We start from the raw sequence: 106475 nt of genomic DNA on the forward strand, positions 1-106475 counted from the left end.
TACATTAAAAACGCAATAGCCTTAGCTTCTCCAGAATTAGTAAGCGAATTAGAGAAATATAAAAAGAATCCTTCTCAATATCCCGCTGATAAAGTTAAATCTTTAGAAATTGCTTTATTAAAATACCTTGCACGTATTTCTTCTCGAGCGACACCTTTTGGCTTATTTGCAGGTTGTACCACAGGTCGTTTTGATAGCAAAACCACTATTCAATTGCAATCGCAAAAAAACTACACCACGCATACGCAGTTTGACATGCTTTTTTGGACGCATTTGCTACAAGAACTGGGTAAAAAAGAAAGTGTAAGAGATGGCCTTTTGTATTTTCCTAATACGTCGCTTTACCAAGTGGGTAATTTTTATCGTTATGTGGAATACCAATTTGTAAAAAAAAGAAGAGAACACATCTTATCGGCTATTCGTAAGAATGAATTTTTAGCTATTCTTTACCGTCATGCTGTTGAAGGAAAAAGTAGAAAAGCACTAGTAGATGTCCTTATTTCTGATGAATCGGAAAGAGAAGAAGCTTTTAGTTTTATTAATGACCTCATCGATAATCAATTTTTAATTAGTAATCTAGAAGCAACCGTTACAGGTGACAAAGAGATTGAAAGGGTACTTGCTATTTTAGCAAATGTAAATGATATTGCATCAGTAACACAAAACATTACAGAAATCAATTTGTTATTACAACAAATGACTATTGAAAATCATTTTGAGCTGAGTAAACAAATTACTGAAAAAGTAAAAACGCTAGAAATTGATTTTGACGAAAAATATCTTTTACAAACCGATTTGTATCTTACAACCCATGAGTGTACACTTAACTATAAAGTTAAAAAACAACTCCAACAAGCCATTGCTTTCTTAGAACGAACGCAAACAAGTTCGGTCAATCAAAATTTAGAAGCTTTTAAAAAAGCCTTTCTACACCGTTATGAAACTAAAGAAATGCCTCTTACGGTAGTTTTGGATACAGAAACAGGTATCGGCTATCTTCAACAGGTAAAAATGAATGATTCTCATGCTCTTTTGGATCAGTTTTCTATACATAAAAAAAATTCTTCAACTGCTACAGAAGAAAAATGGAGTGCATTTGATTATACTTTGGAAAACCAATTAAAAAATGCATTGGTCAACAAAGATTCCATTTTGGAATTACATGATACCGATTTTAAATCTTTTGTTTCTAAAAACGAACCATTACCTCCTACTTTTTCTGCTATGCTTGAAATGGTAAAAATCGATGATGAGGAAACCGTAGTTATAGAATCGTTAGGCAATTTTAGTGCAGCTAAGTTAATAGGTCGCTTTAGTAATGGACAAGCAACTATTGGCAAATTAGCGCAAGAAATTACCGATAAGGAAGCAACATTCTCTAAAGATGTAATTTTGGCTGAAATTGCTCATATACCCGAATCGAGAACGGGTAATATTTTAAGAAGACCTGTGTTGAGAGTTTACGAAATTCCGTATTTATCAAATAGTACCCTTCCAAAAGAAAAGCAAATTGAAATTAGTGATTTGTATATTCGCATTGAAAATAATGCTGTTATTTTACGATCAAAAAAACACAATAAACAAGTAATTCCTTGTTTGTCTAATGCACATAATTATAGTAGTAATTCATTGCCTATTTATCATTTTTTATGTGATTTACAAGGTCAACATACTCATCCTGTTTATAAATTCGATTGGGGACATCTACCCTATCATTACAATACTTTTCCGAGAGTCGTCTATAAAGGAGTTATTTTAGCGAAAGCCAAATGGTACATTTATAAAAAGGACATGGAAGGTATTTATTTTGGAACTGTTTTCACAAATTGGAAAAACCAAAACCAAATTCCAAAATATGTTACTATCGTTAGTGGTGATAATACTTTATTATTAGATCTTGAACAAGAAATTTGCTTTGAAATCATGCAAAAGACAGTAAATACAAACGGTAAAGTTATACTTGAAGAGTTTTTATTTACCAATGATAGTGTGGTAACAGACAAAGAGAATGCTAATTATGCCAATCAATTTATTGTGTCTTTTTATAAGGAGTTAAAATAAGAGCATTGAATTTGATTATTGACATTGACATTGAAAATAAAATTAATATATGAATAGAGAATTTAGTTTAGGTAGTGAATGGTTGTATTACAAAATTTATTGTGGAGTAAAAACAGCCGATTTTATTTTACATGATTATTTAAAAGAAACCATCCAACAATTACTTGATGACAACTCTATTTCTAAATGGTTTTTTATTCGTTATAACGATCCAGATGCTCATCTAAGATTACGTTTTAAAGTAGATCAAGCAGAAAAATTAGGCTCAGTCATTAGTAAATTATATGCTGTTTTTACAGTGCTACAAAAGGAAAACCTCATCTGGAAAATTCAAACGGATACTTATTCTCGCGAATGGGAACGCTATGGCATACACTCTTATGAATTGTCGGAAAGTCTTTTTCAAGCGGATAGCGAATTAATACAAGATTATATAGGGTTAAAACCTTATTTTGAAAAAGAAAGTACTTCTCTTTTATTTAGTTTTTTGTCTATCGATCAATTTCTAACGCTTTTTGGTTTAGACCAAAAAGAAAAATTAAAACTTTTGGATCGAATGCAACTCGCTTTTAAAAAGGAATTTCAAGCAGATAAAACCCTAAAAAAAGAATTGGACAAACATTATCGAGAGTTAGAAAGCTTCATTATTTCCATTTTAACAGAAAATAAAAAAGAACATTTTAATCCTATTTATGAAAGTGTTTATTTAAAAAATGAAAAAATAAAAAACACGATTGTTTCTCTTAAAAAAGAGCTTGAAATTGAATTATTTTCTTTTTTAAGCAGTCACATTCACATGATGCTCAACCGACAATTTACCTCTCGACAACGCGAATATGAATTGCTGGTCTATGATCATTTGTATCGTTATTACAAAATGTGCTGTTTTAAAAAGGAATAAAATGTTCTAAAAAAACAACTAAAATTTACCCATAGGGTGTACTTATTAAAAATGTTGCTTTGCCTGTTTTGAATGGTAGGAAACAAGCGCATCCAAACTTTACACTCAAAGCAACGTATTGAAAATCGGCTATACTTTTACTCTTTTAATCAATTTTTCTTTTTCTAAACCAATTATCAGCAAAGCTTAAATTAACAGTTAAAGAGTGAAATTGTTCTTGTACTAAAATATTAGAAACGATACCTTTTATACCATAAGAATAAGCAAAGTTGAGTACATTTTTTGAACTTCCTAATGGCAACCCTAAACCAAGTGTGAGTCCAGTTGTAGCAATTTTGTTATTATTTATTTTTATACTTCCATCATCATAGTAATAACCTATTCTATATCGCTTACTATTCCTAGTTATAAGACTTTCTTTTCCTGTATATTCTAATCCCAAACTAAATAGATTAGCATCTGTATAAGAACCCGTATTGTCTTTTAGATTAGTAGCATTCCAAAAACTTCTTTTATAATCTGCAATAAAACTATAATTCTTAAAAGTATATTGTAAGCCTAAGGTTAAATCGGTAGGAAGTGTGTAGTTATCTATTCTTACATCTTCTGTGCTTTCAATATTATAATACGCTTCGCCTACAATGCGATTCACTTCTCTATCTCGGGTAGCTTTTAAATTATTGGAGATATTTACAACCGATGCCAAACGTAAACTAGGCGTAACCTGATATTGTAGTCCTGCTCCTAGCTGTGCTCCTTTGTAAAAATTAGTATCTTCAAAAAGAAGATAATCACCATCTAAAAAAACTGTTTCCGATTGTTTAATGGTTCCAAATAGGTATTTAAAAGTGAGTCCCATATTTAATTTTGAAGTTATTTTTCTTCCATAATTTATGGTAAACTTGTTTAAACCACCACTACCTGTTATTAAACTATAATATTGTTCTTGTGTTCCATTTATATTTTCTACTAAACCATTAAAGGTATAACCCACTTCTGTAAAAGGTTGTAAAGACACACTTAGTCCTGATTTTGAATTGAGAGGAAAAGCCATACTTAAATTGGAAAAAACCAAAGAGTAAGCTTTTCCTTGATTGGTTTTATCGCCATAATTGTTCCATTCTCCTTTTCCTCCTACATCTAAAAAAAAGGTATTTAAATGGATACTAGCTAATGAAGCTGGATTCAAGTTATTTATTTCTTTATCACTAGACAATGCAATTCCAGCTCTACCTAATGAATTGGTAACACCTGTATTGGCATCGTTGTTATTTCCTAATCCAAAAAGCGAATATGGAGAAGAAGTAAGATTATTACTTTGGGCATATCCTTTGGTAAATAATACGAAAAAAAACAAAAGGGGTAGGATTAACTTATTCGTTATCATAGTAGAGCAGTGTCAGTTTTACTTGGGCTTTATTTCTAGAGTGATGGTTACTATTTAACAGCAATCTATTAGTGGTAATACCGTGGTTAAAGGGCATGAATATGAGTCCGTAGTTTCTATAATAATTATTAGAAAGAATATTTTGTAAAAAGGGCGCAATTGCAACTGTTAGGTAGGCTTCATTAAATTCCGGATTTTCATTTTTAATATAAGCATTTACTTGTGCTCCATTACTATCAATTAAGCTACTAACTACTTCATTGTTTATATCTACTACAAAAACCCGAAGCGAATCTCCTACATAGAGATTTTTATTATACAGATTTTTATCTAAAGGAATTTTTAAATCGGCTTTGTAAATATTGCCTCCTAAATTGTTCATGCTTTCTTTAAAACTAGGGAAAGTCACTTTAGTTGTAATTCCTACTCCGGCTTGAATGTAAGTAAGATGATTTAAACTGGCTTCATCTATCTCGTTTTCTTGATTTAAAAAATCAACCGGTAAATTTGTTCCTGTTCTATCGCTCTGAATATTTGAAAAATGATTTCTGTAAGTAGAAAAATCAGAATATTCAAAATCATAACTTAGTGCATTTCCTGGATCGGAAGGATCAGAATGATAAAAACGAAGATAGGAATTTGATATATCAAAAGATATCATAGAGGCATTTTCATCTGAAGAGGGAGTTATTTTTAGTCCTTTAAACACTTCATTTAATTCATCTTGGTTACTAATTGCCCCTGTTTTAATCTTATTAAAAATTAAAGCCCCAAAAGCAGCGTCTAAGGTTATTTTTACACTATCTTTTGCTATTCTAGGATAAAAAGTGCGTTCTCCTAATAAATTTATAGTCGGAATTTCTTGCGCATTGTAATAATTGGTTTGACCATTTCTATATTTAATTCTCTTACTAATATCATAAACTTGGATCTTTTTTTGTAAAAGCGTATCATTATAATAATATCCTGAGTATTTTAAATTCAGTACGATACTATCAAACACATAAGTATTATCTATATAATAACTAGAGGGTACAAAATAAGCATAACCACTTGCAGTTGTTTTTCCAAAATAGGGATCTTGATATTGACCTACTAAAATTTTACTATACAAATCGGTTGCTAAACTGTCTATTTTAAGTGTAGACATGGTAAAGGAGATAGAGTCTATTACTGTAAAATCTACTTTGCTATCGATTAATGCATTAGATGGCGTAAAATAATCAATTTCTTCGTCTGAGCAGGAGATTAAAAAGAAGCTTACAATAAATAAGTAAAAAATGTTTTTCATCTTTTTTTTGCCCAAATGTAATTTTGTAAGTCGTATAATTAAATTGTTTTATACCAATCCGTTAAAATGACCTACACCTTATTTTTTTTTATCGATATGTCCAATGGAAATCTCTTTTTGTAGGGAATCGAAAAAAAAAACTGATTTATAGATAAAAAAGACGCACGAGTATATCTTTTTTTTAGTGTCCTTCTTAATAAAATACTTTTGGCTCACAATCCCATCTACTATGAATAAATGGCAATTTTTTATTATTCTATTGAGTGTTAGCAAAGGACTTTCACAAAATAAAAATAGCTTACAATATACTCGTTCTTATGACACGAATAAAGAGGTGATCTCTACAATTTCAGATGATTTTCAATATGAATTGCATTTTAAAAAAGGATACCGTTTTTTTTCAAATTTTAGCACTACTTCACTTCATTTTTTAACTGAACTAACAGAATATAATTCGTATAACATAGAAAACTTATACTCTTTTGATATAGGATTAGAAAAAAGCATCCCTTTAAATGCCACAACTAATCTAGTATTCATGGTTAATCCTCAAATAAGGACAAACGATTTTGAATCTGAAATTAGTAATTCTTTATTATTCAATTCGTCTGCACTTTTTGAAAAAAAATTTAATTCAAAATCGCAATTAAACATTGGTATAAGTTATGGGACATTGTTTGGATATTCTCGTTTTTATCCTGTATTTGATTTCAATTACCGTTTTAATGAAAAACTAAAAGTGGTAATTGGTTTTCCAAAATCGGGTCTTTTTTTCAACTGGTCCCAAAAGAACGAATTGGCACTAGAAACAGCATACCGCTCTTATTTTTCTCACATTACTAATACTGTTTCACGAGCAAATGCTACATCTGTTTTAGAATACCAATCGCTTTTTTTTAACAAAACAACGACGTCTTTATCCTACAATTATAATTTTTCAAACACAAGTAAGATAACATTATCTATAGGAAAAAGCTTTAATAACAAATTAGAAATCAACGAATACGATATAGAAACAACAAATTACAGTTTTAAAAATGATTTTATTATTTCAATGGGAATTAAGTTTAATTTAAATAAATAGAAAAAATGGTAAAAAAAGAAAAATGGTTAGAAAAGAAATTGATACCCATACTATTAGGAATTATAGTTACTAGCTTAGTCAGTTGCAACAAAGACGATGAAGATGATGAAGACGATATAGGCAACTGGGTAACAGCGGCTACTTTTGATGGGATTGCTAGAAGTAATGCCTCTAGTTTTGTAATAGGTGAAAAAGGATATGTAGGAGTAGGTTATGATGGAGACAATTATCTAAACGATTTTTGGGAATACAATTTAGAAGGGGGTTATTGGATACAAAGAGCTAATTTTCCAGGAGAAAAAAGAAGTGCTGCCTCTAGTTTTTCTATAGGAAATTATGGTTATATAGGTGCAGGATATAATGGCTCTACTGAAAAAAAAGATTTTTACAAATATGACCCTACATCTAATTCTTGGTCGCAAATTGCAGATTTTGGTGGAGATGTAAGACGAAATGCTGTTTCATTTAATTCAGACACAAACGGCTATGTGGGGTGCGGCTATGATGGTGTAAACGACAGAAAAGATTTCCATAAATATGATCCTAATACAGATACTTGGACCGAACTTTTTGGCTTTGGAGGTAATAAAAGAAGAGATGGAATTACCTTTAGAATTCAAAACAAAGTTTATATGGGAACAGGAAAATCTAATGGTGTTAATTTGAGGGATTTTTGGAGTTTTGATTTGGATACTGAAGTATGGACAAAACTGAGAGACATTGCTGTTAATAGTGATGATGATGACACTTCTGAATATACTATTTTGAGAAGTAATGCTGTAGGTTTTGCTTTAAATAATTATGGCTATGTGTGTTTAGGTACTCCAAACACTACCACTTGGGAATACAATCCTAATACCGACTATTGGAATAAGAAAACTACTTTTGAGGCAGTGTCTAGACAAGATGCAGTAGCTTTAAATTTTAGTAATCGTGCTTTTGTTTTATTAGGAAGGTCTAGTAATTTATATTTAGATGATATGTATGAATTTAAACCTTTTAATGAACAAGTTGACAATGATTAAGAATCTATTAATTTACGTTATATTTGTGTTAGTATTTCAATTATTTTCAGCTTGTAAAGAAAAAGCAATTGCTTTTGATGGAATCGTTTATCAAATAGAAGAAAATAAATTTGGATACGAAATTTACCTGCAAGGAAAACCATTCATTAAACAAGAAAATATACCTGCTATTGAAGGAAATCACTCTTTTAAAGACAGCTTAGATGCTCTAAAAACCTTAGACAAGGTTCTAGAACGTCTAAACAAAGGAGAAAAACCTTCCTTAACAGAAAGCGATATTCAACAATTAAAAATTAAAATTTGATTTCTAATTTTAATAAAAGGGTGTTTTTAAAAAAGAATTACCAAACTAAATATGTCATACATTTTTTAGTTTGGTTCATCTTTTTTGTTATTCTCATGTATGATTACTTTTTTAATAAAGGAGTGTTCAATTATTTTCTTCTAACTCTTTTTCTCGTTTGCGTTTGTATCTTTTACATTAATTTTAATTTTTTAGTAGAACAACTCATTGTCAAAAAAAAGGGGTTATTGTATATTGTTTCCTTATTACTTTTATTTGGCTTTACGTATACAGTCATTAGTATTGCATCTGTAAAATTTGATTATTTACGAACAAATTTTAGACCTCCTGCAATGCCTGCTTATGAAATTAGACCTGCTCTTCCTGCTAATGAAATTAGATTAATCAAACCAACCCCACCAAGGCACGTTTTACCTAATGTTGTTATTTTTTTACTGGTTATTTCAGTTAGTTCTTTTTTAAAATTATATGAATTTTTAAATGAAAATTTTAAACGTCAAAAAGAAATAGAAAACGAAAATCGAATTACCGAATTGAATTTTTTAAAAGCACAATTAAATCCACATTTCTTTTTTAATTCTTTAAATACAATTTATTTTTTGTCGATTGTTCAATCTCCAAAAACACCACAAGCCATTCTAAATCTATCTGATTTAATGCGCTACATGCTTTCTGATAAAAACAACACGCCTATAGATAAAAAAGTAAGTTTAGAAGAAGAAATTGAATACATTAATAACTATATAGAACTACAAAAACTTAGAATTACCACAAACAATATTATTATTTTTAAAGTAGAAGGAGATATCAAATCGGTTACTATCTATCCCCTTTTGTTTATTTCTTTTATTGAAAACGCTTTCAAATATGGAGTACATCCTGTTTATGAAGAAGTTATATTAATAGAATTTAAAATTATTGATGGCATTTTAGATTTTAATGTGGAAAACCAAATTCATTTCCAAAAAAAGGCAACTGATTCTTTCAGTCTAGGAAATGAGAATTCTATAAAAAGATTAAATTTATATTACCCAAACAATACATTAATTATAAACAACAATAACAATAAATATCAGCTATCCATTAAAATAGATTTAAATGAATATTAAGGCAATTATTATTGATGATGAACCTTTGGCAATAGAAATTTTAAAGAAATATTCTGATACCATAGACAATTTAGATATCATTCAAACTTTTACAAATCCTATTGAAGCGATTCGCTTTATAGCTGAAAACCCTATTGACTTAGTTTTTTTAGACATTGAAATGCCTATGATTAATGGTGTTGATTTAGTCGAATCGTTGAGTGTAAAACCAAATATTATTTTTACCACTGCTTTTCCTCAATATGCTGTGGAAGGATTTAATTTAGATGCTGTGGATTATCTATTAAAACCTATTTCTTATAAGCGTTTTTTAAAAGCCATCAATAAAATTTATAACGGCTCCTTTCAGCATGTAGAAGAAATTTCCGACAATCAACCTATTTTTATAAATAATCCAGAAAACAAGTATATTTTTATAAAATCGGATTACGAAAACATTAAAATTACTATCCAAGATATCAAATATATTGAAGGTTTAAAAGACTATTTAAAAATCAATTTAGCTGATGGTAAGTCTGTTCTTACTTTATCAAATTTTAATAATCTTTTAGAAAAAATAAACAATAAAGATTTTATTAGGGTTCATAATTCCTATGTGGTTAATTTACAACATATTAAATCAATTCAAAAAAATAGGATTATTATAGACAACCTAAGAATTCCAATTAGTGAAACCTACAAAAAGGATTTCTTTGAAAAAATTAAATTGCAGTAAAGTAATCTTACTTATTGTTTATCTTGTTTTTAATTTGATTAAGTAAAAAAACATAATCTTCTTGTCTTTTCACAAAATCTAGATCTGATACATCAATGATTAATACATTCAAATGTGTTTGCGACTTGATATAGTCTAGATAACCTCTATTAATTTTTTCTAGATATTGAGCCGGTATCTCTTGTTCATAGTTACGCCCTCTTTTTTTAATATTCGATAAAAGTCGTTCGGTGTTTTGGTACAAATAAATGTACAAATCTGGTTTAGCCGTTTCACGATGAATAATATCAAACATAGTTTTATACAATCGAAACTCATCTTCATTGAGTGTAACCTTGGCAAAAATTAAAGATTTAAATATATGATAATCCGCAACAATAAAATCTTTAAATAAATCAAATTGTGCTAAATCATCATGCAATTGCTGATACCTATCTGCTAAAAAAGACATTTCTAAAGGAAAAGCATAACGATTTTGGTCTTTATAAAACTTGGGTAAAAAAGGATTATCTGCAAAACGTTCAAGTACTAACTTTGCATTACAATCTTCCGCTATTTTAGTAGCCAAAGTCGTTTTTCCAGCACCTATATTGCCTTCAATAGCAATGTAATTATACTGTTGCAATCCTAAATTCTCAATGGGTGAAGCTAGAACATGCACCACTTTACACACACTAGAATCTTTAGTAACTTCTAGTAATTCGGCTACCGTTTTCTTTAATATTGGATGTTCCCAATAAGGTTGTATTTCTTTTAAGGGCAACAAAACAAAGTTTCTGTCTTGCATTCTTGGATGTGGAATTTGCAAGTTTTCGGTTGTTATGATATCATTTTCATAACTAATAATGTCCAAATCAATTATTCTAGCCTCATACCCTTTTTCTTGGGTGCGCACACGTCCCATTTGTTTTTCAATTTTTAACAATTGAGAAAGAATCTTCTGTGGACTTTTATTTGAATGAATCAGTAAAACGGCATTATAAAAGGCTGCACTTTCAAAACCCCAAGAAGGTGTTTCATATATTTTGGAAATTTTAACAACACTGGCTATTTGTTCATGTATAATAACGGTGGCTCGAGAAAGATTTTCTAATCGATTTCCTAAATTACTTCCTATAGAAACTAGTATTTGATGTTGTTTTTTCATCTGTGGCAAAATAACAAACATTTTTAGACTTATAATTTCTATTTTCTATTTTTTTATGAACATGTAACTTTTTATTCATTTAGCATACATATATCTCATATAAATTAAATGGATATAAAATGAAATTTTTAGGAAATGTGTTAGCCACTGTAATAGGAATCTTTGTTTTCTGTATGGTGTTCTTCTTTGGATTTATCTTACTTGGTGCTATATTTGGTGGAGATAATGATACGGTTAAAGTGAAAGAAAACTCTGTTTTAGAACTCGATCTATCTAAAGTAACTCTTGATTATGGCGGAAAAATAAACTTTAAAGAATTCAATTATTTTGAAACAAAACATGATGGTTTGATTGACATTCTTAATGCTATAGAAGCGGCAAAAACAGATAATAAAATTAAAGGAATCTCTATTTTAAACAATGAGTTACAATTAGGGATGGCTCAAAGCAAAGCATTGAGAGATCAATTAGAAAACTTTAAAAAATCGGGCAAATTTGTGGTCGCCTACTCTAATTTTATTTCGCAACGTGATTATTATTTAAATTCGGTTGCCGATACCTTATACTTGAATCCAATAGGTGAATTAGACTTTAAAGGCTTGTCTTCTGAAATAATTTACATGAAAGAATTACAAGAGAAAACGGGTATTAAAATGGAGGTAATTCGTCATGGAAAATACAAAAGTGCCGTTGAGCCTTTCTTAGCTCAAGAAATGAGTCCGGAGAATAGAGAACAAATTACTGTTTTATTAAATTCGGTATGGAATACGATTGTGAGTGACATTTCGAAAAGTAGAAAAATTTCGGTTGATAGTTTAAATAGCATTGCCAATTCATTAGGTGCACGTACTCCAGAATTAGCTTTAGCAAAACACATGATTGATAAAATAGCATATGAAGATGAATATCACGAAGCTATTAAAAAACAATTAAAAGTAAAAGAGGATAAAGATTATGACACGGTTGATATTTTAAAATATGCTAAGAAAGTGGCCACTTCTTCTACTGATTTCTCGGTAAAAGATATTGTTGCTGTTGTATATGCTCAAGGAGAGATACAAGGTGGTGAAGGAGACGTAAACATTATTGGTGAAGGAGCAGTAAAAAGAGCACTTAAAGAAGCAAGGGAGGACGAAGACGTAAAAGCCATTGTATTACGAGTGGATAGTCCTGGTGGAAGTGCACTAACCTCTGAATTAATCTGGAGAGAAATTGAAATTACAAAGAAAGTTAAGCCCGTTGTGGTATCTATGGGAAATGTAGCGGCTTCTGGTGGTTATTATATTTCATGTAATGCGAATAGAATTTTCGCTGAACCTAATACAATCACAGGATCTATAGGTGTTTTTGGGATGCTTCCAAACATGAACGAATTAGGAAAAAATATTGGTATTAATGCAGAACAAGTAAAAACACATCAAAATGCTTCTGGGTATAGTGTTTTTGAACCCGTAGATGAAAATTTTAAAGCTTTCACATTAGAAAGCATTGAAAATATCTACAGTACTTTCTTAACTAGAGTAGCAACAGGAAGAAAAATGACACGCGAACAAGTAGATGCTATTGCTCAAGGACGTGTATGGACAGGAGCTGATGCGTTAAAAAATGGATTAGTTGATGAACTTGGTGGCTTAGAAGAAGCCTTAAAATATGCTGCTAAAATAGCAAAGATTAAAGAATACAGAATTGAAAATTATCCAGAATATGATAAATCCTTTGAAGATTTAATTGGTAATTTTACAGGAATTTCAATGTTTCAATCGAGAGAAACTTTATTAAAAGAACAAATTGGTGAAGAAAATTTCCGTTTGCTAGAACAAATTAAAAGAGCCAATCAATTAAAAGGAGTGCAAGCCATTATGCCTTTTGAACTTCAAATAAAATAGTTTTTTCTTATATCATAAATTACAAAAGCTATTTCTTTCTTAAAGATTGAAATAGCTTTTTTTGTAACATTGTAGTTAAATTTAAACCAATGACTACAGAAAATAAATTTTTAGCACAACGCATCTATTTAATCCTTACTAGTTTATTTATTTGCTCTTTAGTAGTTTCTAATTTAATTTTTCAGAAATTCTTTTATTGGTATCCTTTTGGAAACGTTGAATTTTTTGGAGCAAAACTATTTCAAATCTCTGTAGGCATTATTCCATACCCTATTACTTTTTTAATTACCGATATTATTTCTGAAATTTATGGCAAGAAAAAAGCCAATCAAGTGGTTACCACAGGTATTTTTGCTTCAATATTTTCTTTAGGAATTATTTATATTGCTAATTTGGCTCCGGCTTTGGAAAATTCTCCAGTAAGTGACGCATTATTTTCAAAAGTTTTTGGTCAAACTGCTTTAGCGGTCATTGCTTCTATGCTAGCCTATTTATTTGCTCAGTATATCGATATTCAAGTATATCATTTTTGGAAAAAAATAACCAAAGGAAAAATGCTATGGGTTAGAAACAATTTTTCCACAATGACTTCTCAAGCTGTAGATACCCTTTGTGTACTTTTATTATTATGCAGTTTTAACATCTTAGCATGGAATTTATTTCTTCCTTTGTTCATTAGTGGCTTTCTTTTCAAAGTCATTATTGCACTCTTAGATACGCCATTTATGTATTTAGCAGTCTACTATTTTAGAAAAAAATTTCATTTAAAAACGAATGAAGAGTTAAATATTGATTAATGAAAATTATATAAAAATTTATCCTTTTCTTAGTATGATTTTTTTGATTTTGGTATTACATTTGTAATACAAACCTTAAAATCTTCAAAATCCTATTACTATGGCTAAAAAATTCACATTCAAGAAAATACTCAAAATTGTTGGTATATTTCTTCTCGTAGTTGTAATTGCATTAGCAGCAGCTCCATTTTTATTTAAAGATAAGATTAAAGCATTGGTTTTAAAATCAATCAATGAAAATGTAGACGCTACTGTTGCCTTTGAAGATGTAGATTTAAGTTTGTTTAGAAACTTTCCTAATGCTAATGTATCTATAGACAAACTTAGCATTATAAACAAAGCCCCTTTTGAAGGAGATACTCTCTTTTATGCTGGTGAATTGAACCTAAAAATGAGCATTAAAGAATTGTTCAAAGGTGATAACGAACCCATGAATTTACAAGGTTTTAGTAGCAACAATGCGATTGTAAATGTTATATTTAACAAAGATGGTTTAGGTAATTTTGATATTGCATTAAAAAATCAAGAAGAAGATACAAGCACTACAGAAAGCAAACCTTTTGCGCTTAATATTCAAGAATATGCCATTAATAATTTGCGCTTTACCTTCTTAGACGAAGGTGCCAAAATGAAAATGGTTTTAGATAGCCTTAATCATACTGGTAAAGGAAATTTTGCACAGCAAAAATTAGATTTAGACACTAAAACAACTACTAAGGTTTCTTTTGAAATGGATAGTACTAATTTTATGAAAAATGTAACTCTATCTTTAGACGCTGTTTTAGGTATCGATTTAGACAAAAGCAAATATGAATTTAAAGACAATAAAGCTTTAATTAATCAATTGCCATTAGAATTTAATGGTTTTATTCAAATGCTAGAAGAGGGTCAATTATACAATTTAACATTTAAAACACCTACTTCAGATTTTAAGAATTTCCTAGGATTGATTCCTGAAGCCTATTCTGGAAATATTAATCAAGTTAAAACTACGGGTGAATTTAGAGTAAATGGAAAAGTTGATGGAAAACTTACAGAAACTACTATTCCAAAATTTAATATTGAATTAGCATCTGATAATGCTTCTTTTCAATATCCAGATTTACCGAAATCGGTTAAAAATATAGTAATTGACACACACATTGTAAATGAAACTGGAATAACTAACGATACTTACGTTAATTTAGACAAATTATCTTTTTCTATAGACCAAGATGTTTTTAACGCAAAAGCTACGGTTAAAAATCTAACTGAAAACCCATTAGTAGATGCAGCCCTAAAAGGAACAATTAATTTAGCGAATGTAACCAAAGCATACCCTGTTCAATTAGACAAACCTTTAACAGGTATTTTAAAAGCTGATGTTACTACTAAATTTGATATGAAATCAGTAGAAACGAGTCAGTACCAAAACATTCAAAACGCAGGAACAATTTCGCTAAGTGGCTTTAAGTATGAAGGTCCAGAAATGGCTAAACCATTTGAAATTATTAACACTTCTCTTGCTTTTAATCCTAACCAAATTCGATTGAATGAATTTGATGCTAAAACAGGTTCTTCTGATCTTAAAGTAACTGGAGGATTAGACAACTTATACGGTTTCTTATTTAAAAAACAAGTTTTAAAAGGAAGTTTTGACATGAATTCTTCTCGATTAGTCGTTTCCGATTTTATGTCTCCTACAACTACTACTTCAGACGATGGAAAAAAAACTACTACTGAAGCTGTAAAAATACCTTCATTTTTAGATTGTAGTATTTCTGCTAAAGCTGGAACAGTAGTATATGACAATTTAGATTTAAAAAATGTAAGTGGTAACTTAGCCATAAAAGATGAAGCTATTTCATTAAGCAATCTTAAAATGGACGTTTTTGGCGGAAGCATTGGTTTAACAGGTACAGTTTCAACAAAAGGTACCAAGCCTACTTTCAATATGGATTTAGGATTAAATGCAGTAAACATTGCAGAATCTTTTACCCAACTAGAAATGCTTAAAAGTATTGCACCTATTGCTAATGTAATTAATGGAAAATTAAATTCTACCATAAAATTATCTGGTGATTTAACAGACGATATGACACCTAATTTAAAGACACTTTCTGGAGATTTAGCAGGGCAACTATTATCTACAACCGTTAATGAGAAAAACTCAACTTTATTAACTGCTTTGAGTTCCAATGTGAAATTTTTAGATGTAACCAAATTAAATTTGAATGACATTAAAGCATCTCTATCTTTTAAAGATGGAAAAGTAGCTTTAAAACCAATGAATTTAAAGTATGAAGATATTAATATGACAATTGGTGGAACACATGGATTTGACCAAACAATGAATTATGATGTAAAATTTGACGTTCCAGCAAAATATTTAGGCACAGAAGTTACTAGTTTATTAAACAAACTTACACCTGCTGACCAACAAAAAATAGAAAGCGTTCCAGTAACTGCGAATCTAACAGGTAATTTCACAAATCCAAATATAAAAACCGATTTGAAGCAAGCCTCTACTAACTTAGCATCGCAAATTGTAAAAATGCAAAAAGAGAAACTAGTTAATCAAGGCACTAGCGCATTAACCAATTTATTTAATGGAACAAAAGACAATACTAATAGCACCACAAATGCTACCGATACAACTAAAACCACAACGACTCCAAAAGAAAATATTAAAAATGAAGTAAAGAATGTCTTAGGTGGACTTTTAGGAGGAAAGAAAAAGAAAGAATAAGGCAAAACATATAAAAGAAATGGCTCAAAAATCAAAAATGGTTATTCTAAATATATTTAGATCTATACCAATTGATTTTTGAGCCATCTCTTAATTTTAATTAGATACTCATTTTAACAACATAACCTTCATAAGTTCTAATATTAAAAACGGTACCGTCTTCAAACAATAAGTATTGCCCTTTAATCCCTATTACTTTACCTGTATAATTAGGTGTTTTATCTAGATTCAAACTACTTACCTTCTTAGGATAATACAAAACAGGAAATTCTAAATGATATAACGGAGCCTCAGTTGTAAAATAATTTTTTACTTCACTGGGTAACCATTCAAAAGTCTTTTTTCTTTCTGCCTGTAAATCTGCTGTAAGAATTTCATTCTTTAGCATCTTTTGCCAACTGGTTTTATCAACAAAATGATTTTTTAATGCAATTTCCGTTATCCCAGCTAAATATCGATTAGGCACCTCAACAATAGGAACCGCTTCCACAGCACCTTGATCTATCCATCTTGTAGGCACTTGTGTTTTTCTAGTAACTCCTACTTTCACTTCACTAGACAATGCTAAATACACTATATGTGGTTGTAACTGCACCCTTTTTTCATATTCTAAATCTCTATCTTCTATATCTAAATGCGCTGTACTTAACTCAGGTTTCATAATCCAATCACCTACTGCCGGACTACTCATAAAACAATCATAACAAAATCCTTGTCTAAAAATCTTTTTCGGTTGACCGCAATTTAAACATTGGTAACCTTGAAAAACAATTTCTAATTCTTTGTTTAGCAGTTGGTTTACATTTAAAAAACTATCTTCAAAGACTAAATAATATTGAATAGGTTGCGCTAATTCAGTTTGCATTTTTTGAAGCACTCCTTGATATGTCATGGGAATTTTACTTTTAATGAGTTTAGATTTAAAAAAAATGTTATTTTTGGTAAAGTTATCATTCGTATTTTATAATTCATAATTTGTAATTCTAAAAATGGCGTTTCCAATTATTAATTCTATTGCTTCGTGGATTTTAAAAAAACGAATTCATCAAATGGAGTTGTTTTTAAAATACCCTGATGAAGTACAAGAAGAACTGTTAATCAATTTGATTAGAACAGCTGAAAATACTTTTTTAGGCAAACAATACGACTTTTCAAGCATTAAAAACTATCAAACTTTTACGGAACGTGTTCCTATATCAACTTATGAAGATTTAGAACCCTTAATTGAACAGACTCGAAAAGGACAACAAAATGTATTTTGGCCTTCGCCAATAAAATGGTTTGCAAAATCAAGCGGTACAACTAATGCAAAAAGTAAATTTATTCCGGTAAGTAACGAAACCTTAGATTTGTGCCATTACAAAGCAAGTAAAGATTTATTATGCCTTTATTTGAATAATAATGAAAACTCTCAATTATTCACTGGTAAGAGTTTGCGTTTAGGAGGAAGTAAACAATTATATGAAGATAATAATACTTTTTTTGGAGACTTATCAGCTATTCTAATTGATAATATGCCTATTTGGGCCGAATTTAGTTCTACTCCAAGCAATAAAGTATCACTTATGGGAGATTGGGAAACTAAATTACCGGCTATAATTAATGAAACTATCCAAGAGAATGTAACCAGTTTAGCAGGTGTACCTAGTTGGATGATGGTCTTACTCAACAAAACATTAGAAACCACTGGTAAAGAAAATTTAATAGACATTTGGCCCAATGCAGAAGTTTATTTTCATGGTGGTGTAAATTTTGAACCTTATAGAGAACCCTATAAAAAATTATTCCCTAAAGATAATTTTAGATATTATGAGATTTACAATGCTTCAGAAGGCTTTTTTGCCATTCAGGATCGAAATAATTCTAATGAATTATTATTAATGCTAGACTACGGTATCTTTTATGAATTTATACCTATGGATACATTTGGCACATCAAATCAAAGAGCTATTCCTTTAAATCAGGTAGAAATTAATAAAAATTATGCCATTGTTATTTCTACCAATTCTGGGCTTTGGAGGTACCTAATAGGAGATACTATTCGATTTACTTCTACTAATCCTTATCGCATAGTAGTTACAGGAAGGACCAAACATCATATTAATGTTTTTGGTGAAGAATTGATGGTAGAGAATACAGATAAAGCCATTGCAAAAACATGCCAAGAATTGAACTGCGAGGTAGTAGATTATACCGTAGCACCCATTTTTATGCATGAAAAAACCAAAGGTGCCCACGAATGGATCATTGAATTTAAAATTAAACCACAAAACATTGACACCTTTTCAACATTATTAGATAAAAACATACAATTATTAAACTCTGACTACGAAGCCAAAAGACACAATAACATGACTTTAAATCCGTTAGTCATTAATATTGCTAGACCTAATTTATTCTATGATTGGTTAAAGGAAAAAGATAAATTGGGAGGGCAACATAAAATTCCTAGATTATCAAATGAAAGGATTTATTTAGAAGAACTGTTACAACATCAAGTATATCAAATTTAAACTAAAGCAATATTTTATGAAATACTTTTGCCTTATCATTATCTGTTGTCTATTTTTTTCTTCATGTGGTCCTAGAAGATATAAATGTGGTCCATACAGAAAATGCAATATCGAATTCAAAGCATTAGATAAAAATAGTCCTCGCAATATCATTTGTTAATTTTATCATAATAAATTGATTTATAAATTATTAACAATTTTTTTCGTTTTTTTTCTATCTATCTTTCCGAGTCATGCCTTTATAACGAGTTTTTTTAACAATTAACCGATTATTCTTTTTTTATGCGTTAATTCGACTTAATATTTGCAACTGCAAAGTCAAATTAACCTATCACTATGAAAAAATTATTTTTTTGTGTTTTTTGTATTCCCTTGTTAGGAATGAGTCAGGACAGTTTTATTGATGATTCAACAACAGGAAACCTTCTTACACTAAATAATGATTCATTACTAAAATTTATTCTTACAGACACAGGTGTAAATACCGAACTATCAGAAATTGGTGCTACATTTTTTAGAGATAAATTCTTAATAATTTCAAATAAAAAAAGAAGGCATACAAAAACAACTTTTAATGAAACTTTAAATAAATTTAATAATAATATTTATTGTACAAATGTAGATAAGAATGGAAATCTTTCTTTTCCATTGCAATTTTCAACTGTTTTAGATTCGGACTTTAATGAAGGCTCAATGACTTTTTCTAATGAAGATAAAACTATTTATTTTACTCATTCTACTGCAACTTCAGATAATCATAAATTATACAAAGCCGATTTAGATACTGAAATTCAAGGGTATTGGAAAGACATTATTGAAATACCAGTAACCAACGAGAGCTATAGTGTCGAAAATCCTTTTTATAATAAAACGGATAGCACCCTTTACTTCTCTTCTAATATGCCTGGCGGTTTTGGAGGATATGACTTATATGTAGGTGAAATAAAACCGGATGGAACTTTAAAAAATATTAAAAATCTTGGAAAAGAAATAAATTCTTCAAATGATGAAAAATACCCATTTGTAACACCCGAAAATAAATACATTTATTTTTCCTCAAATGGTGGAGATACTTATGGCGGTTATGATGTTTTTAGAGGTTCAATAGTTGAAAATAATTATGTAAATAGAAAAAACCTTGGATCTGGATTAAACTCTAAAAAAGATGAAGTAGGTTATATTTTAGTAAATAAAAATCAAGGATATATTTCTATTAACAAAGAAGAGGACAAAGAAAATTTCGACATTTATCGCTTTGAAATTCAAAAACAAGAACAGCAATTGAATCTTCTAGTTGTTGAAAGCAACTCAAAAATTAAGCTTCCAAATGCAAATGTAATTATTACCGATGAATTCGGTACAAAAGTAAAAGAAACAAAAACCAACGACAAGGGTGAAATCAAATTAATAATCGAGCCTTTGAGTTCCTATACCATTGCAACAGAAAAAGACGGATACGAACCTAGTTCGGAGTCTATCAATGCTTCTACAGAAAATGGGTATGTTTCTGAAGTAATAAAAATGAACCAGAAAAAACCAGAGATTATTAATGATGCTATTGTAATGGAAAATATCTTTTTTGATTTTAACAAAGCTAGTTTAAAAGAAGAATCTCAATTATCTTTAGACAAAGTGGTAGCTGTTATGAATGAAATACCCGATATGACTTTAACAATAAACGCACATACAGACACCAAAGGATCAGAAAAATACAACTTAGCCTTATCTCAAAAAAGAGCCAAATCAACTTATGATTATCTTATTTCAAAAGGAATTAACAAATCAAGATTGGACCACAAAGGATATGGAGAATCTAAACCAATTCATGTTTGTGAAGTTTGTACTGAAATCCAAGATTCAGAAAATAGACGTGTTGAATTTATTATCAATAAAAATTTAGAGGTTAGTGATACTACCTTAACAAACAACTAAAAAACGTTTCATCTCTTTTAATTTAAAAAAAATCCCGATAAAATATAATTATCGGGATTTTTTACTTTTATGAAGCTGTTTTTAAACGTTGTAATAAATTTTTATTTAAACTATGCTCGGCAAAATCTTTTGTAACATGTAAGACTTTTTCAGAGGAACTAGGCAAATCAAACATTACATCCGTTAGAATTGCTTCACATAGTGAACGCAGTCCTCTTGCTCCTAATTTATATTCCAATGCTTTTTCAACAATAAATTGTAATGCCTCTTCTTCAATTGAAAATTCTACATCATCCATTTCAAACAATTTCTTATATTGTTTTACTAATGCATTTTTGGGCTCAGTTAGAATCGCTCTAAGTGTTTCAGCATCTAATGGATTCATATATGACAATACAGGTAATCTTCCAATAATTTCAGGAATTAACCCAAAGTCCTTCAAATCTTTAGGAATTACATATTGTAATAAATTATCCTTATCAATTTCATTAGCTTCTTTAGAAGTACTATACCCTACAGCTTGTCTATTCAATCTTTTAGAAATAATTTTTTCAATCCCATCGAAAGCACCTCCAGCAATAAAAAGGATATTTTGTGTATTTACCTCAACAAATTTTTGATCTGGATGTTTTCTTCCTCCTTTAGGTGGTACATTTACAATTGTTCCTTCTAGCAATTTTAATAATGCTTGTTGCACACCTTCTCCAGACACATCTCTTGTTATGGAAGGATTATCACTTTTACGAGCAATTTTATCAATTTCATCAATAAAAACGATACCTCTTTGTGCTCTTTCTACATCATAATCTGCAGCTTGAAGTAAACGTGTTAAGATACTTTCCACATCTTCTCCCACATAACCCGCTTCTGTTAAAACTGTAGCGTCAACGATAGCTAAGGGAACATTCAACATTTTTGCAATGGTTTTAGCTACTAATGTTTTTCCTGTACCTGTTTGCCCAACCATGATAATATTACTCTTTTCTATTTCAACCTCATCATCAGTTTGGGTTTGCATTAATCGTTTGTAATGATTATAAACAGCAACACTCATTACTTTTTTAGTTTCATCTTGACCAATAATGTATTGATCTAAAAAACCTTTAATTTCTTTAGGTTTTAATAAAATCAAATCAGATAAAAGTTCTGTTTTCCCACTTTGTCTTAATTCTTCTAAAACTATTCCGTGAGCTTGTTCTATACATCGATCACAAATATGAGAATCAATACCTGCAATTAATAAGTTAGTCTCTGGCTTTTTTCTTCCACAAAAAGAACACTCTAATACTTCTTTTGCCATTTTTCTATTTTTAGTAATTAGACACTATTATTTAGTAATCTAAAAACTGATTTTTATTTTCTTTCTAAAACTTCATCTATCATTCCATATTCTTTTGCTTCAGATGCAATCATCCAGTAATCTCTTTCACTGTCTTTATACACTTTATCATAAGGTTGTTTTGAATGATGAGAAATAATTTGATACAGTTCTTCTTTTAATTTCAACATTTCTTTCAAGTTGATTTCCATATCTGTAGCCACACCTTGCGCGCCACCTGAAGGTTGATGAATCATTACTCTTGAATGTGGTAAAGCAGATCGCTTTCCATCTGCTCCGGCACACAATAAAACTGCTCCCATGGAAGCTGCCATTCCAGTGCAAATTGTAGCTACATCAGGTTTTACCAATTGCATTGTATCATATATTCCTAAACCAGCATAAACACTTCCTCCAGGAGAATTGATATAGATACTAATATCTTTAGAAGCATCTGTACTCTCTAAGAACAGCAATTGGGCTTGAATAATATTGGCTACATAATCATCAACACCCGTTCCTAAGAAAATGATTCTGTCCATCATTAAACGTGAAAAAACGTCCATTGAAGCCACATTCATTTGGCGTTCTTCAATAATGTATGGAGTCATGCTACTCACAATTTTATCGTAGTACAAACTATTTACTCCATGGTGTTTCGTTGCGTATTTTTTAAATTGCTTCGCCATTTCGAGCGAAGCTCTCGGGTCTTTTCCGTAATTCATTATAACTTTATTATTGGTTTATAAACTAAGAACGTCAAACCAAAGTTTGACGTTCAAAGATAATTATTTTTTATGAGATTTTATTCTCCATACATCTCTTTAATAAACTCTTGATAGTTAACTTTTTTCGATTTTGCGTTAATTTTTTCTTTAAATAAAGTTAACATTTTTTCATTCATAACTTGTTCAGACAAACGTTTTACTTCTTCTTGATTAGAAAGTACTCTTGCTACAATTCCATCCACTTCTTCATCTGTAGGATTTAATTGACCAAACTGAGCCATTTGCTTTTTAATCAATTCAGCGGTATGCGCTTTTAAATCTTCAAACTGAATTTGTAAATTATTTGAAGCAATGATTTTATTTTCAATTAATTGATAACGTAACCCTTTTTCAGATTTCGCATATTCTTCCTCAGCTTGCTCTGGAGATAAAGGTGTTTCTCCAACGGTTTGAATCCATTTTTTTAAGAAAACAGCAGGTAATTCAAATTTTGTATTTTCAATTAATGATTCAATTACATCATTTAAGAACTTTTGATCAGCCTGTTGTCCAAATTGTCCTTCAGCATCTTCTTTTATTTTTGTTTTTAATTCTTCAACAGAAGTTACATTTCCTTCTCCAAACAATTTATCAAATAATTCTTGGTTTAATTCTGCTTTTTCAACGGCATTAATTTCTTCAATATTAAAATTAACCACTACATCTAAACCATGAACATCATCATGAGATACTTTTAAATAATCCATTAATTTATGGTCATCATCAAAAAGTCCTTTTGTCTCTAATTCAACCACATCTCCCACTTTTTTACCTACAAACTTTTTAGCTACTTTTTTATCATTGAAGATATCTAAAGTAATCGTAGTCGTATTATGAATTCCTTTTTCTTCATTTGAGAAAGTCCCTCTTAATGTATGGTCTTCTGAAACTTTATCTTGAGAAATCATTTTTCCATATTGCTTTTGAATACGCTCAACTTGCTCGTCTAACATTTTTTCATCAGCAACAATATCAAATTTGGTTACATTGGAGTTTGCATCTAAATCAACTGCAAATTCAGGAGCTAAACCTAATTCAAACTCAAAAGTAAAATTATCTTTATTCCAATCAAATTCTTCTGTTACTTTTGGAAGTGGATTTCCAAGAATATCTAATTTTTCTTCAACTAGATAATCGTTTAAAGAAGATTGTAATATTTTATTTACTTCATCTAAAAGTACAGCTTTACCATATTGTTTTTGAATTAAACTCATAGGCACAGCTCCTTTTCTAAAACCGGGTATGTTAGCGTTCTTTCTGTAATCTGCTAATACTTTTTGCACTTTATCTGCATAATCCTCTTTAGTTACTGCAACCGTAACAATCGCGTTTAAAGCATCAACTTGCTCTCTTGTAATATTCATTATATTATTTTTTTATTGACATGAAAATTGGGTTGCAAAATTAAATATTTTTTACAACTCGAGCAACTTTTTAATCATTTGAATTTCAATTGCATAAAAATTATTCTTTATCAATAAATATTCCATTAAGAATAGATTGACTTACAGACAAAATAATACTGAATAAAAAAGCATTCCAAAACCCTGAAACAGCAAACCCATCTATAAAATAATCACTTATAAGGATTATTATCGCATTAATAACTAATAAAAACAAACCTAATGTAATAATTGTTGCAGGAATGGTAAGAAAAATTAAGACGGGTTTTAAAAAAGTATTTAAAATAGCCAATACAACCGCAACAATTAATGCAGTAGTGTAATTGATTATTTCTACACCTGGCAAAAATTTTGCAATAACAACCACTAAAACTGTAGTAATTAAAAGTTTAATTAATAAATTCATTTTTTATTTTAAAGATAAAAAAAAGACATCTAAATCTAGATGTCTTTTCAAAATATTTTATACTATTTAATTCGTTGCAAGAATATGTATACCTGGATAATTATTAGGATTTAATAATGGCAACTTTGATTTATAGTGTGTATTAATCACTTTAATAATTTCATTTGCTATTACCGCATAACCTCTTGCATTCGGATGTACCCCATCTAAAGAAAATAACACTTTAAATTCTGTAGTTCCTCCTCCAAAGTAATTTGCAGTATATAATGTTCCGTTATCTGCTCTTAGACCACTTACTAATTGATTTAAAATAGCATTCATATCAGCAACAGCCAAGTTTTTTGATGCTGCAATGTCTCTAATTTTAGCATTAAAAGTATTAGTTGCATTTGTGATTGCTAATTGTTCAGATGGTATTAAAACATCACCATCTTGAAGAGGAAATGTAACACCATTAACATTAAAAGGTGCGGTACCTAAAGGATTTGGCTGTCCAATTTTACCAGAAGAAGGAAGAACTATCAAATCACTTGAAGTAGCTTGACGTGCTTTTCCATATAATTGCCCCAAAGCTGAAGCATAGGGAGCTAAAGAAGGAATTGTTGACGCAGCACCCGAAATTACTTGACTTAAATCTGATAAAGTTTCATCTGAAATCAGAACAGGATTTTTTGTACCTGCTTGAGTAGATAAAGGTAAAATTCTTCCACCTGTAACTTGCGCCAAGAAACCATATAACTGTAACGCATTAACATTTGTTGCTGTAGCTTCAGAAGGCAAAGCATTATAAGGGACTGTTGTAAAATAAGGAATAGATGTAACGCTTGGAATTGTTGCCACAACACCTTTCGCTCCATTAGCAGTCAAATCATTTATTATCTTTGTATATGCTGCTTCAAATACCATTGGAGAAGTCAAATCTGCACTTCCAAAACCTCCATTAACACCTACCCCACCAGATGTAGCATATCCCAAAACATCATTGTTACCTATCCAACAAGTAAAAAAAGTAGGATTTAAAGACAAAGCATCACCTAAAACAGTCGCATTTACAGAAGTTGCATGGCGTACAAAATAAGGATTCGCTGTAGGTGGATTTGTTAATAAACCAGCTGGATTTCCATAATTAGAACCAATTGGAGGATAAGGCGCTCCTAAATCTACTAAATGAAATGTTTTTGCACCAGGCACCCCCATATTGTGATAAGCTTTAGCTTGCTGTGTCAATGTTATTGTTGAATTTCCTGAAGTAGTTGCATCTCCGCCTATAAATTCTACAGCGCCAAAAGTACCATTTGGATTAGGTTGAGTAGCATCAAGAATCCTTCTAGTTCCAAAACCAGGAATCCCTTGAATACCTCCCCAATTTTGCACATCTTCCTCATAGGAAGGTTGTGTAAAAGCACCGCCACCAACTAATGCAAATTGTTGAGCTAATAAATTAGGAAAAGAATTTGCTTGCCCCGATTTGTAAACTGTACCATCCATATAACCTGCAGTTAATGAATTCCCTACTGCAACATAAGAAGAAAAATCTGCTTCTCCAGCAGAATAATTATCTGTTGATACTGGATTATCAAATTCTGGCTCACAAGAAGCAAAACCTGCAGCTAAAATTGCTAAGTATATAAATTTATTTTTCATTTTCTATTATTTTTAAATTAAAAACCGTAAGTTATACCAACACCTGGAGAAAAAACAACTGATTTATATGTTCCTTTGAATTGTCCATTTGGATTATGATCATATGAATTATCAATTTCATCAAAATGAATATACAAGAAAGATGCATCAATTCCAAATTTATCATTAATTTGATAAGTTAAACCTCCTGTAAATGCATTCGAATCATTACGTGGCGTTTCAGGAGCAAAATAACCATCTTGCACTGGACTTTCATCGAAATAATAGCCCGCTCTAAAAGTAAATTTATCATTAGCTTTATACTGAGTTCCAAATCTGTAAGTAGATGCGTCTTTATAATTTCTTGGATTTACAGAAGTTGGTAATCCATTATTAAAACTTACATCTAAGCTCTTGTAAGCACTCCACATAGTATGGTTAAAATCGAATGCAAATAACCATTTATCAGTCACTTGAACTGAAATACCAGCCGTTACTTCTGCAGGTAATGGAAGATCTGCATTAAAAGTAGTGTTTGTTAATAAAGTTTGAGCGAAATCTGGAACATCATTAAATGTTGCATCTCCATCTCTAGCTTCCATCATTATTTCCGAACGGTAATTTAAACCTAATCTAATTTTATCAGTTGGATTAAACATCATACCAATATTATATCCCCAAGCAGAAATTCCTTTCCCTTCTATTGTTAAATCTGTTGGATCACCATTTACTTGAAAAGTTGTGTTAGAAGCATACAAATTTCTATTAAAAGTAACAGCACCTGTAGCATATATTGGTCCACCACCAATACTAAAATGCTCACCTACTCTAACAGAAACTGTTGGCTGTACAAAAATTGCTTTTAAATCAATATTGTTTACTAAATAAGCACCTTGCCAATTTTGATCCCAATCCACTGCACTACCATATGGCGTATAAACTGCTAATCCGGCTGTTAACCAATCATTCAATTTATAGGTAGCATATGCATTAAAAGGCGTACCAAAATTATCTGAAGAAGCAGTTGTGTTAAACGTGTTTTCTTGAAATCTTACTTTAGCAAATAAAGCATTAGCCCCTACAGATAAATTAAATTTTTTATCCAGGAACGCCATCCCTGCTGGATTAAAAAAAGCTGTCTCCGCACTATTTACTACAGCAACACCTGTATGCCCCATAGCCAATTGTTTCTGACCTTGAATACTCACTCTATACCCACCCGCAAAAGCCGTAGAGCTAGCCAAAGCCATTAATGTTACAGAAAGTAATTTTCTCATAATGTTAAAATGTGTTAGTTTTCTTGAATTTATTAATATCTACATACCAAAATTATAATAAAATATGGAATTTACAATTTTTTAGCCTAAAATATTATGCATTCATAATAAATTTAATTTTTAGTTTAAAAAATTCATGACAGCAGCATAAAAATCATTAGGGTTTTCTGCGTGTAACCAATGACCTGCATTTGAAATAGTAACTATCTCACTCTTAGGAAACAAAAAATTTATACTTTCAAAATCAGCATCTTCTATATAATTAGATCGATCCCCTCTTAAAAACAAAACCTCTTTTTCAAAACTTAAACCTACAGGTAATTCCTTACCAATTTCTTGTATATTCAGAGTCAAACTTTTTAAATTAAATCTAAATCCTAGCTGCCCATGTTCTACCCAATATAAATTTTTCAATAAAAATTGTCGAGTACCAAAATCATTTATATATTTTGACAAAATAGAATCTACTTCTGTTCTACTAGGTTTTAAATCAAAATTTATAGCATTCAATCCTTCTAATATAGTTTGATGATGTGGTGCGTAATATTTTGGTCCAATATCTGCAACAATAAGCTTAGAAACTAACGCTTGGTATTGACAAGCAAATTGCATAGCCACTTTTCCTCCCATAGAATGCCCTAACAATACTATATTATCTAAATTATTATATTTACAATATTCTAAAACATCTTTAACCATTAAATCATAATTAAATTCATCCGACTGAAGACTTCTACCGTGATTCCTCATGTCTAACAAGTGTACTTCAAAACCATGCTGAGCAAATTGACCTCCTAAGGTTTTCCAGTTATCAGACATTCCTAAAAAACCATGAATAATTAAAAAAGGAAGTCCTTGACCTTCAATTTTTGAATAAATCATTATTTTAATTTTTGAAGATACATATTTACTACATTTTCTATTCCTAAATAAATAGATTCAGCAATTAAAGCATGACCTATTGAGACTTCTAATAAGTTCGGGATATTTTCTTTAAAAAATTTAATATTTTCCAAACTCAAATCATGACCTGCATTTATTCCAAGCTCCAGCTCATTGGCTCTTACAGCTGCTTCAACATAGGATTTAATGCCTTGCTTATTTCCCAATTCATATTGTTTAGCAAATTCTTCTGTATATAATTCTATTCTATCTGTCCCCGTTTCTTTAGCTCCTTCAACCATTTGCACTACTGGATCCACAAAAATAGAAGTTCGTATTTTATTCCTTTTACATTCAGCAATTATTTCTTTCAAAAAATCCTTATGCTTAATTGTATTCCAGCCTGCATTTGAAGTAATTGCATCATCTGCATCGGGTACAAGTGTAACTTGTGTGGGCTTAATATCAAGTACTAAATCCATAAATTTTTTAATTGGATTTCCCTCAATGTTATATTCTGTAAACACAATTGGCTTTAAATCTAAAGCGTCTTGATACCTAATATGTCTTTCATCTGGCCTTGGATGAATAGTAATTCCTTGTGCTCCAAATTTTTGTAAATCTTTTGCCACTTGCAATAAATTAGGCACATTTCCACCTCTCGAATTTCTTAAAGTGGCTATTTTATTAATATTTACGGATAACTTTGTCATATTTTTTTCTATTATTTTTACAAAAATACAAAGTATAAATAGCTTTAATAATCAATTTTTGATTAATTTGCAGTAAAATTACATTCGCTATAATGAACAACACATTAATTGATTTTTTAAACATTGAGATCAAGCCGTTAAAAAGCAAAGAAAGTATTGCAGATGCTCAAGACTTATTTGCAGATTATAACTACACCCATTTTCCTGTAACAGAAGAAAATGTGTATATCGGATGTATTTCAAAAGAAGATGCGGAAATATACCCAAGTCATAAAACCATTGGAGATTGCAGATATGAATTTGATCGCTTCTATGTTCGTTCAGAAATGATATGGTTAGATGTTTTGGAAGAATTTGCCAAAAACGAAGCTAACATTGTTCCCGTTTTAAATGCTCAAAATAAATATGTTGGCTATTATGAATTAGATGATGTAATCAAATTTTTTCATGAAACTCCTTTTTTAAGAGAAGAGGGAGGAATTTTAGTCATAAGAAAGGAGATATCAAATTTTTCCATGAGTCAAGTTTCTCAAATTGTTGAAAGCAATAATGCTAAACTTTTAGGATTGTTTATTTCAAAATCGGAAGCCAATTATGTAGAATTGACTTTAAAGATAAGCCAGAGTTCCTTAAATGAAATCATTCAAACTTTTAGAAGGTATGAATACGAAATAATATCGGAACATCAAGAAGATAGCTATTTAAAAAACTTAAAAGATCGCTCAGATTACTTAGATAAGTACATGAATATTTAAGCCATTTCTATAAAACTTTTTATATATGAAAATTGCGATTTTTGGTCAATATTATCAATCTGATACAGAAGATATTGTAAAAAATGTTTTAGAAATTCTTCTCAACAATCAAGTTATATTGATTATCGAAAAAAAATTTCATCAAGAAATCAAAACACCTCTAAAAGAAAAATGCAACACCTATTCTTCCCACGAAGAATTAGAAGATGATGTAGATGTCTTAATAAGTATAGGTGGAGATGGAACTATATTAAGAGCAGTTACTTATGTAAGAGACAAAAAAATTCCTATAGTAGGAATAAATGCTGGCAGACTTGGTTTTTTAGCTACCGTTCAGATAAAAAACATTGAGATTTTTTTATATAGAATTTTAAATAAAGATTACACTTTATCTAAAAGAAGTCTTTTAAGTTTAACTTGTTTTCCAAAAAATCCTGATTTAGTTGATTTGAATTTTGCCTTAAACGAAGTAACTGTTTCAAGAAAGGACACCACTTCAATGATAACTATAGAAACCTATCTTAATGATGAATATCTTACTTCTTATTGGGCAGATGGTCTAATTATATCTACTCCTACTGGATCAACAGGTTATTCTTTGAGTTGTGGCGGTCCTGTATTAATTCCAAATGTAAATAGCTTAGTAATAACCCCCATCGCTCCACATAACCTCAATGCAAGACCACTTGTAATTCCAGACGATACTGAAATTACTTTAAAAGTTTCTGGTAGAGAAGAACAATATTTAGTTTCACTCGATTCTAGAATAACATCGGTTACAAATGAAACTTTATTAAAAATAAAAAAGACCCCTTTCGAAATAAACATGGTAACATTTAATGAAGAAGGTTTTTTAAAAACCATTAGAAAAAAACTCCTTTGGGGAGAAGATAGAAGAAATTAATACCTCAAACATAACTTTTACTTTTTTTTTGCGTTTATACATTACCATTTATTTAGGAATAAAATTTTCAATTAAATGTGGTAAAGAAATCTATATTGTTATATTTGCAAACTATTTTAAAAAATGAGAAAGTTTTTTGTTTACATATTCTTGTTATTGAGTACTACTGCTATAACGGCTCAAATAAATGAATTAGGTGTTTTTTTAGGAGGTTCAAACTACATAGGAGACGTAGGCCCAACTAATTATATATCTCCTAACAATGTTGCTTTGGGTCTTATATACAAATGGAATAAAAGTACGAGACATTCCTATCGCTTATCATATACTTATGCTAAAATTGAGTCTTCTGATAGTGATAGTAATGTGCCTAGTCGATATTTAAGGGACAAAAGTTTTAAAAATTATATTCACGACTTTACTTTAGGGCTTGAATTTAATTTTTTTGAATTCAATTTACATGATTCTGAAAAAGCTTTCACTCCTTATGTTTCCTCTGGAATAAGCTATTTTATATATAATGAAAATTTTATTCCATCAAAAACCGAAGAATTAGATTATAGGCATAGTCAATTTGCTATACCAATGATAATAGGAGTAAAAACTCGACTATATAGAAATTTTGTCTTAGGAGCCGAAATAGGGGCGCGTTATACTTTTACAGACAATTTAGACGGAAGCAATCCTAAAAACAACAACTTACAAGGCTATCGTTTTGGCAATCTGAACAGCAAAGATTGGTATGTGTTTTCAGGAATTACATTAACTTACACATTTGGACAAAATCCATGTTTTTGCGCTGAATAATTATGAGTATAAAAGAAAAAATAGACAATACAAAATTACCCACACATTTAGCCATCATAATGGACGGTAATGGTAGATGGGCGAAACAAAAAGGTCTATTACGCACACTAGGACATGAAAGCGGTACAAAATCAGTTAAACAAACCGTAGAAAATTGTGCAAGATTAGGCATTAAACACCTTACACTTTATGCTTTTTCTACAGAAAACTGGAACCGACCTAAACTAGAAGTTGACACCTTAATGAAACTTTTAATTTCTTCTTTAAAAAAAGAATTAAAGACTTTAAAAGAAAATAATATCAAATTGAATGCAATTGGAAATTTAACAAATTTACCAGAAAAAGTTCAAAAAGAATTACAAGAAGTAATTCAAAAAACATCCGAAAACTCCCGTATGACCTTAACTTTAGCATTAAGTTATGGTGCAAGAGAAGAGCTTATACAAGCTGTTAAAAAAATTTCAGATAAAGTTAAAAATAATATAATTTCCACTCACACTATTGACGAATCGATTATTAATGAGCATCTTTACACGCACAATTTGCCAGATGTTGATTTAGTAATTCGAACAAGTGGTGAACACAGAATAAGTAATTTCTTACTTTGGCAAATTGCATATGCAGAATTTTACTTTACTGATGTTTTATGGCCAGATTTCAGCGAAGAAGATTTGTATAAAGCAATTATAAGTTATCAAAGTAGAGAAAGAAGGTTTGGAAAAACAAGCGAACAAATTTCATAAGAAAAAAATGTTAAAGAAAGGTTTACAATTATTTTTTACCATAATTATTATTGGTAATAGTGCTAAATTAGTTGCTCAAGAAACAAAATTAGAAAACGGAAAAGAATATATACTAGGAGGCGTAGAAGTAACTGGTAAAAGTAAATATAGTGAACAAACTGTTGTTACCTTCTCTGGACTAGAAAAAGGTCAAAAAATTATTGTACCTGGTGAAGATATTAGTTTAGCAATAAAAAAACTTTGGAAACTTGGTCTTTTTAGTGACGTTAATTTCTATGTAAATCAAATCAAAGGAGATAGTATCTTTTTAGAATTAAATTTGATAGAATCACCTAAATTATCAGATGTTAAAATACAAGGTATAAAAAAGGGAAAAGTTGAAGATTTAATCAAAGAAATAGATCTAAAAAAAGGAAAAGTAGTAAATGAGAACTTAATTACTACATCTAAAAATTATATTGAAAATAAATATAAAAAAGACGGATTTTACAATACCAAAGTTTTTATAACAACTACACCCGATTCTACTGAAACAGAAGTAAAAATGCTAGTTAATATCGACAAAGGAGATAAAGTAAAAGTAGGAAGTATTGCCTTTGAAGGAAATTCTGAACTTAGTGATGCAAAGCTTCGAAAAACTTTTAAAAACACTAAGCAAAAAAATCCAATTAGAATATTTAAAGCTTCAAAATATATAAAAGATAAATACAAAGAAGATTTAGTAAAAGTAATTGATAAATATAAAGAAAACGGTTTTAGAGATGCTCGAATAGTTTCCGATTCTGTTACCTATAATAAAGAGAAAAACCTTATTAACATTAAAGTAAACTTAGAAGAAGGTAGAAAATATTATTTTGGAAATATAAGGTATTTAGGAAATACTGTATATACAGACCAACAATTAGCGAGATTACTAGGAATTAAGAAAGGTGATGTTTACAACGGTGTTCTTTTACAAAAAAGAATTGCAGACAACACTAAACCTGACGCAGAAGATATTACAAATTTGTACCAAAATAGTGGTTATTTATTTTCAAGTATCAATCCAGTTGAAGTAAAAACTACTAATGACACAATCGATTTTGAAATTAGAATCACTGAAGGACCATTAGCCTATTTTAACAAAATATCAGTTGTAGGTAATGACAAAACAAATGATCACGTTATTTATAGAGAATTAAGAACAAAACCTGGAAATAAATACAGTAAAGAAGATGTTGTTCGCTCAGTGAGAGAAATTGGTCAACTTGGATTTTTTGATCCTGAAGCTATAAAACCAGATTTCAAAAATGTTGATCCTCAAGCTGGAACTGTAGATATTGAATATAATGTAGTTGAAAAAGGAGCAAGTCAAATAGAACTACAAGGTGGTTATGGTGGAGGTGGATTTATTGGTACATTAGGTTTATCTTTTAATAATTTCTCAGCTCGAAATATATTTAAAAAAGATGCTTACAAACCTTTACCAATGGGTGACGGTCAAAAGATGTCTTTACGTTTACAAGGGAGTTCTTATTTCCAAACCTATAGTTTATCTTTTTCAGAACCTTGGTTTGGAGGTAAAAAACCAGTAAGTTTCTCTACTTCTATTTCTCATAGTAAACAGTTTTTATACAACTATAGTACTAGAGACGTAACAAGAGACCAAAGTTTTAATATTACTTCACTATCTGTAGGTCTTGCTAAGCAATTAACCGTTCCTGATGATTTCTTCGTATTATCTCAGAGCGTATCTTTTCAATATTATGATTTAAACAACTATAATACGGGTTTATTTACCTTTGGGAATGGAGCTTCGAGAAATATAGCATATACTATTGGTTTAAGCAGAAACAGTAAAGGTGTAAATCCAATATATCCTACCTACGGTTCAGAATTTAGCATTAGCGGAAGGTTTACTCCTCCTTACTCTTGGTTTAATGGTGTAGATTATGATGAATTAAAAAAACAACCTGAATATAAATTAAAATATTACCAAGGAATTCCATATACAATAATTGAAGATGGTCAACACGCTTTACAAGAAGGTAATTATTTAGGCGCTAATTATGATGATGATGAAAATATTATATCCGTTTTCTATGTTGACAATCCTAATGATGCTGCAGTAGATAGAGCTAAATATGACCAAAAAAGATTCAATTGGTTAGAATATTATAAAATTAAATTTAAAGCTGATTGGTACACTCGTTTATATGATAAGTTAGTACTACGTTCATTAGGAGAATTTGGTTTTATGGGCGCTTACAATCAAGACAGAGGTTTAGTACCATTTGAAAGATTCTATTTAGGAGGTGATGGATTAGCCAACTTTTCTTTAGATGGTAGAGAGGTAATACAGTTAAGAGGATATCCTAACAACTCCTTGTCTTCAGTTGATGGTGGTACTATTTATAACAAATTCTCATTAGAATTAAGATACCCTATCACGCTTAAGCAAGCGGCTTCAATTTATGGTTTAACATTTTTAGAAGCTGGGGCTGCCTTTGATGATTTTAAAAGCTATAACCCATTCAACATGCAGCGTTCTGCAGGTTTTGGTCTAAGAGTATTTATGCCAGCATTTGGTTTACTAGGAATTGATTTTGCTCATGGTTTTGACCCTATTCCAGGACAATCAACAAAAAGTGGATGGCAAACTCATTTCATCATAGGACAACAATTTTAGTATTTTTTACGTTTAGTTTAAAATTCAAAGGTGAAAACAAAACTTATAAAAACATTTCTTATCTTTCGAACGGTTTTTTTAATATCACCAAAAATTAAAAACTAAAATAAACAACAAATGAAAAAAGTTTTATTAATAGTACAATTATTCCTTTTTATTACAGGATTTTCTCAATCTGCGAGTGTTCGTATAGGATATATCGATATGGAGTATATTCTAGAGAAAGCACCCGATTATGCTGAAGCTAAAGTACAATTAGAACAAAAAGCATCAAAATGGAAAGAAGATATTGAACTAAGAAAAAATGAAATTAACAAATTAAAAGATAACTTAGCGACTGAGCGAGTTTTGCTTACAAAAGAATTGATTGAAGAACGTGAAGAAGAAATTACTCTTAAAGAAAAAGAACTTTTTGATTATCAAGAAAAACGTTTTGGAGCAAGAGGTGATTTAATTATTCAAAAATCGCTTTTAGTAAAACCAATTCAAGATCAAGTTTTTACTGCTATACAAGATATTGCTGAGCAAAAAAGATATGATTTTATATTGGATAAATCCTCAGACTTAACTATCCTATTTGCAGATAAAAGACACGACATAAGCGACTTAGTTGTAAGAGCCATAATGCGATCAGAAAAAAGAGAGCAGTTATCTAAGAAAGAACTTAAAGCAGAAGAAGCAAAAGAAGCAAAAGAAGACATACAAGATGAAAATCCTGCTTTAGCGGAAAGACAAAAAGTATTAGACGAAAAAAAAGCAGCTAGAGAAAAGCTCATGGAAGAAAGAAAAGTGGCTAGAGAAAAAATTCTAGAAGAAAGAAAAAAAGCAGCTTTAGAAAAGAGAAAAAAAATTGAAGCTGAAAAAAATGGCACAGTAATTGAAAATGAATCTAGTGAAGAAGATAAATAATAACCTAAAATTAATTTAAAAATAGAAAATGAAACAAGTAAAAACTTTAGCTATTGCATTAGTACTTTTTATTACAGCTCAAGTATCTGCGCAATCAAAACTGGCTCATATAGATGTTAAGGAATTAATGACAAATATGCCAGAAATGAAAGCGGCTCAATCGCAATTAAAAACAATTCAAGAAACATACGACAAGGAATACAAAGGTATGGTACAAGAATATCAAACAAAATTGCAAAAATATGAGCAAGAAGCTCCAACTGCAGGTGAAGCAGTAAATGAAACACGTTCTAAAGAAATGCAAGGAATGGGACAACGTATTCAAGAATTCCAACAAAGTGCAAGTAAACAATTACAACAAAAAGAATTGGATTTATTAAAACCGATAATGGAAAAAGCACAAGCTGCCATTAAAAAAGTGGCTACTGCTAAAGGTTTTGATTATGTTATTGATGCTACTGAAGGAAGTGGTTTATTAGTAGCTAATGGTCCAAATATCTTAGCCGACGTAAAAAAAGAATTAGGTTTCTAATATTCTTTTTACAAAAGAATTTACTTATATAATTTAACTGTTCAAATTTTAAATAATTTGAACAGTTTTTTTTTACATTTGTCTTATGAGCAACGAATATCCCATAGGTCTTTTTGATTCTGGTATTGGAGGTACTTCAATCTGGAAAGAAATACATTTATTATTACCTAATGAAAATACAATTTATTTGGCAGATAGTAAAAATGCTCCTTACGGATTAAAATCTAAAGAAGAAATTATTGAACTCTCTTTCAAAAACACAGAATACCTCCTAAAAAACAACGCTAAAATCATTGTAGTAGCATGTAATACAGCAACAACAAATGCTATTAAAGAATTACGCCAAAAATACAAGGTTCCATTTATTGGCATAGAACCAGCTATAAAACCAGCTGCTAATCAATCAAAAACTCAAACAATAGGCATATTAGCTACCAAAGGAACTTTAAATAGCGATTTATTTCATGAAAAACTTTCTTTATATACTAATGTCAAAGTAGTAGAACAAATTGGTCACGGTTTAGTTCAATTAATTGAAAATGGTGATATCAACTCTCCCGAAATGGAGGAGTTATTAGAAAGCTATTTAAAACCAATGGTAAATCAAAATATTGATTATTTAGTTCTAGGATGCAGTCATTATCCCTATCTCATACCTCAAATAAAAAAAATAATCCCAAGCCATATTAAAATCATAGATTCTGGTGAAGCTGTGGCAAGACAAACCAAAAAAATTCTCCAAGATTCAAATTTGCTTAATGAAGCAAAAGAAAAAAGTTGGCAAAAATTTTATACAAATGCTAACCCGAATGTTTTAGAAACAATTTTAAATCATAAGCAAACTGTATTTGAGAAAGATTTTTAATTCCAAAAAAACACAAAACAACCCTTTTTAACCCTGATGGAAGTGATAGCTTTCTAAAATTAATTTTAGAAACTAAAACGAACAGCAGGTACAAGGTTTAAAAACAAGCCTAAAGACTCGTTTCTATTCTTCTTTAAACCAGCTAGAATACATAACATAGTTGTTTGAAATTCTTTCAATTTCTCCAGCAAAATCGCTAGCATTAATATCCTTTACTTTCTTTGCAGGAATACCAGCATAAATTACACCCGATTCAATTATGGTGTTCTGTGTAACTACTGATCCGGCTGCCACAATTGAATTACTATTTACAACACAATTATCCATCACAATGGCTCCCATTCCAATTAAAACATTGTCTTTAATTTCACAGCCGTGAACGATTGCATTATGACCAATAGAAACATTGTTTCCAATTTTAGTAGGATGCTTTAAATAGGTACAATGAATTACAGCACCATCTTGAATGTTCACCTTATTCCCTATTTCAATTCGGTTAACATCTCCTCTAATTACAGCATTAAACCACACACTGCATTTTTCACCTAATTCCACATCTCCAACTATAGTTGCATTTTCTGCCACAAAACAATCTTCGGGTATCTGAGGAAACTTACCTCTTACTTCTTTAATAATCATAATAAGTTATATAAAAATGTCCCGAAAAATCGGGACATCAATTATTTTATATTTTAAGGAATTAATTAACCGCAGGACAGTTACAACTCCATTCTTTAGCTTTACAGAAAATATCTATTCCAAGTGTTATCTGATGAAAGCCTCCATTATCAAACTTAATATCTCCAATAATATGAGAATAAGTATATGCAAACATAAATTGCTTATAATTAACTCCTAAAATTGGGGTAATATATTGCAGTTTTTGTTCTCCTATAGCATTACCATCTAAATATTCGGCACCATCAAAACTTCTTCTATATGAAAGTCCTCCCCACACTCTTCCAAATTCCATACCTTTATAAACTTTCAAATTCAAATCGATAGCTTTTTCAGTAGTTTCTTGAGTATATTGAAACAAAAATGACGGTTCCCAAAGTAGTCTATCTTCATCCCCAAATACTGCTCCAGCACTCCATAAAAACTTTCTCAAATTATCCGATTCTATACCTTCAGTATATATCTCTCTTCTATTGGCTAAAAAGTTTTTAACTGTAACGTGAGTAAAGAAATCTAGAAAATGATATGACGCCCCTAAATCAACATTAAAGTATGCGTCTTTTTGATATATTCCACCAAAAATAAACGGATCAAACGGTTGATTGGTAAAACTTGTTTCATCTAATTGACTTTGTATAAAAGCTGCACTTAATCCAAAAGATAACTGATTCAAATCAGTAGTTCCTCTTGAAAATCTTAAATGATGTGCATAAGTTAATTTAGCACCTCTTTGGGAATGATAACCATTTTTATCATTAAAAATTATTGCTCCAATACCCGATTTACCATCTTCATCAACAGAAGTATTAAAACTTAAAGTTTGTAGTGAAGGAGCATCTTCCTGTCCAAACCATTGTTGACGACCTGTTAAACGGATTTTTCCGCAATTTGCTGCTCCAGCCATTGAAGGATGAATTAGATAATAATTATCAGAAAGATAATCTGAATAAACTGCTATTCCTTCTTGGGCATATGATAGCTGTGTTAAAACAAACACTATAAATAATAAGTAACTTTTTTTAAAATCCATCGAGAATTATCTTTTTAATGTAAAATGTGCTTTAAATACTTTATTTTGTTGGTTTTCTTGATATTCTACAGTAAACCAATAATCTGTAGAAGGTAAGTCTTTTGAATTAAAGGTTCCATCCCACCCTGTTCCGTTCATTTTCACTTAGTGCATCATCTTGTACACATGAATTAAAAGTCATTAAACCTATTAGAGCAAAACAGAAGATGATATACTTTATTTTTTGTCTCATAAATGTATTCTAAAGTTAATAGTATTTTTTTTATAAACGCAAATAGAAAAAATATTTCAATAGCGCATATATGAGTTTAAAATAGTGTTAATCTATTGTCAATTTTACATTGTGAATAATGTAAAAGACATAACTTATATAAAAGACTTTGGTTTAAACCTTAAAAAAATAAGGTTAGAAAAGAATTTTACGCAAGAAATACTGGCTTATTCATCAGACTTACCTATTTCTCAAATTGGAAGAATTGAAATAGGAGAAATAAACACCACAATTAGTACGGTAAAAGCGATAGCGAAAGCTTTAGCAATAGAACCTAAAGAATTATTTGACTTCTAATTCGTTATTTTTCTTCTTAGCAAATTTCAATCGATAAATAGCATAACCTGCTGCAGCAACCAGAATGTAAGGGATAACCATTAAAAATACGATACCATCATTTATAGCCTCAGCCTGCACACCACTTTCTTCACTTTCTAAAGCAGCTCTACACATGGCACATTGTGCTTCTACGAAGAACGGTAAAAATAAAAAGGCAAAAATGAAAAGTATTTTATTTAAAACACTCCACTTTTTACATTTTACTTTTATTTTTTTACTTTTTACACTACTGTACATAATAAGGTGAAATCATAAGATATACAATAACGCCTGTTATGGCAACATATAACCATATTGGAAACGTAATTTTCGCTATTTTTTTATGCTTATCAAAACGTTGTGCTAAAGCTTTAACATAAGTAATTAATACCAATGGAATAATTGCTATAGATAGAACAATATGAGTAATTAGAATAAAATAATATAGTGGTTTATAAGCTCCTAAATAAGTAGTTGATTCGGAAGACATATGATAAGCCACATACATCAATAAAAAAACCAAGGAACAACCTATAGCTGTCTTCATAAGGTTTTCGTGCCATTTTCTCTTTCCCTTTTTAATTGCTATCACAGCTGCTACTAATAATAATGCAGTTATACCATTAATCGTCGCATAAATAGGTGGTAAAAAGGTAAATGGTTTTACATCTAATCCTAGGCGTTTAAAACTAACTCCAAAAAGAGCGGCTACCGCTAAAGGAATTACTATTGATAAAACAGTAATTAGTTTATTATATTTTGTTTCTATATTATTTTCCATTTTTTAATCTTATTATTTTAGGGTCACATATTCAAGTAATTTGAGAAATCATAAAAACTTAAAATTATGACCTTATTCTTTTTTCAACCAATTCATATGTGTTTGTATAATCTTATTTTCCTAACTTCTTACTTCAATTTATTCTTCTAATAGTTTTTTAATATCTTCTTTGATTGCAATGACACCCTGATCGGTTGTACCATCATAATACAATATCGGATTACCAAATTCATCTCTTCTACATCTTATATTGCCTTCTTTGTCAATTAAAGCAAATAAACCGGAATGCTCAAAACCACCTGCTACTTTTTTATTTTCACCTGTATATATATTAAAACCTTTGTTGGCTAAATTGTAAATATACTCTTTATCACCCGTTAGTAAATGCCAGTTATAATGCTTTACACCTAATAAATCTGCATGTTCTTTTAAAACTTTAGGCGTATCGAAGGCAGGATTTATGGTTATTGATACTATACCAAACTTAGGATTACCGTAAAACTCGTCTTGTAATTTCAACATATTTTGATTCATTATGGGACAAATCGTAGGACATGTTGAAAAGAAAAATTCCACTACATACACTTTTCCTAAATAATCTTTGTGTGATATTTTCTTATTATTTTGATCTGTTAATTCGAATGCAGGAACTTCTCCCATAGTATGCAAATCCGATTTTTGAAATCTGGCAATAATTTTAGGCACAGCCCAAATACCAAAAAGGAGTACAATAAAAGTTATACCTATATAGGATTTATTTTTCATTTAATTTTTTATTTAGATTGAGAATTATTTTTCTCAACTTCATTCACAATATTATCTCTAAAGTCATCTTTTCTGGCATTTTTCTTCAAAGCCAAACGATATTCTCTGAGTATAATTTTCACATCATCTGTCATTTCATTGTGCAAATCAGCTGCAGAAGATGAATTATAACTTTCTCTATATTCATCTTCTCCTTTTTTATTCTTCCCTTTTCTCCCGCGATGATTGATTTTTTTATCTAATATTATTACATTAGACGTACCCATTTGGTTGTTAAGATGAGACATTAAATGAAGACTGTCATAATAAGCCTGAATAGCTTCTGAAGTTGCAAAGACAAATTTCCATCCTTTCATATCTTCAGTAATTCTATTTAATTCTGTAATAATATTATGAATTTCATTTTCAGTTCCTATTGGAGCAATCATGACCATTTGAAAATCTTCAAAACCATAATACTTGTTATAAATTTTCTGATTTAAATTAAACATATTGGCTTTGAATTCTACCATATCCGTTCCTGTAAAGCCTAAAATTGTAATTTTATCTTTTAATTGGACTGATTCTTGGTTTAAAGATTTCCAGCTGTTAGGTATTTCAGAATTATTTTCAGACAATACTGGAAGAAACAATGAATTATGTTTAGCAGATGCAAAGATTAGATAAGTAACTATAGGTAATATAAATAAAATAATAAGAACAATTTTATTTTTCATTAATGTTTTTTTAATGTGAATTATATAATACAAAAATACAAAAAATCCCGATGAAAATCGGGATTTACTATATCTAAACTAAAGTTAAAATATCCATTTTAAATGACCATTTTTAAAGACTTCATAAATGTAATCGCCTTCTACAAGAACAATAAAACACAAATAAAGAATTAAAAAAACTAAAGGTGCAACAACAGACCATCTTACACTAGCTTTTTCGCCCTCTAAGTGCATAAAAGCCCACATAATGTAATATGCTTTTACTAATGTTAAGATGATAAAAATCCAGTTTAATAAACTAGTTGACAAAAAATGACTTCTAAATAAGAAATCAGGTTTTACTATACCTAAAGCAACTTCTACAGTAGTAATTATTGAAAGTATTCCAAAAACTACCCAGATTCTTTTTGTATTTGATTCGTGTGCGTGTGCCATAACTTTTCTTTTTATATAATTATACTAAGTAGAAGAATGTGAATACAAATACCCAAACTAAATCTACAAAGTGCCAATATAATCCAACTTTTTCAACCATTTCATAACTTCTTCTTTTCTCATAAGTACCTAAAATAACATTGAAGAAAATGATAATGTTGATAATAACTCCAGTAAATACGTGGAAACCGTGGAAACCTGTAATAAAGAAGAAGAAATTAGCAAATAACTTATGCCCATATTCATTTCTTATTAAATTTGCTCCCTCTACTACATATTTAGCATCATTAATTCTTTTTAAAGACTGCTCTCTATCTAAAGCAACCTTTTCTTTATCATGAATTTTTTCAGATAAGATAACAATATCTTTGTGAGATTTAAATCCTTCTACCACTTCATTTACTGAATAAGATGGCAAAGAAGATTCTTCCATAAACCAAAAACCTTTATTTCTAGTCAACTGTTCTCTTTCTTCAGGTAAAACCAAAGCAAATTCCGATAAAGCAACTCTTTCAAAATGTCCTTCTTTATTTACTTTTCCAAATTGTAAAATAGATCCACCTTTTGTTTCAACAGCTCCATATTCTCCTTTAATGAAGTTTTTCCACTCCCAAGCTTGAGAACCTAAGAAAATAAAACCTCCAATGATAGTTAAGAACATATAAAAAGCCACTTTACTTTTCTTTAATTGATGACCTGCATCTACAGCTAACACCATAGTTACTGAAGAAAAGATAAGGATAAAAGTCATTAATGCCACATAATACATAGGTGCATCTACACCGTGTAAAAATGGAAAGTGCGTAAACACTTCATCGGCAATTGGCCAAGTTTCGATAAATTTAAATCTAGAAAAACCGTAAGCAGCAAGGAATCCTGAAAAAGTTAATGCATCGGATAAGATAAAAAACCACATCATTAATTTACCATAGGTTGCTCCCATTGGTCCTGGTCCTCCGTCTAGCAAAGCGTGATCGTCATGTATAGTAACTGTCGCTCCCATAAAAATTTAATTGTTAAAAAGTTCCCAAATTTATTACTTTTTTTCTATTTGAAAAAATAGAAAAATAAAAACAAATATACCCAAATAAAATCCATAAAATGCCAATACATTGCACTTAGTTCAATACCAAGGGTTTGTACCGCATTATACTTTTGTTTATAATGATTATAAATTACAATAATTAACGAAATAAAACCTCCAAAAAGGTGTGCTAAATGTACTAAAACAACTATATATAAAAAAGTAGTTGTAATATTACTTTCACTTCCTGTAAAAAAATATCCATTTTCAATAACTTGGGCAAACCCTTTGAATTGTAAAAAGACAAAGAGAAATCCTAAAACCAAAGTAGTCCACAAAAAAATTGTTGCTTTTTTATGATTGGATTTTTTTATAGCTTGTAAAGCCAAAATGAATGTTATACTACTCGTTATCATCACTAAAGTACTCCACAAGAAAGCACTTGGCAATCGAAATTCGCTTAGCCAATCAGGTCGTGACTTACTAATTACATAAGCACTTGATAATCCAGCAAAGATCATGAATATACTTATCATCCCAAAAATCAACAACATTTTATAGCTTTTTGATTTTCTAGAATTATATTCTTCTAATGTCATATTCGTTTCCATCTTATCTAATAAATTTATCTAAAATAAATACAATTTGCAATAATGAAATATATAAAACACTCACTATCATTAATTTCCTAGCCGCTTTAACATCCATTTCACGATACAATTTAAATGCATAAAACAGCATCCAAAGACCCAGAAAAAGAACTATTATAGCTGAAGTTTTAGTAAGGAATAATTTACCTGTAAAACCAAATACAGGAATTACAGACGCTATTATCATCCAAATAGTATATAGAATCGTTTGCAAAGCCGTTTTTTTATCTTTTTTACCTGTAGGTAACATAAAAAAACCTGCTTTTTTATAATCGTCATATAAAAACCACCCTATAGCCCAAAAATGTGGAAATTGCCAAAAAAATTGTATAATGAATAATGTTCCTGCTTCAATTCCAAAATGACCTGTTGCAGCCACCCATCCTAACATATAAGGAATAGCACCAGGAAAAGCTCCTACAAAAACCGATAATGGAGTTATCGTTTTTAAAGGTGTATATAAACTTACATACATAAAAATTGAAATTGCTCCAAACATGGCAGTTTTAGCATTTACATAATATAAAATTGCCAAACCAAAAACCGTAAGCACTACGCCTAGTATGAATGCATTTTGTTTACTAATCGTTCCTGATGGCAATGGACGATTCTTTGTTCTATCCATTAATGCATCTAAGTCTTTTTCAATAATTTGATTAAATACATTTGATGCTCCTACCATGCAATAACCTCCTATTATTAAAAATAATAAAGTAATCCCATTTTGAGCTGTCCAATCTGAAACACCTAATAAATAACCCGCTAAAGTAGAAAATACTACACTTATTGCCAATCTTGCCTTGGTAATAGCTACAAAAGTTGAAAAAAGTGACGGTTTTGAAATTCTATGGTTTAAAGTATCCAAAATTAACAGATATCCTTGTTTAATGGGCGCAAAGATACAAATAAGATTTTTGATTTATACCTAATTTTTATTATAAAAATAATTTGAAAATGTTAATAATCAAAATACCAATTAAACAAATCACTTCTCAAACCAATTGAAAACCAAGTTGTGCTATTTTTCTGTAAATTTTCGGTTTGAATTTTAGGATTAAAATCGCGAAAAATAAGGTTTCCGAATACTTTTAAATTAGAAGAAGGATTAACAATGTAACCTATTTGCACCTCAGCAATCATTATCTTTGTTTTATTTCCTTGAGCCACACTTACTCCCGTATCAAAAGGTCTGTTTTCCTCATAATTTAAATAAATATTACTCCCATAATTATATGTATCTGTAGCCGTATTATAATCAAACCCTCTTTGCCCATAGGTAAATTTTGTTTCTCCAAAATACCTACCATTAAAATATCTAGCAATACCTATTAATTCTCTAAAATTGGCACCCCAAGCATGACCCATACTTTGATTATTATGACCATAATTAGTTAATGGATTACTATGTGAATACACATAAGGTCTAACCTGGTTGTATTCTATTTGCAGCATTAAATTTTTCACATGAAACGCATCATAATATTTCGCTCCAATTTGATATCCAAATTTATTTCTCCAACTCTTATTCCCCTCTTTTATATCACCAATAGCAAATTCATCTAATAAAAATTGTCCGTAAAAATTTAATTGATTATTCCATTTGTATTTAGCTGTTGCTCCCAAAACAGCATTTCCACTTTTTGACGAAGAAGAAAACTCCACTGCTCTATAAAAAATAATAGGATTCACAAAGTTAACATCAAAACCTCTATCATTAGTATTTGTCCAAACCACATTTTCAAACAAACCTATATTCAATCTTTTAGAAATATTGTAGCTTAAATAATGACTTGCCATATATTTAGTCGCATAAGTTCCCTCTTGAGTTACTTCTGGTCTAACATCTTTCAACCACATGTAAGTGTTTGTATATTTAATTTTCCAAAAGCTAGTATTAATTTTAAAATACGGATAAGGGCTTGTAGCATCACTTTGCAACAAAGATCTACAACCATCTCCTATAAAGTTTCGACCATAACCCAATTGTAAATCTATATTTTTATTAGGTTTGAATTTAATATTCGCTTCTGCCATTGGAAAATCAAATGCATCTTCCTTGAATGTCTTTGCAATGCCAATTCCCGGCACAATTGCTGGATTACCACCAGAAGGCTTCAAACTAGAAGCATAAGCATTATAATAATCCGCAAAACGACCTTGACTTTCATAAATAGAAGAACTAAATGTTAAATTATCACCTAGTGCTCCTTGAAGCTGTACTCCTCTTGTATTTACAAAAGTATTTGACAAATCACTATCCACATCTTTTCCCATTCGTAAATCAAAAATCGGATTTAAAGTAAACCAATATCCTTCTCCCTGAATAGCGACTAGGTTTTCATTCCATATTTTTTTACCCCACCAAGATTCCTTTTGTTTTAACAACCTTGATTGTACTGCATCAAAATCAAAATATTTAGCCACTTCATTGTAAGAATAGGGTTTTGTAGCTGTATGATTGTTACTTCCTACTTGATTCAATAAAGCTTCAAAATTATAGTAATTAGAATGAGAAAATGCAATATTTAAATCACTATTAAAATTGGGGTTTTTAAAAGGTTTGTATGCTTTTTCTACTGCTTCAAACTCAGTTAATTCCTTATTATTTTCAATTAACAATTCATTCGTTTTAGAAACTACTTCAGCATCCTCTTTAACAGCCTTATAATCTTCTGGATTTACCAAAGGAATAGCTATTGTAAGTGTAAATTTAGCATAGGTAGGCCTACCTGTATAAAGTGCTGGTTTAATTTTTGGCAACAAATCAAAGACCCTTTGTGTTTCAATTTTCAGATCATTATACAAAGCATCTATATACAATGTTTTAAAAACACCTACAGTATCCACTTCAAAGAGAACAATTACATTACCTTTATATTCTTTTTCAAGGACAAAATTAGGAACTTTAAAATTATCGTAAACGAAATGCTCTAAAGTACTATAAAAACAAGCTTTAACTTGTTCTTCATTTACATTTTCACATTCCGAAAATGTAGGGAATGTTTCATTTTTAATTTGCGAATACAAAGAAGTTCCAAAACAAAGAACTATTAAAATTATGATTTTTCTCATTTTTAATATTCTGAATTTGATTCTTTCCCTTCAGCAATAACTTTGGCAGCTGAAGTTCCTATTCTTTTCACTCCTAATTTAATCATATTTACTGCTTCTTGATAATTTCGAACTCCACCTGCTGCTTTTATAGGCAATGGAAAAGAATTCTCCAACATCAATTTAATTGATTCAATTGTTGCACCATTGGGTGAACCATCAACTGTAACATAAAACCCTGTTGAAGATTTCACAAAAACATTTTCATAATAACATTCCTTAAAATGAGAAATTACTACATTCTTTATCAACGCACAAATTTGTATAATTTGATGATTAGTCAATGCGGCAACTTCTATAATCCATTTTACAATTCTATTATTTTCTAACCCTAATTTCGTACATTCTAAAACTTGCTCCTTTATCAAGTCTACTTCTCCTCTTTTAAAAGCTTCATAATCTAAAACAAAATCCAAATCATCTGCCCCATCCTTTATTGCTTTTTTTGCCTCAGCTAATTTAAATTCGGTAGACTTATCCCCTTTTGGAAAATCTATTACTGTGCCAACATGCAATTTTGATTGCACATTTAAAATCATTTCATTTGCTAATGAAACAAATTCTGGTCGAATCATTATTAGTTTAAATTCACATTCAATTGCCTCTTGAATATTATTTTTTACAATTTCTATATTTTCTTTTTTTGAAATTTTAGCTTGTTCAGCCGTTTTCAAATAAGTAGCATCAAGATATTGTTCTATATGCATGGCATTCATTTTAAAAATATTGGTAAAAATAAAAAATCCCATCGATATGGGATTCTTTTTTTAATAATAATTCAATTAATTCAATTTAAATGTAATAGGAATAGAATATTTTATCTTAACATGCTGATTTCCTTGTTTAGCAGGAATTAATTGTGGTATTTTTTTTACTGCTTTTTCAGCGGCTTTTTTCATGTCTTCGGTTGCTCTATTATTTTCTAATGATTTAACATTTGTGATATTTCCTTTCTCATCAATTATAAATTCAATCAAAGCTGTACCTTGCTTTCTATTATCATAATCACTTTCTGGATATACTAAATTTTTAGAGATTGCTTTAGCCAATTGTTCATCAAAACACGCTTTTTGTTCTGCTCTTGAAAGGCCTTTACATGCTTTAAACATCGGTAATTGCTCTACAGTAAAAGGATTCATAGGTTCTGTAACTCCACCCGTATTTCTATCAGTATTATTTGAAACTTCATTTGTTTTTACATTATTCTCACTATTAAGAGCAATATCCTGCGTTGGAACATCTTGTTTATCTACTTTAACTTCATCGTCTTTAACGTCAAATTTTTCTATTACGTCTGGAATCTTAACTTGAGGTTCTAGCTTTGCTACAGTTTTAGTAATTCTTGGTTCACTTTTAACTTTAATCTCAGGTTCTGCAGGATTATAAACAAAAGGTTGATCCAAAATAGGTTCAAAAATTTTAGATTCTCGAGGCTTTTTAACTAAATCTTTAAAATTTTGTTCTAACACGATTAATGCCACAACCATAGCCGCGATAAGTCCAATTTGAAAATAGATAAAACTATTTTTGGCTTTTCTCTTAAAATCTTCTTTTGCTCTCATAATTATATAGTATTAAATGTTAACAGCTTGTTAATAAAATACTACAAATAATATGCCAAAAAAAAATCCAATCTTACGATTGGATTTTTATATTTAAAAATTTTCTTATTGTAATTTAAAAGTAATTGGCAAACCATATTTTACTCTTACCGCTTTACCTCTTTGCTTACCAGGTGTAAATTTTGGTAATTTAGAAATAATTCTTTGTGCTTCTTGCTCTAATAATTCAGCATCTTGCTTGATTCCTCTACCTCTTACTTGAATATCTTTTACTACACCATCTTTATCAATCATAAATTGAACCGCAACTGAACCTTGTGATCCATTTTCAGCAGCTCTTTCTGGATAACTGAAGTATTTTTTGATGTGTGCATTCATTTTTTCATTAAAACAATCCATTTGTTTATTTTTAGCAACACCTTCACATCCTGGAAACATTGGAATTTGCTCAATAATAGCAAATGGCATCTCATCTGGAATATCATCAATACTTGGACCTGCCTCACCTACTTCTGATGCTTCAACAACGACTACAGGTTTGTTCTCATCTACTTCAGTAGTTTCAATCTTTTTTTCTTCTAATTTAATTTCATTTCTAACCACTTCAATTACTTCTGGAGCAGGTGGTGGTGGTGGTGGGAGTCTTTGAACAGGAGGCATAGTCAATACTACATCTTCCTCTTCTAACACTAAATTATCTGTCAATGCAAATTTTTCAGTTTCAACTCTTGGATCTTCTGATTTCATTTCAATACCCATGTAGGTAAGTAACAAAACAGCAACAAGTCCTATTTGAAAAAATAGTCCGCTGTTTCTTTTAGGGTCAACATTAGGATTTTTCTTTACTTCCATAATTTTGTTTTTGAGGTCGCTAATATAATTAATAATAAAATAGTTTTAAAATTTTTTTAAGGTTTATTTATTAACAAATCTTAAAAAAACAAAAGACGTTAATGCACCTAACGAATTGGCAAGAACATCAAAAAAGTCTCCTTGACGATCGCTAGTAAATATCTCTTGTAATACTTCAATAATTATGCCATAAAGTATTAAAATTAGCACTATTTTAAATTGTGTTACTATTTTATTTTTTTTCAATGCCTTTATCCAAAAAAAGTAGAGCAAAAAATAGAATATAAAATGTACTATTTTATCTTTAAAAGGCACTTCTAACAACGCAACAGACTTACTACTAATTGATATTAAACACAGATATGCAACAATAGCAGTCCAAGTTATTGCTAAATAAAAGAATTTACGCTCCAATAAGTGCTGCGTAATCTTCACTCGACAATAACGTATCTATTTCTGAACTATCACTAATTTTTACTTTAATCATCCATCCATCTCCATAAGGATCTGTATTTACTTTCTCAGGTTCTGATTCTAAATTTTCATTAAATGCTATTATTTCTCCTGTTAAAGGTAAAAATAAATCAGAAACTGTTTTTACTGCTTCAACTGTGCCAAAAACCTCATCTTTATCTAAAGTTTGATCTAGAGTTTCAACTTCTACATATACAATATCTCCTAATTCTTTCTGAGCAAAATCAGTAATTCCTACTGTTGCAATGTCTCCGTCTACAGCAACCCATTCGTGATCTTTAGTGTACTTTAAGTTTGATGGTATATTCATTTTTATATTTTTTAATCGTTGTACAAATGTAGTTTTATTAATTTAATTCTAAAAAAGGAATTTCAATAATTTTGTGTTTAAATCTTTTAAAAAAACAAAATCCGTTTTTTCAAACGGATTTATAACTAATATTATGATTAATTACCAAAGTTATATCGGATAGTAAATCCTGTCCTAATATTTGTAATAGGGAAGGATGTTGAAATGACCGCTTGTGAAAATTGATGATCATAAAAGAAAATTGCTGTTAAATTCTTACTAAAAGAATAATCTGCAGACAATTTAACTGACCATAAATTTTGACCTCCTGCTAATTCATTGTTATCATAATCAAGATAACGCACTATTGTATTATTTTTTCTAAGAGAGAAATCAGTTTTAATATTTATATCGCTTTTAATAACGCCTGTAGGATTGTCTGCTAATCTTGAATTTATCGTTACATCTTTTATACGATATCCTAATCCAATTGTATATTCATTACCACTTACCTCTGTTAAAAGATTATTATCAAAACTCATATTTAAAGTTCTATCTTTTTTCATTTCGGCTAAAATTTTAATAGAATTTTTCATTTCAAAATCTACTCGCATTAAAGGATTAAATTGTTCCGTTAAATTCACATTTGATATTATAGTGCTCGCATAAAAATTTCCATTAGCATCAACTGGAGCTTCATTCAAATTAGACCTAAACGAATTGACATTATAACTTGCCCTATAACCATGTTGTAGAGAAAAACGTTTGAACTTATCTTTAAACCATTTGTAGCGCATTAAACCTGTATATTTTAGATTCCAATTTGGTAATGGTACACTTTTGAAAACACCTACTGATTCTTTTGACACATCTCTTCCTACATAAGCGGCTCTAAAAGCTGGCAATAATACTTGTTGACTATTTTTTCCAAAACCTACAGGATATCCTTCAGCATCTCTTGGATAATTATCTGTTCCATAATGTTCAGTAGCTAATTTATCGGCAACTAAAATTCTATTATTCCTAAAATCATTAAATGCTTCAGAATATTTTTCATTACTCTCACTAAATGATGTTTTAATTAAAACAGTTGAAATATTAAAATTACCAAAATTATATGGCGAACGAGAATTATATTGTCCATTTAAAACATCATATTGTTCTGAATAATTTTCAGAATACATTCTTTCTGCTGTTAAATCTATTTTTAAATCTGCAAATGGTTCTACTTGTGCTGTAAAATTTAGTTGTTTATTTACAACTTGAGTAAAGTTTTGATTAAACTCTGGAAAAGTAGTTAACCAACCTTGTCTAGCTGCTTCATATCGTACATCAGATTGACTTCCAAAAACAAATCCTAATGATGGTTTTGATGAACCAAAGAAACCTAAACCAGGCAAATAACCTGGCAATACTGTTCCACTTGTTTGGGTATAATTTGCCTGAATATTTTTCACGCTTGTTACAACACCAATTAATCCATCAATAAAAATATTTCCTTCTTTTTTAGCAACCTTACTTTTAGCAGTAATTTTTTGTCCTGGTTTTGGCAAAGCATCTTTAGTTTCTTTACCTGCCTCTTTCTTATCTTTATTTTTTTTCTTTTTTACTCCAGTTAGACCAATATATTTATAAAACAAATCCATATTTAAAGTAGTATTTAACTTATGAGAATTTGCATTTTGTATGGTGTTTCCTAATTGATATTCTGTTCCATCTTCCGCTTCAATTGTAGAAAAAGCATCTGATGAACGTTGCCAATTAAAATCTCCAGTATAACTATAATTCGACTTTACAAAACTCAAAGCAGGAATTTTATTAATTGGCAAATCATAATTTACTACTATTTGCTGTGTATGCTGATTTGATTCACCTATATTCCAATAATCATCCCAAATATCTAATCCATCTATTGGTGTGTCAGAGTCATCTAGATAGTTTCTAACAATGTTACTAGTTGAAGCAGTATAATTAACTCGTAAAGATTTAGATAGATTATAATTAAAACCATATTGATAATTAAAGAAATAATTTCTTCTATATAATGGATCTAATCCTATACCTTCCACTTCCACTAATCTAAACTGTTGTCTATTAAATTGTCTAATTATATTAGAACTAAAGGAAACACTAGCTGGTAAAAAATTAAAATTAAAATCTTTTAATAGTTTATAGTAACCACTTTTTGATAATTTTTTAGAATTTTTAAATGGCTCAATAGTTAAAGGTTTAAAAGCATAGGCATAGTCAACTGTTGTTCTATTTTGTTGATCTACTAAACTTTCAATTTCATAATCATGATGTTCCGTTTCATTAAAAGAATAGGATAAGGTTAAATTTTCGACATCATAAAAATGTTGTTTTTGTTCTTCACCTCTTTCTTTTCTTACTCCAATAAAATTTATACTTGTTCTTTTAGTATAGTCAATAGCTCTATTTTTTATATTATCTTTTTCTTGTTGATCGTCTGTATTGTCGATTAATTGTTGCAATTCGATATCTTGATAAAACGGGTCGTATTTTGGAGTAACTGTCTCTTCCCCTACTGCGTAATTAAAAGGTAATGTAATACCCCATTTTTTAGGAAGTAATTTTCCTAAATTTAAATTGGTTACTACATCATATTGAAAAACATCTTCTCTACTTCTTTCATTTGGTCCTTGTTCAATTCCTCCAAAACCAATAGTACTTACTCTACTTGTAGCCGATAAAGTAGCAAAGTCTGCAACATTGGTATCAACATTTGCTACTGCTGCATAACCTCCTTTATTATCTAAATCTGAAAGTCTTAATTCATTAAACCAAACTTCCCCTCTAACAATTTGATTAGAATTGTTTTTGACACCTACCATTAAGGTTCTTACCAATCCAAAGTTTGGATTTCCTTTGATTCCTAAAGTAAGCTTATTATTGGCTGATCCTAAATCTTGCTCATTAATGAAACGAATTCCATTAGCGTCTGGTATTATTGAATTTGGGTCGCTAATCATTCTTGATTTAAGTGCAGTTAAAATTTCTAATGGTAATTCGATTTCATTTTCAGAAGGCCATATAGCTTCCGGTGTTGCTGAATTTTGTGGAGAAACTTTTAAAGGCACTTCTATTTGATAGAAATTTTCTGTAAAATCATTACCAAATCTAATAAATGCTTTCATTTCATTATCTAGTAATGGTTGTGTTTCTGCAGGTGCAGGTAATGATTCTGCATGTAAAAACATTCGTATCTTTTTAAACTGACGCATATCAACACTTACATTTTTAAATACAGCTCTTGCGTCATTAGGTTGCAAACCATCATCATTTCCTGAATCTTTATCATAAACTCTTAAAGAAAGCGACTGTTCATTTTGATTAATAACCGTGTTATTATTATACAATTGCTCTCTAGTTACTCCTGGAGGAGAAACATAAGGTATAGGTGTTCTATTTGCATTTTCTTGTATATTAATGGCAACCACATCAAATCCAGTTTTATCATCTGTAGGGTCTTGATCATTAAAATCTAATGTATTAACATATCTCCTCCATTCACCTCTTACCAAATCTAGAGAGCCAAAACGAAGTGTAATTTCATCATCAAAACCAGTCATATACATTCTCATGAATCGAATAGAACGGAAATCAGCAATTGACCCCACAACATTATCATTCGTAAACTCTAGAATTGGAATTTTAAATTGAATCCATCTTGCCTCAACATTACTACCATTTGGAAGTGATTCAGTAACTACTCTAGTATCTACAACATAATTTTGCCCTACTTGTAATCCTTGTTCTATAGGCACTTCAAATTTAAAATAGGCATTAATAGTATTCATCGTTTGATCTCTATTAACATCTTCTACATCAGGTCTTGTATCATTTCCTCTATTGGTATCCGTAACATTTACGGGAGAGTTTCCTTCAAAATTATTATAATTTTTATAACGATTAACTATATCTCCAGAAGCACTTAAATAAAACTGATAATTATCTGCAGAAGGATCACTGTATCCTGCATAGGTTGGAAATTTAGCCATCTCCCCAGCATCATTTAATCCATCATAACCTACATCTTGAAGGGTTCTATTGGCTTCATCAGTATCAAATGCATATACTAACGATTGTGCGCTAGGTACTTGTCCCCAATTTGTTTGCAAGGCAGGTACAGTTGCACCTACTTCAGGAAGACCGTTTTCAAATTGTTTTCTACCATCTTTTAATACATCTTCAGAAATTTCCCCTAGGTTTATGACTAATTTTCCTTTATTAGTAGAAGGCACTACATCTGGAGTATTTGCATAATATGGATCTAACACCCAAAATTGAATATATTCAACATTAGATTGTTCAAAATTTGTAGAATTAATAGAACGCATAATACCGCCCCAGTTATCTGGTGCTTCTGCAGCAGAAAACTGATTTGTTGCTACTATATTTGGATTGTAGTTATACGGACCTCTTTCTCTAGGGAAGTAAGTTAAATCTAATGTACTAATTACATTAGTATTCCCTTGAGCTATATCTACGTTTGGAAACAATTCTCTACTATAAATCCTTCTTGTCTTATTTAACGATAAATCATTATCATTTATTCCTCCTGGAGGTTGAGTATAAAAAATTGGATCTATTGTATACCAAGCTAACTTTGCTCTTTTATTTCCAACATTCAAATCATCTGAAGCAGGTTCAGTAGTACCCGCATTACCGTCAAAATTACCTTCTAAAGGAACGGATGCTAATTCCCAAGCCTGTGGTGAACGCAAATCGATAGAAGATTGAGATCCTTCAAAATCATCTACATAAGTAGTGGCTTCTCCGTTAAACTGGTCTGCCTTAGATGCTCCAGGCAACAGATAAGCAATTTCACCTCTAAAAGATAAATTTGAAGGCACATCGGTATCTATATTTGGGAGTTTATTAACTAACCTTGTTAGTAATGGCACTTCTGTTGAAAAATTTGTATTTAATCCTACGATAGTATTATTTACAGATTCTTGTCCGTAATTGGATTTATTAGTAAAAGGCCTTTCCGATAAATTTAAAATAGTACCTCCTACTAAAAAGTTTTTATTAAACTGATGTTCCACATTTAAACCCCAAAAACGTCTTGTTTGTTGTCCAAAAACAGAGTTGTTTTCTACAGAAATTTCGATAGGAGTATTAGAAGCTTGTAATGAAGGATCCAATAATTGCACTTTTCCTAATTGATAATTTACTGTATAATCTACTCCTTCAACTAAAATTCTACCTCCAGATTTTACAACTACTGACCCCTGAGGTACGTTGAAAGCACCTATAGAAATTCCGTCTCCACCTGATGATTTGAAACGTCCTCTTAATTGGAATTTATTTTTTTCACTTTCTTGCAAAGCCGCAGCTTGAGTAGATTTATATAATGTTCTAAAAACATATTTATCTTGATTTGCATTGTAACTTGCTGGATTATCATAATCTTCTGTAGGTGAAGTATTTAATTTATCAAACAATAATTCCCCAAAAGGCTCTTTAGTAGTAAATATAATACGTCCATATTGTGGATCAATTGTTATAGCAGGAACAAAATCAAAAAAACCATCTCCTCCTTCTTGCGGATCATTAGTATAATTTAATTTATCTAAATTTAAAACTTTTAACAAAGGTGTATTTTCCACTCCAGCGGGTAGCGGTGAAGTACTATTTGCTTCAGTGATATAATTTAAAGGCGAAGGGTCTGTATATAAAATATTGAATTTAAAATCCTCTTTTTGCAATTGATAACCCCCTGGGATCTGATAAATATTTTTCATCATCAAATTCCATGTTGGCATAGTTAAATCTGCATTTGGTGCTTTTTGTTTCACTGCTGTTAAATTACTTTTTAATAATTTAACAAGTAATGCTTGAGAGGAAGGAATTCCAGAATTATCAACCTGAGTCGCATCTACACCATCTGTTCCAAATTCTCCCACTTGATATACTTGATCTCCAATTGTATATTGATATGCAACTGCTAAAACTTCATCATTTGCTAATCTTTGGTTCAAGGACAAATACCCTAACTGAGGATGATAACTATATTCAGAAGTAGTTAATTTTCTTGCGTTTTCTAGTTTTGCATAATCTAATCCTTCATCAACACCTATAGTAAAACCATTATTTGCTGTAGCAACTTCACGAATAGCTTGCGTTAAAAAACTATTAGCTGTTCCTATTTTATTGGGATCAAATTTATTGTTCCCGTTATCAGATGGACTGTCTGGTGATACAGGATTAAAAAAAGTAGGGTGATTTGATAAATTAACACCTACCACTTCTTGAGGACCTAAATTGGTAAGTGGCGCTTCACCAATATCTTGTAATGCAACTAAATTTCTAAGATTATTTTCATTAGAATTGATTCTATTTTGTTTGTTAGTTACCCATACCTCTAACCTAGTAATTTGTACCCTACTATTTATATATGGATAGGTTTCTAAAGCTTTATCATACTTATCTCTAAAAAATTGAGATAAAAAATAATGCTTATCAGAATCATATTCTTGCGCAAATAATTCAAAATCTTGCAATGTTCCACCTCCTTGAGAAGTTACCGTTTTGGTTTGCGATTTCTGTTCTGAAAAAACACCAGTTACAGTTGTTTTTCCAAATTGCAATTGAGCTTTTACCCCAAATAAACTCTGAGATCCTCTTATTAATGAATTAGATAGAGGAAAACTCACGTTCCCGACTTCTAATTTTTGTAATATATCATCTTCAGTTGCTCCATACTCAAGCTTTATTAAATTTTGAAACGCAAAAGTAGATTGAGTATCATAATTTATGTTTACGTTTAATCTTGTTCCCACTTTACCTTGAAGACCTACACTAATTCTTTGATCAAAATCGAATGTGGTAGTCACTCTATTTCTTGGAGAAAAAGCAGGATTGTCTTGCTTTGTGTATCGAAGCCCTAAATCTACTTCTACTGAACCAGTAGGCTTAATATCTATCGTATTACTTCCAAATATACTTTCAAAAAATTTTGAATTAACGTAATATCTAGGCAATAAATCTTTCTTTTTATCTTTGCTGTCTTCTTTTTTACCGTCAACAGCTGCTGATTTTTCTCGATAATATTTACGCATCTCTTCACGCAAAACTAATTCTTGATATTGCTGTGGTGTTAATACCAATGGGTAATTCACATTGAATCCATCGAAAGTACGAGTATAAATATATCGATCTGTTACTACATCATAAGTATATGCTTCTACAATACTATTAGGATTGGGAGATTTAATTTTCCCTAAATCAGCACCTGTTTGTATTGAATCGTTTACTTGTGCATTTACTTGTAAAAAAAACAATAACAGGAATCCAAAAAATAATTGTTTACTTCTTTTTATTCGCCTATTCAAAATATTCGCTTTTACTATATTCTCCAAGTCTTATAAATTTTTTAATGCTTGTTTAATTAAATTTTCCACACTTGCATTAGGTTCTTGTTTTACTATTTTTTCCAGCACTTTTTCAGCTATTTTTCTAGTAAAACCTAATACTTCCAAAGCAGATAACGCTTCTTCTTTATTCGTATTGTTTGAAATAAGAGAAACTTCGTCTAAAGCATACACATTTAACACTTTATCCTTTAAATCTAAGATCACTCTTTGAGCAGTTTTTGCTCCAATTCCTTTAATACTCTGTATAGTAGTTACGTCATTAGAGGCTATGGCTTGAATAATTTGTTGGGGCGCTAATGATGACAACATGGTTCTAGCAATACTTGCTCCTACTCCAGAAACTGAGATTAATAATTTAAATAATTCTCTTTCTTGTTTTTCAACAAACCCGTATAATGTATGCGCATCTTCTTTGATTTGTAGAAAAGTGAATAATTTTATTTTTTCTTCATTTGGAATAAGTGAGAACGTATGTAAAGATATATTAACATGATAACCTATCCCATTACAATCAATTACAACTTCCGTTGGTGTCTTTTCGACTAATCTTCCTTGAATATATGTTATCATGTTAGTTAATAGTAGTAGTTAGTAATTATTTCAGAATTGATTGTTTGTATCTTCTTTCCTTTTCTTGAGCATCCACTACAGAAACAGCGGCCATATTAACCATTTCTTCAACGCTTGCTCCTAATTGGAAAATATGAACTGGTTTATCTAGTCCTAACATTATTGGACCTATTGATTCCGATTTATTTAATTCTTTTAGAAGTTTGTAGGTTATATTAGCTGAATCCAAGTTTGGAAAAATAAGTGTATTCACTTTTTTATTTGCTAACTTAGAAAAAGGAAATTTACTTTTAAGCATTTCTGGATTTAATGCGAAATCGGTTTGAATTTCTCCATCAATAATTAAATCTGGATAATATTTATGCAGATAAGAAACTGCTTCTCTAACTTTTTTAGGATTTTCATTTTCCGATGATCCAAAATTAGAGAAAGATACCATTGCCATAACAGGTTCCATACCGAACATTCTTACCGTTTTTGCTGTCATTAAAGCAATTTTTGCTAAATCTTCAGCAGAAGGATTTGGATTTATAGCTGTGTCTGAAAGAAAAATGGGTCCTCTCGAAGTCATCATCATATTAGTTGTCGCTATACGTGTTACTCCTGGGGCTTTTTCAATTAACTCCATAACAGGTTTAACTACCGTGGGATAACTTCTTGAATATCCTGTTACCATTGTGTCCGCTTCTCCAGAATTCACCATCATCAATCCGAAATAATTTCGTTCTCTCATCCATTTCTCGGCATCAAGCAAAGTTACTCCTCTTCTTTGTCTAGATTTCCAGAAAGCTTTTGCATATTTTTTTCTACGTTTATCTTCTTCAGATGTTTTTGGATCTATTATTTCTACATCAGCATCAAAACCAATTTCAATTTTTAGTTCTTGAATGATGTCTTTATTACCTAATAAAATAGGTTGTCCAATACCTTCTTCATGTACAATTTGAGCTGCTTTTAAAACATCTAGATGATCTGCTTCTGCAAACACCACTCGTTTTGGATTGGTTTTTGCCCTATTTACTAACATACGAATCATTTTATTATCAGACCCTAATCGTTCCAATAAATCGAGCTCATATTTTTCCCAATCACTTATTTCAATTTGAGCTACTCCAGACTCAATAGCTGCTTTTGCAACCGCTGGAGCTACCACACCTATTAATCTTGGATCAAAAGGTTTTGGAATAATATAATCGCGCCCAAAGTTTAATTTAGTTTCTCCATAAGCTATATTAACCTGCTCAGGTACTGGACTTTTGGCTAATTCAGCAAGAGCCCTTACTGCTGCCATTTTCATTTCCTCATTAATTTTTTTCGCGCGAACATCTAAAGCCCCTCTAAAAATATAAGGAAAACCAAGAACGTTATTTACCTGATTAGGATGGTCTGAACGACCCGTAGCCATAATCACATCTTCTCTGGTATTAATTGCTAAATTATAATCAATTTCAGGAATAGGATTGGCCATTGCAAAAACTATGGGGTCATTGTTCATTGACAATAACATTTCTGGGGTAAAAATATTTCCTACGGATAATCCTAGAAATACATCTGCACCTACAATCATTTCTTTTAAAGATTGAGGAGCACAAGATTTAGCATATTTCTTTTGTAAATCCGAAAGATCTTCTCTGCAAGTGGTTAACATACCGTCTTTATCGAACATAAAAATATGTTCGACCTTTACACCTAACAAAACATAAAGATTGGCACATGCTAAAGCTGCTGAACCGGCACCAGAAACAACTACTTTTACTTTGTCTATTTCTTTTTCAGCTAATTCTAATGCGTTTAACAATGCTGCAGAAGAAATTATTGCTGTCCCGTGTTGATCATCATGCATTACAGGAATATTCAACTCTTCGACTAATCTTTTCTCTATTTCAAAAGATTCAGGAGCTTTAATATCTTCCAAATTAATTCCTCCAAATGTAGGAGCAATATTTTTTACAGTTTGTATGAATTCTTCGATATCTTTAGTTCCAACCTCAATATCAAAAACATCAATATCGGCAAATATTTTAAATAGTAACCCTTTTCCTTCCATTACAGGTTTAGATGCTTCTGGGCCAATATCTCCAAGTCCTAAAACAGCTGTTCCATTAGAAATTACGGCTACTAAATTTCCTTTAGCTGTATATTTATATACATTTTTTACATCTTTAGCTATTTCTAAACAAGGTTCTGCAACACCAGGCGAATAAGCCAATGACAAATCTCTTTGGGTTGCGTATTTCTTTGTTGGTACTACCTGAATTTTACCAGGTGTAGGTTTTGCGTGGTATAATAAAGCTTCTCTTCTTTTTGTATCTTTGTGCATATAATCACTTTTATATGAACTTACAAAGTTAAAATAAGCAACGAAAGAAAAAAATTTTAAAGCTACTCTTTTGTTAAAATCTTAATAAAGATATTTATTTTCTACTATTTAATTATTTTAAAACTTTTATTTACAAAAATATTCATCTTTTGTTCTTATAACGTTATCTAAGGTCTCCTTATCTTTCCAAAATGTAACATCTTCTTTAAAAGTTGTATTAGCACCAAAATTCAATTTTATGGGCTCTTTAATTATTTCTAAATTTGCAACATCTATGTAATCTGATTTTAAGGAATTAACATGAAAATAAACGTTTATATAATTTGGATCTTTTTTATTGGTTACAGTATTTTTATCAATCATTATAAGTTCGTCTAAAAAATAATTCCCATTCGAATATTGATATGTTACTATAATCTTATATATGAATGCAAAATTTTGACCTGAATTATCTTTTAAATCAAATGGTTCTCTTTCTACACAATGTTCAAATTGCAGAACAGCAAAAGTCTCACAATCGATATAAATATAACCTTTAGAGCTCTTTGGTGCTGGATAACCAAAACCCGTTGAATGAGAACCTGGAGAAGTATTTACAAACGAAATTTTATAAGTCTTTTTACCTTTAATCGTTTCAAACCCTTCATTTTTATAATTATATGAACCACTTCTATATAGCGCATTCGCTTTTTCAGTAATCAAATCTCTATTCAAGAGTGAAAATAACCCATAAGAACTTGAAAACCTAAGTTTATCTGACTTACTAGGTGTTTTTTTTAACCTTTCAATCTTACCATAAAATTTAGTATCAGAATTATTTGAGCTATTCAATCCTTTTGAACAATAGAATTTAAGAATAGCTTCGTCCATTATTTTTTCAGTTCCTTCTTTAACTATACTACTTTTATATAGGAAGCTTTGATTAAATTCTTTTTGATAATAATTTTGATTTACATTTGTTTGCGCTTTTGTTATAATTTCTTTAGCAGATAATTCCTTTTGATTTGTATTTAAAATAACTTCATCTAAAATAATTCCTCCCATTTTGCTTTTAGACAACTGAAAGACGTAGTCTTTTAGGTTACTATTTAATTGAAGGGAATCTGAAGCGTATTCGAAAGCATTTACTTTTAAAAATGCGACTTCATTTGTATTGGGAACTAGCATTTCAAAAGTACCATCTCTTTTTGTAATTGTAATTCTATCATGTAATTGTATTTCTGCATTAGGAATAACATGGTTACTATTTTTATCAACTATCCTACCTTTTATCATATAATTTGGCAACTTGACTTTCTTGAAATCACTTTCCTCGTATTTCCTTACTACTGGTGGATACGATTTCTTAATAAAAACCAGCGCATCAAAACTGGTTTGCCAATTGCCTTTAATGGGCATATTTCCTAATATTGAGCTATAAAAAGGTACTTTATTTTGAACATCAAACTCAAAAAAAGCTATATTATATTCTGAAAGTTGTTTTTCAACACTGTTCTCAGGTGGCGTTAAAATAGGATAAAGTATTGAATTAACCATACCATAATTGCCTTCAAAAGATGAAAAAGCAATAGTATATATATTTTCTTTAAAATATTCTTTCAAAATTTTACCCATTGGAATTCCTCCTTCAAGAAGTTCCTTTCCTTCTCCATCATTATAATCTGAATAACCCGTTGCTTTCTTTTCTAAATCGGATTGTTTACTTAAATAATCTTCTGTTAGATTATCTATTTCTAAATTACTTATTTCTTTTGCGAAATGATACGAAGCACCCCAACCAATAATTTTTTCATTTGGATAACTTTCGGCTAAAAAAATTAAATTCTGAGCCATTTGTTTATCTCTAGGATTTTGAACGGCTATTTTTTGATTTTGGATTTGAGCAATTTCAAAATTAACATTGGTTAAACTACTAGTAAACACTTGTTTGATGATTTTTTCATCTAAAGTTAGGTTGTTCATTTTTTCAAATGAGCCAAATATCTCGTGAACATTTTTATAAAAAGCAATTGAATCTGTTTTATTAGTTGCAATTTTTTCTAAATCTTTATATATAAATGCTTTTTCGATTTCTTCGAATAAAGATGCTTTCATTTTAATATTCCTATTCTTAAAAACAGTTTTTAAATCATCTATAAAATAGTTTTTAAATAAAACTCCTTCTTGACAATCAAAACCAACAATTTTAATAGTATCATTCTTTTTTGCTCTTTCTTCAATATAAATTAATAATTCCTGAAAAGATTGCGTGTCTGACCAAATTGAAAAAATAGATTCATTATATATTACACTATTTTCTTCTTTATTTAAAACTAGTTGACGAGCTTTATAATTGTCATACAATCCACTTTCAAAAGCTATTGTATTATAGCCTAACTTTTCATGTAAATATTTAATAAGTTTTATCTTTTCATTAAAAGTAGCACCATCGCCATGCGATTGTTCTCCAAGTAAAACGAGATGCTTATATTTTAAAATAGTTTCTAAAAAAGAATAATCTGAATTATCTATAATAGAATGAGACTTACCATCTATTTTTGCTTGAGGAAATGCAAAAAAGGAAGCAAATATTAATATTAAAAATCTCATAATTGAAATCTAAATAACAGGATTGATATAATATTTTCTATCTTTTTAATGAAAAATGTCCTTTTTGCACCCTTCCATCTAACATATTAATATGAAACCAATAATCAGATGCTGGCATAGCTATGCCGTTAAAAGTTCCATCCCAACCTCTTGATAAAGAAGATATTTGCTTTATTAGTTTTCCATATCTATCAAATATAGAAATGATGGTTTGTTCACCAAAACGATCATTAAAGCCTTTTATATTCCAATAATCGTTTATTCCATCTCCATTAGGGGTAAAAAACTTTGGAATACCTAAAATACTAATTTCTCTTGTGGTCATTCCACAACCATTTAAATCGTAAACATATACTGTTAATGCACCTGGCTGTACAGCATTAAAAAAAGAACTATCCTGAAAATTTTCACCATCTATACTATATTGATAATTCCCATCACCAGAAACTAGAATAGCAACAGCGTTTGATTCTATTAAGTCTTCAATCTGAATATCCTGTATTATTGCAATATTGGAAGGATTTACTTTTATATTTCTAGTACTAGAACATCCCAATATGTTTTGTACTGTAACACTATAATTACCAATTGTATTTGCGTTGTAATAATATTGATTTTCTCCAGTTAACATTTGACCATCCAAAAACCATTGATAACTAAAATCTGTAATTGTAGCTAGGTCTAATAAACCGGCATTTAAAGTAACAGAAGAATTAGCATCGTCTGTACATATAACATAATCTACATCATCAATAAAAATGAAAGGTCTTGGGTTAACTACAAAAGACAAAACTTCTGTAACAAAACAATCTAAATTATTAATATTACTTACTTTAACTAACACATTTTTTGTAGCTGTTTGATAATCTCCAATAAAATTGGATATCAAATTATTGTTTTCATCAAAATATTCAACCTTTAGATTGGTTTGCCCTCCAACTATTATATTTTCAAATGAAGAGGTATCAAAAACCGTAATTCCGTCTTGTTGTTGTGGATCTATTTCATCATCACACAATGTTAATAGATTAGGATTAACAGGGTTTATAACTGGCATATCATCTACAATAAACTCTAGAGTTGTTGAAAAACTACACCCATTTGAAGTATTATTGGTTAAAGTGACATTCAATACTTGAGAATCAGATAAAAATGGATTTGGTAAAACATTATAAACAGTATTATTTGAATCTGTATAACTTATTAAAACATTCGTTAAACCATTTAAAAGCGTTGCTTCAACAGAAGTAGTATCAAATGAGAACAATCCGTCATGATTATCATCACAACCCCTTATTACTTTAGGAGCAACTATTGGTAATGTTTCTACTTGAAGAATTACATATTTACCTAACCCCACACAATCGTTATTGATATCACTATCGACTCTTACATATATATCTTGAGTATTTGGACTTAAACTATTGGTATAATTGGTTAGATTAGTAATTGCATTGTTTTCTACTAAAGCATCATTTATATTTTCATAAAAACTAACATGAACAACTTGTCCTGTGAATAAATTTGAAATTTGGTTTGAAGCATTTGTTAAATTAAATTGTCCAATTCCATCATTTATAGTGCCGAAAGTATCATCACACTCCGTAATTACAATTGGATTAAACGAAGCTGGAATTTGCGTTGCTGCAACAGTTAAATTCAATTGACCCGTTCTAAAACAACCATTATTATTGGTTACTCTATAATAAATAGTTTGAACATTTACCGTTTGATTTATAAAGCTAGTATCATTCGAAATAGGATTGACATTATTATCAGCATCCGTAAGAGTTAAAAAATAAGTAAAAGTCAACCCAGTTGTATTACTCGTAATTAACGTATTTGCTTCAGTTAAATTAAAAGTACTAAAACCATCTGTATCATCATCACATTGTTTTAAATTCGCACTAGCATTGATAATTGGTCTAGCAATTACTTCAACACTTAATTCAGAAACATCAAAACAAGAACCCTTTTCTGTTCGTACATAAAAAGTGTGCATTCCTACAGTTAAGCTTATATTTTGCCAGTTAGCAATAGGATTTAAAGCAACATTTGCATCTGACAATGAATTATAATAGCTAAAATTGACAGTTTGACTACCTGTATAAATTTCCGTATTATGAGAACTAAGGTTGTAATCAATAGTAGTTGAAGCAGTATTTTCACAAACTATTTTTGAAACATCATTTGTAGTTATATTATTAAAAATGACATTTATAGGCTTTATTTCGGTACACTGAGCAGAAACAGAATTAATTCTAGCATAATAAGTTCCTTGCGTTATATTTGAAGTTCCAATTATTGGATTATTATTTAAAGAAGCATCTTGTAGAGAAGAAAAGTAACTAATAAAAAAACCAGAAAATCCTGATAAATAGGAAGCATCCAATACAGAAAAATCATAAGGTTCTATCGTATCATTACCTTCATCACACAAAACTACATTTGGAAAATCGGGAAAATTTAAATTAGCAAAAGGGTTTAAAATAGTAGCCGTTCCATTCCAATTCAAAGAGAAAGGAGAACTCCCAACCGGTCGATCTATTACCACAAAATAACTTTCACCTGCTAAAACATCTAATTGTTTCACAAAACTATCTCCATTAGGGCCAGGACCTTCACTTGTATCAAATGAAGAAGCGTTTAAACCGGTATGATTATTAGATTGACCTGCAGCAGCAGGATTAGTAGTAGAACATCGAATAGGTGTTCCTAGATTCCCACACGTAGAAGCAGGTCCAAAAACCCAAAAATCATAATCTTCATTGATACTACTACTTTGAGGAATAATTGTAAAACCTAAAGTACCAGGTTGATCTATAGTAACACGTAACCATAATGAATTATTTTCTTGACTACTACATGAAGGCGGATCAATTTCCTGAATTCCAGCACCTGAAACATTAAATGATACACTTTGATTGTCACAAGCTTGAATATAGTTTTGACAATCATTTGGCAAATTTTGAGAAAAGCTACAGATAGCTAAGAAAAATAAAAAAAGTAAATGGTATTTTTTTTTCACGATGGTTATTTATTTCGACAAATATAGATAATTTTAAAATGAATACTGAAAAATCAATTTTTCAAGAATTTAATATTTCTTTCAAATCCCTCAAACTTAGTTCTTTTAACAGCAGCGCCTTGAAATACTTTTGAGAATGTTTCCTTTGTAATTTCTTCCCAATCCTTTTTGGTAAAATTCAAAATGGCGCTATTAGGTTCAAACAGAGGTTCATTATGCGGTTTTGCAAAGCGATTCCATGGACACACATCTTGGCACACATCACAACCAAAAGCCCAATCTTGAAACTTACCTTTCATTTCTTCAGGCAGGTTATCTTTCAACTCAATTGTAAAATAAGAAATACATTTACTACCATCTACTACATAAGGAGCAACTATAGCTTGCGTAGGACAAGAGTCGATACAAGCGGTACAAGTTCCACAATGATCTGTCGTAGCTAAATCATATTCTAATTCTAAATCAACAATTAATTCTGCAATAAAATAGAAAGACCCTACTTTTTGAGTAATTAAATTGGCATTTTTCCCAATCCAACCTAATCCACTTTTTGCAGCCCAAGCTTTATCTAGTACAGGTGCAGAATCTACAAAAGCTCTTCCATTAACCTCACCAATTTCTGATTGAATAAAAAACAATAACTCACGCAATTTTTCTTTAATTACAAAATGATAATCTTGACCGTAAGCATATTTAGAAATTTTATAAGATTCTTGATTTTGAAATTCAGAAGGATAGTAATTTAATAATAATGAAATAACGCTTTTTGCGTCATCTACTAGTAATTTAGGATTCAATCTTTTGTCAAAATGATTTTCCATGTAACCCATTTGTCCATGTTTATTTTCTTTCAACCATTTTTCTAATCTTGGAGCTTCATGTTCTAAAAAACCCGCTTTAGAAATACCGCAAGAAAGAAAACCTAATCTTTTAGCCTCATCTTTAATTAAATCGGCATAATTCTTTAAGGCCATTATTGTCTTGTTTTAAATTCTAACACAGCGTCTAGTGGTTTCAAAGTGATCAGAGGTTTAATCTTAATAGGAGTCTTTTTTTCTACAATTTCATAACGTTCAACCATATTTATAATGGTTAAAATCATTTCATACATAGCAAAATTATTACCTATACACATTCGTTGCCCTGCACCAAAAGGGAAGTAATTTTTAGAAAATTTTACATTTTCATCTAAAAATCGTTCTGGTTTAAATAGTTCAGGATCTTCCCAAAAATCGGGATGACGATGTATTTCATAAACAGAAAATAATAAATTAGATTTTTTGGGCAAATCAAAATCTTTAAAACAATCCTTTTCATTGTTAACTCGATCGATAAAATAAGCTGGTGGATATAACCTCATACTTTCCTCAATGACCGCTTTAATATATTTAGCATTTTTAATCCATAACATCAAATCGCAGGATTCTTTTTTAACTTCTTTTATTTCATCTAAAATCTTTAATTGAACAACTGGGTTTCTAGCAATCAATTCGCAAGTAAAAGTCAAGGCATTTGAAGTTGTTTCATGACCCGCAGCAAATAATATAAGTATTTCATCTAAAAGCTGTGTATCTTTCATTGACGAACCATCTTCATATTTGGCATCTAATAAAATATCTAACAAATCATTATGCTTTATTTCACTTTGTTTTCTTTGCGTAACTAATTTTTGTAAAATGTCACGTGATTGGTCAATTAAATTAATATGATATTGTATTTTTCCTGTAAGTTTAAACCACCATCCTAAATAAGGCTGACGAAGTTCTTTTACCAACATTTGTTGTGTAATTTCGGTCGTATTTTGCAATTGTCTTAATTCAAAATCGGAAATTTCAGAACTAAATAGAGACTTGACAACTGTCTGAAAAGCTAAATCATTAAAAACAGGAAAAACATCAAATTCTTGATTGATTTTAATTTTATTTAATTCTCTTTCAATAACAGCATTTACCATTTGCAACAAAAGAGATAATTGACTTTTATGGAAAGCTGGCTGAATTAATCTTCTTTGTTTTTGCCACTCCTCTCCTTCAGATGTGAGCAATCCTCTCCCAATATATTTTGCTAAATCTTTTGTTTGAATAGATGACTTGGAAAAATTTCTTTGATTTTTTTGTAACACATAGCTAAGAAAATCGGCATCCCTAATAAAAATTACCGATTTACCAAAACCAATATTTAATCGAAAGAAATTTCCATATTTCAAAAAATTAGCTCTGTGGAAAGGCAAGGGATTTTTAAGAATTTCTAAAGAATGTCTGATAAAACGCAGTAAAGAAACTTCAGGAAATTGATTAGTATCACTCATAAGCATATCAATTTATTCAAAAAGTCCTCCTTGAATATTATTTTTAATCTTTCCTAAATGACGATATGCTTTTTCAGTGACTTCTCTTCCTCTCGGAGTTCGCATGATAAATCCTTCTTGAATTAAAAAAGGCTCATAAACTTCTTCAATTGTTTCACCATTTTCTGAAACTGCTGTTGCAAGTGTAGTTAAACCAACTGGACCACCTTTAAATTTATCAATTATTGTATTTAAAATTTTATTATCCATTTCATCTAATCCATGAGCATCAACATTTAAAGCTTTTAAAGCAAATTTAGTTATTTCAACATCAATTCTTCCGTTTCCTTTAATTTGGGCAAAATCGCGAACTCTTCTTAACAAAGCATTTGCAATCCTAGGAGTTCCTCTACTTCTTCCTGCAATTTCAATTGCCGCTTCAAGATCAATTTCAACTCTTAATATGGAAGCACTCCTTTCAATTATAGTTGCTAACAATTCAGTATTATAATACTGTAATCTGCTTTGAATACCAAATCTAGCACGCATTGGAGCAGTTAATAAACCTGAACGAGTCGTAGCACCAACTAATGTAAACGGATTGAGATTAATTTGAACCGTTCTTGCATTAGGGCCACTTTCAATCATAATATCAATTTTATAATCTTCCATTGCAGAATATAAATATTCCTCAACAATAGGGCTCAATCGATGAATTTCATCAATAAACAATACATCTCTTTCCTCAAGGTTGGTTAGTAACCCTGCTAAGTCACCTGGTTTATCTAATACAGGCCCAGAAGTTATCTTAATTCCAACCCCTAATTCATTTGCTAAAATATTTGCTAATGTTGTTTTACCTAAACCAGGAGGACCGTGGAACAAGGCATGGTCTAAGGCCTCATTCCTTTGATTAGCTGCTTGAACAAAAACTTTCAAATTTTCCAATACATGATCTTGACCAGCAAAATCATCAAATGATAATGGACGTAATGCTTTTTCAATATCCATTTCTTGAGAGCTAAAGCGCTCTTTATTCGGGTTTAAATTCTCATTCATAAAGCAAAGATAAGCAAACTTAAAAACAAAAAACCTTTCCATATTGGAAAGGTTCTTAATTATATCTATAAAATCTTAATGATGTAATTCTTCTTCTCCTTCTTTCATTGGAGTAATTTGAGTAACAAAATCATCATCGTGACCTGGTTTACTATAATCATAAGCCCAACGGTGTACTTCCGGTATTTCACCTGGCCAGTTGCCATGAACATGTTCAACTGGTGTAGTCCACTCAAGAGTGTTTGATTTCCAAGGGTTTTGAGTTGCTTTTTTACCATAGAAAATACTATAGAAAAAGTTCCAGAAGAAAACAACTTGAAAAACAGCACCAACAATTGCAAAAATTGTAATCAAAACATTCACATCAGCTAACTCATCAAATAATGGAAATGCTGAATTTGTATAGTAACGTCTAGGTAAACCAGCCATACCGATAAAGTGCATTGGAAAAAACACTCCATAAGCACAAACAGCAGTTATCCAAAAATGCACATATCCTAGTGTTTTGTTCATCATTCTACCAAACATTTTAGGAAACCAATGATATACCCCAGCAAAGAAACCATAAAGAGCTGAAATACCCATTACTAAGTGGAAGTGAGCTACAACGAAATATGTGTCATGAACATTAATATCTAAAGTAGAATCTCCTAATATAATACCCGTTAAACCACCAGTGATAAATGTTGATACTAATCCAATTGAAAACAACATAGCAGGATTCAATTGCAGATTACCTTTCCAAAGAGTGGTAATATAATTAAATGCTTTTACTGCAGAAGGAATAGCAATTAATAATGTTGTAAATGTAAATACTGAACCTAAAAACGGATTCATTCCCGAAACGAACATATGGTGCCCCCAAACAATTGTTGATAAGAATGCAATTGCCAAAATAGAAGCAATCATTGCTCTATAACCAAAAATAGGCTTTCTAGAATTTGTAGCAATAATTTCAGACGTAATACCTAAAGCAGGTAATAAAACGATATATACCTCTGGGTGACCTAAGAACCAAAATAAGTGTTCAAACAATACAGGTGATCCACCTTGATAATGTAATACTTCACCTTTAATGAATATATCAGACAAGAAGAAAGATGTACCAAAACTTCTATCAAAAATTAATAATAATGCTGCTGAAAATAATACTGGAAACGAAACAATTCCTATGATTGCAGTTACAAAAAATGCCCATACTGTTAATGGCAATCTAGTCATTGTCATTCCTTTTGTTCTAAGGTTAATTACTGTAACTACATAATTTAATGACCCCATTAATGAAGAAGCAATAAATATAGCCATAGAAACTAACCATAAAGTCATACCCAAACCAGAACCAGGTATTGCTTCAGGCAATGCACTTAGAGGAGGATATATTGTCCAACCTGCTGATGCCGGTCCAGATTCTACAAATAAAGATATTAACATGATTACAGAAGACAAGAAAAACATCCAGTAAGAAAGCATATTCATAAAACCAGAAGCCATATCGCGTGCTCCAATTTGTAATGGAATAAGTAAATTACTAAAAGTACCGCTTAATCCTGCTGTTAATACAAAGAATACCATAATAGTACCATGTATTGTTACTAATGCTAAATAAATATCATTACGCATTACACCTCCAGGTGCAAAATTTTCACCTAAAAGAAATTTAAATATACCAAAAGATTGTTCTGGCCAAGCTATTTGCATACGGAATAAAATAGAAAGTAATACTCCTACAATTCCCATAATTAAACCTGTTATCAGGTATTGCTTAGCGATCATCTTATGATCTAAACTAAAAATATATTTAGTAATAAATGTTTCTTTATGATGACCGTGTTCGTGTGCTGACATATCTTATATTATTTTAATACCTTAATCTATTTAATAATTTGAGCTACAACTTTTGTAGAATCTACAACTGTTTCAACTGGCTCAACTACTTCAGGAGTAGGTGCAGGCGCAGGTGTGTTTGCTTCAGCCCATTGAGATGCTAATGTTGGTTTATCTTTTAACCAAGTTTTAAAATCTTCAGGAGTATCGACTACAATTTTCATTTGCATATTATAATGAGAAGCTCCACAAATTTTATTACAAAGTAGTAAATAATCAAAAGTATAAGGCTCCAAAGCTTCTTCTCCATTAGCTTTTAACTCAATACTTTTTTTAGCTCTAATTTTGTTTATCTTATCTACTTTAGCTTTAATACCATCATCTTCACGCATCTCTGCTGTTGTTTTAGTAGGTACAAATGCAAATTGTGTAATCATACCAGGAACACAATTCATTTGGGCTCTAAAATGAGGCATGTAAGCAGAATGTAATACATCTTGTGATCTCATTTTAAAAACAACTTTTTTCCCTTTAGGAATATGAAGCTCAGTAACTACTTTATCATCTTGCGCAGCTGGATCAGATAAATCTACACCCAACGTATTCACACCTTCAATAAATCGAACATTTGCTTTACCTAATGTATTATCTTCACCAGAGTATCTTGCTTCCCAACTAAATTGTTTAGCATATAATTCTACATAAATAACCTCTTCTTCATCATCATAATACATGATATTGTTCCAAGTATATAATCCATATAAAATTAAACCTGCTAATACAATAACTGGAATGATAGTCCAAACTGCTTCTAATTTATTATTATCCGCAAAATATAATGCTTTTTGACCTTGTTTTCCTCTATATTTAAAGGCAAAATAATGTAGTAAAAATTGTGTAATTGTTTGAACAATAAAAATAATAACTAAAGAGATAGTCATTAAATTATCATAATCTGGACCGTGATCTGAAGCTGGTGTACCTAATACTAAATCACCCCAAGCCCAAATAGAATAAATTGAGAATACATAGATAAAACCAACAAAAGCAAACATTAAATAACCATTAACACTATTGTCTTTATCATTGGCAATTTCAGAATCAGCTGAATTTGACCCTACTTGAGTTAAATCGAATATTTTAGTTAATTGCCAAATAGCAATTCCAATTAAAACTAAAACAAAGAATATCAATAAACTTGTCATTTGTTTATTTCTTTAAATATTAATAATGAAAATGTTTGCTTTCCTCCATTAAAGGATTTCCTTTTGCTACTAAAGAAGCTTTAGTTAAAGTGGTAAACACAACAAAAATAAATAAACCTAAAAAGAAAGCTATTGAACCTAATTCAGACCATCCAATATACCATTGGTCTCCAACAGTAGCAGGCATAATCATATTATAAAAATCAATATAATGTCCACATAAGATAACAATACCAGCCATAACTACTATCCAAGATAGACGTTTAAAATCGGTATTAATTAAAATTAATAATGGGAATACAAAATTCATTACAAGCATACCAAAGAAAGGTAATTTATAGTTTTCTATTCTGAACACAAAATATGTAACCTCTTCAGGTATGTCTGAATACCATATTAACATAAACTGAGAAAACCATAAATACGTCCAGAAAATACTAATACCAAACATAAATTTAGCTAAATCGTGAATATGACTAGTATTTACATATTCTAAAAGACCTTTAGATTTAAGGTATAATGTAATCAAGGCAATTGTAGTAATTCCACTTACAAAGAAGCTTGCAAATACATACCATCCAAATAATGTACTGTACCAATGAGGGTCAACAGACATAATCCAATCCCAAGACATAATGGATTCTGAAACTATAAAGAAAACTAAGAATCCTGCTGCCCATTTAAAATTCTTCTTATAATTTGTAATATCATTAGCTTCATCTTGGGCTAAAGAATTTTTTCTTGAAACATATCTATAAATATTCCATCCTGCTAAAAATATAGCCGCTCTTATTAAAAAGAAAGGAACATTTAAATACCCAGATTTTCCTTGTAATAAATGATCTTTAGCTACTACTGATTCATCCATCCAAACAAATAAATGATTCATATGAAACCCAGAAAGAAGCAACACAATAAAGAAAATAATAGAACCTGGCAATAAGTATCCTGTGATTCCTTCCATTACCCTAAACAATATTGGAGACCAACCTGCTTGAGCTGCTTGTTGAATAGCATAAAAAGCTAAAACTCCTACAGTTAAAAGCATAAAGAAAATACAAGCTACATAAAATGCAGACCAAGGTTTATTTTCTTGTTGATGCAAAACATGCTCAATATGCGCATCATGCTCATTTGTTTCATGTTTAACCTCAGTTTTATGTGTATCATGAGAAGATGATGGAGTAGCCTCATGATGTGTCGTATGTGCATGAGCTGTAGCTTTACCATGATGGTCATCATGAGCATTTTCTATCATTTCTTTAACTTCTTCTTTATTTGGCACAGACATAAAACCTATACCAATTCCTATGATTCCTAAAACCATTAGGACTATTGAAAAAGTTTTTAATTTACTTGAAAACGTATACATATTATTAATTTTCAAAAAAGTGTTTTACAATTATAATTCAGATTTAAGTTTTAAAACGTAATCAGCTACTTGCCATCTTTCTTCTTGCGTTAATTGATTAGCATGTGAACCCATAGAATTTAATCCATATGTTACTACGTGATAAATACTTCCTTCTGTTATTACTCTATCTTTATAGCTTGGAACTCCTAAAAATTTTTCTCTTTTTACTAAATTACCTTTTCCATCACCTTTTTCTCCATGACAAATTGCACAATATATATTAAACAATTCTTTTCCTTTTTCAGAGTTAATTGATAAAGAGTCAAGAGGCGATTTAAGGGTCTCTTTTGCTAAAATATAACCTTCATTAGTATTAGGTATCTCATAAGGCACAAATCCTCTCTTTATTGAACCATGAGCTGGTAATTGACCTTCTTTACCATTTTTAAACACTTCATGTTCAGAATACGTTTCATAAGGAACGGCTTCATACATGTTAGGAAAAAACTGATAGTTTGGTTTCGCATTATCATGACATGAAGTAATCATAAATGTTAAACCTGCTATTGCTACTATTTTATATAAGCTTTTCATATCTCGTATTAATGCTTTTCAATTACTTTAACTTCTACAGCTCCAGTCGATTTAAAAAACGATATTAAATCGTCTTCATTACCATGAACACCTACTTCCATTAAGAAATGATCATCTGTAGTTCTTACATCAGGATTTTCTGCTTTCTTGAAAGGCCATAATTTACTTCTCATGTAAAAAGTAATAACCATTAAATGCGCTGCAAAAAAAACTGTCATTTCAAACATAATAGGTACAAATGCAGGCATATTATCAATAAAACTAAAACTTGGTTTACCTCCGATATCTTGAGGCCAATCTACAATCATGATAAAACGCATCATGCTAACTGCTACTGATAAACCTACTAGTCCATATAAGAAAGAAGCAATTGCGATTCTTGTAGGTGCTAATCCCATAGCTTTATCTAATCCATGTACAGGGAATGGGGTGTAAACTTCCTCTATATGATGATGTGCTGCTCTTGTTTGTTTTACAGCATCCATTAAAACATCATCATCATTATATATAGCGTGTATAACTTTATTACTCATGATATTAATGATTATCTGAATGATTATGTCCGTGTTCTTCTCTTTCTCTCTTATAATTATCTCCTGATGATTTTAAGATAGTCTTAACTTCAGCTTGAGCAATAACTGGGAAACTTCTCGAGTATAATAAAAATAGTACAAAGAAGAATCCAATAGTTCCTATAAAAATACCTGCATCAACAAATGTTGGTTGGAACATAGTCCAAGATGATGGTAAATAATCTCTATGTAACGAGGTAACAATAATTACAAAACGCTCAAACCACATTCCAATATTTACTACAATTGAAATAATAAATGAGAAAGCTATACTTGTTCTTAATTTTTTAAACCACATGAACTGAGGTGAAAAAACATTACAAGTCATCATTAACCAATATGACCACCAATAAGGTCCTGTTGCTCTATTTAAGAAAGCGTATTGTTCATATTCTACTCCTGAATACCACGCAATAAATAATTCAGTAATATAAGCACATCCAACTATAGAACCTGTAATCATGATAATAATATTCATCAATTCTATATGTTGAATAGTAATATACTCTTCAAGGTTTGACACTTTTCTCATGATAATTAACAAGGTATTTACCATTGCAAATCCTGAGAAAATTGCTCCAGCTACGAAGTAAGGAGGAAGAATTGTAGTATGCCATCCAGGAATTACTGAGGTAGCAAAGTCAAAAGATACAATTGTATGTACAGAAAGTACAAGAGGTGTAGCTAAACCTGCTAAAACTAATGAGACTTCTTCAAAACGTTGCCAATCTTTTGCTCTACCACTCCATCCGAATGATAAAGTAGAATATATTCTTTTAGTAAATGGTGTTATTGCTCTATCACGTAGCATAGCAAAGTCAGGTAATAAACCAGTCCACCAGAAAACTAATGAAACAGATAAATACGTAGAAATTGCAAATACGTCCCATAATAATGGTGAATTAAAGTTCACCCATAATGAACCAAATTGATTTGGAATTGGCAATACCCAGTAACCTAACCAAGGACGTCCCATGTGAATAATTGGGAACAATCCTGCTTGCATAACTGAGAAGATTGTCATTGCTTCTGCAGAACGGTTGATAGCCATTCTCCATTTTTGACGGAATAATAATAATACTGCAGAGATTAAGGTTCCTGCGTGACCGATACCTACCCACCAAACAAAGTTAGTGATATCCCAAGCCCAGCCTACTGTTTTGTTTAATCCCCAAGTACCTATACCTGTAGAGATAGTATAAATCATACAACCTAATCCATAAAGGAAAGCGGTTAAGGCAATTGAAAATACAATCCACCATTGTTTATTAGCTCTACCTTCAACTGGTCTAGCTACATCTACAGTAACATCGTGGTAAGATTTATTTCCTACTACTAAAGGTTTTCTAATGGGTGCTTCGTAATGAGACGACATAATCCTTTATATTGTTTCTTAAATTAATACTTATTTAACGTTTCTTACTTTTACGTGATAGAAAACATTTGGTTTTGTACCAATGTGTTCTAGCAAATGATACATTCTTTCGTCTTCAGCTAATTTAGCTATTTGACTTTCTTTATCATTTACATCTCCAAATATCATTGCTCCACTTGAACAAGCAGCTGAACATGCAGTTTGGAATTCACCATCTTTTACTAATCTGCCTTCACGTTTTGCTTGAAGTTTTGTTGCTTGTGTCATTTGAATACACATAGAACATTTTTCCATAACTCCACGAGAACGAACATTTACATCAGGATTTAATACCATACGACCTAAATCGTCATTCATATGGTAATCAAATTCGCTGTTTTTATTATATAAGAACCAGTTAAAACGTCTTACTTTATAAGGACAGTTATTTGCACAATAACGTGTACCCACACATCTGTTATATGCCATGTGATTTTGTCCTTCTTTACCGTGAGAAGTAGCTGCCACAGGACAAACTGTTTCACAAGGTGCATGATTACAATGTTGACACATTACAGGTTGGAAAGCTACTTGAGGATTATCAGATGGATTTTCCATCGAACTAAAAGTATCAATTGACTTCATCAATCCGGAAGTTCCTTCTTTTAATTCTACATCTTTACCAAAAGTTTCTTCATGTGAATAATACCTATCGATACGTAACCAATGCATATCACGGCTTCTTCTTACTTCTGTTTTACCCACTACAGGAACGTTATTTTCTGCATGACAAGCAATAACACAAGCTCCACATCCAGTACATGCATTTAAATCGATAGACAAATTAAAATGATGTCCTGTTGTTCTATCAAAAGAAGTCCACAAATCTACTTTAGTGGTAGGTGTTTCTTGGTGATCCAAAGATACCATCGGAACAGGATTCCAAACTTCTGCATCTTCATTTTTAAATATATCAAGAGTCGTTTCTTTAATAATATCGCCACGACCCATTAATGTTTTTTGTAATTGAACACAAGCAAATTCATGCTCACCAGCTTCTTTTTCAATTTTAACTGATTGATTAGCATTAAAGTTATTGTATAATGTATATGCATTAACTCCAACTTGCATTTCTTGCTTTAAAGCCGCTTTCTTACCATATCCAAAAGCAAGACCTACAGTTCCAATTGCCTGACCAGGTTGAATGATAACGGGTACATTTGAAAGACTTAAATTACCTACTTTCAATGTTACATAACTACCGTTTAAACCTCCATTAGCTACATTCCAATTTTCTAATTTTAGATTTTCTGCATCTTTTCTAGAAATAGTAATATAATTATCCCAAGATACTCTTGTAATTGGATCAGGAAATTCTTGTAACCATGGATTATTAGCTTGTTGTCCATCTCCCATTCCTGTTTTAGTATATAATACCAAATCTAATTCTGATGATGAAGATTTAGCTTGGTTTAATGTACTCGCAGCACTTGAAAAATCAACTTGATTTGCTACTAAGGGCGTAATTTCAGTAGATACAAACCCATCATGAACGATCTGATTCCAAGATTTAGCTGTAACATTTGCTAAAGCAAAACCTTTTAAATAATCATAATAAGTTGAACTATTTTCATTCCAAGTTAATAAAGCCTCTTGGAATTGTTTTGTATCAAATAATGGACGGATTGTTGGTTGAGTAACACTATAATGTCCTCTTTCTAAAGTAACATCTCCCCAAGATTCTAAATAATGTGGAGCTGCTGCTGCTACAGTACTTATTGCTGCTGTTTCATCTTCTTTCAAAGAAAATACAACAGATAATTTCACTTTTTTAAGTGCCTCGGCAAAATCTTTAGAATTTGGTAATGTATAAACTGGATTTACACCATTCATAATAATTGTATGTACTTTTCCAGCTTTCATATCAGTAATCAATTGAGCTACTGATTTAGTATTACCTTTTCTAGTTAATCTAGCGCTATTTGGATTAAATGCTTCAGAACTAATAGCATTATTAATTGCTAACACTAACAACTGTGCATTTACATCATCTAATCCTGTTACAACAACACCTTTCGATTTTGCAGATTGTAATTGACTAATAACTTTTGCTACATCAGTATTTTTAGCTTTTCCTCCACCAACAATTACATTATAAATATCTACTAAAGCTGCTTTTTGCTGAGCAATAGTCATTGGTATTCTTTTATCAGCATTTGCTCCTGCAAGGGACATATTAGCTTCAATTTGAATATGCTTAGACATCTTTCCATTCTTAGGAATCCTACCTTTAGCATATCCAGCATCATATCCACCACCTTGCCAATCTCCTAAGAAATCTGCTCCAACTGAAACAATAACATCTGCTTTAGAAAAATCATAATTAGCTAGAGCACGAACCCCATAAACTTGTTCAAAAGCATCTAATGCATTCGAATCCGATACTGCATCATAAATAATATGTTGAACAGTAGGATATTTTATTTTTAAGTCTTCAATTAAAGCATCTGTTGAAGGACTTGCAATAGTATTTGTTAAAAGCACTATCGATCCATTTGTAGCCTTAGCATCTTCTAAACTAGCCTTAACTTTTGCATTTACTTCAGCCCAACTTGCATTTTTACCAGCAATTTTAGGTTGTTTTAAACGCATACTGTCATATAATGAAAGTACAGAAGCATGCACTCTTGCATTAGCTCCAGTTTTAGATCCTTCTAAATTATTATTTTCAACTTTAATTGGACGACCTTCACGTGTTTTAATAAGAATATTAGCAAAATCAAAACCATCAGCAATTGTAGTAGCATAATAATCAGCTACTCCAGGAATAATTTCCTCAGGCTGTACTACGTATGGTATAGATTTCACAACTGGACCTTCACATGCAGCTAATGAAGCAGCTGCAGTACTAAATCCTACATATTTTAAAAAGTCACGACGAGAAGTTGAACTGTTTGACAAGGCATTATTATCACCTAAAAACTCATCAACAGGAATTTGCTCAACAAACTCATTGTTTCTTAGCGTCTCAACAATAGAACTATTTTCGTTTAGCTCCTCAACACTTTTCCAGTATTTTTTGTTTGATGCCATATTGTATATTGATATTAGCTTCTTAAATTATAATTAATTAATAGTGGCATTTACCACACTCTAAACCTCCCATTTGTGCAGCAGTTAATTGTTTAACTCCGTATTTTTTAGAAAGTTCTTCATGAATTTTTGCATAATATGCATTATCCTCCACCTTAACATTTGTTTCTCTGTGACAGTTAACACACCATCCCATGGTTAAAGAAGAATGTTGTCTCATAATTTCCATTTCCTCAACAGGACCATGACAAGTTTGACACTCCACTCCAGCAACTGAAACGTGTTGTGAGTGATTGAAATATACAAAATCAGGTAAATTATGTATTCTTATCCATTTCACAGGTTCTGTTTTACCTGTATAGGTTTGAGTTGTTTTATCCCAACCTACAGCATTATATAATTTTTGAATTTCATCATTATAATTCACACCGTATTCATTTCCTTCCGCCAAAGTTGCCTCTGCTACTTCAGAAATATTTTTATGACAATTCATACATACATTTAAAGACGGTATATTAGAATGTTTACCAACTCTTGCTGCAGAGTGACAGTATTTACAATCGATACCATTATCACCAGCATGAATTCTATGCGAATAATGTATTGGCTGAATTGGCTCATATCCTTGATCCACACCTACTTGCATTAAATACCCATAAGCAAAATAAGCTGCAAATAACAAGAACAAAATCGCAGTAACAACTAATAAGAATTGATTTTTTACGAATGCTTTCCAAATTGGCAATGCTTTTTCGTCTTTTTGAACCTGAATACCGTTTGCTTTAGCAATCTTAGTTAATACATTATTCACTAAGAATAACATTACGATCAACATAGACAACACCAAAGCTAAAGCTCCAAGAATCACATTGTTAGAAATTCCAGAATTAGTAGGACTACCTCCATCTTTATCTCCACCAGTAGTATCTACAACTGGAGTTTCCTGTTTTGGCTGAGAAGTAAACGCTAAAATATTATCAATATCTGCATTAGATAATTGAGGGAAAATAGTCATTGCTTTTTGACCATTATCATTGTAAATTTTTAACGCTGTTGGATCTCCTGCTTTGATAAGCTCTGTATTATTTTTGATCCACTTGTAAAGAAATTCTTTGTCATACTTATCTGCCACTCCTCTTAAAGCTGGTCCAGTCATTGCTTTATCTAAAGCATGACAAGCCGCACAATTCGTATTAAACAGTGCTTTACCTGCATCAACATCACCAGCAGCAGTTGGCGCAGCCGCAACATCTACCGAAGTGGAATCTTGAGAAAAAACAGATAAAGAAAAAGATAGCGTTAAAGCTAAACTGAAGAAAATCCTTGAAAACGATTTATGGTTACCCACCTTTTTCATATTTAATTAATGATTATCGATCTAGATTTGGTACGATTTTAGATATATCATTTACACCTTAAAAGCATACTTTATTTTAAACTCCGACAAAAATACGATATTAGAACTATTCTAAAAACCTTAATTTTATCTTAAAATGTAATTTATATTTATTCTAAATAATTTATGTTGTTTTGTTTCGTTTTTAATGTTGTACTTTTGCTTTAAATTTTATTCATTATGAGAATTTTAACTTTAAAAAATTATTTTCCCCTAGCAATTATTAGCTTATTTATTTCTTCCAAATCTTTTTCACAAGATTCCAAAACTACTGTTATTCAAGATGCAAGATTTGAAAAATTACTGAAAGAAAAGCAAATTTTAGACAGCTCAAGTGAGTCTGATGAGAATTATACTATTCAAATTTTTTATGGTGATAAAGAGTCGGCTAAAAAAGCGTTAATGACTTTTAAAAAAGATTTTAAAGATATTGAAGCTACTTATTTATATACCAACCCTACTTATAAAGTATGGGTAGGAAAATATAGGTTAAGAATAAATGCAGAAAAAGATTTATTAGAAATCAAAAAGAAATACCCAACTGCATTTCTAATTAAACCTAACAGATAATAGTAATGAAGAAAATTTTTCACTTTTGCCTTCTAACGGTTACTATTCCTTTTTACGGACAATCAATAAAAGATTCTATAAAAACTAAACGTCTAGAAGAAGTTATTGTGACTTCAACTAAAATACCTAAAAACAAAACAATTTTACCCAATGAAGTTGAGTCTATAAATAAAAAGCAGATTGAGTTTCAGAATTTTCAAACTACATCAGAAATGCTCTCTAATTCGGGAGCATTATTTGTTCAGAAATCTCAGCAAGGTGGTGGAAGTCCAACTATTAGAGGTTTTGAAGCAAGTCGTGTCTTACTCTTAGTAGATGGCTTTAGAATGAATAATTTAATTTTTAGAACTGGACATTTACAAAATGTAATTACTGTAGATGAAAATATGTTAGAAAATGTTGATATTTTTTATGGTCCTACATCAACCCTTTTTGGAAGCGATGCTTTAGGAGGTACCATCAACATGACTACAAAAAAAGCAAATTTTTTTGATGAAACTCATTCCTTAATAACTGGCAATATTACCACACGATATGGAAGCGTTAATAAAGAAAAATCAATTTCATTTGACATCAATTTTGCCAAAGAAAATTTTGCTTCATTAACCGTTTTTTCTTTTAATGATTTTGAAGACTTAAAAATGGGAAAAAGCAAAAATCATCATTCCGATTTATATGGAGAAAGGTATTTTTATGTTGAAAACAGTAATGGAATTGATCAGTTGGTTGCTAATGAGAATAAATATATTCAGAAATTTTCTGGTTATACTCAATATAATGTACTACAAAAAGTATCCTATAAATCCAGAACAGGTTTAAAACATAACTTAAACTTGCAATATTCTACTACTTCAAATATTCCTCGATATGATCGTTTAACAGATGTAACTTCGTCTGGATTAAGAAATGTAGAATGGTATTATGGTCCACAAAAGCGTATTTTAACAGCTTACACTTTGGAGAAATCAAAAGCATTCTTTGATAGCAATTTAATACTAAATTTAGCTTATCAAAATGCAAAAGAAAGTAGACATAATAGACGCTTTCAAAATTACAACTTACAAAACAGAGAAGAAAACGTAAACATGTATTCCTTTTCATTCGATTTAAATAGAAAATTTAGAAAAGGTGAATTGTTTTATGGTCTTGAATCTTACTTTGAAACATTAAAATCGTCTGCATATTTGCAAAATATAAATACAGGAGAAACAAACGGATTAGACACACGTTATCCAAACGGAAATAACAACATGTTTCGAAATGACATTTATATTTCCTACACAGAACAATCTAACACTAAAACTTCTTGGTCAACTGGTGGACGTTTTGGGGTAACCACTTTAAACAGCGCTATTGCAGATGATACTTATTTCCCTTTGCCTTTTACACAAATTAAACAATCCAATTTTACCTATAGTGGATCTATAGGAATAGTTCATAAAACCTCTCCAAACGTAGCTCTAAAAACCAACTTAGCTTCTGGCTTTAGAGTTCCAAATGTTGATGATTTTGGAAAAATATTTGAATCAGGTGGTGGATTTCTAATAGTTCCTAATGAAAATTTAAAACCAGAAAAAACCATTACGGGTGATTTAGGTTTAATAATCCAATCAAATAACAAAAGATTTAAATTTGAAAATACTTTTTATTACACTCGCCTATTTGATGCAATAATTACTGATGCTTTTGAATATCAAGGACAATCGCAAATTAATTATGATGGCACTTTAAGTTCCGTTTTAGCCAATCAGAACAAAGGTAGAGCTTTTATAACAGGACTATCAACAATAATAAAAGGATATATATTGAATGAATTGCAGTTTGAAGCAACTTTTAATTATACTTACGGTAGAATTATTGAAGAGAAAGAAAAACCATTAGATCACGTATCTCCGTATTTTGGAAAATTAAACTTAAGTTACGAAAAAAAATGGGGACGTTTTGATTTCTATATGTTATATAATGGCAAAAAAAGGAGTAAAGATTATTTCCTTAATGGAGAAGATAATGAGCAATATGCTCCGCAAGGAGGAATGCCTGCATGGGAAACATATAATTTCAAAACCAGCTTTTCTGTGTTAAAACAAGCTACTTTATATTTTGGTGTTGAAAATATTTTTGACACACAATATCGAGTATTCGCTTCTGGCATTAATGCTCCTGGAAGAAATATTTATAGTGGATTAAAATATAATTTTTAAAAAGAACGAAAATAATTTGATTAATACAAAAACTTATATTGTTATCCCATTTCATAAAATAAAATTAGGCATCATATATTGATGCCTAATTAGTTATTACTTTATATTCTTCATAAATAATTTAAAATTATCATTCCTTAATAATTTGTTTAGTTATTTTTTGATTACCAACAACAAATTGAATCAGATAAATACCTTTGTTATAGTTAGAAAAATCAATCTTTAAATTATTCATATCAGAAAATTCATTTTTAGCAACTAGTTTCCCTTCTGTTGTAAAAATGAAATAATTCCCAGTCAATAATTTCGAAAAATTTACATCAACCCAATCTTTAGTAGGATTAGGATATAAATTAGCATTTGATAAAATTAATTCTTCAATATTATTTTCAGTAATTAACTGTTTGGTTTTAGTAGAAACATCTTGATCATCCCCATTATCACCCAAAATAATTTTACAATATATAGGAACAAAAAACACATCTGTACTATGCCAATTAGGCCCTACTGCTAATCTAAATCTATATACCTTTCCAGCTACTAAAGATACGCTTGATCCTAATAAATTATTAACATCCATGTGACTAGGAGCTGTAATTCCACCTGGAACCCATCCTGAATAGAAAACGGTTACATCTGACCAAGAGGCCAAATCAAATTCTGCCAGCTCAACAAAATAACCATTTTCATTTTGACTAAATGAGCCATCTACATAAACATCGGGTAAACAAACTGTAGGAATATCCATTGGCCCATATTTTGTTGAATACGTTTTGGAACCTTGTATATTTTCTACAAAAGCAACTGCTGTTGGTTCACAACAAGATATTGTTACTGTAATTGTTTTAGAAACTGAATGGCAACCCGTTTTAGAAATTTCAACTTTAACCACACTACCTGAAGCTGGAGTCATAAACAATGTTTCTCCACTATTTTGGACTAAAACACCATTAACATACCATTTGATAGCATATTCTGGAGCTAAATATCCTTGCCCTGCAATTGAAATTGTAGGCATCGGATCATTTTTACAGATTGATATATCATTTAAAACAGGTATTGGAATACCCGTTGAAACTTTAAATAAATGTTTTACTTTACACCCATATTGATTGGTTACAGTTAAAAAATAATTACCCTCTTCGCTAGGTGTAAAACAAGAATCTACTGACAATACTGTTGAAGTCATTGTTGCTGGATTAGGGCCTATCCATTGATAATTATAAATGTATCCAGATGGTGCTGTAGGTCCACAAATCATTTGATAATTATTACAAAAAGTAAATAAACTAGGTAAATTAATCTTAATTGGACTGGTAATAGTAATCGTATAATATTTTGTACAAGATACATTTACATTATTAAAAAAAGAATAGGTAACTCCTACAATGAAAGTTCCACTTTGATTTAAAGTAAATTTTTCATCGGCATTAAAATAGGTTGTATTCATAAATCCAGAGTCAAAATCAAAAACTGAATTACCATTAACCGTTATTGAAGTTACACCAGAATTTACTGTCCAAGAATCATAAACTCCAGTTGGACTTAGAAAAGGAAGATCTTCGTAACATATTGTAGTATTCGATAAAAATTCTTTTTCTGGTTTTAAGACTTTTAAGTTTAATGAACAATTATAAGTGCAAGTCCCATTTGATAAAGTATATGTAAAATTTGTTGACTCTGTAGGAGCTGTAACTCTAGGGTCGAAAGGTGACCAATTTGATATAGTTACTCCATTTTCCAATCCAAGACTAGCATTCGTTACTAATTCTCCCTCACATAAAGATAAACTTGGCACCAAACAATCTGGAGCTTTTTTTACTTTGATTTTCAAAATCAATACTCTTGAACACCCTGCATTTGAATTATATACTCCGTGATAGTGACTGCTCAATAATGGAGCAACAAGCAAATGATGATAAGCATAATTAGGATCATTCCCAGAATTCATGTACATATTGCCCACTGGAGCAATATTAGGAATAGTTACTGTTTGTGCATTTACACCCGTGTTCCATAGTTGATCATCAAAAACATTAGATGTTACTGTCCAATGTGGGATAGATCCTGGAGGTGTTCCCCATACGCCCCATTTACCATCCCATAAAGTATTATTGTCTATAGTTGCGCTAGTATAAGTTCCACTAGAAAGATTTCTGATAACTACATCTTGTCCTTCACAGATGTAATTTGACAAATCCACCCCTATAACCGTAACATTTGAAATATCAGGATAAGTATAAGTAGGAGTGGTAAAAATAGGCACTCCAGCAGGAGTTTTAAAATCGAATTTAAAGTTCAATTGTGCTTGAGCGAACAAGGATGTTAATAATAATAGAAAGATGCATTTTTGTTTCATTTGTAGTATTTTTTAATTAGACATTTCTATAAAGTGTTTGTAATCAAAAAATATTACCCGCATTAAATAAAAAAGAGACCAAAAAAATTGGCCTCTCTGTTTTATTTTTAAAAAAATTATTTCAATTTCTTCTTAACTTCCACTTCTTGGAAAGCTTCAATTAAATCATATTCTTTAAGATCATTATAATCTTTTATTTGCATACCACAATCGTAACCTTTTGAAACCTCTTTTACATCATCTTTGAAACGTTTTAAAGTAGCTAGTTCCCCTGTATAGATAACTACACCTTCTCTAATAAGACGGATTTGAGAATTTCTAAATATTTTACCATCAGTAACCATACATCCAGCAATAGTTCCAACTTTAGAAATTTTAAACAATTCTCTAACTTCTGCAGTTCCAGTAATTTCTTCTTTTAATTCTGGAGACAACATACCTTCCATTGCATCTTTCAAGTCATCAATAGCAGCATAAATAATAGAATAATTTCTGATATCGATTTCTTCTTTCTCTGCTAATGCTTTTGCGTTTCCTTGAGGTCTAACATTAAATCCAATAATGATTGCATCTGATGCAGAAGCTAACAATACATCAGATTCAGTAATAGCTCCTACTCCTTTGTGAATTATTTTCACTTCTATTTCTTCTGTAGAAAGTTTTGAAAATGAATCTGATAATGCTTCAACTGAACCATCAACGTCTCCTTTAATAATAATATTTAGTTCTTTAAACTGTCCTAAAGCAATACGTCTACCAATTTCATCAAGTGTAGTATGCTTTTTAACCCTTGCTGATTGTTCACGCTGTAATTGAGTTCTTTTAGCTGCGATCTGTTTTGCTTCTCTTTCATCATCATATACGTTAAACTTATCTCCAGCGGTAGGTGCTCCATCTAAACCTAAAATAGATACTGGTGTAGAAGGACCTGCTTCCGTTACGTTATGTCCTCTTTCATCAAACATGGCTTTAATTTTTCCATGATTTTTTCCAGCAAGCATATAATCTCCTATTCTTAGAGTTCCAGCTTGCACTAAGATTGTTGCTACATAACCACGTCCTTTATCTAACTGAGCTTCTACCACAGTTCCTAATGCATTTTTCTTAGGATTTGCTTTTAATTCTAATACTTCAGCTTCTAGTAATACTTTCTCTAAAAGTTCTTTTACTCCCAATCCTGTTTTTGCAGAGATATCGTGAGATTGGTATTTCCCACCCCAATCTTCTACTAATAGATTCATACCTGCTAATCTTTCTTTAATTTTTTCTGGATTAGCTGTTGGCTTATCAATCTTATTAATTGCAAAAATCATAGGTACGCCAGCAGCTTGCGCATGACTTATCGCCTCTTTTGTTTGAGGCATAATATCATCATCGGCAGCAATTACAATAATTGCAATATCTGTCACTTGAGCCCCACGTGCACGCATTGCCGTAAAAGCCTCGTGTCCAGGTGTATCTAAGAAAGCTATTTTTTGACCATCTTCAAGCTCAACACTATAAGCTCCAATATGCTGTGTAATACCTCCAGATTCACCTGCAATAACATTTTCTTCACGAATATAATCTAGTAACGAAGTTTTACCGTGATCAACGTGTCCCATAACTGTAACTATAGGCGCTCTGTGTGTTAAATCTTCAGGATTATCTTCAACTACTTCAGCTGCTTCTTCAATATCAGTTGTAATAAATTCTACTTCATACCCAAACTCGTCTGCGACAATAGATAAGGTTTCAGCATCTAACCTTTGATTCATAGTAACCATGATTCCAAGTGACATACAAGTACCTATAACTTTAGTAATTGGCACATCCATTAAAGATGCTATTTCACCCACAGTAACAAATTCTGTAACTTTTAAGATTTTACTTTCTAAATCTTGTTGTTGTAATTCATCATCTAAACGTTGACGGTGAGAATCTCTTTTATCCTTTCTATATTTAGCCGCTTTAGAGCCTTTTTTTCCTTTCCCTTGTAATCTTTCTAAAGTTTCTTTGATTTGGTTTTTAACTTCCTCTTCTGTAGGCTCAGTTTTTTGAACTACTACTTTTTTACCTTTATTGAATCTGTCTTTAGAAAAATCTTTTTTTACACCACCACCTTGTTGTGGTTGCTGATTAAACTGACCATTATTATTACCTGGAGCTGGCTTAGTAATTCTTTTTCTCTTATTTTTATTAGAATTTGAATTTGGATTATTATTGCTATTAGCATTATTAGCTCCAGAATTTGGTGCTTTTGGATCTCCAGGTTTTTTAAAATCTTTTCTTGGTTCAATTTTCTTTTTAGGTTTATTAAATTGACTTAAATCAATTTTTTGACCTGTAAACGTTGCTCCAGATAATTTTTGATAATTTGTTGCAATTTTATCTTCTTCTACAGTTTCTGTAGAATTGTTTTTCTCAACAGACGGCTTTTGAATAACTTTTGGTTGTTCAACTTTTTCAACCACTTTAATCTTAGGTTTTTCAATCTCAACTTTTGGTTTTACCTCTTCAACAATTTTAATTTCTTCTTGTTTTATAGGTTGTTCAACTGGCTGTTCCTGAACAAGGGGAGTTTCTTGTTTTGGTTCTACCTTTTTAGGATTTAAATCAATTTTACCAATAGCTTTTGGCCCTACTAAAGAAGCTCTAGCCTTAATTACTTCTTGCTTTTGTTGTTCTTCATGCTGACGTTTAATCTCAACTTCTTTTTCCAACTCTTTTTTTAAAGCCTCTTTTTCTTTTTTCTTTTCTTCACTTACTTCAAGAGAGGCTACTTTCTTCCCTTTGTCGGCAGAAAATTGACTGCATAAGACATCGTATTCCTCTTGAGATATTTTTGCGTTAGGACTTGCTTCGATTTCATGATCTTTTTCTTTTAAAAAATCCACAGCTCTATCTAGAGAAATGTTTAACTCCCTTAAAACTTTATTGATTCTTATTACTCTTTTGTCAGACATATAATCTTTTTTCTAATTCTTTTTGTTTTGTGTGCTATTTATATCTTTTGGAAGTTAATCTTCTAATTCTTCTTTTAAGATACGAACAACTTCTAATATGGTTTCTTCTTCTAAATCTGTCCTTCTTACTAAATCATCCACTTCTTGATTTAATACACTTCTAGCAGTATCTAAACCAATTTTTTCAAACTCTTCTATAATCCAAGCATCAATTTCGTCAGAAAACTCTCTCAATTCAACATCATCAACTTCAACAACTCCTTCTCTGATAACATCTAGTTCATACCCAGTCAATAAACTAGCGAGCTTTATATTATAACCACCTCTTCCAATTGCTTTCGAAACTTCCTCTACTTTTAAGAAAACTTCAGCTTTCTTATTTGTTTCGTCAATTTTCACAGAAGACACTTTCGCAGGACTTAATGCTCTAGTAATATACAATTGAACATTACTAGTATAATTAATTACATCAATATTTTCGTTACCAAGCTCTCGAACTATCCCATGAATTCTAGATCCTTTCATTCCGACACATGCTCCAACAGGATCAATTCTGTCATCATAAGAATCAACAGCAACCTTTGCTTTTTCACCAGGTATTCTTACCACCTTTTTAACATTAATTAAACCGTCAAATACTTCTGGAATTTCTTGTTCAAATAATTTTTCTAGAAACTCAGGTGCTGTACGAGACATCATTATTTGTGGCTTGTTCCCTTTTAACTCTACACTCTCAATTATTCCTCTTACATTATCTCCTTTTTTGAAATAATCATTTGGAATTTGCTTTTCTTTAGGCAATACAATTTCATTTCCATCATCATCCATCAATACCACCATTTTTGGTCTTACATGATGTACTTCTGCTGTGTAAATATCGCCAACCAAACCTTTAAATTGTTTATAAAGATTGGTATTATCATGCTCATGAATTTTAGAAATTAAATTTTGACGCAAAGCCAAAATAGCTCTTCTTCCTAATTGAAATAATTTTACTTCTTCAGACACTTCTTCACCTACTTCAAAATCAGGTTCAATTTTCCTAGCATCTGCTAATGAAATTTCAGAGTTTTCATCTTCAACTTCCCCATTTTCAACCACGGTTCTATTTCTCCAGATTTCCATATCTCCTTTGTCTGGATTAATAATGATGTCAAAATTATCATCTGAACCGTATTTTTTTTTCAATGCATTTCTAAACACATCTTCTAAAATTGCCATTAAGGTAACTCTATCTATGAGCTTATCGTCTTTAAATTCTGAAAACGACTCTATTAACGCAATATTTTCCATGTCAACTCTTTATTTAAAATAATACTATTACTGTAGCTTCTTTTATTTCAGAATATAGCAAATTTACAGATTTTTCTACTGTTTCTTTACCTTTTCCTATTTTTTTTGCTTCTCTTGCTTTCCATTCTAAAGTTACACCCTTTTCATCAGCAGCCGTAAGAACTGCTTCTATCTCTTGAGAAGATATCGTTTTCACCTTTAAATTTCTACCAATATTCTTTTTATACTGTCTTACTAATTTTAACGAACTTGATAACCCAGCAGAAGCGACTTCAATACTAAAATCATATTTTTCAGCATCCAACCCAGCCTCCACAGCTCTACTAACATCTACACAATCCTGTAATGTTACTCCATTATCACCATCTAGAACAATATTTATTTTATAAGAATCATCTATTTTCAAATCGATCAAAAACAAATCCAAACGATCAGCTAAAATTTCTTCTAATAATTTACTTACCTCTTCTTTAAATGTCATATTTTTATAAAAAGAGGCACGCCATGCGTGCCTCATTATTTAAATTTTCCATAAATAACCGATGCAAATATACATAATATTTTTTTAAATTAAAATAATTGTTTAATTAGAATATAATCAGTAACTTTATGAAGTAAAATTTTACAATAAAAACTAGAAAATTAAACCATATATGAAAAAAATTTTAGTACCTACAGATTTTTCAAAACATGCAGAATACGCTTTAAAAGTAGCTGCTCAGATTGCCAAGAAAGACAATAGCGAAATAATAATCATACACATGCTTGAACTTCCTAATACAGGAAACGACGCATTAAGTTCATCTCACGAAATACCCGAATTAATGCTGTTTAAAAATGCTGCTATAGCCAAATTAGACAATCTTATGAATGCACCCTATTTAGAAGGCGTTAGAACAACTAAATTAATTCAGTTTGAAATTGCTTTTGAAGGAATTATGAAAAACCAAAAAGCTCATAATGCTGATTTAATTGTTATGGGATCTCATGGCGCAAGTGGATTTCAGGAAATGTTTATTGGCTCCAATACTGAAAAAGTAGTTCGTAATTCAGAAATACCCGTATTAGTAATCAAAAGAGAAGAAGACAATTTTAGCGCAAACAATTTTGTATTTGCTTCTGACTTCTCAGATGAAATTAAAAAACCTTTCCAGAAAGTAGTTGATTTCGCAAACAAATTCAATTCTCATATCCATTTAGTAAATATCAATACACCAAATAATTTCAAATCAACTCGTGTTGCTCAAAAAATTATGGATGATTTTACATCTGAATTTGCTATAAATAATTATTCTACCCACATCTACAATGACATCAATGTAGAAAAAGGGATATTACATTTTGCAAAAAGCATTGACGCAGATATTATCGGAATGAGCACACACGGCAGAAAAGGCATTTCACACTTTTTCAACGGAAGCATCAGCGAAGATTTAGTTAATCACGCTAAGAGACCTGTAATTACTTTTAAAATATAAATTACAAAGTTTTTTAAAACAAAAAAAACCTCTCAATTGAGAGGTTTTTTTTGTTGGCCCACAAGGACTCGAACCTTGAATGACGGTACCAAAAACCGGAGTGTTACCATTACACCATGGGCCATTGCTTCATAAATGCGAGTGCAAATTTAATACATATTTTTTAATCTGCAAGTTTTTCTAAAAAAAATATTAAAATTTATTTTAAATCTTTCAAGCTAGCAAAAAAGTAGTTTCTTTGTAATAGAAATTAAAAAGACAAATACATACATTTATGACTGCATTCAATTTTAAAAAATGGAATACTATTATAGGTTGGTCAGTTTTTGCAATTGCTTTAACTACCTTCTCTCTAACTGTTGAACCTACTATGAGTTTTTGGGATTGTGGTGAATACATTGCTACATCTGCCAATCTTGAGATAGGTCACCCACCAGGAGCTCCTTTATTTCAAATGCTGGGTGCATTCTTTGCTATGTTTGCGACAAGTGCTTCAAAAGTTGCGTTGATGGTAAACATGATGTCTGTATTTTCAAGTGCTTTTACAGTTCTTTTTATGTTTTGGTCACTAACCTTATTAATGAAAAGAATTTTCACATCAGAAGAGAACGCAACAAAAACAAATCATATAATGATATTAGGTAGTGCGTGTATTGCTTCTTTAGCTTTTACCTTCTCTGACAGTTTTTGGTACAATGCAGTTGAAGCAGAAGTATATGCTATGGCTTCCTTATTTATAGCTTTATTATTTTGGCTTGGATTGCGTTGGGAACAAGAAATAGACAAACCTAAAGGAAATAAATGGCTACTAATTATATCATTAGTTATTGGTCTTTCTTTTGGAGTACATTTTATGGCTTTATTAACTGTTCCAGCTATAGGTTTTTTATATTTCTTCAAAACTTACAAAAATGTAACTATAAAAAGTTTTATAATCGCAAATATCTTAATCGTAGCTATTTTATTATTTATTTTTAAATTACTACTACCTTATACACTTGCTTTTTTTGGTAAAACTGAAATTTTTGCAGTAAATAGCTTAGGATTGCCCTTTAATTCAGGTACAATTATTGCCTTTTTAGTTTTAGTTTCATTATTTTATTTTGGACTTAATTACACAAAAAAGAAAGGCTTAGTTTTTTACAATACTGCTCTTTTATCTATATTATTCATTTTAATTGGTTTCTCAACTTGGCTAATGTTACCAATTAGAGCCAATGCAAACACTCCTATTAATGAAAACAAACCTTCGGATGCAGCTGAAGTTTTGGCTTATTATAATAGAGAACAATATGGGGAACAACATTTATTTTATGGTCCACAGTTTTCTGATAGTTATTCTGGATTAGATGAAGAAAACCCTTACACAGATGGCAAACCAAATTATGAAAGAGATTATAAATCTGGAAAATATGTTATAACTAATAATTATATCAATGCGAATCAAAATACTGATGACAACCACAAAGCTTTCTTACCTAGAATGTGGAGCAGTGATCACAGTGAAAACTATATGCTTTTTACAGAACCTTTAGATTTCAGAATTAAACCAGAATATGCAGAAGAACAAGAATTGATTGAAATTGTAGCTCAATTCAGAACAGCTTTTAATAGTCATCGATTGGATTATGATGATTACAATAAATTTTTAAAAGGATATGGTGATTATTTAATAGTAGAAAAGCCAACATTCTTCAACAACATGAAATTTATGTTTGAATATCAATTTGGACATATGTACTGGAGGTATTTAATGTGGAATTTTACCGGAAGACAAAGCGACAATCAATGGAAAGGTGATAATTTAGACGGCAACTGGATAAGTGGCATCCCTTCTATTGACGCTATAAGATTAGGCTCACAAGATAATTTAACACCTGACATGCTTAACAATAAAGGAAGAAACGTTTATTACTTTTTACCTTTTATTTTAGCCATTATTGGCTTTATTTATCATGCAAAAAAGGATTTAAAAAGCTTTTATGTCTTATTAATACTATTTTTATTTACGGGTATAGCATTAAAAGTTTATTTAAATGAAAGACCTTTTGAACCTAGAGAACGTGATTATGCTTTAGTGGGATCTTTTTATGTTTTTGCCATGTGGATTGCTTTTGGTATTTATTCAATTTACGAAGGAATTAAAAATCTTATTTCAACAAAAATTGCTATACCAATCGTTTTAGGAACCACTTTATTAGCCGCACCCGTTTTAATGGCCTCTCAAAATTGGGACGATCATTCTCGTGCTAATAAATATACTGCTTTAGCAAATGCAAAAGCTTACCTCGATTCATGTGAAAAAAATGCAATTCTATTTACAATTGGAGATAATGATACTTTCCCATTATGGTACGCTCAAGAAATTGAAGGATATCGTACCGATGTTAGAATAGTGAACACAAGTTTATTTATGACCGATTGGTACATCAATCAAATGAGAAGAAAAGCGTATGAATCAGATCCTATTCCTTTAACTTTAGACAAAGAACTATACAAAGGAAGCAATAGAGATTATAGTTTTTTCATAGAAAAAACAAAAGATTCTATAAGTTTAGAAAAATTAATCCAATTTATTTCTCTTGAAGATGAAAGAGCAAAAATTGATTTAAGAAGTGGCCAATCTGTGAACTACTTCCCAACCAATAAAATAATTTTACCTATTGATAAGGAAACAATTATTAAAAACAAAGTAGTTTCTCCTAAATATTACGATTCAATTGTTCCTTATATTCAATTTAAAATTAAAGGTGATGCATTGTACAAGAACAGATTAATGATGCTTGACATTATTAATGCGAATAACTGGAAAAGACCTATTTATTTTACTGGAGGGAGTTTTGGGGATGATGATTATCTATGGATGAAAGAATATTTAGAACTTGACGGCATGTGTTTTAAACTTGTTCCTGTTAGAACTCAAACAAATGATGAGGATCCAAACCCATTAGCCATGGGATATATTGACTCAGAAAAAATGTATGATATAGTTACAAAATGGGATTGGGGAAACAGTGGCAACTCCAATATGTATTATGATCCTGAAACACGTAAAAACGGTATTACTTATAGAACAAATTTAGCTCGATTAATGGAGACATTAATAAATGAAGGCAAAAACGATAAAGCTGAAAAAATTATTGATTTAGCTATGGAAAAGATGCCCATAAATGAATTCGAATATTATACTTTAGTAGATCCTTTTGCTGAAGGTTATTACGAAGTAGGCAAAAAAGAAAAAGCTAGAAAAATTATAAAAGAATTAATTATTAAATACCAAGAAGAATTAACATTTTACAAAAGCCTTAATAAAGCAAAAATTGGAAAAGACGATATGATGTCAATTGCTTCAAATATTGAACGTTATCGTAGTTTATTAAAAATAATGAAGCGCGCAAAAGACATTGAATTTTACAATCAAGAAAAAATAAAATTTAACAATTACAATAAAATGTTTCCCGAATTTGACAGAGATATGGAATAATTTTTCACCTAAAAAATAAAAATGTGACAAGAAATCTTGTCACATTTTTTATTTTTACAACATGAATAATTTTTGGATTAAGACACCTTTTTTTATTAAATGGTTATTCCCTAAATATGTTTGGTCTGCAAAAGATCAAAACAAGACTATTTACCTCACTTTTGACGATGGTCCTATACCAGAAGTTACTGAATGGATATTAGATATATTAAAAAAAGAGAAAATCAAAGCTACATTTTTTTGTATTGGAGAAAACATAGAAAAACACCCCAATATTTTCGAACGTGTAATTGATGAAGGTCATACAATAGGCAATCATACTTTTAATCATCTAAATGGATGGAAAACAACCTCTGAAGCATATATTGAAAATTTTAATGCTTGCCATTCCACCATTCAAAAATACACATCTAATTATAAAGGCCCTAAGCTATTTCGTCCCCCTTATGGAAAGATAACAAAAACGCAAGCCAATAGAATAATGCAACAAGGTTATAAAATAATTATGTGGGATGTTTTAAGTTATGATTTCAACCCTAAAATGAGTCCTGAAAAATGTTTAACTAATGTGGTAAAAAATATCACCTGTGGTAGTATAATTGTTTTTCATGATAGTTTAAAAGCAGAAAAAAATATAAAATTTGCTTTACCTAAAGCCATTAGTTTATTAAAAGAGAAAGGATTTCAATTTGAGACAATTTTTTAAGCCTGCTCTTGAACCAATGCTATTAAGGTATTAGCATCTAGTTCTCCACTTTGCCTCCAAACCATTTGACCTGCTTTGTAAATCATTAATGTAGGCAAACCTTTAACTCGTAATGCTTCTGCAAGTTCACGATTTTTATCTACATCTATTTTTATAACTCTTGCTTTATCTCCTAAAGCTGCAGCAACGTCACGAATTACTTCATTCATTGCTAAAGATGACTCGTTCCATTCTGTAAAAAAATCTATCAATACAGGCACACTGGCATCGATAAGTTCTCCAAATTTTGACATAAATCGAAATTTTTAAGCAAAAATAATATACAAATGTAGCATTTTTACTGAATTAAGCTACACTTTCACGTTTTTTTAGTTCTATAACAGTAATTTCGGGCATAATACCTACTCGACCAGGATAAGCATGGAAACCAAATCCTCTATTTACGTAAATATATTTTCCAGCATTTTCATATAATCCTGCCCATTGTTTATATACATATTGTACAGGACTCCATTTTATCCATCCAGGAATTTCTATCCCAAATTGAAAACCATGCGTATGACCAGACAGAGTTAAATGATAATGATCTTTATGATGTTGTACTTCCTCATCCCAATGACTAGGATCATGACTCATCAAAATCTTAAAATCTTCTTTTTTTATTCCTTGTGAAGCAATAGATAAATCTCCTGCTTTTTTAAAATGTCTTCCCCAGTTTTCAACACCAACCAATTTAATAGAATCGTTACCCCTTTTAATTTCTATATTCTTATTTAATAACAACTCAAAATCTATCTTACGATGTAGATCTTTAATGGCTTCAAAATTTTGTTCTTTTTCTTCTTTTGAATCCCAATCAAAATATTCGCCATAATCGTGATTTCCTAAAACAGAAAACTTACCTAATTTAGGTTTATGTATTTTCTTAAAAGTTTCTACCCAAGGAAACATTTCCTTAGCATGAGTATTTACAATGTCTCCCGTAAATAAAACTAAATCTGATTGTTGTTCATTAATTAGTTCAATGGCATATTCAATCTTTTCTGGATTATCAAAACTCCCACTATGTATATCTGAAATATGTGTAATTGTTGTTCCATCAAACGCTTCTGGCAAATCATCAAAGTACAATTTTTGCTTTCTTACTTTGAAATTATATTTACCAATAGTCATCCCATATAATAAAGATCCAAATGGAACAGCTGCTAAACTTAAAGCAATCTGACTAATAAATTTTCGTCTTTGAGGAAAAAAATAATCACTATTATTGTTACCAATGAAGTAATTTAAACATCCTGCTAATAATCTATAAATATCTTCACCTAAAAGAATAATTGTTATCATTATTTTAGGAACAAAAGTGATTAAAAATAACCCAATCGTAAACAAGGATTGTCTATTTTGACCAGAACCTCTATCGTGTGTAATAAAAAAATAGGTAATATAAACTATTATACTAATCGAAATTAATATATATAGTCCTAATAACCACTTTGATTTTACCACATTTTTTATGGCTTGAAAAGAGTAAAACTCTAATAGAAAAAGTAATAATAAGGGTATTAACCAGCGAAACATTTGCAATTTTTTTAACAAAGTAACAAATAATCCGTTATTAGTTGTTAGCATTTGTTAAAATTTTAACTCATAAAAAAAGTCAATGAAAATATTGACTTTTTTTATGAGTTAAAATACTAAAAGATTTAGCGATACAATTAATATATTACCACTACCTCCACCATATTTTTCTGCAAATACTTCCACATAATCGTTAGGTGATAATTCGGTAATCGTATTTAAAGGAACAGCTAAAATATCTGTTGTAGAGTTTGCTTTAATATACACTTTAGATTTGTTAATTACTGTGCCATTTTTAGCTATATAAAGAATATAAACAATCCCATTTGTAGAAGCTTGAAAAGATATTGCCCCATTAATTTTAAAAAAGCGCTTTTTATTTCCTAAATATTGCAGTCTGTTATCAGCTCCACCTCTTGAAAAACGAAAAAGATTATCTGAAGTACTTACTCCAGCTAATTTTGCCGGACTTGCCGAAACTGTAGTAGATACTCCAGAACCTACTGGATAGTCAAAATTAATATCTCCTACTGCTGTTCTATCTGTTTCAAAAGGAATTCCTGTACAGTTAACATCCCATTTGTTATCAAAATTAAATCCTGTATATGAGCCTACCGTATATGGATTTACATACTTTCCAGTTGTTAATGTACCTGCAAAATTTACACCGTCTAAACTTCCCGAAATGGATAGTGCAGGATTAGCAGAAACATCAAAACCAATAGCTGCACCAAAAACATCTGAAAACCCTCCTTGTTTTTGTATAGATCCAAAGCTACCTTCAAATTTCTCATAAATACCTGTATTATTAGCAAACCATCCTTGACTATCTAATAAAAGTTTTGAAATACTTCTATATATTATTCCATTCGTATTTCCTGAATATTGGACAATGCTTGAAAAAACTAATGAAAAATTTTCTAAAACACCTACATTAGCAGAATTAGCAATAATCATATCTCTAAATATTAAATTTTGTGTTCCTCCTCCATTGATATTAAAAATATTTCCAGTCGAAGCTACTAATGTCAAAACTTTAATTGCACCGCCTGTAGAACCTGTAAATAAATCTCCTGTTAACTTTACCAATTTATCATCTCCAGAATCCAATCCTACTAAATATGCATTATTTAATTCTATTGGTAAATCTACCATTACTGTCCCGTTTATTTCATAAAGAGTTTGAGAATCTAGTAAATATTTCGTTCCTCCTCCTGCAGCTAACTCAGTTGCTAAAACAGTTGCTAAAACGTCTGTAGATTTAATTCTTTTAAATTTACTTCTTCCTCTTTCTAAATTTACCCAACTTAAAGCAGTTAAGTCATAATAACTATATTCTTTTAAATTAGTATCAAAGACTATTAATCCGTTTGCTGGTGATACTATTGCTGTTTTTTGAGCAGTTGTCATTCTAGGGATTAACAATCCTTTTGTTGTAGAAGTAATATCTAACATAGAAGATGCATCTGGGGTGGTCGTATTAATTCCTACTTGTCCTAATGCATTCTCAAAACAAAAAAACAAACCAAGTATACAAATCCATACTCTCCTTTGGGACATCATTTTTTTCATACTACATGTATTAAAATTATACATTAAAAGTATAAAAAAACTATTCGCTAATTTTAAAAAAAACGCAAAAACATACTGAAAAACAATACTTTAACTTAATTTATGGTTTTTCTGTATGTTTTGTTAAAAAAATAAATCATTTAAAAATACACTATCTTTTTTAAGAAATTAGCAAAAAAAGTACTGAAATTTATTAAACTAAAAACAGATTAAAAATCTTTTATCTCATAAATAAATTTAAAGACACTGTTAACATATTACTAGTTCCACTATACCGCTCCGCATATACTTCTACATAATCATTTGGGGAAAGTTCTACAACTGTTTGTAAAGGAATTGCAAAAATATCTGTTGTATTTGTAGTTAAAGCATAGGTTTTTGAACGATTGATTACAGTACCATTTTTAGCGATGTAAAATATATATATGGTATTACTACTGCTTGTAGCTTGAAATGATATGGTTCCACTAACTGTAAAAAATCTTTTTTTACTTCCTAAATATTGAACTCTATTACTTGATGAACCCGTTGAAGCTCTAAAAAAGTTATTTGCACTTGTAGTTCCTAAAATTTTTGTAGATGTACCAGTAGATAAAGTAGTTAAATACCCTGATCCTACAGGTAAATCAAAATTGATATCTCCAACGGTATAACTATCTCCTTCGAAAGGAATTCCCGAACAATTGACTTCCCAATTATTATTAAAATTAAAATCAGTATATGAACCTGTTGTGTATCCTTTTACATATTTCCCTGTTGTAAGTGTTCCTGTAAAATTTACCCCTACCATAGTACCACTATTTGTAAGAGAAGGATTTGAAGATACATCTATTCCAATTGCTGCACTGTTCACTTCTAAAAAGCCACCATCTTTTAAAATGGAGTTAAAAGTCCCTTCATATTTTTCAAAAGTTCCTAAACTATTTCCAAACCAAGCCTGATTATCTAAAAGCAATTTAGAAATATCTCTATAAATTATTCCGTTTAAATTTCCTGAATATTGTATCACACTACTAAAAATTAAAGCAAAATTCTGAAGCAAACCTACATTTGCTGAGTTTGCAATAATCATATCTCTAAAAATGATGTTCTGAGTACCTCCTCCATTTATATTAAATACATTTCCTGTAGCGGCAACCAATGTTAAAATTTTAATTGCTCCTCCAGTGTTTCCTACAAACATATCTCCTGTTAATTTAACAATTTTATCTTCCCCAGAATCTAATCCTACGAGATACGCATTATTTAGCTCAATAGGTAAATCAAGCATAATTGTACCATTTATCTCATAAAGAGTTTGAGAATCTAACAAATATTTTGTTCCTCCACCAGCTGCTAATTCGGTAGACAACACACTTGCCAATACATCAGAAGATTTAATTCTTTTAAACTTACTTCTTCCTTGAGCCATATTAATCCAAGATGCTGCAGCTGAATCATAGAAACTATACAATTTAAGGCTCGTATCATACAGTAATAATCCATTAGCAGGAGAAACTATAGCATTTTTTTGTGCAGTTGTCATTCTTGGAACTAAAAAACCTTGAGTAGTCGAACTAACATCTAGTGCTGCAGAAGCATCAGGTGTTGTTGTATTAATTCCAACTTGAGCAAATGTAATTTGAAGTAAAAAAAACACAATCATTACAAATACTCTTGATTCCTTTTTTAGTGTTAATTTTTTCATAGTTTTACGGTATTAATTAAACTTTTTAGAAATAATTAATTGCTTCTTTAAAATCTCTAGCAATAAAAATTTATCATTTCAAATTAAATTTTCCGTAAGCTAAATCAATATATAGAGAGATGTTTTTTACCAGTATATCAAAGAAAGTAATAGCATTTCTCTGTTTTTTTGTTTTAAGTTACATATTAAAATTACTACATACTACAACTCATAAAATTTCAATTAGACAGAATGAAAATTAGCATCGATAATTTGCTTTTTTCTTTAGACAAACAAAAAACACTTATTAACTATTTTAAATTAATAGAATAATCCAAAAAAATAATATGACATAAGAATAGCGTTATATTTTACAATAAATTTTAGGTTGAATTTTCTAATTATTATTTATAAAGAATTGTATTTTTACATTTTGAACTAAACTTTCATTTCATGTCACAAAAAAGATTATTCCTTCTCGATGCCTATGCTTTAATTTTCAGAGGTTATTATGCCTTTATTAAAAATCCTAGAATTAATTCAAAAGGTATGGACACCTCAGCGATAATGGGATTTATGAATTCTTTAATGGATGTTATTAAAAGAGAAAAACCAGACCATTTGGCCGTTGCTTTTGACAAAGGTGGAAGTCACGTTCGTACAGAAATGTTTGAAGATTATAAAGCAAATAGAGATGAAACCCCAGAAGCTATAAAAATAGCAGTTCCATATATTCAAGAGTTATTAAAAGCAATGCATATACCAATAATTGAAAAAGAAGGTATTGAAGCGGATGATTTAATTGGAACACTTGCAAAACAAGCAGAAAAAGAAGGTTATCTCGTTTACATGGTTACTCCTGATAAAGATTTTGCTCAATTAGTTTCTGAAAATATTTTCATGTATCGTCCAGCTCGAATGGGTAATGGAATAGAGATTTGGGGAATTCCTGAGGTAAAAGAAAAATTTGAAATCGAAAGACCTGAACAAGTAATAGACTTTTTAGGCATGATGGGAGATGCTGTAGACAATATTCCTGGATTACCGGGTGTAGGAGAAAAAACAGCAAAAAAACTTTTGGCTGAATACGGTTCAATGGAAAATTTATTAGCAAATACACATCAGCTAAAAGGAAAAATGAAAGAAAATATTGAAGCTAATAAAGAAAAAGGATTACTTTCAAAAAAACTAGCCACTATCCTTTTGGATTGCCCGGTACAATTTGATGAGAAAGATTTTGAACTGTCTAAACCCGATGTAGAAAAAACAGATACAATTTTTCAAGAATTAGAATTTCGTCAAATGAAAGCTCAATTTGACAAATTATTTGGCTCTGGTAATGAGTATGATGAAATTAATCTAAATACAAACGAAATTACCTCTAAAAAAACAACTGTAAAAAAAACAGCTGAAAATCAAATGGATTTATTTGGCTTCTCAGATGAAGTTTCTGAAGAAAATAATGTCAGTTCATTTTATAATTCTCTTGAAAATACAGCCCATTTTTATCAAATAGTACAAGGTGACTTAGCATTAAAATTATTATTACAAAATTTACTTAAGCAGACTGCCGTTTGTTTTGACACAGAAACTACTGGTTTAGACGCTCTCAATGCCGAATTAGTAGGAATAGCCTTTTCATGGGAAAAAGGAAAAGGATTCTACCTTCCTTTCCCTGAAAATCAGGAAGAAGCTAGAAATTTAGCACAAAAATTAATCCCTTTCTTTGAAAATGAGCAGATTGAAAAAATTGGTCAAAACTTAAAATATGACTTAAAAATTTTAGCAAGTTATGGTATTGAAGTGAGAGGCAAATTTTTCGACACCATGATAGCACATTATTTAATTAATCCAGATATGCGTCATAACATGGATGTTTTATCGGAAACCTATTTAAAATATGCACCCAAATCAATCGAAAGTTTAATTGGTAAAAAAGGAAAAAATCAGAAATCAATGCGTGAAGTAGCTATTGAAGATGTTAAAGAATATGCTGTTGAAGACGCTGATGTTACTTTCCAATTAAAAGAGCATTTCCAACCTATATTAGAAAAAGTAGGCACTAAAAAATTATTTGATGAAATTGAGATTCCTTTAGTTGAAGTTCTCGCAACAATGGAAAGCGAAGGAATTAATTTAGATGTCCCTTTCTTAAAGAATATGTCTAAAGATATGGAACATGAAATAAATGATTTTGAACAAAAAATATATGAAATAGCAGGTGAAACTTTTAATCTTGCATCACCAAAACAATTGGGAGAAATATTGTTTGACAAACTTAAAATAGGCGGAGCAAAACAAAAGAAAACCAAAACAGGTCAGTATGCTACAGGAGAAGAGATATTAAGTTACTTAGCCAAAGACAATGAAATTGTAAAACATATTCTCGAATGGAGACAATTGGTAAAGTTAAAGAGTACTTATGTTGACGCTTTGCCTAATCAAGTAGATCAAAATACTCATCGTGTTCATACTGATTATATGCAAACTGTGGCTACAACTGGTAGATTAAGTTCCAATAATCCTAATCTTCAAAACATTCCTATTCGTACAGAGAGAGGAAGACAAATTAGAAAAGCGTTTATTGCAAAAGATGAAAATCACACCCTTTTAGCAGCCGATTACTCGCAAATTGAATTACGAATTATTGCTGCTTTGTCTGGTGAAACCACGATGATTGAAGCTTTTAAAAATGGAGAAGACATCCATCGATCTACAGCTTCTAAAGTTTTCAACGTTCCTCTAGATGAAGTAACAAAAGAACAACGTAGTAATGCAAAAACAGTCAATTTTGGAATTATTTATGGTGTTTCTGCCTTTGGATTAAGTAATCAAACCGATTTATCTAGAAGCGAAAGTGCTAGTTTGATAGATGCCTACTATAAAACATACCCTAAATTAAAAGCTTATATTGCCGATCAAATCGATTCTGCCAGAGAAAAAGGATATGTAGAAACTGTTTTGGGTAGAAGACGTTATTTAAAAGACATCAATTCTGCTAACGCAGTTGTACGTGGAGGCGCAGAAAGAAATGCCGTTAATGCTCCTATTCAAGGAAGCGCAGCAGATATTATTAAACTAGCCATGATTAATATTCATAAACGTTTAAAAAATGAAAAATGGCAATCTAAAATGTTGTTACAAGTACATGACGAATTAGTTTTTGATGTTCATAATTCAGAATTAGAAAAAATCCAACCTATGATTAAACAAGAAATGGAAAATGCTTTTACACTTGAAGTACCCTTAATTGTCGATTTAGGCTTAGGAAAAAACTGGCTAGAAGCACATTAATTAATTAGGACAAATTAATTAACCAAGAAAATTAAAACAAGCACGCAACTAATTTTATTTTTTAGCATCTTATTAGAAAATTGCTATGAAAACTATTTTAAAATTATGTTGCGTGTTCTTTTTATCCCAAAGTTTCCAATGTGAAGACCAAATTGTAGAAAAGAGCAGAACAGATTATATTAATCAGCTACAAAATGAAAAACAATTCATTCTAGATTATATTGCCTCTTTTTCGTGCAATGAAAATATAGGGTGCAGTTCTATTGCTTTTGGTTCCAAACCATGTGGTGGTCCATGGGAATATTTGGCTCACTCTAACGCTGTTGATATCGTCTATTTAACTAATCTCGTAACAAATTATAATGCCTTAGAAGCTTCTTACAATGATGCTTTCGAAATTGTATCGGATTGTGCAGTTGTAAACCCACCTTCAACAATTAATTGCATAGATGGTGTTTGTACAATAATACATTAATTAAAACGTTTCAAATAATAAATAAAGAGAGAAATATTCTCACATGATACTATTCTCATAGTATATCATTCATAATAAAAAAAGTTCATGAAAACGTATCTTAAATTAGTCTTTTTTTTATTTATAAATTACAATCTATTCTCTCAAAATACCTACTATTTAGAAGGAACTGTAGGTAAATCAAATATTTATATGCAAATTACTGAATATGATAATAACTATATAGAAGGTAATTACTTTTATCAAAAATCATTAAAAGACATTCATCTAAATGGAAAATATAAAGATGTTTATTTTACCCTTTATTTTGGCAATGATTATGGAGAAGAAGCATTTGAAGAAAAATTTGAATTAGAAAAAATAAACAACAAGTTTACAGGTAAATGGGTAAATAAAACTGGAAAAACAATTCCAGTATCTTTAAAATCAATAAACTTTACTCAATACAAAAAACCAATTTTCAAAGAATTTGATGACAACTTAGATTTGATAAAGCTAAATTATTTAAATTTTGAACAAGACTCCATTCAGAATTACAACAATCAACAAATCATTTGGTATAGTGAATCGCATTGTGAAGCGCCCTTTTTCAGGATAGGAGAAAGTTTCTCTACTGCCAAAAAAAATACAATCAACCCTATTTTAATTGACAAACATTATGAAATTGCCTTAAATCAGCTAAGTTGTTCTTCTCCATTTAGCTACAATACAGGAAACGGCATTGAATATAGTGTATCTATTACCTTTTTAAATGACAATCTTTTAGGGTATGAAATCTTTTCATCCTATTATTGTGGTGGAGCGCATCCGGATTTTGGCAGTGAAGGTAACTTAATCAACCTCCATTCAGGAAAAAAATACGAATTAGACGAAATTATTGCATTTGACACATCAGTAACTAAATATAGTGATGATAACTTTACTTTATTTTCTACTTACAGAAATACTTACTTTGCTCCTATCTTATACGAATTAATTAATCTAAAACAGAAATTTACCCAACCAGAAGAATCAGAAGATTATTGCGATTATACACAGCTTGACATTTGGAATTATCCTCAATGGAGTTTTACCGAAAAAGGCATAGAATTTACACCTGTTTTCCCTAGAGTAGCGAGAAATTGTGAAGACACCTTTTTAGTTGAATTTGAAAGCTTAAAAAAATACAAACACCCTAATTTTCCTTATAATTTTTAATTAAAACCAAAATACACACCATAAATATTTGCTTTTTCGTTATTAATAATGTTTGCGAATTAGTAAATTTGAATAACAAATCAAACAACTATAAAAAAACAAACTTGAAAACATTAAAACCGCTTTTATATTTTTCAATCTTTAATCACCCTTTAAAGAAGGAAGAAGTATACTTATATTCTTCCCTTAAAGACTTAAAATCGGTTATAGAAGAATTAGATACTGCATTATCTCGTGGAATAATAGAAAAAACGGAAGATTTTTATCATACTCACTTAAGTTCAGAATCTATTGAAAAAAGAAAAATTGGAAATAAAAATGCTGAAATTGCTTTAGTAAAAGCACAAAAAAAAGCCCGTTTTATTTCGCGTTTTTTCCCTTTTATTGAAGGAATTGCTATTTCAGGTTCTCTTTCAAAAGGATATTTTGACAAAAATAGTGATGTTGATTATTTTATTATTACAAAACCCAATCACCTTTGGACTTGTAGAACCTTTTTGGTACTTTTTAAAAAAATATTTCTTTTAAATTCTAAAAAATATTTCTGTATGAATTACTTTATTTCTTCTGCCTATTTAGAAATAGAAGAAAAAAACATTTTTAC

General features: G+C 30.4%; 83 protein-coding genes and 1 tRNA gene (1 of these 84 cut by a window edge). 30 read left to right on the plus strand and 54 right to left on the minus strand.

Annotated features, from left to right (window positions below; genetic code table 11):
- Window positions 1-2061 carry the 3' portion of a lantibiotic dehydratase family protein gene (locus HALO113_RS06350; RefSeq protein WP_159778223.1) on the plus strand. The gene continues 123 nt to the left of window position 1, outside the view, so the window shows 2061 of its 2184 coding nt (coding positions 124-2184); the start codon falls outside the window, past its left edge; the stop codon is at window positions 2059-2061.
- Window positions 2062-2110: 49 nt separating this feature from the next.
- Window positions 2111-2962 (plus strand): thiopeptide-type bacteriocin biosynthesis protein, encoded by an 852-nt coding sequence (locus HALO113_RS06355; RefSeq protein ID WP_159778224.1) that lies wholly within the window; start codon window positions 2111-2113, stop codon window positions 2960-2962.
- A 145-nt stretch (window positions 2963-3107) separates the two neighbouring features.
- On the opposite strand, the gene HALO113_RS06360 is transcribed toward HALO113_RS06355, so the two are convergent.
- Both HALO113_RS06360 and HALO113_RS06365 read right to left on the minus strand, forming a co-directional pair.
- A complete protein-coding gene (locus tag HALO113_RS06360; protein WP_159778225.1) occupies window positions 3108-4349 on the minus strand; it encodes a hypothetical protein in 1242 nt (413 codons plus the stop codon).
- Window positions 4336-5640, minus strand: coding sequence for a DUF4270 family protein (locus tag HALO113_RS06365; protein ID WP_159778226.1), 1305 nt, complete (start codon window positions 5638-5640; stop codon window positions 4336-4338). The genes HALO113_RS06360 and HALO113_RS06365 overlap by 14 nt, the downstream gene beginning before the upstream one ends.
- Before the next feature lie 229 nt (window positions 5641-5869).
- On the opposite strand from HALO113_RS06365, the gene HALO113_RS06370 reads away from it, so the two are divergent.
- The 5 genes from HALO113_RS06370 (at window position 5870) to HALO113_RS06390 (ending at window position 9877) form a co-directional block, all read left to right on the plus strand.
- Window positions 5870-6724: a DUF6268 family outer membrane beta-barrel protein gene (locus HALO113_RS06370; RefSeq protein WP_159778227.1), complete on the plus strand. Its 855-nt coding sequence runs from the start codon at window positions 5870-5872 to the stop codon at window positions 6722-6724.
- Window positions 6725-6729: 5 nt separating this feature from the next.
- A complete protein-coding gene (locus HALO113_RS06375) occupies window positions 6730-7749 on the plus strand; it encodes a kelch repeat-containing protein (RefSeq protein WP_159778228.1) in 1020 nt (339 codons plus the stop codon).
- On the plus strand, window positions 7742-8053 hold the full coding sequence (locus HALO113_RS06380) for a DUF4907 domain-containing protein (RefSeq protein ID WP_159778229.1): 312 nt from the start codon (window positions 7742-7744) through the stop codon (window positions 8051-8053). Before HALO113_RS06375 ends, HALO113_RS06380 begins: the two co-directional genes overlap by 8 nt.
- 227 nt (window positions 8054-8280) lie before the next feature.
- Entirely contained in the window at window positions 8281-9162 is an 882-nt protein-coding gene (locus HALO113_RS06385) for a sensor histidine kinase (RefSeq protein ID WP_159778230.1), read from the plus strand.
- A complete protein-coding gene (locus HALO113_RS06390) occupies window positions 9152-9877 on the plus strand; it encodes a LytTR family DNA-binding domain-containing protein (protein ID WP_236554608.1) in 726 nt (241 codons plus the stop codon). The genes HALO113_RS06385 and HALO113_RS06390 overlap by 11 nt, the downstream gene beginning before the upstream one ends.
- A gap of 7 nt (window positions 9878-9884) precedes the next feature.
- On the opposite strand, the gene folK is transcribed toward HALO113_RS06390, so the two are convergent.
- Window positions 9885-11024 carry a 2-amino-4-hydroxy-6-hydroxymethyldihydropteridine diphosphokinase gene (gene folK / locus HALO113_RS06395; RefSeq protein ID WP_159779566.1) on the minus strand — a complete coding sequence of 380 codons (1140 nt, stop codon included), beginning with the start codon at window positions 11022-11024 and terminating at the stop codon, window positions 9885-9887.
- Window positions 11025-11143: 119 nt separating this feature from the next.
- Here folK and sppA point away from each other — a divergent pair, with 119 nt between their 5' ends.
- The 3 genes from sppA (at window position 11144) to HALO113_RS06410 (ending at window position 16435) form a co-directional block, all read left to right on the plus strand.
- Window positions 11144-12910: a signal peptide peptidase SppA gene (gene sppA / locus HALO113_RS06400; RefSeq protein WP_159778231.1), complete on the plus strand. Its 1767-nt coding sequence runs from the start codon at window positions 11144-11146 to the stop codon at window positions 12908-12910.
- A gap of 89 nt (window positions 12911-12999) precedes the next feature.
- The gene (locus HALO113_RS06405) at window positions 13000-13707 is read left to right on the plus strand and encodes a queuosine precursor transporter (protein ID WP_159778232.1); all 708 of its coding nucleotides are present in this window, start codon (window positions 13000-13002) and stop codon (window positions 13705-13707) included.
- Window positions 13708-13807: 100 nt separating this feature from the next.
- On the plus strand, window positions 13808-16435 hold the full coding sequence (locus HALO113_RS06410; RefSeq protein WP_159778233.1) for an AsmA-like C-terminal region-containing protein: 2628 nt from the start codon (window positions 13808-13810) through the stop codon (window positions 16433-16435).
- A gap of 100 nt (window positions 16436-16535) precedes the next feature.
- On the opposite strand, the gene HALO113_RS06415 is transcribed toward HALO113_RS06410, so the two are convergent.
- Window positions 16536-17327 (minus strand): DUF2797 domain-containing protein, encoded by a 792-nt coding sequence (locus tag HALO113_RS06415; RefSeq protein ID WP_159778234.1) that lies wholly within the window; start codon window positions 17325-17327, stop codon window positions 16536-16538.
- A 97-nt stretch (window positions 17328-17424) separates the two neighbouring features.
- Between HALO113_RS06415 and HALO113_RS06420 the strand changes: the two genes are divergently transcribed.
- Complete coding sequence (locus HALO113_RS06420) at window positions 17425-18948, plus strand: GH3 auxin-responsive promoter family protein (RefSeq protein ID WP_159778235.1); 1524 nt, start codon at window positions 17425-17427, stop codon at window positions 18946-18948.
- A gap of 336 nt (window positions 18949-19284) precedes the next feature.
- Window positions 19285-20880, plus strand: a complete 1596-nt coding sequence (locus HALO113_RS06425; RefSeq protein WP_159778236.1) for an OmpA family protein — start codon at window positions 19285-19287, stop codon at window positions 20878-20880.
- A 67-nt stretch (window positions 20881-20947) separates the two neighbouring features.
- Here the strand turns inward: HALO113_RS06425 and clpX are convergent, their stop codons facing one another.
- From clpX to HALO113_RS06465, 8 genes are all read right to left on the minus strand, one after another.
- Complete coding sequence (gene clpX / locus HALO113_RS06430; protein ID WP_159778237.1) at window positions 20948-22180, minus strand: ATP-dependent Clp protease ATP-binding subunit ClpX; 1233 nt, start codon at window positions 22178-22180, stop codon at window positions 20948-20950.
- A gap of 53 nt (window positions 22181-22233) precedes the next feature.
- Window positions 22234-22923 carry an ATP-dependent Clp endopeptidase proteolytic subunit ClpP gene (clpP, locus tag HALO113_RS06435; RefSeq protein ID WP_159778238.1) on the minus strand — a complete coding sequence of 230 codons (690 nt, stop codon included), beginning with the start codon at window positions 22921-22923 and terminating at the stop codon, window positions 22234-22236.
- Window positions 22924-23003: 80 nt separating this feature from the next.
- Window positions 23004-24329 (minus strand): trigger factor, encoded by a 1326-nt coding sequence (tig, locus tag HALO113_RS06440; RefSeq protein WP_159778239.1) that lies wholly within the window; start codon window positions 24327-24329, stop codon window positions 23004-23006.
- Between the two features lie 100 nt (window positions 24330-24429).
- Window positions 24430-24774, minus strand: a complete 345-nt coding sequence (locus tag HALO113_RS06445; protein WP_159778240.1) for a phage holin family protein — start codon at window positions 24772-24774, stop codon at window positions 24430-24432.
- Between the two features lie 66 nt (window positions 24775-24840).
- Window positions 24841-26418, minus strand: coding sequence for a G-D-S-L family lipolytic protein (locus tag HALO113_RS06450; RefSeq protein ID WP_159778241.1), 1578 nt, complete (start codon window positions 26416-26418; stop codon window positions 24841-24843).
- A gap of 17 nt (window positions 26419-26435) precedes the next feature.
- Complete coding sequence (locus tag HALO113_RS06455) at window positions 26436-27674, minus strand: OmpP1/FadL family transporter (RefSeq protein ID WP_201297581.1); 1239 nt, start codon at window positions 27672-27674, stop codon at window positions 26436-26438.
- Window positions 27675-27794: 120 nt separating this feature from the next.
- On the minus strand, window positions 27795-28556 hold the full coding sequence (locus tag HALO113_RS06460; RefSeq protein ID WP_159778242.1) for an alpha/beta fold hydrolase: 762 nt from the start codon (window positions 28554-28556) through the stop codon (window positions 27795-27797).
- Entirely contained in the window at window positions 28556-29269 is a 714-nt protein-coding gene (locus HALO113_RS06465) for a pyridoxine 5'-phosphate synthase (RefSeq protein ID WP_159778243.1), read from the minus strand. Before HALO113_RS06465 ends, HALO113_RS06460 begins: the two co-directional genes overlap by 1 nt.
- Before the next feature lie 92 nt (window positions 29270-29361).
- Here HALO113_RS06465 and HALO113_RS06470 point away from each other — a divergent pair, with 92 nt between their 5' ends.
- The 8 genes from HALO113_RS06470 (at window position 29362) to murI (ending at window position 37452) form a co-directional block, all read left to right on the plus strand.
- Complete coding sequence (locus HALO113_RS06470; RefSeq protein WP_159778244.1) at window positions 29362-30024, plus strand: CBS domain-containing protein; 663 nt, start codon at window positions 29362-29364, stop codon at window positions 30022-30024.
- A 25-nt stretch (window positions 30025-30049) separates the two neighbouring features.
- A complete protein-coding gene (locus HALO113_RS06475) occupies window positions 30050-30928 on the plus strand; it encodes an NAD kinase (protein ID WP_159778245.1) in 879 nt (292 codons plus the stop codon).
- Between the two features lie 123 nt (window positions 30929-31051).
- Window positions 31052-31735 carry a DUF6089 family protein gene (locus tag HALO113_RS06480; protein ID WP_159778246.1) on the plus strand — a complete coding sequence of 228 codons (684 nt, stop codon included), beginning with the start codon at window positions 31052-31054 and terminating at the stop codon, window positions 31733-31735.
- 2 nt (window positions 31736-31737) lie between these two features.
- Window positions 31738-32478 carry an isoprenyl transferase gene (locus tag HALO113_RS06485; RefSeq protein WP_159778247.1) on the plus strand — a complete coding sequence of 247 codons (741 nt, stop codon included), beginning with the start codon at window positions 31738-31740 and terminating at the stop codon, window positions 32476-32478.
- 7 nt (window positions 32479-32485) lie between these two features.
- Window positions 32486-35146: an outer membrane protein assembly factor BamA gene (gene bamA, locus HALO113_RS06490; RefSeq protein ID WP_159778248.1), complete on the plus strand. Its 2661-nt coding sequence runs from the start codon at window positions 32486-32488 to the stop codon at window positions 35144-35146.
- Window positions 35147-35263: 117 nt separating this feature from the next.
- Window positions 35264-36055, plus strand: a complete 792-nt coding sequence (locus HALO113_RS06495) for an OmpH family outer membrane protein (RefSeq protein ID WP_159778249.1) — start codon at window positions 35264-35266, stop codon at window positions 36053-36055.
- A 28-nt stretch (window positions 36056-36083) separates the two neighbouring features.
- The gene (locus tag HALO113_RS06500) at window positions 36084-36587 is read left to right on the plus strand and encodes an OmpH family outer membrane protein (protein WP_159778250.1); all 504 of its coding nucleotides are present in this window, start codon (window positions 36084-36086) and stop codon (window positions 36585-36587) included.
- A gap of 85 nt (window positions 36588-36672) precedes the next feature.
- Window positions 36673-37452, plus strand: coding sequence for a glutamate racemase (gene murI / locus HALO113_RS06505; protein WP_159778251.1), 780 nt, complete (start codon window positions 36673-36675; stop codon window positions 37450-37452).
- 123 nt (window positions 37453-37575) lie between these two features.
- Here the strand turns inward: murI and HALO113_RS06510 are convergent, their stop codons facing one another.
- The 3 genes from HALO113_RS06510 to HALO113_RS06520 form a co-directional block, all read right to left on the minus strand.
- On the minus strand, window positions 37576-38091 hold the full coding sequence (locus HALO113_RS06510; RefSeq protein ID WP_159778252.1) for a gamma carbonic anhydrase family protein: 516 nt from the start codon (window positions 38089-38091) through the stop codon (window positions 37576-37578).
- Window positions 38092-38152: 61 nt separating this feature from the next.
- A complete protein-coding gene (locus tag HALO113_RS06515; protein ID WP_159778253.1) occupies window positions 38153-39160 on the minus strand; it encodes a type IX secretion system membrane protein PorP/SprF in 1008 nt (335 codons plus the stop codon).
- A gap of 6 nt (window positions 39161-39166) precedes the next feature.
- Window positions 39167-39298, minus strand: coding sequence for a T9SS type B sorting domain-containing protein (locus HALO113_RS06520; protein WP_159778254.1), 132 nt, complete (start codon window positions 39296-39298; stop codon window positions 39167-39169).
- A 205-nt stretch (window positions 39299-39503) separates the two neighbouring features.
- On the opposite strand from HALO113_RS06520, the gene HALO113_RS06525 reads away from it, so the two are divergent.
- The gene (locus HALO113_RS06525; protein WP_159778255.1) at window positions 39504-39728 is read left to right on the plus strand and encodes a helix-turn-helix domain-containing protein; all 225 of its coding nucleotides are present in this window, start codon (window positions 39504-39506) and stop codon (window positions 39726-39728) included.
- Here HALO113_RS06525 and HALO113_RS06530 read toward each other — a convergent pair.
- The 30 genes from HALO113_RS06530 to HALO113_RS06675 all read right to left on the minus strand — a co-directional run bounded on the left by HALO113_RS06530 (window position 39714) and on the right by HALO113_RS06675 (window position 81014).
- Complete coding sequence (locus HALO113_RS06530; RefSeq protein ID WP_236554610.1) at window positions 39714-40007, minus strand: hypothetical protein; 294 nt, start codon at window positions 40005-40007, stop codon at window positions 39714-39716. The two genes, HALO113_RS06525 and HALO113_RS06530, sit on opposite strands and share 15 nt — an antisense overlap.
- Window positions 39997-40530 (minus strand): DUF420 domain-containing protein, encoded by a 534-nt coding sequence (locus HALO113_RS06535; protein WP_159778256.1) that lies wholly within the window; start codon window positions 40528-40530, stop codon window positions 39997-39999. The genes HALO113_RS06530 and HALO113_RS06535 overlap by 11 nt, the downstream gene beginning before the upstream one ends.
- Window positions 40531-40668: 138 nt before the next feature.
- A complete protein-coding gene (locus tag HALO113_RS06540; protein WP_159778257.1) occupies window positions 40669-41295 on the minus strand; it encodes an SCO family protein in 627 nt (208 codons plus the stop codon).
- Between the two features lie 8 nt (window positions 41296-41303).
- The gene (locus HALO113_RS06545; RefSeq protein WP_159778258.1) at window positions 41304-42011 is read right to left on the minus strand and encodes a hypothetical protein; all 708 of its coding nucleotides are present in this window, start codon (window positions 42009-42011) and stop codon (window positions 41304-41306) included.
- An 84-nt stretch (window positions 42012-42095) separates the two neighbouring features.
- The gene (locus HALO113_RS06550; protein ID WP_159778259.1) at window positions 42096-42446 is read right to left on the minus strand and encodes a cytochrome C oxidase subunit IV family protein; all 351 of its coding nucleotides are present in this window, start codon (window positions 42444-42446) and stop codon (window positions 42096-42098) included.
- 19 nt (window positions 42447-42465) lie between these two features.
- Entirely contained in the window at window positions 42466-43449 is a 984-nt protein-coding gene (locus HALO113_RS06555) for a cytochrome c oxidase subunit 3 (protein WP_159778260.1), read from the minus strand.
- A 44-nt stretch (window positions 43450-43493) separates the two neighbouring features.
- Entirely contained in the window at window positions 43494-44081 is a 588-nt protein-coding gene (locus tag HALO113_RS06560) for a cytochrome c oxidase subunit 3 (RefSeq protein WP_159778261.1), read from the minus strand.
- Between the two features lies 1 nt (window position 44082).
- Window positions 44083-44985, minus strand: a complete 903-nt coding sequence (cyoE, locus tag HALO113_RS06565; RefSeq protein ID WP_159778262.1) for a heme o synthase — start codon at window positions 44983-44985, stop codon at window positions 44083-44085.
- Between the two features lie 92 nt (window positions 44986-45077).
- Window positions 45078-47192, minus strand: a complete 2115-nt coding sequence (locus tag HALO113_RS06570) for a gliding motility protein RemB (RefSeq protein ID WP_159778263.1) — start codon at window positions 47190-47192, stop codon at window positions 45078-45080.
- A gap of 2 nt (window positions 47193-47194) precedes the next feature.
- Window positions 47195-47938 (minus strand): deoxyribose-phosphate aldolase, encoded by a 744-nt coding sequence (deoC, locus tag HALO113_RS06575; protein ID WP_159779569.1) that lies wholly within the window; start codon window positions 47936-47938, stop codon window positions 47195-47197.
- Between the two features lie 75 nt (window positions 47939-48013).
- Window positions 48014-48793 (minus strand): TonB family protein, encoded by a 780-nt coding sequence (locus HALO113_RS06580; protein ID WP_159778264.1) that lies wholly within the window; start codon window positions 48791-48793, stop codon window positions 48014-48016.
- 105 nt (window positions 48794-48898) lie between these two features.
- Window positions 48899-49645 (minus strand): energy transducer TonB, encoded by a 747-nt coding sequence (locus HALO113_RS06585; RefSeq protein WP_159778265.1) that lies wholly within the window; start codon window positions 49643-49645, stop codon window positions 48899-48901.
- A 63-nt stretch (window positions 49646-49708) separates the two neighbouring features.
- On the minus strand, window positions 49709-50080 hold the full coding sequence (locus tag HALO113_RS06590) for a VanZ family protein (protein ID WP_370519340.1): 372 nt from the start codon (window positions 50078-50080) through the stop codon (window positions 49709-49711).
- Window positions 50049-50429 carry a glycine cleavage system protein GcvH gene (gcvH, locus tag HALO113_RS06595; protein WP_159778267.1) on the minus strand — a complete coding sequence of 127 codons (381 nt, stop codon included), beginning with the start codon at window positions 50427-50429 and terminating at the stop codon, window positions 50049-50051. Before gcvH ends, HALO113_RS06590 begins: the two co-directional genes overlap by 32 nt.
- Window positions 50430-50566: 137 nt before the next feature.
- The gene (gene sprA / locus HALO113_RS06600) at window positions 50567-57766 is read right to left on the minus strand and encodes a cell surface protein SprA (protein WP_370519341.1); all 7200 of its coding nucleotides are present in this window, start codon (window positions 57764-57766) and stop codon (window positions 50567-50569) included.
- Between the two features lie 30 nt (window positions 57767-57796).
- The gene (gene ruvA, locus HALO113_RS06605) at window positions 57797-58378 is read right to left on the minus strand and encodes a Holliday junction branch migration protein RuvA (RefSeq protein ID WP_159778268.1); all 582 of its coding nucleotides are present in this window, start codon (window positions 58376-58378) and stop codon (window positions 57797-57799) included.
- A gap of 25 nt (window positions 58379-58403) precedes the next feature.
- Window positions 58404-60698 carry an NADP-dependent malic enzyme gene (locus HALO113_RS06610; RefSeq protein WP_159778269.1) on the minus strand — a complete coding sequence of 765 codons (2295 nt, stop codon included), beginning with the start codon at window positions 60696-60698 and terminating at the stop codon, window positions 58404-58406.
- A gap of 126 nt (window positions 60699-60824) precedes the next feature.
- Window positions 60825-63287 carry an erythromycin esterase family protein gene (locus tag HALO113_RS06615; protein WP_159778270.1) on the minus strand — a complete coding sequence of 821 codons (2463 nt, stop codon included), beginning with the start codon at window positions 63285-63287 and terminating at the stop codon, window positions 60825-60827.
- Window positions 63288-63324: 37 nt separating this feature from the next.
- Window positions 63325-66315 carry a T9SS type B sorting domain-containing protein gene (locus tag HALO113_RS06620; protein WP_159778271.1) on the minus strand — a complete coding sequence of 997 codons (2991 nt, stop codon included), beginning with the start codon at window positions 66313-66315 and terminating at the stop codon, window positions 63325-63327.
- 53 nt (window positions 66316-66368) lie between these two features.
- Window positions 66369-67289, minus strand: a complete 921-nt coding sequence (queG, locus tag HALO113_RS06625) for a tRNA epoxyqueuosine(34) reductase QueG (protein ID WP_159778272.1) — start codon at window positions 67287-67289, stop codon at window positions 66369-66371.
- Window positions 67289-68623: a cytochrome P450 gene (locus tag HALO113_RS06630; RefSeq protein WP_159778273.1), complete on the minus strand. Its 1335-nt coding sequence runs from the start codon at window positions 68621-68623 to the stop codon at window positions 67289-67291. The genes queG and HALO113_RS06630 overlap by 1 nt, the downstream gene beginning before the upstream one ends.
- Before the next feature lie 12 nt (window positions 68624-68635).
- On the minus strand, window positions 68636-69661 hold the full coding sequence (ruvB, locus tag HALO113_RS06635) for a Holliday junction branch migration DNA helicase RuvB (RefSeq protein WP_159778274.1): 1026 nt from the start codon (window positions 69659-69661) through the stop codon (window positions 68636-68638).
- A gap of 75 nt (window positions 69662-69736) precedes the next feature.
- Entirely contained in the window at window positions 69737-71506 is a 1770-nt protein-coding gene (locus HALO113_RS06640) for a cbb3-type cytochrome c oxidase subunit I (RefSeq protein ID WP_159778275.1), read from the minus strand.
- A gap of 26 nt (window positions 71507-71532) precedes the next feature.
- A complete protein-coding gene (locus HALO113_RS06645) occupies window positions 71533-72690 on the minus strand; it encodes a cytochrome c oxidase subunit II (protein ID WP_159778276.1) in 1158 nt (385 codons plus the stop codon).
- Between the two features lie 19 nt (window positions 72691-72709).
- Window positions 72710-74062, minus strand: a complete 1353-nt coding sequence (locus HALO113_RS06650) for a quinol:cytochrome C oxidoreductase (RefSeq protein WP_159778277.1) — start codon at window positions 74060-74062, stop codon at window positions 72710-72712.
- Between the two features lie 30 nt (window positions 74063-74092).
- Entirely contained in the window at window positions 74093-74638 is a 546-nt protein-coding gene (locus tag HALO113_RS06655; protein ID WP_159778278.1) for a cytochrome c, read from the minus strand.
- Window positions 74639-74646: 8 nt separating this feature from the next.
- Window positions 74647-75171 (minus strand): DUF3341 domain-containing protein, encoded by a 525-nt coding sequence (locus tag HALO113_RS06660; protein WP_159778279.1) that lies wholly within the window; start codon window positions 75169-75171, stop codon window positions 74647-74649.
- 4 nt (window positions 75172-75175) lie between these two features.
- Window positions 75176-76585 carry an NrfD/PsrC family molybdoenzyme membrane anchor subunit gene (nrfD, locus tag HALO113_RS06665; RefSeq protein WP_159778280.1) on the minus strand — a complete coding sequence of 470 codons (1410 nt, stop codon included), beginning with the start codon at window positions 76583-76585 and terminating at the stop codon, window positions 75176-75178.
- A gap of 30 nt (window positions 76586-76615) precedes the next feature.
- A complete protein-coding gene (locus HALO113_RS06670; protein WP_159778281.1) occupies window positions 76616-79657 on the minus strand; it encodes a TAT-variant-translocated molybdopterin oxidoreductase in 3042 nt (1013 codons plus the stop codon).
- A gap of 37 nt (window positions 79658-79694) precedes the next feature.
- On the minus strand, window positions 79695-81014 hold the full coding sequence (locus HALO113_RS06675) for a c-type cytochrome (protein WP_159778282.1): 1320 nt from the start codon (window positions 81012-81014) through the stop codon (window positions 79695-79697).
- 219 nt (window positions 81015-81233) lie between these two features.
- On the opposite strand from HALO113_RS06675, the gene HALO113_RS06680 reads away from it, so the two are divergent.
- Window positions 81234-81623: an SPOR domain-containing protein gene (locus tag HALO113_RS06680; protein WP_159778283.1), complete on the plus strand. Its 390-nt coding sequence runs from the start codon at window positions 81234-81236 to the stop codon at window positions 81621-81623.
- Window positions 81624-81628: 5 nt separating this feature from the next.
- On the plus strand, window positions 81629-83824 hold the full coding sequence (locus tag HALO113_RS06685) for a TonB-dependent siderophore receptor (RefSeq protein WP_159778284.1): 2196 nt from the start codon (window positions 81629-81631) through the stop codon (window positions 83822-83824).
- Between the two features lie 130 nt (window positions 83825-83954).
- Here the strand turns inward: HALO113_RS06685 and HALO113_RS06690 are convergent, their stop codons facing one another.
- The 4 genes from HALO113_RS06690 to rimP all read right to left on the minus strand — a co-directional run bounded on the left by HALO113_RS06690 (window position 83955) and on the right by rimP (window position 90902).
- Window positions 83955-86183: a T9SS type A sorting domain-containing protein gene (locus HALO113_RS06690; protein ID WP_159778285.1), complete on the minus strand. Its 2229-nt coding sequence runs from the start codon at window positions 86181-86183 to the stop codon at window positions 83955-83957.
- A 116-nt stretch (window positions 86184-86299) separates the two neighbouring features.
- Entirely contained in the window at window positions 86300-89128 is a 2829-nt protein-coding gene (infB, locus tag HALO113_RS06695) for a translation initiation factor IF-2 (RefSeq protein WP_159778286.1), read from the minus strand.
- A gap of 54 nt (window positions 89129-89182) precedes the next feature.
- Window positions 89183-90421, minus strand: coding sequence for a transcription termination factor NusA (nusA, locus tag HALO113_RS06700; RefSeq protein ID WP_159778287.1), 1239 nt, complete (start codon window positions 90419-90421; stop codon window positions 89183-89185).
- Window positions 90422-90434: 13 nt separating this feature from the next.
- On the minus strand, window positions 90435-90902 hold the full coding sequence (rimP, locus tag HALO113_RS06705) for a ribosome assembly cofactor RimP (RefSeq protein WP_159779571.1): 468 nt from the start codon (window positions 90900-90902) through the stop codon (window positions 90435-90437).
- Between the two features lie 172 nt (window positions 90903-91074).
- Here rimP and HALO113_RS06710 point away from each other — a divergent pair, with 172 nt between their 5' ends.
- Window positions 91075-91899 (plus strand): universal stress protein, encoded by an 825-nt coding sequence (locus HALO113_RS06710; protein WP_159778288.1) that lies wholly within the window; start codon window positions 91075-91077, stop codon window positions 91897-91899.
- Window positions 91900-91952: 53 nt separating this feature from the next.
- On the opposite strand, the gene HALO113_RS06715 is transcribed toward HALO113_RS06710, so the two are convergent.
- A tRNA-Gln gene (locus tag HALO113_RS06715) sits at window positions 91953-92023 on the minus strand.
- Window positions 92024-92173: 150 nt separating this feature from the next.
- Between HALO113_RS06715 and HALO113_RS06720 the strand changes: the two genes are divergently transcribed.
- Both HALO113_RS06720 and HALO113_RS06725 read left to right on the plus strand, forming a co-directional pair.
- Entirely contained in the window at window positions 92174-95383 is a 3210-nt protein-coding gene (locus HALO113_RS06720) for a DUF2723 domain-containing protein (RefSeq protein WP_159778289.1), read from the plus strand.
- 61 nt (window positions 95384-95444) lie between these two features.
- A complete protein-coding gene (locus tag HALO113_RS06725) occupies window positions 95445-96089 on the plus strand; it encodes a polysaccharide deacetylase family protein (protein WP_159778290.1) in 645 nt (214 codons plus the stop codon).
- Here HALO113_RS06725 and HALO113_RS06730 read toward each other — a convergent pair.
- The 4 genes from HALO113_RS06730 to HALO113_RS06745 form a co-directional block, all read right to left on the minus strand.
- Window positions 96086-96382: a co-chaperone YbbN gene (locus tag HALO113_RS06730; protein ID WP_159778291.1), complete on the minus strand. Its 297-nt coding sequence runs from the start codon at window positions 96380-96382 to the stop codon at window positions 96086-96088. The genes HALO113_RS06725 and HALO113_RS06730 overlap by 4 nt on opposite strands.
- A 52-nt stretch (window positions 96383-96434) precedes the next feature.
- The gene (locus tag HALO113_RS06735) at window positions 96435-97667 is read right to left on the minus strand and encodes a metallophosphoesterase (RefSeq protein WP_159778292.1); all 1233 of its coding nucleotides are present in this window, start codon (window positions 97665-97667) and stop codon (window positions 96435-96437) included.
- A gap of 108 nt (window positions 97668-97775) precedes the next feature.
- Window positions 97776-99239 (minus strand): hypothetical protein, encoded by a 1464-nt coding sequence (locus tag HALO113_RS06740; RefSeq protein WP_236554612.1) that lies wholly within the window; start codon window positions 99237-99239, stop codon window positions 97776-97778.
- 220 nt (window positions 99240-99459) lie between these two features.
- Window positions 99460-100926, minus strand: coding sequence for a hypothetical protein (locus HALO113_RS06745; protein WP_236554614.1), 1467 nt, complete (start codon window positions 100924-100926; stop codon window positions 99460-99462).
- A 432-nt stretch (window positions 100927-101358) separates the two neighbouring features.
- Here HALO113_RS06745 and polA point away from each other — a divergent pair, with 432 nt between their 5' ends.
- From polA to HALO113_RS06765, 4 genes are all read left to right on the plus strand, one after another.
- Complete coding sequence (gene polA, locus HALO113_RS06750) at window positions 101359-104199, plus strand: DNA polymerase I (protein WP_159778293.1); 2841 nt, start codon at window positions 101359-101361, stop codon at window positions 104197-104199.
- Between the two features lie 85 nt (window positions 104200-104284).
- Window positions 104285-104674, plus strand: coding sequence for a hypothetical protein (locus tag HALO113_RS06755; RefSeq protein ID WP_159778294.1), 390 nt, complete (start codon window positions 104285-104287; stop codon window positions 104672-104674).
- 87 nt (window positions 104675-104761) lie between these two features.
- Window positions 104762-105871, plus strand: a complete 1110-nt coding sequence (locus HALO113_RS06760; RefSeq protein ID WP_159778295.1) for a hypothetical protein — start codon at window positions 104762-104764, stop codon at window positions 105869-105871.
- 104 nt (window positions 105872-105975) lie between these two features.
- Window positions 105976-106475, plus strand: a 500-nt coding sequence (locus HALO113_RS06765; protein ID WP_201297583.1) for a nucleotidyltransferase domain-containing protein, incomplete at its 3' end; no start/stop codon positions are given.

The sequence above is a fragment of the Flavobacterium sp. 9AF genome (genome assembly GCF_902506265.1).
Taxonomy (GTDB): Bacteria; Bacteroidota; Bacteroidia; order Flavobacteriales; family Flavobacteriaceae; genus Flavobacterium.

Excerpts from the sequence above, each read along its gene's own strand:
- clpX (WP_159778237.1), bottom strand. The coding sequence starts at position 22,180 with ATGGCAAAAGAAGTATTAGAGTGTTCTTTTTGTGGAAGAAAAAAGCCA.
- HALO113_RS06460 (WP_159778242.1), bottom strand. The coding sequence starts at position 28,556 with ATGATTTATTCAAAAATTGAAGGTCAAGGACTTCCTTTTTTAATTATT.
- HALO113_RS06405 (WP_159778232.1), top strand. The coding sequence starts at position 13,000 with ATGACTACAGAAAATAAATTTTTAGCACAACGCATCTATTTAATCCTT.
- HALO113_RS06360 (WP_159778225.1), bottom strand. The coding sequence starts at position 4,349 with ATGATAACGAATAAGTTAATCCTACCCCTTTTGTTTTTTTTCGTATTA.
- HALO113_RS06535 (WP_159778256.1), bottom strand. The coding sequence starts at position 40,530 with ATGGAAAATAATATAGAAACAAAATATAATAAACTAATTACTGTTTTA.
- HALO113_RS06650 (WP_159778277.1), bottom strand. The coding sequence starts at position 74,062 with ATGTATACGTTTTCAAGTAAATTAAAAACTTTTTCAATAGTCCTAATG.
- HALO113_RS06615 (WP_159778270.1), bottom strand. The coding sequence starts at position 63,287 with ATGAGATTTTTAATATTAATATTTGCTTCCTTTTTTGCATTTCCTCAA.
- HALO113_RS06370 (WP_159778227.1), top strand. The coding sequence starts at position 5,870 with ATGAATAAATGGCAATTTTTTATTATTCTATTGAGTGTTAGCAAAGGA.
- HALO113_RS06660 (WP_159778279.1), bottom strand. The coding sequence starts at position 75,171 with ATGAGTAATAAAGTTATACACGCTATATATAATGATGATGATGTTTTA.
- HALO113_RS06390 (WP_236554608.1), top strand. The coding sequence starts at position 9,152 with ATGAATATTAAGGCAATTATTATTGATGATGAACCTTTGGCAATAGAA.
- HALO113_RS06520 (WP_159778254.1), bottom strand. The coding sequence starts at position 39,298 with ATGAACGGAACAGGGTGGGATGGAACCTTTAATTCAAAAGACTTACCT.
- HALO113_RS06760 (WP_159778295.1), top strand. The coding sequence starts at position 104,762 with ATGAAAACGTATCTTAAATTAGTCTTTTTTTTATTTATAAATTACAAT.
- ruvA (WP_159778268.1), bottom strand. The coding sequence starts at position 58,378 with ATGATAACATATATTCAAGGAAGATTAGTCGAAAAGACACCAACGGAA.
- HALO113_RS06655 (WP_159778278.1), bottom strand. The coding sequence starts at position 74,638 with ATGAAAAGCTTATATAAAATAGTAGCAATAGCAGGTTTAACATTTATG.
- ruvB (WP_159778274.1), bottom strand. The coding sequence starts at position 69,661 with ATGAATGAGAATTTAAACCCGAATAAAGAGCGCTTTAGCTCTCAAGAA.
- gcvH (WP_159778267.1), bottom strand. The coding sequence starts at position 50,429 with ATGAATATACCATCAAACTTAAAGTACACTAAAGATCACGAATGGGTT.
- HALO113_RS06710 (WP_159778288.1), top strand. The coding sequence starts at position 91,075 with ATGAAAAAAATTTTAGTACCTACAGATTTTTCAAAACATGCAGAATAC.
- nusA (WP_159778287.1), bottom strand. The coding sequence starts at position 90,421 with ATGGAAAATATTGCGTTAATAGAGTCGTTTTCAGAATTTAAAGACGAT.
- HALO113_RS06580 (WP_159778264.1), bottom strand. The coding sequence starts at position 48,793 with ATGAGAGCAAAAGAAGATTTTAAGAGAAAAGCCAAAAATAGTTTTATC.
- HALO113_RS06480 (WP_159778246.1), top strand. The coding sequence starts at position 31,052 with ATGAGAAAGTTTTTTGTTTACATATTCTTGTTATTGAGTACTACTGCT.
- HALO113_RS06745 (WP_236554614.1), bottom strand. The coding sequence starts at position 100,926 with ATGAAAAAATTAACACTAAAAAAGGAATCAAGAGTATTTGTAATGATT.
- HALO113_RS06740 (WP_236554612.1), bottom strand. The coding sequence starts at position 99,239 with ATGAAAAAAATGATGTCCCAAAGGAGAGTATGGATTTGTATACTTGGT.
- HALO113_RS06550 (WP_159778259.1), bottom strand. The coding sequence starts at position 42,446 with ATGGCACACGCACACGAATCAAATACAAAAAGAATCTGGGTAGTTTTT.
- HALO113_RS06560 (WP_159778261.1), bottom strand. The coding sequence starts at position 44,081 with ATGGAAACGAATATGACATTAGAAGAATATAATTCTAGAAAATCAAAA.
- HALO113_RS06730 (WP_159778291.1), bottom strand. The coding sequence starts at position 96,382 with ATGTCAAAATTTGGAGAACTTATCGATGCCAGTGTGCCTGTATTGATA.
- HALO113_RS06630 (WP_159778273.1), bottom strand. The coding sequence starts at position 68,623 with ATGAGTGATACTAATCAATTTCCTGAAGTTTCTTTACTGCGTTTTATC.
- murI (WP_159778251.1), top strand. The coding sequence starts at position 36,673 with ATGAGCAACGAATATCCCATAGGTCTTTTTGATTCTGGTATTGGAGGT.
- HALO113_RS06450 (WP_159778241.1), bottom strand. The coding sequence starts at position 26,418 with ATGAAAAATAAATTTATATACTTAGCAATTTTAGCTGCAGGTTTTGCT.
- HALO113_RS06465 (WP_159778243.1), bottom strand. The coding sequence starts at position 29,269 with ATGACAAAGTTATCCGTAAATATTAATAAAATAGCCACTTTAAGAAAT.
- HALO113_RS06690 (WP_159778285.1), bottom strand. The coding sequence starts at position 86,183 with ATGAAACAAAAATGCATCTTTCTATTATTATTAACATCCTTGTTCGCT.
- HALO113_RS06420 (WP_159778235.1), top strand. The coding sequence starts at position 17,425 with ATGGCGTTTCCAATTATTAATTCTATTGCTTCGTGGATTTTAAAAAAA.
- HALO113_RS06555 (WP_159778260.1), bottom strand. The coding sequence starts at position 43,449 with ATGGGAGCGACAGTTACTATACATGACGATCACGCTTTGCTAGACGGA.
- bamA (WP_159778248.1), top strand. The coding sequence starts at position 32,486 with ATGTTAAAGAAAGGTTTACAATTATTTTTTACCATAATTATTATTGGT.
- HALO113_RS06610 (WP_159778269.1), bottom strand. The coding sequence starts at position 60,698 with ATGCACAAAGATACAAAAAGAAGAGAAGCTTTATTATACCACGCAAAA.
- HALO113_RS06515 (WP_159778253.1), bottom strand. The coding sequence starts at position 39,160 with ATGGATTTTAAAAAAAGTTACTTATTATTTATAGTGTTTGTTTTAACA.
- sppA (WP_159778231.1), top strand. The coding sequence starts at position 11,144 with ATGAAATTTTTAGGAAATGTGTTAGCCACTGTAATAGGAATCTTTGTT.
- HALO113_RS06545 (WP_159778258.1), bottom strand. The coding sequence starts at position 42,011 with ATGAAAAATAAAATTGTTCTTATTATTTTATTTATATTACCTATAGTT.
- HALO113_RS06380 (WP_159778229.1), top strand. The coding sequence starts at position 7,742 with ATGATTAAGAATCTATTAATTTACGTTATATTTGTGTTAGTATTTCAA.
- HALO113_RS06540 (WP_159778257.1), bottom strand. The coding sequence starts at position 41,295 with ATGAAAAATAAATCCTATATAGGTATAACTTTTATTGTACTCCTTTTT.
- HALO113_RS06735 (WP_159778292.1), bottom strand. The coding sequence starts at position 97,667 with ATGTTTCGCTGGTTAATACCCTTATTATTACTTTTTCTATTAGAGTTT.
- HALO113_RS06585 (WP_159778265.1), bottom strand. The coding sequence starts at position 49,645 with ATGGAAGTAAAGAAAAATCCTAATGTTGACCCTAAAAGAAACAGCGGA.
- clpP (WP_159778238.1), bottom strand. The coding sequence starts at position 22,923 with ATGAATTACGGAAAAGACCCGAGAGCTTCGCTCGAAATGGCGAAGCAA.
- HALO113_RS06495 (WP_159778249.1), top strand. The coding sequence starts at position 35,264 with ATGAAAAAAGTTTTATTAATAGTACAATTATTCCTTTTTATTACAGGA.
- HALO113_RS06645 (WP_159778276.1), bottom strand. The coding sequence starts at position 72,690 with ATGACAAGTTTATTGATATTCTTTGTTTTAGTTTTAATTGGAATTGCT.
- HALO113_RS06365 (WP_159778226.1), bottom strand. The coding sequence starts at position 5,640 with ATGAAAAACATTTTTTACTTATTTATTGTAAGCTTCTTTTTAATCTCC.
- HALO113_RS06355 (WP_159778224.1), top strand. The coding sequence starts at position 2,111 with ATGAATAGAGAATTTAGTTTAGGTAGTGAATGGTTGTATTACAAAATT.
- folK (WP_159779566.1), bottom strand. The coding sequence starts at position 11,024 with ATGAAAAAACAACATCAAATACTAGTTTCTATAGGAAGTAATTTAGGA.
- queG (WP_159778272.1), bottom strand. The coding sequence starts at position 67,289 with ATGGCCTTAAAGAATTATGCCGATTTAATTAAAGATGAGGCTAAAAGA.
- tig (WP_159778239.1), bottom strand. The coding sequence starts at position 24,329 with ATGAATATTACAAGAGAGCAAGTTGATGCTTTAAACGCGATTGTTACG.
- HALO113_RS06755 (WP_159778294.1), top strand. The coding sequence starts at position 104,285 with ATGAAAACTATTTTAAAATTATGTTGCGTGTTCTTTTTATCCCAAAGT.
- HALO113_RS06485 (WP_159778247.1), top strand. The coding sequence starts at position 31,738 with ATGAGTATAAAAGAAAAAATAGACAATACAAAATTACCCACACATTTA.
- HALO113_RS06675 (WP_159778282.1), bottom strand. The coding sequence starts at position 81,014 with ATGAAAAAGGTGGGTAACCATAAATCGTTTTCAAGGATTTTCTTCAGT.
- HALO113_RS06530 (WP_236554610.1), bottom strand. The coding sequence starts at position 40,007 with ATGTACAGTAGTGTAAAAAGTAAAAAAATAAAAGTAAAATGTAAAAAG.
- rimP (WP_159779571.1), bottom strand. The coding sequence starts at position 90,902 with ATGACATTTAAAGAAGAGGTAAGTAAATTATTAGAAGAAATTTTAGCT.
- nrfD (WP_159778280.1), bottom strand. The coding sequence starts at position 76,585 with ATGTCGTCTCATTACGAAGCACCCATTAGAAAACCTTTAGTAGTAGGA.
- HALO113_RS06500 (WP_159778250.1), top strand. The coding sequence starts at position 36,084 with ATGAAACAAGTAAAAACTTTAGCTATTGCATTAGTACTTTTTATTACA.
- HALO113_RS06570 (WP_159778263.1), bottom strand. The coding sequence starts at position 47,192 with ATGAGAAAAATCATAATTTTAATAGTTCTTTGTTTTGGAACTTCTTTG.
- HALO113_RS06410 (WP_159778233.1), top strand. The coding sequence starts at position 13,808 with ATGGCTAAAAAATTCACATTCAAGAAAATACTCAAAATTGTTGGTATA.
- HALO113_RS06475 (WP_159778245.1), top strand. The coding sequence starts at position 30,050 with ATGAAAATTGCGATTTTTGGTCAATATTATCAATCTGATACAGAAGAT.
- HALO113_RS06445 (WP_159778240.1), bottom strand. The coding sequence starts at position 24,774 with ATGAATTTATTAATTAAACTTTTAATTACTACAGTTTTAGTGGTTGTT.
- HALO113_RS06680 (WP_159778283.1), top strand. The coding sequence starts at position 81,234 with ATGAGAATTTTAACTTTAAAAAATTATTTTCCCCTAGCAATTATTAGC.
- HALO113_RS06640 (WP_159778275.1), bottom strand. The coding sequence starts at position 71,506 with ATGTCAGCACACGAACACGGTCATCATAAAGAAACATTTATTACTAAA.
- HALO113_RS06685 (WP_159778284.1), top strand. The coding sequence starts at position 81,629 with ATGAAGAAAATTTTTCACTTTTGCCTTCTAACGGTTACTATTCCTTTT.
- deoC (WP_159779569.1), bottom strand. The coding sequence starts at position 47,938 with ATGCATATAGAACAATATCTTGATGCTACTTATTTGAAAACGGCTGAA.
- HALO113_RS06375 (WP_159778228.1), top strand. The coding sequence starts at position 6,730 with ATGGTAAAAAAAGAAAAATGGTTAGAAAAGAAATTGATACCCATACTA.
- polA (WP_159778293.1), top strand. The coding sequence starts at position 101,359 with ATGTCACAAAAAAGATTATTCCTTCTCGATGCCTATGCTTTAATTTTC.
- HALO113_RS06725 (WP_159778290.1), top strand. The coding sequence starts at position 95,445 with ATGAATAATTTTTGGATTAAGACACCTTTTTTTATTAAATGGTTATTC.
- HALO113_RS06670 (WP_159778281.1), bottom strand. The coding sequence starts at position 79,657 with ATGGCATCAAACAAAAAATACTGGAAAAGTGTTGAGGAGCTAAACGAA.
- HALO113_RS06415 (WP_159778234.1), bottom strand. The coding sequence starts at position 17,327 with ATGACATATCAAGGAGTGCTTCAAAAAATGCAAACTGAATTAGCGCAA.
- HALO113_RS06510 (WP_159778252.1), bottom strand. The coding sequence starts at position 38,091 with ATGATTATTAAAGAAGTAAGAGGTAAGTTTCCTCAGATACCCGAAGAT.
- HALO113_RS06425 (WP_159778236.1), top strand. The coding sequence starts at position 19,285 with ATGAAAAAATTATTTTTTTGTGTTTTTTGTATTCCCTTGTTAGGAATG.
- HALO113_RS06470 (WP_159778244.1), top strand. The coding sequence starts at position 29,362 with ATGAACAACACATTAATTGATTTTTTAAACATTGAGATCAAGCCGTTA.
- HALO113_RS06720 (WP_159778289.1), top strand. The coding sequence starts at position 92,174 with ATGACTGCATTCAATTTTAAAAAATGGAATACTATTATAGGTTGGTCA.
- infB (WP_159778286.1), bottom strand. The coding sequence starts at position 89,128 with ATGTCTGACAAAAGAGTAATAAGAATCAATAAAGTTTTAAGGGAGTTA.
- HALO113_RS06455 (WP_201297581.1), bottom strand. The coding sequence starts at position 27,674 with ATGAGAAAATTACTTTCTGTAACATTAATGGCTTTGGCTAGCTCTACG.